This window comes from Geothermobacter hydrogeniphilus, from assembly GCF_002093115.1.
Classification (GTDB): domain Bacteria; phylum Desulfobacterota; class Desulfuromonadia; order Desulfuromonadales; family Geothermobacteraceae; genus Geothermobacter_A; species Geothermobacter_A hydrogeniphilus.
Window position 1 is genome coordinate 284,634 of record NZ_NAAD01000001.1, and the last position, 111,601, is coordinate 396,234.

Here is a 111,601-nt window from a genome sequence, read left to right on the forward strand (position 1 = left end):
GCGGCCAGTGGAAGATCTGAGGTTTGTCATGACTGAGCAAAAAGCTGTCGAAGAAATCCGCCGTGCCATTGAAAAGGCCCCGCTGCTTTCCGCCAATGCCCAGCGGCTGATGCAGATTACCGCGGACACGGATCATGAGCTCGGCGATGTGATCGACATTGTCAAATGCGACGCGACGTTGACCGCCCGGGTGCTCCGGGTGGTCAATTCCGCCGCCTATGATCTGCTCAATCCGATTTCATCCATCGATCGGGCGGTTTCGTATCTCGGTGAACGGATGGTGACCTGCATTGCCATCGGCGACAGCGTCGGGAACCTGATGAATCGTCCCATGGCCGGTTACCAGGCGGCAGCCGGCGAGTTGTGGCGGCATGACCTCTTCACCGCATTTGCGGCCAGGGAGATTGCCCGCTGCGCCAGGGGGGATATGACCATTGACCTGGCGTTTACCGCCGGATTGCTGCATGACATCGGCAAAGCGATCCTGTCGGAATTTCTTCATGGCAGTGCTGAAAACCTGGTCGGCGATATTGATGCCGGTCATGTCGAGAACTATCTCGGCGGAGAGAAGAAACTGCTCGGCATGGATCACGCGGAAATCGGCCTGGAACTGGCGAAAAGCTGGCAGCTGCCGACGCCGCTGCAGTCGGCGATCGCTTTTCATCACGAGCCGCAACGCGCGCCCGAGGAGGATCGTCTGCTGGTCTATGCCGTCCACCTGGGCGATATCATCGCCATGATGAACGGTTTCGGCACCGGCAGTGACAGTATGCAGTACCAGCTGGATCAGGGTTATCAGGACTATCTGGAGTTCGATACCAAACAGTTGCCGGGCATCATCCTCGAGGCAACCGAGCTGTTCCGGCAGGCCGAGGCATCGCTAACTCAAAATCAGGAGACCGAATCGTGAAAAGAATCGTTGTTGCCGATGATTCCCAGACGGCACGCATGTTTGTCAAACGTTGTCTGCAGATCGTCGGTCTTCAGGATGTCGAATTCTGCGAAGCCGGCAACGGCAAGGAAGCACTGGCCCTGCTCAAGGAGCAGCCGACCGACCTTTTGGTGACCGATCTCAACATGCCGACCATGGATGGTGAAACGCTGTTGAAATGGGTCAAGGGCAATCCGCGCCTGACCGACGTGCCGGTGATGGTTGTCACCAGTGCCGGCAACCCGGCAAAGGAGGAGCAACTCGTCAAACTCGGCGCCTTCTGTGTTCTCAACAAGCCTGTCAACCCGGCGTTGTTGCGGGAGAAGCTGCAGCCGCTGCTGAAGGAGATTTCCGATGCTTGAACGGATGACCAGGGCGATGCACAAGGCCGTGGCGGAAACCATTGAAAATATGGCGTTTCTGGAGGCCCTGCCGAGCCAGGAGCCACCCCCCATCGAAGAGGGTGAGATGCTTCGGGCGAGCCTGCTGATGCACGATCCGGTGCAGGGTGAATTTCTGCTGCTGATGCCGCGCAACCTGCTGCTCGGTATTGCCGAGGCGCTGTTCGGACTGCCGGTCGAGGAATTGACCGAGCAGCTTGCCGACGATGCCCTGCTCGAACTGCTCAATACGGTGGCCGGTCAGTTCCTCAACGAAGTCATCCCCGGCCAGGTTTATCGCCTCGGCCTGCCCGAAATCGAACCCTCGTCGGATGAACCGCTCGGTAACAGCGAAATCGTCTGGCACTTCCTGATAGATGATGAGGGATTTTCCGTCGCGGTGTCCGGGACCTCGCTGCTGGAGCAGGCCTGAACCCGAAAACGCCCCTATTGAAAGGACCGACAAACCATGGGAAAAAAAGTACTGATCATCGATGATTCAAGCACCATGCGCAAGATTGTCGCACGTTCGCTGCGCCAGGCCGGCTTCGATTTTGAGACGATTCTCGAAGCCGGTGACGGGCAGGAGGCGCTGGAGGTGTTGAGTGGTGAAAATGTCGATGTCATTCTCAGTGACATCAATATGCCGAACATGAACGGGGTCGAATTTCTCCGCAACAAGGCCGAGGATGACGGCATCAGGAATATCCCGGTGGTGATGATCACCACCGAGGCCGGGTCGGAGATTCTGCGCGAGGCTCTCGACCTCGGAGCCAAGGGAAGCATCAAGAAGCCCTTCACTCCCGATCAGGTTCAGGACACCCTGGGTGCCTTACTCTAGGAGGCGGATTGTGGATTTTGCGAAAAGCGTGATTGACGCAACCTGCGAAATATTTGAAACCATGTTGATGACCCGGGTGACTCCGGGCGATCCGCTGCCGAATCGTAGTGACGTCTTTGTCGGCGGCATCAGCGGCATGGTCGGCATGGCCGGAGGCTACCGGGGGATGCTGGCCATCCATTGCTCCAACCAGGTTGCCATGGCCATTACCGGGACGTTTCTCGGCATCGAAGTTGAAACTGTTGACGATGATGTCAAAGACGCTATCGGTGAGATGGCCAATATGCTGGCCGGATCGGTTAAATCCTCCCTGTCGGAGAACGGCAAGGACATCAAGTTGTCTATTCCATCCGCCGTGGGCGGGGAAGAATATACCTTCGAGTGTCATGCCGCCGCTGACCAGGTGCTGATGCCATTCAAAATGCCCGATGGAGAATTCCTGGTGGAACTGCAGCTGCAGGAACAGTCGGAATGATGCCGCTCCGGGTAGTCGAGGATAACAGGAGCCGGACGATGATCGACAACGCACTGCAGGTAAGCCGCCCCGGTTTCGACGATGTGTCCACAGTCGAGAGCTACAGCGGCATGCTGGCCGAGGCGACGACGGAAGTCTTTGCCACTATGGTCATGATGAAGGTCGAAACTCTGGGGCTGCGGTCTGCCCGTCCTGACCGCCTGATCGATTCGGTGTCTGCCGTGCTGGGGATCTCCGGCGGGCTGCGGGGGGTGCTGGCTGTTCATTGTCCTGAACAGGTGGCGCGTGAAATCTGTGGTGGAATGCTGGGTGAAACGCCGGTTGAAGTCGATGCCGAGGTCAAGGATACGATTGGTGAAATGGTCAATATGATTGCCGGAGGGTTGAAGACCCGACTTTTGCAACAGCAGTGCGAAATCGAACTGGCGGTGCCGTCGGTGATCGCCGGAAGTTGTTATGAGGTCAACCTTCTATCCCGGGCTGAACGGTTGCTGCTGCCCTTTGAAACGGCCGCGGGGACCTTTCTGCTTGAATTCAAGTACGCCGGAAAAACCTAGGCAGGAGCATGGACCGCCGGAAAGTCGTCAATACCGTTCTTGGAGCGGTGCTGAAAAAAGGCCAGGAGGAGATCTCCTCCCTGATTGGCCAGCCTGTCGAGTTCAGTGACTGCCAGGTCATAACCTCGAACCGGGAGACTCTGTTCGAAAATCTGCAGGATCCGCAGGTGCTGTCTGAATTCAGGGTTGAAGGGGACCGTGAGGGAAGCGCCTGGCTGCTGCTCGATCTCAAGGACGCCCTGGTCCTCGGCGGTACCTTGATCATGCTGCCTGAAGAAGAGCTGCAGGATCGTATCGACAAAGGTGAGTTCGGCGGTGACGAGGCCGACGCTTTCGGCGAAATCGTCAACATCATGGCCGGCGTTATCTCCGGTCTGTTCGATGAACTTTTTCCCGACAAACTGCGATTCGTCAAGACCGGCCAGCAGGTTGTCAATCCACTCCGAGTTGTTGCCAAAGAGGACTATCCCCTGGCGGAAGGCCCGTTGAGTCTTGTCACCGGCAAGGGGACGCTGCAGGGGAAGGATCTTGTCGGACTCGTTCAGGTGCTGGTACCGGATGAACTTCTCGGGATAGGGGAGGGAGATGATGCGGCACCGGTTGTCGAGTCGGAGAAGACGGCAGCCGAGCCTGAGCAGGCAACCGCTGCAGATCAGGTGGGTACGGTCGGGCAGACGGTAGTCGCGCCCACCGAAACGACTGCCGTCGCGGGTGACTCCGCGGGGGCAGGTGCAGCTCCTGCTGCGGAAACCCCGTCTGCGAAGCCGCCGGCTGGCCCGGCCGGTTCCGGTCCTGTGGTCAGTGAAGATAAACTGGTCAAAATTTTCAGGGTGATTCATGCCAAAATTCAGGAAGAAGTCGGGGGCTTCCTGGGGCATTCATTCGAAATCAGCAATGAAAAATACTTTTGTTCCAACAGGGCGGAGTTGTTTGCCGGTCTGGACGGGACCCAGGTTCTGGCCCACCTGCGGGTCGAAGGGGACAGGGAAGGTGACGGTTACCTGTTGACCAGCCTGGGGGCCGCTATCCATCTCGGTGGTACCCTGATCATGCTTCCCGAATCCGAATTGCAGGAGCGCCTGCAGAGCGGTGAATACGGGGCCGAGGATTCGGATGCCTTCGGCGAGATTGTCAATATTGTTGCCGGGATCTGCACCTCGGTTTTCAATGATATCTATCCCGGCAACCTGCGCTTTGTCAAAACGGACCAGGAGACCATTGATCCCCTGGTTATTGAGGCCAGGGAAGAGTACCCGGTCGAGGATGTCGAATTCTTCCTCGCTTCCGGGGACGCCCGGCTTGATGGACAGGAGCTTGGTCGGATAGAGTTTTTCGTTCCGGCCGATGTTTTGGGCCTGCAGCACGCCGAGGCTGCTGAAGTGACGGCGTCGACGGAAACGCCGGCCGTTGCGGGGGCTGATGAGACGGCCGGAGATCCCGGTGGGGCTGGTTCCGACAGCACGGGAGGGGTGTCCGCGGCGACTGAAACCGGCATCATCCCGCCTGCAAGAGGGAGCGCGGGAGAATCCGCCTCCCCGGTGGCGACCGGTTCGACCGGTGCCCGACCGCTGATTCTGGTCTGCAGCGATTCCGAAGAGCAGGCGGAGGTGTTTATCAGGGCGATCGAAGGGTTGAACTGCGCGGCCCGGTTTCAGCATGTGCAGGAGACTGTCGGCGGTTACGGCCCCGAAACCCGTGGGGTCTTCCTGGTCCTTGGAGATGTCGGCGAACAGGGAATCGCCGCGGCGATCAAGATCAACGCCAGTATCCAGGGGCGCATGCCGTTGATTGCCGCCGGTCCCAACTGGACCCGCAGCATGGTGCTGCGGGCCATCAAGTACGGCATCAGGGATATCCTGGTGACGCCCGCCAGTGAGGCGCAGATACAGGAGAAGGTGAAACTCAACCTGGTCGCCTGACACTTGCCAGGGCTGATGAAAAGCCTCCATCTGCGTCGTTGCCCTTGTCCTCGTCATTGCGGAGTAGCTGCCGCTACGCCTCATTCCTCGGCCTGCGGGCGCCTCGCATCTGAAGACTTTGATCAGCCTCGATGACATGAACTGAGTCGCGCTGTTGGGACGTTTCTCAGGGTTGATGAAAAGTCCTTGGGACCGGTTACGAAAAAAGCCCCCGGCTGCTAATCCGCTGCCGGGGGCTGTGCATGCAGGGCCTGGATGCTCAGGCGCAGGAGGCCTGGGGCAGGCCGATCCCGGTTTCGAGTTCCTTTTTCTTGATTTTTTCGATCAGGGTGGTGCGTTTCAGGTTGAGCAGACGGGCGGCTTCCTTCTTGTTGCCGCCGGTGCGGGCCAGAGCCTGGCTGATCAGCTGTCGCTCAAGACCGTCGACAAGGTCGTTGAAGTTGATGCCGTCACCGTTCCAGAGAGCTTCGTGCAGGGCGATCGGTGCCAGGTTGTCGAGTTGTTCTTCCTTGCGCCGGTCGGCGGTTCCGGGTTGAACCGCATGTGCGGCGTACTTGGCCGGCAGGTCTTCGAGATCGACCGATTCGCCGCCATGCAGCACCACCAGCCGCTGAACGAGATTTTCAAGTTCGCGGACATTGCCCGGCCAGGGATAGTTCACCAAGGCGTTCAGGGCCCGTTCGGTAAACCCCTTGAGCCCGTAGCGTTTGCCGCGGTTGAAAACCCGAATGAAGCTGTCAAGCAGCAGAATGATGTCATCCTTGCGCTCGCGCAACGGCGGGATGTTGATGGGAATGACACTGAGACGGTAGTAGAGATCTTCGCGGAACTTGCCTTCGGCGACCAGTTGTTCAAGGTTGCGGTGGGTCGCGGCGACAATGCGGACATTGACCGGCACCGGTTTGACGCCACCGACCGGTTCGTATTCCTTTTCCTGGATGACCCGCAGCAGCTTGGCCTGCAGCGAGGGTTTCATGTCGCCGATTTCATCCAGAAACAGGGTGCCGCCGGCGGCATACTGGATGCGTCCCATTTTATTCTGGGTGGCGCCGGTGAAGGCTCCCTTGACGTAACCGAACAATTCGCTTTCCAGCAGGTCATCTGGAATAGCCGCGCAGTTGACCGGGACGAAATTTTTCTCCCGGCGCGGGCTGCGGGAATGCACGGCACGGGCGACAAGCTCCTTGCCGGTGCCACTTTCACCATGAATCAGGACGGTACTCTCACCGTCATCAGCGACACGTTCGATGATGCTGAAAAGTTTCTGCATGCGCAGCGAGTTGCCGATGATGCCCTCGAATCCGTCTGATTTTCTCAGCATGGGGCCTCCTTGTGTAAGTAATCTGCCTTGAGGGGCTTTCAAGTCAAGTTACCGACACTTACTTCCAAGAAGAGTGCCAATCGAGCCGGTTGCATCGTCAAAGTTTTGAAATTGACCGGGTTGTTTTGGAAAAGCCTTTAAAACCGGGAGTCTCGTGAGAGATAAAATAGGACGGGTACGGGCTTGCGAGGGAGGTCGGGTATGCAAATGTGCCCTGATAAGGGTCTGTCACACTGTGACAGTGTGCCACAGTCACGACCTGTGCCAAGGCACAGTTGTGCCATGGCACAGGTCACAGTTCAGGATAACCTGAATCAGTGAGTTTCTGTTGGGTGTAGAGTGCAAGTGCTTGGTCTGCAAGAGATTTCCAAAAATCTGAAGCGCACCCATAGGTTCGCTGGTGATTTTTGGGAAGCTCAGGCAGATCAATGACTTGTGCTATCCGCCGACAAGGAACTCACTGATTCAGGGATAATTCAGATCCCGTATTCCTCAAGCTTGCGGTAGATGGTTCGGCGGCTCATGCCGAGCAGCTGCGCGGCGCGGGTTTTGTTGCCGCCGGCCTTCTCAAGGGCATCGAGAATGGCCTGGCGGTCATCGCGGAAGCCCGCGGCCGTGCCCTGGGGAGCAGTGACGCCGTGGCTGGTCAGATCTGAGGAAAGATGCGCGGTGGTGATCAGGCTGTCCTGACAGAGGACGAAGGCATGTTCCAGCGCGTGTTCGAGTTGTCTGACATTGCCCGGCCAGGGGTAGGATTTGAACAGCGCCATGACATCATCGGTTACGCCCCTGATCTGTTTGCCGAAACGGATATTAAACTGCTGGATGAAATGGCGGACCAGCAGGTCAAGATCAGATCCCCGCTGCCGCAGGGGCGGGAGCTTCAGATTCATGACATTGAGGCGGAAATAGAGATCTTCCCGGAACTCTCCGGCGCTGACCTTTTCCAGCAGATCCTTGTTGGTGGCGGTGACGATGCGGACGTCAACCTTGATCGGGGTGGAGTCTCCTACTTTTTCGATGATTTTGTCCTGCAGAACCCGCAGCAGCCGGACCTGGGTGGCCGGTGAAATGTCACCGATTTCATCCAGGAAAATGGTGCCGCCGTCGGCTTTCTGAAAACGTCCGATCTTGTCCTTGACGGCGCCGGTAAAGGCTCCCTTGACGTGGCCGAAAAGTTCACTTTCCAGCAGGCTCTCAGGCAGGGCGGCGCAATTGAATTTGACCAGAGGACGTTTGCGACGGTCGCCCATGTTGTGCAGCGCCTCGGCGACCAGTTCCTTGCCGGTTCCCGATTCGCCGGTGATCAGCACCGTGGTGTCGATCGACGCGAGAGAATGAATCATTCGGTAGAGATGCTGCATCTCCTCGCATTGGCCGATCATGTTGCCGGGCTGATTGCGGTCCTGCAGGTCCCGTTCAAGCTTGACCATACGGGTTTCGTCCCGCAACAACAGCACGACGCCGTCATGTCTTCCGGTCGGCGTCTGCAGGGGGGCGGTATTCAAAGTCAGAACCTGGATGCCGCCCCTGGAGAGGGGGCACTCGCAACGGTAGATTTCACCGGGTTGACCTGTCTCAAGAGTCTGGCGGACCAGTCTGGCGCATTGGCCGTCGGTACCGTCGAGCAGTTCAAAGTTTTCACCGATCGATTCACCGGCGATACCGAGCATCTGCTTGGCGGCGGCGTTGATTTCCACCAGGCGCATGTCGCTGTCAACAGTGAGCAGACCATCGCGAATACTGCGGAAGATCGCTTCAAGATGTGCCTGATAACGATTTTTCTGGACGACCAGTTCCTGATGGGTCAAGGCCAGTTTGGCGAGGCGCAGCAAGGTCTCCTGGCGCACCGGCTTGGAGATGTAATCGAAGGCTCCCAGCCTGACCGCGTCGGCGGCGGTATCGACTTCCGGAGCTCCGGTCACCATGATCACCGGGGCCTGCAGCTTGCGTTTGCGGATGACGCGCAGGACGTTGATTCCGGAGTGTCTGCCGAGCAGGATGTCGAGAAAGATCAGGTCGAAATGTTCGGCTTCAAGTTTTTCCAGCGCCTCGTCGGCCGAGGCGGCGGTATCGACCTTGTAGCCTTCATCCTCAAGGAAACTGGCGAAGGTCAGGCGGATACTTTCTTCATCATCGATACAGAGAATACGTTTGTTCATCTGGTCCTTATCCCGCGATGGGAAGGGTCAAAATGACCCGGGTAAAAGCGCCCGGCAGGCTGTCGAAGTAGATGGCTCCACCATGATCCTGAATAATACCATGGCTGATGCTCAAACCAAGTCCGGTTCCCTCGCCCTGGGGTTTGGTCGAAAAGAAGGGGTTGAGGATCCGGTCGCGAACCCCTTCGGGAATACCGCAGCCGTGATCGTGGAAAACGATTTCCAACATGCCTTTGCCGGTAAGCGGCCGGGCCGAGATGATCAGCTTCTTGTCCGGACAGGGGGCCGGGAAACGCTGGTTGAGGGCGTGTTGGGCATTACTGATCAGATTGATGAAAACCTGTTCCAGTTTCTGGTGTTTGCCAAGCAGACAGGGCAGGTTGGCGGGGATGTCCAACTCAAGATTGATTCCGTCCTTGCGCAGGCGGGTGGCGCAGAGGGAAAGAGCTTCCTGCAGCAGGTCGTTCAGAACCACCGGCCGTTTCTCTTCGACCCGGTCACGGGAAAAACTCAGCAGGTTGCCGACAATGGTGGCGATGCGGTCTCCTTCCTTGACGATGCGTTCGGCGATTTCATTCTGCCGACCTTCCTTTTTCCCCTGGTTGATCAGGATCTGGGCGTAGTTGATGATGCCGTTGATCGGGTTGTTGATTTCGTGGGCGACACCGGCGGCCAGTTCGCCGAGGGCGGCCAGGTGTCCGGTCCGCATGGTTTCGGCCTGCAGCTTGATCTTGTCGGTGACATCATGGGCCAGTTCCATGATCTGAATGACCTTACCGTCTTCGGAGCGGATCGGAAACGCCCTGACTCCCCAGGATCGGCCATCCGGAGTGGTGACCAGCGAGGTTCCGATTTCACCCTCGGAGATGCAGCGTTCGGTCATCTCGACATCGCAGGGCGCCGAGTGTTCCTCGAAGAGCTGCCGGCAGGTTTTGCCGATCATGGCTTCAACCGGAATGCCGCACGCTTTGGACGCCGATACGTTGGCCCAGGTGAGGCGGGAATCGCCAGTCAGCAGCAGCAAGACATCGGGGATGCCGTCAAACAGGATGCGGAACTGATCGTAGAGGCGACGGTAGCTGTGTTCCCTTTTTTTCAGTTCCGTCTGGGCTTTTTTCTGCTCGGTGATATTGGTCAGCAGGCAATGCGTCTGCTTGAACCGGCCTTCCAGGTCGTAGCCGACGCGGCCCTTGACCATCACGTCGATCAGGGTGCCGTCCTTGCGCCGCATGGTGAATTCGAGATCCTTGACACTGCCGTCATCGAGAAAGGCGCAGAACCGTTCCTGCAGCAACTTCTGTGATTCGGCGGTCAGCAGCTTCGTCACCCGGGTGCCGATCAGTTCCTCCCGGCGGTAGCCGAGCATCTCCTCGAAGGCCGGGTTGACGTCGATGAAGCGACCGGCGGCATCGAGGGACTGGTAGGGCAGGGGGGCATTGCGATAAAGCAGGCGGAACCGCTCCTCGCTCTGTTTCAGGGCCTGTTCGGCCTGGAATTGCCGGGTGACATCGAGGGTGGCGACAAAGATTTTTTCCCAGGTATGCAGGTAGGTGTCCGGCAGGATAATACGCAATTCGACCTGGATGGTCCTGCCGTCAAGGGTGCGATTTGGGGAGTGGGTGCTGAATTGGGTTTCCCCGGAAAGAATCCTCGCCAGGTTTTCGCCAAAGATTTCAAAACTTTCTTCCGTGAAGACCTGGTCAAGCCGGGTCAGCAGGTCATTTCGGGACGAGGCCCCGTAGATCTCCAGGACCTTGTCGTTGACTTCAACGATTTTCACCAGGCCCGCGCACTCCCGGACGACCTCGGGATGGTCCCGAAAATAGTCGAGCAGGTTGTTGCCGCAGATCTCCCGTAATTCATCGAGCCGTTTCTTGACGACCGAAAAGTCCTCCACCCAGATGGCGACCGGGAGTTGGGTAAAGAGTTCCTGGTAGTGTGACTGGTTCATGGAGCTGAATGCCCGTCAGGAATCTTTGCGGAGCTTGCCGCGGTAATCGAGAGCCTTGGCGGTCATGGTCATCAGGGTTTCCTGGCGCACCGGTTTGGGGATATAGGCAAAGGCGCCACAGCGGATCGCTTCGGATACGGTGTCTTCATCAGGGGCGCCGGTCACCATGACCACCGGCGTCAGGGGGGCGATCTGCCTGATCTGCTTGAGAACCGAAATTCCGGAATGGGTTCCGAGCAGCAGGTCAAGAAAGATCAGGTCGTAGTTTTTTGCTTCCAACTGCGTCAACGCGTCCTTCGGACCTTCAGCAACATCGACCGTATATCCCCGGTCGGCGAGCAGATACTGAAAAGTAAAACGGATGCTCTCTTCATCGTCGATCACCAGGATCTGTTCATTCATGGATGATCCCTTTGCTGGTCGGGCGTATGCCCGGTTTATTCATGTTCATGACGCGCCCGGTCGAGGGGACTGTCTGGGCTGTTGCGTATGCCTGATTACGATCTTACCAATTACTTTAGCTTGTTCCTGAAAAATTTCTCGAATTTTTTGTTGCCGGTTACTTGATTCGGGACGACTTTTATTTCACCGGTTTACCGCTGCGATGTATAGAGTATTTTTCGTCCGGGATCAACCTGATTCAGCCAGTTTATGCTGTCCGGAGTCCCTCAAAGCGGTTGCCGGGTGTGGGGCGCTATGTTAATTTCATGGCCGATGAACGGCAAACAACGCATTGATAAAATCCTGGTCGACAAGGGCCTGGTTGCCTCCCGCGAGCGGGCCCGGGCGCTGATTCTCGCCGGGCAGGTGGTGGTCGATGACCATCGCGTCGACAAGCCCGGAACCCAGGTTCCGGTTGCCGCCGAGATTCGGCTCAAGGGTGAGGACATCCCCTACGTGTCACGTGGCGGGTTGAAGCTGGCCGCAGCCCTGGCGCAATTTCCGGTTGTGGTGCGAGGTCGGGTCGCCATTGATGTCGGCGCCTCGACCGGCGGGTTTACCGACTGCCTGCTGCAGGCCGGTGCCACGAAGGTCTATGCCGTCGATGTCGGTTACGGGCAACTGGCCTGGTCGTTGCGCAATGATCCCCGGGTGATCAACCTGGAACGAACCAACATCCGCCGCCTGGAACCCTCCGTCCTTGCTGAAAAGCCCGATCTGGCGGTCATTGACGCCTCCTTTATCTCCCTGGAGAAAGTGCTGCCGCCGACCCTGGCGCTGCTGGCGCGGCCGGCCGAGATCATTGCTCTGGTCAAGCCGCAGTTCGAGGTCGGGAGGGGAAAGGTCGGCAAGGGCGGCGTTGTCCGTGATCCGGAACAGCATCGCCGCGTGGTCAACCGGATCAGCGAGTTTGCCGCCGGGCTGAAACTGGTGGTCGCCGCCTCGGCGGCCAGCCCCATTCTCGGTCCCAAGGGCAACCGGGAATTTCTTCTTTATCTGAAAACGGGTGAGAATTTATGAATCGTGTCTTTTTTATCGGTGCCGGCCCCGGCGACCCCGACCTGTTGACGTTGCGGGGTGCCCGGCTGCTCGAACAGGCGACCACGGTTTTTACGCCCGATCCTCTCGACCAGACCTTTGCCCGGCTGCTGCGGGGCAAAAAAATCCATTCCCCCTTTGACTACTATTTTGATGAACTGCTCGCGTTGATCGACGCGTGCCGTCAAAAGGGGCCGGTGGCCTTTCTGGTCCCCGGCGACCTGACGTTCTATGCGCCGTTCCAGGCCCTGGTTGATACCCTTGGTGAGAATGCCGAGGTGATCCCCGGGGTCGGCATCGCCAATGCCGCTTCCGCCCGGTTGAAGAAAACCCTCGATCTGCCCGGGGTCTGCAATCGGGCCATCATCGCTTCGCCGCGCACGCTGGGAGATGACGAGAATGCTCCCGATCTTGCCGATCTGGCCGCTCCCGGAGTGACGCTGCTGATCTACATGAACAACCTGCCGCTGGAAGAGCTGGTTGTCCAGTTGCGCCGGGGGTATGGGCGCAGTGTTCCGATGGCGCTGCTGCACCGCCTCGGACTGCCCGGCGAAGAGATCCTGCTGGGGGATCTCGACACCATTGTCGATCTGACCGCCGGCCGCGACTTTTTCAATCTCGGGCCGGATAACCGTCGTCCCGCCCTGACCCTGGTCATCGTCGGTGAAACCCTGACCGCGTCACCGGGACGCGACTGGTGGGATTTCCGCCGTGAACATATCTGGCGCCATCGTTCATGAAGCTGATCAGTCCTATTGACAGCCCGGCCGAACTGGAACCGCTGCTGTTCGCCGGAGCTGACGAACTCTATGGCGGGGTGATTCCCCCGAACTGGTGGCAGGAGTATGGTTCGCTCGCTTCGATCAATCAGCGCACCTTCAGTGGCGCCCAGTTCGATGATTTTCCCCGTTTTCTTCAGACGGTTTCCGCCTGCCGCCAGGCCGGTCGGAATTTTTACCTGACGCTCAACAGCCCCTTTTATACCGAGCCGCAGTGGCCGCTGCTGATTGCGCTGGTTGAACAATGCGCCGCCGCCGGGCTGCACGGCATAATTCTGGCGGACATCGGCCTGTTGCGGGTGCTGCATCGACGTTTCCCTGAGCTGGAGTTTCACGCCAGCACCCTGGCGCATCTCGGTAATTCCGAAGCCGTCCGTGTCTATCAGCGGGCCGGGATTTCCAGTGTTGTCCTGCCGCGTCACCTGACTGTTGCTGAAATGGCCGCTGTTACCGGGGACGTTCCCGAGGTCGGTTGTGACGCCTTCCTGCTGGTCGGTAAATGTCCCAACACCGAGGGCCTGTGCAGCTTTCATCACAGCAGCCCGGACAAAATCTGGCCATGTGAAATCCCCTATGAAATCAACCCGATGGATGAACATTCCTCAACCGTTGTCGAGGCCGCTGTCGAACGCCAGCGCAGCTGGTCACGGAGCAACCGCCGCCACGGTTGCGGCCTGTGCGCCATTCCCCATCTGCGGGCGGGCGGGATTCGCGGGTTGAAGCTGGTCGGTCGAGGCGCTCCGACGGCGATGAAGCTGGCCAACCTCACCCTGGCACGTGATTTTGTCCGGTTGGCGGCTGAAAATCTCCCGGATGAAGAGTACCGCCGCCGTGCCCGTCAGGCCCACCGGTGCCGTTTCGGTGCCGGCTGTTCCCCCAATGTCTGTTACTATCCCGAGTTTTACCAGGGAGAATAAATCCCCATGATCCGTTGTCTGCATACCGCCGACCTCCATCTCGGCGCGTCCTTTCCCGCTCTCGGTTCTTTCGGCGCCGTCCGGGAGCAGGACTTTGTCCGTACCTTCCGTCGGGTGATCGATCTTGCCATCCAGCGCGAGGTCGATCTGTTCCTGGTTGCCGGCGACCTGTTCGACAACCCGTCTCCCGAGCGGGCGCTGATCGGGTGTGTCGAGGGCGAACTGCAGCGTCTTGTCCAGCGTGGGATTCTGCCGGTGCTGTTGCCGGGGACTCACGACTATCTGCTTGCCGGTGAGTCGGTTTATCATCCCGAACGTTTCAAGGGCGCGCTGCAACTGGTGCGGAATGACGGCCCCGTCAGAGTCACGGTCCGTGATGATGTTGTTTTTCTTTATTCCTGCTGCTGGGATTCAGGACGCGCCGACGAGCTGCGTGCCTGCATGGCCCGCAGACCCGGCGACGGGATCCATCTCGGCCTGCTGCATGGATCGCTGGAAGGAAGTCCGGATTGGCAATACCGCGGCAAGGATCTGCCTTTCACCTTTCCGGCGCTGAAACAATGGGGGCTTGATTATGTCGCCCTCGGCCACTATCACCGGTTCCAGCAACTCGAAGATGGGAACCGGCTTCGTGCCTGTTATCCGGGCTCTCCGGAGGGGAAGCGGTTCGGGGAGAACGGGCCGCGTCACGCCCTGATTGTTGACCTTGAACCGGGCCGGGCGGTAATGGAGCCGGTCGAGGTGCAGAGCCGTCAGCTGCTGGAACTGGAACTGGAGGTCGACGGGCAGATGACCGATACGGACATTGCCGAAGCGATTGCCGCCATGGGCGGAGAGGGGACGATCGTTCGACTCTGCCTGCGGGGAGTTCTTGATCGGGCCCTTGATCGCGACTATCTGGCCGCCTTCGCCGAGAACCGCTTCGACTACCTCGAACTGGTCGACGAAACCCGCTGGCTGCAGGGGGACTTTATCGCCGCAATCGCCGAGGAGGAGACGGTGCGGGGGGCCTGTGTCAGGCGCTTCCGGTCGCTGCTGGCCGCTGCCGACAATGACGTTTCGCGTCACGAGATCGAGCAGGCTTTTCGAGAAGTGATGGTCCGTTTCCAGGGAGGAGCGCGATGATCCTGCGTTCCATCGACCTTGAGTCCTTCGGCCGCTTCTCGCGACGCTGTTTTGAATTTCGCCGTGGTCTGAACCTGGTGCTGGGGCCCAATGAGGCAGGCAAGTCGACACTGATGGAAGCGGTGCCGGCAATCCTGTTCGGGGTTCGGGATAAAAAACGTTATCTGCCCTGGGGACGGGGCGGCGCCTGTCGCGGAGCCCTGCAATTCGAACTTGCCGGTGGCAGTGTGCGTGTCCAACGCGATCTTATGACCGACGAGGTCGGGCTCGAATGGGCCGATCAGCTCTACCAGACCCGGCGGCAGGTTTCGGGCAAGGCCTCGCCCCGCGGGCGTTCGCTGGAAAAGAAAGCCTACCTGCTGGAATTGCAGGAACTGCTCGGTTTCAGGGACGCGGACCTGTTCCGTGCGACCCTTTTTTTCGGCCAGGGGGATCTCGATCTCGATTTTGGCAAAAGCCTGAGTGAACGTATCAAGACCCTGCTGTCGGGGAGCGCCGAAATCGACTATGACCAGGTGCTTGATGATCTGCGGGAGTCATTGTTCAGCGTGACCCGGGAAAATCCCTGGGGCAAGGACAAGACCCGCGACCGGCAACTGGAGCTGGCCGAAAAGGAGCTTGCCCGCCTCGACGGGCTGCTGCAGCAGTCCGTCACCGCCAGGAAGGAATTCTCCACGATTGAGGCCGAGCTGCTTGATCTCGAAACCGGGCTCGCCGAAGACCAGCGTGAACTGGACAAGGGCGAAAAATATCTGCAGTGGATCAGAACTTACTGGCAGCTGGAGGAGCAGCGGAGCCGCCTGGAAGAACAATTTTCGATCGCGCGGGAGCAGCAGGCGCAGCAGCGGTGTCTGACACAGGAGCGTGAAACCCTGCGGCGTCAACTTTCCGCCGTCGGTCTTTCCCTGCCGGAAGATGGTTCCGTCGATCTGCACGAACGATTGCAGGAGGCCCGTCGTAGTCTGCTGCAGCTTCGGCAACTGCAGCAGGAACAACAACGCCTGCGACTGGATCTCGCCGACGAGAAAAAAAGCAGTATGTTTTTGATTTGCGGTTGGACACTGCTGGTTGTCCTCGGCGCCGGTTTCGGTGCCTGGCATGCTCAGCCGTGGAGGATCTATGCCCTGCTGGTGGGGGTGTTGCTGACCGGGCCGGTCTGGGCCTGGACGATATGGAAACGGGTCAGCCGTTCCGTGCGTCACAGTGAGCTGCGTGGCAAGGCGCAACTGCTTGAACAGCAGCAGCAGGAACTGCAACGGCAACTTGATCTGCTGGAAGAACCCCTGGCCGCGGCGGGTCTTGCCGCGCGGCTGGATGTGCTGGATGCTCAGCTTGATGCCTGGGCCGGTCATCGTGAGAAACTGCAGGAACTGCGGGAGATCGACAGTGCCCTCAAGGTGCTGCCCACCGCTGAAGAACTGGCCGGGACGGTCCGCCGGCTGACGCGCGACCTGGCCCTGGTTGAAGAGCGGCGGCAGCAGGGCCGGAATCTGCGCCCCGGTGTGGACCTGGAAGCGGCGGAACTCGCCGACGCTGAAGCCGAGCTTGAGCAGCTGCGCCGCAAGATCGCCGCCGCCGAGGAGCGGCGCAACCGGCTCTGGATGCGCCGGGCCGAATGCGGAGCTCTGCTTGCCGGACGGCCTCAACTGGAGGAAGACCGCGCCGAAGTGCTGCAGGATGTTGTCAGGTTGCAGGGCCGCAAAAGGGTTCTTGCGCTGGCTTGTGAGGTGTTGCGAGATTCCGTCAGTCATTTCCGGGCCGATTACCTGGAGCGGTTTGCCGCTCGCATCGGTCCCTATCTTGAGTCCGCCAGTGACGGTGTCTACCGGGAGGCGCGTCTGGACGAGGATCTATCCATCAGCCTGCGCGACGAGGGGGGGCGCTGGAAACCGCTCACTCATTTCAGCCGGGGGACGCGTGACGCCGTTGCCCTGGCGGTGCGGCTGGCTTTCGTTGACCAGTTTTCCCACGGCCGCAAACTGCCGATCCTGCTGGATGACGCGTTGGTGAACCTTGATGGCAATCGTCAGGCAAGAATGCTCAAGTTGCTGAAAAAACTCAGTCTTGAGCATCAGGTTATCCTTTTCAGTCATGATGAACGGTTGGCAAAAAGGGCCGCACGGGAACGCTGGCATGTGCTAACATTGGACGACGGGAGCCGGGCTCCCGCCAGACCGATAAAGGAGGAGCAAAATGCCGGACAACTGCATCTTCTGTAAAATCATCGCCGGTGAGATCCCGGGAAATTTCGTTTATCAGGACGATGAGATCGTTGTTGTCGAAGATATCGCGCCGCAGGCGCCGCACCATTACCTGCTGCTGCCGAAAAAGCATATCCCGACCACCCTCGATCTGGACCTTGAAGACCGGGAACTGGTCGGCCATATTCACCGGGTGGCCGCGCGGATCGCCCGGGATAAGGGATTCGCGGACGAAGGGTTCCGGATCGTGAACAACTGCAATGAAGGCGGCGGCCAGGTCGTCTGGCACCTTCATTTCCACCTCCTCGGCGGACGGCGCATGGGCTGGCCTCCGGGTTAGGAGACGAGGCCGCCTGATGCAAATCGGTATTGCGGCACGCGACCGTGTTCTTTAAGATAGATCCGAAACAGGTGCCCCGTCCGCAAGAAGCACGGGGGTAGCGATTCGGGATAAGGTTTCAATGACAGGAATACCCCAACATCATCCTTCCGCAGCCCCGGAAACACATGACCGGCGTCGTGAACAGCGCCTGGTCAATGAAATGATGGAGCTGCTGGTCACTCATTTCGGCGGAGAATTGAGCGAAGAAGTTCTTGACCAGTCGATTGACGACCTGCAGCAGGCGATCAGCATCGGCCGCAACTGCCACCGCGGACAGGTGCGTAAGTCGGGCGAACCCTATTTCTTCCATCCGCTGCGGGTCGCTCACCTGGCCGCCCGCCACTGGATGGATTTCCCCTCCGTCATCGCCGCCATTCTGCACGACGTGGTCGAAGATACGCCGATGACCCTTGATGAAGTCGAAGCCGAATTCGGCGGGGAGGTGGCGCTGCTCGTCAACGGCCTGACCAAGGTCGAGGACAAGCGTCTCAGCAAGGAGGATCTCAAGGCCGAAACCTATCGCAAGCAGTTGCTGGCGGCGATTGAAGATGTGCGGGTGCTGTGCCTCAAGTTCTGGGACCGGATCGACAACATGCAGACCATCGGGGCGCTGAAAAAGGGCAAACAGCTGCGGATTGCCGAAGAAACCCGCGCCGTCTACGTTCCCCTGGCCCAGCATCTCGGCATGGGTTATGTCGCCACCCGGCTGGACGCGCTGGCGCTGAATGTCATTTACCCGGCGCGGGCTGAGCGGTATCGCCGGGCGCTGGAGTCGATCCAGGAACGCACCGCTCCGGCGCTGCGGAAAATCCGCGCCAGGATCCAGAATTCCCTTGAACATCACAAGCTCAACAGCCTGCAGCGGGACCGCTGGCGGCCCTTTTCCATTGCCGCCGCGCGGTTGACGGCGCGCGGACTGGCAACCACCTACACGCTGGAGATCCTGGTCGACCGGGTGATGGATGCCTACCTGGTCCTGGGCCTGCTGCACAGTCTCTACCCGCCGATTCCGGGCAAGTTGCGTGATCACCTCAATGCCCCCTCGCATCACGGCTACCAGGCGTTGAAGACCACCGTGCAGGCCGCGGAACATCGACTGCGGGTCGAAATCACCACCCGCAAGTTCGCCCGTTTCAACGAGGCCGGGGTGCTGGCGCCGGGTTTTGAATTTCAGTTGGCCAATTTCAAGAAACTGATGCGCTCCCTGTTTGAGGGCGAGTCGGCGGTCGATACTGAAGGCCTGCGGCTGGCTTCGGCCCAGATTCGGGTCTACACGCCGCAGGGCGAACTGCGCATCCTGCCCGAGGGCAGCAGCGCACTTGATTTCGCCTTCGATATTCACGAGAATCTCGGTCTGCACGCCTGGCGGGCCCGGATCAACGGCAAGACCCGACTGCTCAAGGCGCGGCTCATGGATGGTGACCAGATCGCCATCGAGCGCAGCGATACCCCGTCGGTGCTGCCCAAGTGGCTGGAGTGGGCAGTGACCCCCAAGGCGCGTAATGCCATTCGCCGTTACCTGCGCAGCAAAGTCAAAAAGAATTCCTGACACCGACGGGTCTTCCATCCATGAAAGTCTTTCTTTTCCTGCTCCTGATCCTGGCCTGTTTTCAGGGGGCTGCTCCTTCCCGCGCCGACGCGGGCCGGGCCAATATCTTCATCTATCACCGTTTCGGTGAATCGCGTTACCCCTCAACCAACATCTCTCTTGAGGATTTTGCCGCGCAGCTTGACATTCTGCAGCGGGAGAAGGTCCCGGTTCTGCCCTTGTCCGAAGTGGTCGGACGCCTCCGGGACGGACGGGAACTGCCTGAACATTGCGCCGTTCTGACCGTGGATGACGGCTACCGCAGTTTTCTGACCGGCGCCATGCCGTTGCTGCGGCGCTACAATTTTCCGGTCACCTTGTTTGTCAACACCGATGCGGTGGGGGGGCGGAATTATCTTTCCTGGAAGGATCTGCAGGCGCTGGAACGGGAAGGAGTGGCGATCGGCCACCACACCGCCTCGCACCTGCACATGATCGACCATCGTCCGGGTGAATCGGAGCTGGCCTGGCGACAGCGGCTCAGGGATGATCTGGCACGGGCCTCAGCGGCCTTTTCGACCCACCTGGAGAAGAGGCCGAGGATTTTCGCCTATCCCTACGGCGAGTATTCGTCCGTGGTTGAGGATCTTGTGCGGCAGGCGGGATTCACGGCTGCCGTCGCTCAACAGTCGGGAGTGGTTTCGGCCGGGACCGACCTGTTCGCCCTGCCTCGCTTTCCCATGGGCGGCCCCTACGCGTCACCGCGCCAGTTCCGGCAGAAACTGCGGATGTTTTCATTGCCGGTGGAGGTTCTTTCGCCGTCCGGCCCGCTGCTTGACGAGGGGAACAATCCGCCGCTGCTTGAATTCCGCCTGGCAGGCGATCTGGTCGATCCGCGTCGTCTGCAGTGCTATGTTCCCGGGCAGCCTCCGGCAGAAATTCAGGCTGTACCCGGGACTCAGGACCGTTTCCGGGTGAGGGCCGGCCTGCCGCTTGCCGGGCGGCGCAGCAAGTACACCCTGACAGCGCCGTTGAGAAAGGGTGGCTGGGCCTGGTTCAGCTATTTGTGGATTCGGCCTTCGGTGCCGGAGGGCGGCTATTGAGCGGCAACCTGGTAAACAGGGCCGCCGGGGCGACGGTAGCGCTGGATCGGCAGGGGGGTGCGGAGGGTTGCCCGGGCCAGTTGCTGCAACTGGTTGTGGCGGATGATGGTACGGATTTCGTCGACATAGGCGCCGCGGCGGGCCGAGTAGAGTTCCAGACCGGCGGCCAGCGCCGTCCCCGAAACCTGTTGACCCTGTTTCAGCAACTCCGCCCGCAGCGCGCGCAACGGTCGGTAAGCCCAGTGCGTGTTGATGTTGCGCAGGTAGGAGCGCAGCGACTCGTAGATGGAGGGGAAAACCCGAACTTCGTAACTGGCTCCTTCAGGGCGTCCCGCCGGCACCAGCCCGGTTCCCGGGGTGAAGGTCCATTCGCCGAACAGGTTGTTGGCGTCTCGGGCGAAGCGGGAGGTTCCGAATCCCGATTCGTTGGCCGCCTGCGCCAGCAGCAGGCTGGGGGGGACCGGCGCGACGCGACGCCGCAGTTCCCGACGGGCGGCGGCACTGGTCAGTGGGTTCTGCCTGACCTTGTAGTAGCGCCGCAACTCCTGCAGGTCGACCAGTTGTCCCGTACTGAGAGGCTGCCGGTCCTCGATGCGGGCGAGGATGTGAATCAGTTCCTGGCGCTGCTGGTCGATCTCTTCGTTGAGCATCAGCGCCATCGGCAGCAGGGCGAGGAAAAAGAGTTTTTTCCTGCTGCGGACATCCGTTATCCGGTCCATGTCCGATGGCATTCGGGTCAGGATCAATGGCGGGACACCGTGTTCGAGACGGTCCCAGCCATAGCCGTAGGATTCAAAGGCGGCAACCAGTTCGTCAACGGTTGCCGGGCTTAATTCCTTGGGGGGGATGAGGGTCGACAAGTCGGCCGAAGCTTCGATGTCACGACAGCCGCCGTTGAGCAGGACCGGGACGACCAGCAGAAAGATCAGTGTTAAACTGAAAGTTTTCTTCATGATTCCAAAATGTTATCCTGTGCGCGTTCCATTTGGTTTTCACGGGCGCCAGGTTCACGAACGTGGATAAACTGAATATTTGTTAATTGTTTTCTGTATCCAAAAGCGCATCTTATATCATTACTGGGGTCTGCAGGCAACCCCGGATCGCGACTTGCCGCTGATAGACCTATCCAAGGAGGCTCATCGTGAAATCATATCGCAAGGAATTGTGGTTTCAAATCCCGGCTCGCCGCGGATTCGTCAACATCACCGCCGATATCGAGAACTGTCTGGCTGACAGCGGCATTGCCGAGGGACTCTGCCTGGTCAATGCCATGCATATTACCGCTTCGGTTTTCATCAACGACGACGAGTCGGGTCTGCACGCCGATTTCGAGCGCTGGCTGGAGGAGATCGCCCCTCACCAGCCGCTGGACCTCTATCGGCACAACCTGACCGGTGAGGATAACGGCGACGCTCACCTGAAGAGGACGGTGATGGGACGCGAGGTGGTGGTCGCGGTCACGGAAGGGCGGCTGGATTTCGGCCCGTGGGAACAGATTTTTTACGGTGAATTTGACGGCAGGCGGCGAAAACGGGTGCTGGTCAAGATCATCGGCGAATAAGTCCGCGCTCGATTCCGTTTTCAAACCGGTCGCTGAAGAACTCAACCGATTCAGGTTTATGATAAACTTTCAACAGGAGGCAGTCCTTTGACCGAGACGATCAAAACCGCGAGCTTTGAATCCCTGCTGGAGTTGGCCGAGGAACTGCCGGAAGGCGGCTACCTGTTCACCCTCGACGGCCACGAGTATCGTATCCAGGATGTGCTGGAGATTTCCAAAATCGCCCGGCAGCATGATTACATCGTCATATATTGACGGGAAGGTTGGATTGATGAGTACAGCCCAGGTTTGTCACACGTTTGAAGCGGCCCTTGAGATGGCCATCGAGATGGAGAATGAAGGTTATCGTCACTACCTGCGCGGACTGATGATTGTCCGGGACGCCAACGCCAGGGATATCCTCAAGGAAATGGCGCTGGACGAACTGGATCACAAGTACGCCCTGGAAAAAGCCCTGATCGAGGGTTTTGTCGGCGAAGAACACCAGCTGCAGAGACCGGTGCCGACCATGAACCTCGACTATGTTCTGACCCGCAGGGAGCTGTCTCCCGACTCCGGAGTGCGTGAGGCTCTGGCCTACGCGATTCACCTGGAAAAGAATGCCGTCGACTTCTACCAGCGCATGGCCCGCGGTTGTGCCGGCGCGCCGATGGCCGAGATGTTCGAGAAGATCGGCAACGATGAAAGTCGGCATCTGCAGAAGCTTGAAGATCTCTACGAGACCTATTTTTTGAGTGAGAACTGAGCGGCTACGACATGTTGCCGGCCGGGTGTTGAAACGTCAGGTTCCTCAGGCTGAGCAAAAAGGTCTGGATGCGGGCGTCCGTACCCCCGCTGAATAAGGCGTACCGGAAGGTCAGACGTTGACGCGGGGGAAGGAGGCAGCAGATGGACGTTTTTTTCATCAGCCTGCCGGCCCCTTGACATCCGTAGAGAGGGTTATTAATTTCTGTTCCGGAAAGGCCTGGCGGGTCGATATTCGCCAGGCCTTGGATTTTAAAAATTAAATCCCGGTGGCGGTTGCACCGGCTGTCAGGAGGTTTTTTTTATGACGAAGAAGGCGAAGGTTGAACAGGGCGAAATCTCCATCCATACCGAGAATATTTTTCCCATCATCAAGAAATGGCTTTACAGCGAGCACGAGATCTTCCTGCGGGAACTGGTGTCCAACGCGGTTGATGCCATTCACAAACTGCAGCATGTCAATCTCGTTGAGGGGCTGCAGCTCAGTGACGAGTACGCCGTCGACATCGAGGTCGACAAGGATGCCGGCACCCTGACCGTTCGGGACAACGGTATCGGCATGACGGCCGACGAGGTCCGCAAGTACATCAACCAGATCGCTTTTTCGTCGGCGGAAGAGTTCGTTTCCCGTTTCAAGGATCTGGAAGACAAGAAACAGATCATCGGCCATTTCGGGCTCGGTTTCTATTCGGCCTTCATGGTCGCCGACAAGGTGGAGATTCGTTCTCTCTCCTACGCCGAAGGTGCCGAAGGGGTTCACTGGAGCTGCGACGGCTCGACCAGCTACGAACTGCGTTCCTTCCCCAAGGCGGAGCGCGGCACTGATATCATCCTTCATCTCTCCGACGATACGAAGGAGTTCCTCGAACCGGCGCGCCTGCGTGAAGTCCTCAAGCGCTACTGTAATTTCCTGCCGCTGCCGATCCGCCTGGCCGGGGAGACGATCAACGATTGCGAGCCGCTCTGGAGCCGCACCCCGAGCGAGGTCAGCGACGAGCAGTACCTCGAATTCTATCGCAAGCTCTACCCGCTGGCCGAGGATCCGCTGTTCTGGATCCACCTCAATATCGACTTCCCCTTCAATCTCAAGGGAATCGTCTACTTCCCGCGGTTGACCAACGAGTTTGACGTCACCGCCAGCCACATCAAGCTGTTCTGCAACCAGGTGTTCGTCTCCGACGACTGCAGGGAGTTGATCCCCGAGTTCCTGACTCCCCTGCAGGGCTGTCTCGATGCTCCCGACCTGCCCCTCAATGTCTCGCGCAGCTACCTGCAGAATGAGCCCCAGGTGCGCAAGATCCAGGAGGTCCTCGCCGGGCGCGTGGCCGGCAAGATCGTCGAACTGGCCAAGGACCTGGAGAGCTTCGGGCCGATCTGGGAGGATATTCACACCTTTGTCAAGTTCGGCATGATGAAGGATGAGAAGTTCTACAAGAAACTCGCGGACAAGGTGGTCTTCCGTACCACTGGCGAGGAAAAATACACCACCCTCGATGCCTACCTGGAGCGCGCCAAAGAGAAGCACGCGGGAAAGGTCTTCTACACCAGCGACGAGGCCGCTCAGGCGCCGTACCTGAAGCTGTTCGCCGACCAGGGCTTTGAGGTCCTCAAGCTGGAGGCGATGATCGACAGCCACTTCATCCAGTTCCTGGAGATGAAGAATTCCGAGGTCAAGTTCGAGCGCATCGATGCCGATATCGCCGACGGACTGCTGGATACGGAGGCGGGATCGGAGATCGCCAGCGGCAAGGATCAGAAGACTCTCAGCGAGGCGCTGCAGGAGTTCTTCGGTAAAGTTCTCGATATCAAGGGGCTCAAGGTGCGGGTCGAAGCTCTGCGCGATGCCGCGGTGCCGGGGGTGGTACTGCTCAATGAGCAGACCCGCCGCTTCAAGGAAATGACGCGTGCCATGGGGGATGCCGAACCCGACCTGTTCGCCGAGCACACCCTGCTGGTCAATGCCGCCAGCCCGGTAGCGAAGAATATCCGCGCCCTGCAGGAAGCGGGAGATCAGGAAACGGCCGAACTGCTGGCGCGTCAGGTTTATGACCTCGCCTGCTTGTCGCAGCGCAGCTTCGACAAGGACCGCATGGAAGCATTCCTGGAGCGCAGCGGCAGGATCCTGCAGTTGGCGGGGGAGAAGGGCTGAACCTGATCGATTCAACTTCAAAGTGCACTACCTAAAGCTAAGCGCAGATTCAGGTTGTCTGATTGTATGTACAGCAGGCCGGCGGTTACGATCGCCGGCCTGCTTGCGTTGAGGGGAGTTCTTCTGTCATTTACATGGTGCAAGCGCCGGCAGGAGCCCAACTGGATCAAAATCTTTCATGGCATAAGACGGGAGTGAATATGCAATATGTGCCAACCCTTCAAAACCGCCTAAACTGAATGGTCCCTTTGCGGCGTTGGTTTTCGAACCAGCGCCGCAGCAGTTTTTTGACCAGGTTTCGAGTGCCGGGAACCAGGCAGATGAATCCCATCAGGTCAGTCCAGAATCCCGGCGTCAGCAGTACCACTCCGCCGACCAGCACCATCGCGCCGTCGATCAGTTCTTCGGTCGGCATGCGTCCCGCTGTCAGTTCGCTCTGAATGCGCTGGACCAGTTCCAGTCCCTGCGATCTGGCCAGCCAGGCGCCGGCGATGCCGGTCAGCAGGATCAGCGCGATGGTCGGTCCGACACCGATCAGGGCCCCTGCCTGAATCAGGGTGTAGACTTCGAGAATCGGGACCAGAATGAAGATGACTATCAGGGTTATGAACACGATGACCTCTCTCTGATATGAAAAACTAACATATCGGTTTTAGCTTCATTAGGTGCCTACCATATCTGCGAAAATGCTGCTAACACCATGTTTTTAAGGAACTATTTTTGATGACTAAAAAATGTGCAATGTGCCAGGTGTGCCAAGTTGTCACCGTGGGCCGTAGTTGTTCACAGCCTTTTGCACAGCTTTTCAACAGCAGGTGTGGAAAACGGTGAAAGAACCCTGAAACGGCACGGTTTTTTGTCGGGACCACGATAATGGCGACTTCAACGGTTTGATTTCGGGACTCCGGAAGGTTGCGGTTCAGTCCCGGTGTCGTCTGCTGCCGGCAGCTGTTTTTCGTCCCGTGATTCTCCGCTGTGAATCGCGGCATCAACTCTTTCGCAGGCGTCGAGCAGGGCTGTTTCGGCATCGCATCCGTGTTGTTCGGCCAGATTGACGACGCTGAACAACAGGTCGCCGATTCGGCGGTGGATATCAGATCCGTTGTCCCGGGACGACAACGTCGGACCCGGGGACGTGATGTCCTGTGGCAGCGGGGCATTGTTCTTTGCCATCCGGCTGATCAGCTTCTGGGCCTTCATCAGGGCGGGAAGGTTTGTTGTGATATCTTCAAGGTAGCATGAACTGCCGGAGTTGCCGCCTCGTTCCTGCCGCTTGATGGCATCCCATTGACGATGCAGTTCTTCTTCGCTCTGAAATGTGGCGTCTGCGAAAACATGAGGATGGCGCCGAATCAGCTTGTTGCTGATCGTCTCGGCGATATCGTTGAAATTGAATTCTCCCTTTTCGGCGAAAATCTGTGCCTGGAAAACAACCTGAAGCAGCAGATCGCCCAGTTCATCACGGATTTTGTCCACACCGCCCGTGGCGATAGCTTCCACGGTTTCGTAGGCTTCTTCAAGAATGTAGGGTCGCAGGCTTTCCGGGGTCTGGCGGGCATCCCAGGGACAGCCTCCGGGAGCCCGCAGGGTGGCCATGATCCGGAGCAGACGACCAATGGCGGTTTCCGGTGAGGTCGTTTCGCCGGGGTTGCTGGAGAGGTTTTTCTTCAAGAGGTTTCCTTTGACGTAAAGTGGCCCGCTCGTGAAGGGACGTTTACCGTCAGGCTAATCACCTTGACGGGGCAAGTCAATAGCCCTTGCGGGCTGGAAACCGCTTGCAAAATAGTCAGGAATAGGCTAATAGAAAAACCCGCGCCGGGCGCCTGTTTTCAGGGATTTTCCTTGACATGAACGGGGCAGGTCTTATACTACCCGCTTTCGTTCCGATGAGGCTGTTTTTGTTCACGATCAACTGGGAAAAGATACCGGAGCAGGGGCTGTCGGCCGCTGCTGATGTGTCAGTGGAGGACCTCGTCGCCCTGACTGCTCTGCAGGATCAGGGTGTCTGTCGATTTGTCACCCCGATCGCGGCCAGTCTTGATGCCCACTGGGTTTCAGAACTGTTGCAGGTGAGCGGTCATGTCAGTTGTGATGCTGTTCTTTCCTGCAGTCGTTGTCTGAAAGAGTTCAACCAGCATCTTGAGGGTGGATTCGATCTGACCTTTGCCCGTCAGTTGCCCGAGATCAGCATGACCGAGGATGAGGAGGGCGAGGGCGTTGAACTCACCGCCGATGATCTCGGCCTGGTTTACGCTCCCGGGGATGTCATCGAGCTGCATGACATTTTCGCGGAACAACTGATTCTTGCCCTGCCGACGAAGCCGTTGTGCGACGATTCTTGCGCCGGACTCTGCGCCCGTTGCGGACAGGATCTGAACCGGGGTGACTGCGGCTGCCGGAATAATGATTTCAACAACAGGTTTGCGGCATTGAAAAACCTGAAACTCAATAAGGAATGATGCGCCGGTCCGGGCACTATTTCCTATTATAGAAAACGGGGGTTGCCCCCGCACAAGGAGTCAAGTTCATGGCTGTACCGAAGAAAAAAACATCCAAGTCCAAACGTGATATGCGTCGTTCCCACGATTCTCTTTCCGCGCCCGCGCTTTCTCTCTGCCCGCAATGCAATGAGCCGAAGCAGCCGCACCGGGCTTGCCCCAATTGTGGTGTTTACAAAGGTAAGGACGTCCTCGGCAGCGAAGACTGAGGGAGGTCTTCGCTTGAGTGAGAGAATTGTAGTCGCGGTTGATGCCATGGGGGGGGACAATGCCCCTGTGGTGGAAGTCGCCGGAGCTGTTGAGGCCGCGCGACGTTGGGATATCCCCGTCATCCTGGTGGGAAACTCCGAGCGGGTTTCGGCTGAACTCAGTCGGCATCAGGTTGAAGGCCTGGATATCTCGATCCGGCATGCCAGCGAGGTTGTCGGCATGCACGATTCGCCATCGGATGTGGTCCGGAAAAAGAAGGACTCTTCGGTGCGGGTGGCGTTCGACCTGGTCAAAAACGGCGATGCTCATGCTGTTGTCAGCGCCGGCAATTCCGGGGCGACCATGGCAGCGGCAATGTTTGTTCTGAAGCGGATCAAGGGAATTGACCGGCCGGCCATCGCCACGGTCATGCCCAACCTGCTTGACCAGACGCTGGTCCTTGACGCCGGGGGCAATGTCGATTGTCGTCCGCAGCATCTCGCCCAGTTTGCCCTGATGGGCGCGGTTTATTCCCGACACATTCTCGGCAAACGACAGCCACGGGTTGGACTGCTGTCGAATGGCGAGGAAGAAAGCAAGGGAACCGATCTGACCCGTGGGGCTCACAATCTGCTCCAAAAGGCCGGTTTCAATTACGTCGGCTATGTCGAGGGGCGCGATATTTACAACGGCAGCGTCGATGTTGTCGTCTGCGACGGGTTTGTCGGGAATGTCGTGCTCAAGGCTTCAGAGGGACTTGCCGATGCCATCGGAACCATGCTGAAGCAGGAACTGAAAAGCAGCCTGCGGGCCAAGATCGGTTATCTTCTCGCCCGGCCCGCATTTCGCCGTCTGCGCAAGAAAATCGATTACGCCGAGTATGGCGGGGCGCCTCTGCTCGGTATTGCCGGTACCGGGATGATCTGTCATGGCGGGTCGAATACCAAGGCGGTGATGAACGGTATCCGCCTGGCGCGAGAGTCTGTCGTCAGGCGGGTCAACGAAAACATGGTAGCGGCATTGCAGGGTCCATCCCGCGGATGATCCGCCAGGTCTGCCGGCCATGTTCAATCGGAGGGTGAGGAAGGATTGTAATGAAAGCTCGTATTATCGGGACTGGCTCCTATCTGCCGGAAACCATCCGCACCAACAAAGATATTGAACAGATGGTCGACACCTCGGACGAGTGGATCCGTGCCCGTACCGGCATTCGTGAACGGCGCATCGCCGCCGATAACGAGCAGACCTCTGATCTCGCCGTCAAAGCCGCCCGCAAGGCGATGGACATGGCCGGAGTTTCCCCCGAGGAGATTGATTTTCTGGTTGTCGGGACAATTACCGGTGATCTTCCCTGGCCTGCCACGGCCTGCCTGGTGCAGGAGGGACTCGGGCTGAAAAATGCTTTTGCCTATGATGTCTCGGCGGCCTGTAGCGGGTTTGTTTTTGCTCTTGATGCCGCTGTTCAGCAGATCGAATCGGGCCATATCCGCAAGGCCCTGGTCGTCGGGGCTGAATGCTTGTCGCGGATTATCGACTGGCAGGATCGCAACACCTGTATTCTTTTCGGAGACGGGGCCGGGGCCGTGGTGCTTGAAGGGCAGGACGGTGATCATGGTGTGCTGTCAACCCACCTTCATTCCGACGGCAGTTATTGGGAACTTCTGCATCAGCCGGGGTTCGGAACTCGTACTCCGGCTACTGAGCAGGGTATTCTCGACCGCATCCCGTATCTCAAGATGGCCGGCAACGAAGTCTTCAAAGTTGCGGTCCGTTCTCTGACGGAGGTTGCAAAGGAGGCGCTGGAGGCCAATAGCCTGACTGCCGACCAGATCGACATGATGATTCCGCATCAGGCCAACCTGCGCATTCTTGAAGCCACCGCCAAACGTCTGAAAATGCGTGAGGATCAGGTTTATGTCAATGTTGATCGTTTCGGCAATACCTCCGGGGCGTCGATTCCCATCGCCCTGGATGAAGCCAACCGCAAGGGTCTGATCAAAGAGAATGACATTCTGTTGTTTGACGCCTTTGGTGGCGGATTCACCTGGGGCTCGGCTGTGGTACGCTGGTAACAATCTACTTTGGGACTGAACGATGATCACATTTCTTTTTCCCGGGCAGGGTTCTCAGTCCGCCGGCATGGGCAAGGACCTGGCCGCTGATTTCAAGGTCGCCAGGGATGTTTTCGAAGAGGCCAATGATGCTCTCGGGTTTGATCTGGCCACGCTCTGTTTCAATGGCCCCGATGAGGACCTGAAGCTTACAGAGAACACCCAGCCCGCTATCCTGACTCACAGCGTCGCGGCATTGCGGGTATTGCAGGAAGTCAGCGACCTGCGGCCTGATTATGCCGCCGGACATTCCCTAGGTGAATATTCCGCCCTGGTCTGTTCCGGGGCGCTGCAGTTCGCCGATGCCGTGAAGATCGTCCGGCAGCGTGGTCGCTTCATGCAGCAGGCGGTTCCGGTCGGGCAGGGTGCCATGGCGGCCATTATCGGCCTCGATGCCGAGTCGCTCGAGCAGGTCTGCCGGCAGGCCGCCGACGGTGACGTTGTCTCACCGGCGAATTACAACAGCCCCGGCCAGGTGGTCATCGCCGGACATGCCGAGGCGGTTGCCCGGGCGACTGATCTGGCCAAGGCCAAGGGGGCCAAGCGGGCCATGCCTCTGCCGGTCAGCGCCCCTTTTCACTGTTCACTGATGCAGCCGGCGGCCGACCAGCTTGCCCGCGTTCTTGAACCCGTACAGGTCGGTAAGCTCAATGTGCCGGTGGTGTCCAACGTGGAGGCACGCCCCAACCTGGAAAGTGAGCGTGTCAAGGCCCTTCTTGTTCGACAGGTGTGTGCCCCTGTGCGATGGGAAGAATCCGTGACATGGATGGTTGAGTCGGGAGTTGATCATTTTGTCGAGATCGGCCCCGGTAAGGTTCTTTCCGGTTTGGTCAAGCGCATGGCGCGAGGCAGCCGGATTCAGAATCTGGCCGTGGCCGCTGATATTGAAAAGTTGAATTAAGGGAGACAGGACCATGCCAGCTGATAAGGTTGCTCTGGTAACCGGAGCTTCACGCGGCATCGGCCGGGCTATCTGCCTAGCACTTGCCGCCCGGGGATGCCGAATTGTTGCGGCCGGTCGAGATCGCGACGCCCTCCAGGACGTTGCCGACGAGATCGCAAAACTTGGTGCCGAGGTTCTTGTCGTGACCGGTGACGTCAGTTGCGGCGAAGATGTCAATCGGATGGTCAGCGAGGCGCGCGAACATTTTTCACGTCTCGATATACTGGTAAACAACGCCGGTCTGACGCGTGACGGGTTGCTGCTGCGCATGAAGGATGAAGACTGGGACGCCGTCCTGAATGCCAATCTCAAGGGCAGCTTCATGCTGACGCGCGCCGCGGCCAAGATCATGACCCGACAACGCTATGGCCGGATCATCAATATCAGTTCCGTTGTCGGTGAGATGGGGAATCCCGGCCAGGCCAATTATTGTGCCAGCAAGGCCGGATTGATCGGTCTGACGAAATCCAACGCCAGGGAACTGGCGAAACGCAATATCACGGTCAACGTTGTCGCCCCCGGTTTTATCGTGACCTCGATGACAGAGGTTCTGGATGACAAGGCTCGCGAGGAACTGGTGGGACAGATCCCTCTCGGACGAATCGGAAACCCGGAAGATGTGGCCAATGCCGTCGTCTTTCTCGCCTCGGAAGCGGCCGGTTATATAACCGGCCAGGTTCTGAGCGTGAACGGCGGCATGTACATGTAAACAGGTTCGGTGCCAGGCCACCGACATAAAACAAGGAGGTAGACAAGACATGGCTACTGTAGAAGAACGTGTTAAACAGATTGTCGCTGAGCAGCTGGGTGTTGATGAGGCCCAGGTTACCCTGGAAGCGGCATTCATGGATGATCTGGGTGCCGATTCCCTCGACACCGTAGAGTTGGTCATGGCTCTGGAGGAGGAGTTTGATATTGAGATCTCCGACGAAGATGCCGAAAAAATTCAGAAAGTTCAGGACGCGGTTACCTATATCAGCGAGAATACCTGAATCCGGTCAGCACGGGGGGGAGGGCATCCTTCCCCCCGTGAGCAACATGCGGTTGCCCGGTTGTCGTTAGGGGTGCCGGATGTCTGACCCATTTGAGTTGGAGGCCTGTAGAGCTTATGCGTAGAGTCGTTATTACCGGTATGGGCATTATTTCGCCATTGGGGTCCGGTTTGGAGAGCAATTGGGATGCTGTCACTAATGGTGTGTCCGGCATCGGTCCGATCACGCATTTTGATGCTTCGAATCTGCCGACCCGGATTGCCGGTGAGGTCAAGGATTTCAATCCCGGCGACTTTATAGAAAAAAAAGAACAGCGCAAAATGGACCTGTTCATCCAGTACGCCGTTGCCGCTGCCGACATGGCCGTGGCCGATTCCGGACTGGAGATTAACGATGATAACGCCGAACGGGTAGGGGTGCAGATCGGTGCCGGCCTGGGTGGCCTGCCGACGATTGAAAAATATCACAAGGCGATGCTTGAAGGCGGCTACCGGAAAGTCTCCCCCTTCTTCATCCCGATGCTGATCATCAATCTCGCCCCCGGTTTTGTTTCCATGCGTACCGGTGCCAAGGGACCCAACCTGTCGACGGTTTCCGCCTGTGCCACCGGCACGCATTCCATCGGCGATGCCTACCGGCTGATTCAGCGGGGCGACGCCGACGCCATGATTGCCGGTGGATGCGAGGGGACCATTTCGGCCCTGGGGATTGCCGGTTTCAATGTCATGAAGGCGCTGTCGACCCGCAACGATGATCCGACTGCCGCCAGCAGGCCGTTCGATAAAAACCGTGATGGTTTTGTCATGGCGGAAGGCGCGGGCATCCTGGTCCTCGAAGAGTACGAGGCGGCCAGAAAGCGGGGCGCGCACATCTATGCCGAGGTCGCCGGCTACGGCATGACCGGTGATGCTTACCACCTGACGGCTCCGGCTCCCGGTGGTGAAGGTGCCGCGCGCTGCATGAAGATGGCGGTCGGCAATTCCGGGGTCAACCCCGAAGAGATTGATTACATCAACGCCCATGGAACCTCGACCCATTTCAACGACCTCTATGAGACCATGGCGATTAAATCCGTTTTCGGCGATCATGCCCGGAAGCTCATGGTCAGCTCCACCAAAAGCATGACCGGTCATGCCCTCGGTGCCGCAGGAGGTCTTGAAGCGGTTTATCTTGCCCTCAGCATCGATCGCGGGGTGGTGCCGCCGACCATCAACTATGACGAGCCCGATCCGGAATGTGATCTCGATTATGTTCCCAACCATGCGCGCGAGACCAGGGTCAGGGCCGGGCTGAGCAATTCCTTCGGTTTTGGCGGAACCAACGCCACTCTGCTGTTAAAAAAGGCTGAATGATGTTTGTTATTGCCAGTGACCATGGCGGCCTGGAGCTGAAACAGGCGATCTTCGATTATCTGCAGCAGCGGGGAATCGAGGTTCAGGATCTCGGAACCAATGGCGATGCGTCGGTTGATTATCCCGATTTCGGTGAAAAGGTCGCGGCACGCGTCAGTTGCGGTGAGGCGCAAAGCGGGATTCTGATCTGCGGAACCGGCATCGGGATGTCGATTGTTGCCAACAAGTTTCCCGGGGTTCGAGCCGCGCTGGTAACCGACAACTTTACCGCCCGCATGGCCAAGGAACATAACAACGCCAATGTTCTGGTGATGGGAGGCCGGGTCCTTGATGTGGGCCAGGCTCTTGAAATGGTAGAAACATGGCTCGACACCGAGTTCGAGGCCGGTCGGCACCAGCGTCGGCTTGACAAGATCGCGCAGCTTGAAAAACGTTTACGCGGTGAGTCTTCACCGGAATGATCAACCCGGGCAGGCTGCAACGCCTGCCCGATTTGTTGAATCTGAATCAGTCGCGACTCCCTGGTTCAGAATTAAATCCAGCCCAGCCGGAGACCGAGAGAAATGTCTGATCAGCTCAATCTGTTCGATAGTGAAATTGCCGATGCCATCCGCAAGGAAACCGAGCGCCAGGAATACAGTCTCGAGTTCATTGCTTCGGAAAACTTCGTCAGTGAGAATATCCTGGAAGCTCAGGGTTCCGTTCTGACCAACAAGTACGCGGAAGGCTATCCAGCCAAGCGTTACTACGGCGGCTGTGAATTTGTCGATGTCGCGGAGCAGCTGGCCATTGATCGCGCCAGGGAACTGTTCGGTGCCGAGCACGCCAATGTTCAGCCCCATTCCGGTTCCCAGGCCAACATGGCAGTTTACATGGCGGTCTGCCAGCCGGGAGACACGGTCCTCGGGATGAACCTGGCCCATGGCGGACACCTGACCCACGGTTCGCCGGTCAATTTTTCCGGCAAGCTGTACAATATCGTTCCCTATGGCGTTAAACGCGAGACCGGGACCATCGACTACGAAGAAGTCGAGCAGCTGGCCCTTGAACACAAGCCGAAAATGATTGTTGTCGGTGCCAGCGCCTATCCGCGAACCATTGATTTCAAGGCCTTCAGATCCATTGCCGACAAGGTCGGCGCCGTTGTCATGGTCGACATGGCGCATATTGCCGGTCTGGTTGCCGCCGGCGAGCATCCCAACCCGGTTCCCTACGCCGAGTTCGTCACCTCGACGACCCACAAGACGTTGCGTGGCCCGCGCGGCGGCCTGATTCTCTGTACCGAGGAATGGGGCAAAAAACTCAACAGCAATATTTTCCCCGGCATCCAGGGTGGCCCGTTGATGCATGTCATCGCCGCCAAGGCGGTGGCCTTCAAGGAAGCTCTGCAGCCCGAATTCAAGAACTATGCGGCGCAGGTGGTGAAGAATGCCCGAGCCCTGGCTGAAACCCTGGTGTCGCATGGTTTCAACCTGGTGTCCGGGGGCACTGATAACCATCTGATGCTGCTCGATTTCAGCGGCACGGAGCTTACCGGAAAGGTTGCCGAGGCGACCTTGGAAACAGCCGGCATCACCGTCAACAAGAATGCGGTTCCCTTCGATACCCGGTCCCCGTTTGTGACCAGCGGCATCCGCATCGGCACTCCGGCGACCACCACCCGCGGGTTGAAAGAGGCAGACATGGTTCAGGTCGGCGAGTGGATCGCCGCCGCGTTGCAGAATGTTGACAACGCGACAAAGCTTGCCGAGATCCGGCAGCAGGTTCGTGAACTCTGTCAGCGTTTCCCGCTCTATGCTCATCGACTGAAATAAACGATGCAGCGACCGAGCTGGGATCAGTATTTCATGGACATCGCCACCCTGGTGGCCAGCCGCTCGACCTGCCTGCGTCGCCAGGTCGGGGCGGTGATGGTGAAGGGAAAAAATATCCTTGCCACCGGTTACAACGGCACACCCTCCGGAATTACTCACTGCTCGGTCACCGGTTGTCTGCGGGAACAGCTCAAGGTCCCGTCCGGGGAGCGTCATGAACTTTGTCGCGGCCTGCATGCTGAACAGAATGCGATCATTCAGGCCGCAAGGCATGGCATCAATATCGACGGCGCCACTCTGTACTGCACCCACTCGCCGTGTATTATCTGTTCGAAGATGCTGATCAATGCCGGGATTCGTCAGATCGTCTATCAGGTCGGTTACCCGGACCAGCTTTCTCTCGACATGTTGAGCGAGGCCGGCATTTGCTTTGAAATCCTTGAGAACAATAACCCGAACCAGGAGGATCAGTGATGAAATGCCCTTTTTGCGGCTTTGCCGATACCCGGGTTGTTGATTCAAGGCTCGGGAAAGAAGGCAACAACATTCGCCGCCGTCGTGAATGCGGAGACTGCGGCAAACGGTTTACCACCTATGAGCGGGTCGAGGAAACTCTGCCGCTGGTGATCAAGAAGGACGGTCGACGCGAGCCTTTTGACCGAACGAAGATCATTGCCGGTATGCAGCGCGCCTGTGAGAAACGTCCGGTTTCCATTTCCACCATCGAGCATGCCGTCGATCAGCTTGAGTTACGGCTGCAGGAGAGTGGTGAAAAGGAGATCGATGCCAGTCGGATCGGTACCGAGGTGATGGCGGCCCTGCACGACATGGACGAGGTCGCCTATGTCCGCTTTGCTTCGGTCTATCGGCAATTCAAGGACATCAATGAATTTATGGCCGAACTGAAGGACCTGTTGGCGCAGGACGAAAAGGGCGGCCGGCAATCTGGTTGAAATTTCCGGGTAGAACAGGCGTTCCATGAACACGCCAGAAGATTATATGCGGCGGGCTCTCGCCCTGGCCGGAAAAGGGGAGGGACGGACCCGCCCGAATCCCCCCGTTGGCGCGGTGATCGTCAAGTACGGGCGGATCGTAGGTGAAGGGTTCCATCCCGCTGCCGGCAGCCCCCATGCCGAAATCTTCGCCCTCCGGCAGGCCGGAGAACAGGCCTGTGGCGCAGATGTCTATGTCACTCTTGAACCCTGCTCCCATACCGGTCGTACCGGTCCCTGTGCCGAGGCGCTGATCCGCTCCGGAGTGAAAAAGGTCTGGATCGGGACCGGTGATCCCAACCCGCGGGTTGACGGGCGGGGTGTCGCGTTGCTGCGGGCGGCCGGGATTGAAGTTGAATGCGGTTTGCTGGGTGATGACTGTCGGTGGCTGATCGCTCCATTTTCCATGCTCATGTCAACCGGTCGTCCTCTGGTTACGCTGAAGGCCGCAGTGACCCTCGACGGCAAGACGGCGACCTGTCAGGGTGAGTCACAATGGATTTCCGGAGAACAGAGCCGGGCCGATGTTCATCGCCTGCGCGACCGGGTCGATGCCATCATGGTCGGGGTCGGTACTGTTCTGCGCGACAATCCCCGTCTGACGACCAGACTGTCGGGTGGGGGGGGACACGACCCCCTGCGGGTGGTGGTCGATTCCCGTCTGCGGACGCCGGATGAAGCCGCGGTTATCAACCATTCCTCCGACAGCGGTGTTGTTATCGCGACTACGCCACAGGCTGATTCGGATCGCGTCAGGGCCCTTGAAAATGCCGGTGCCCGGGTGCTTGTCTGCAACGAGATAGAAGGGCAGGGGGTTGATTTGCAGGACCTGCTGCGTCAACTTGGCAAGATGGACATTATGCATCTGTTGCTTGAGGGCGGCGCTATTCTCAACCAGGGCGCGTTCAATGCTGATATCATCGACCGGGTGCGGCTCTATGTGGCCCCGATGTTGTTCGGCGGCAGTGACGGCAAGGGAATTTTCAGCGGTCATGGCATCGGTCAACTGGCAGCTGCACGGAGATTGGGTCCACTGAAGGTTTCCGGGATGGGCGATGACCTGCTGGTCGAGGGAGAGGTGCTTCGATGTTCACCGGCCTGATTGAAGATGTCGGAACCGTTCGTTCGCTGCAGCGGGGAGCGACGGAGTGTCGATTGACGATTACCACCGGTTTGCCGGTTGAGGAACTGGTCCTCGGGGAGAGTGTCGCCGTCAATGGAGCCTGTCTGACCGTGGTGGCTGTCGGGATAGCTGATTTTACCGCCGATGTGTCACCTGAAACCCTGCAGCGGACCAATCTCCGCGACCTTCAGCCCGGGCGGAGGGTCAATCTTGAACGGGCTCTGCAGCTTGGCGGCAGGCTCGGCGGACATATCGTTTCCGGTCACATCGATGCTACGGCCAACCTGCAATCGAGGCAGCGTTCGGGCAACGCTGAGATTCTGCAGTGGCAGATGGACTCTCCGAGTCTGCGCTTTGTTGTCGAGAAAGGATCGGTCGCCATTGACGGCATCAGCCTGACCGTCAACCAGGTGAGTGACAGCGGATTCTCGGTGGCCATCATTCCTCACACCCTTGCCCGTACGACTCTGGTCGACTGTCGGCCGGGGGTGGTGGCCAACATCGAAACCGACCTGCTCGGGAAATATGTCGCGCGCCTGCTGGAGGGTCGCGACGATCATTCGGAAAAGAAATCGCTGAGTCTGGAATTCCTTGCCAGAAACGGCTTTATGTAAAATATCTCGATTTTACCTTAAGGATTAATACGCTATGCCTATCGCAAAAATCGAAGCCGCCCTTGACGATATCCGTCAGGGTAAAATGGTGATTCTGGTCGATGACGAGGATCGCGAGAATGAAGGCGACCTGACTCTCGCCGCCGAGAAAGTGACGCCGGAAGCGATTAATTTCATGGCCAAGTTCGGCCGCGGGCTGATCTGTCTTTCCCTGACCGAAGAGCGTGCCGATTATCTTGAACTGCCGCTGATGGTGCAGGAAAATACCTCCTCCTTCGGCACCGCGTTCACGATTTCTATCGAGGCCCGGCGCGGTGTCAGCACCGGCATTTCCGCCGCTGACCGGGCTCATACCATTCAGGTCGCGATTGCCGATGACACGGGTCCGCGTGACCTGGCGCGTCCCGGGCATATTTTCCCGTTGCGCGCCAAGAAGGGCGGGACCCTGGTTCGGGCCGGGCAGACCGAAGGTTCGGTGGACCTGGCACGGCTGGCCGGGTTGAAGCCTGCCGGTGTCATCTGTGAGATCATGAACGAGGACGGCTCCATGGCGCGGATGCCTCAGTTGACAGAATTCGCGGCGGAGCATGATCTGAAAATTGTCACCATCGCCGATCTCGTCGCCTACCGGATGCGCAAGGAACTGCTGGTGCGCCGTGCGGCCGAAACCGTGCTGCCGACCCCGTTTGGCGGTGAGTTCAAGGCCATTGCCTACGAAAATGATGTGGATCATCTGAACCACCTCGCCCTGGTCAAGGGGGAGATTGATCCCGACAAACCGATCATGGTCCGGGTTCATTCCGAATGCCTCACCGGAGATGTCTTCGGTTCCCAGCGCTGTGATTGCGGGGACCAGCTGCATGCCGCCATGAGCCAGATCGATGCGGAGGGTGCCGGTGTCATCCTCTACATGCGCCAGGAAGGCCGCGGCATCGGACTGATCAACAAGCTGAAAGCCTATGCTCTTCAGGATCAGGGGTGTGATACCGTTGAGGCGAATGAGAAGCTGGGATTCAAGGCTGATCTGCGCGACTACGGCATCGGGGCGCAGATTCTGTCTGAACTTGGTATCCGCAAGATCAGGCTGATGACCAACAATCCGAAGAAAATTGTCGGTCTGGAAGGTTACGGCCTTGAAATTGTCGAACGGGTTCCGGTTCAGGCCGAGCCCACCGATGCCAACCGCAGGTACCTGAAGACCAAGCGGGAAAAGATGGGACATCTGCTGGAAAATTTGTAAACTGGAAACCCACCAACGCCGATCCGAAGTGCCTTCCGGGTCGGATCAAGAGGGAGCGGATTTATGCCGAAAATAATTGAAGGGGCCATGCAGGCCAAGGGAATCAAGGTCGGTCTGATCGTCAGCCGGTTCAACAGCTTTATCTGTGATCGTCTGTTGGAGGGCGCTGTCGACACCCTGCGGCGTCATGGTGCCGACGAGCAGGATCTGACTGTTGTCAAGGTGCCCGGCGCTTTTGAAATTCCCCTGGTGGCCCGGAAAATGGTCGATTCCGGTCATTATGACGCCGTTGTCTGCCTTGGAGCCGTGATTCGGGGGGCGACACCGCATTTTGATTATGTCAGTGCCGAAGTTTCCAAGGGGGTCGCTTCCGTCGGCCTGGATTCCGGCATGCCGGTCATCTTCGGTGTCCTGACGACCGATACCATCGAGCAGGCCGTCGAACGCGCCGGGACCAAGGCGGGAAACAAGGGTGCCGAGGCGGCGGCCTGTGCCATTGAAATGGTCAATCTCTGCCGGTCACTGTAGACATGACCAAGGGTATCAGGCGACAGGGGCGGGAACTCGCGCTCAAAATCATTTACAGTTTTCCTGATCAGCAACGTGATATCAGCGTGATCCTGGACGAATTCTGGACCAATTTCAGATTTCGGGATGACTTGCTGGGGGAGGCGGTCGAGGATGATGCCGAAGGGCAGCCCCCTGAACTGGTTCGCCAGTTCGCCGAGAGAATTGCCTCCGGGACCTATCAACAGCTGTCGGCTATCGACGAAAAGCTGCGGGACAGTTCCCGGAACTGGAGTCTTGACCGGATGTCCCGCGTCGATCTCGCCCTGTTGCGCATGGGGGCCTACGAGCTGCTTTTCTGCGCTGATGTTCCAACCAGTGTCGCGATCAATGAAGCGATAGAAATCGGCAAGCGTTACGGCACGCGGGAAACCCCCGGTTTTATCAACGGTATTCTTGACCGCATCGGTAGAGATCGCTCCGGCGGCACCTGATATGTCGGACGTTGTCCAGGAGATTGCCTGCCCACCTGACCAGCTTGAGGTTGATGTCGTGGCCGCGGTCCTGTTTGACGGACGTGATATGCTGGACGGCCCGGCCGGTCTGCTCAACCGGCGACTTGGCTACGGCCTCAGGTTTTTACTCGACCAGTCGGTTCTGGTACGCAGCAACCACAAGGTTGCCGCCCGCTGGGTGCTTTTTCATGGATGGGCCGCCGGATGTCCCGAGCGCGATTCGGACCTGCGGCGGTTGCTGGCTGAATTGTTGCGGGTCTGTCGGCGGGCCGGGTTTGAACGCATTGCCCTGGCTGCCCCGGAAGCAGCACTGGTGAAGCGCGATCAATGGACCCCGGCCCTGGCGCAAGCGGCTTCGGGAGCAGGAGTCTCAGAGTGCCTGGTGACCTACGATCACAGTTATCTGCATGATCACACCGGACCGGTTTTTTGAACCGATCTGGACGATGATCCTGAAACCGTCCTTTCCAAGTTTGCTGAAACGTGTCCAGGTTTGCCTGGCAAGAATTTAGGACAACTCTCAATTGAGGCTGGAATGAAAGAACTCAAGGTAGGATTACTGGGATTCGGCACCATCGGTACCGGTGTCGTCAAGTTGTTGCAGCAGAACGCCGAGGTGATCAGGAATCGCCTCGGAGCCCCGGTCAGGCTGCTCAAAATTGCCGATCTTGACATTGAAACGGATCGCGGCGTCAAGCTCGAAGAGGGGCTGTTGACCGCGGATGCCGAACAGGTCCTCAGCAACCCCGAGATTGATGTCGTCATCGAGCTGATCGGCGGTTACGAGCCCGCCCGCAGCTTTGTCCTCAAGGCGATTGCCAACGGCAAGCATGTGGTGACGGCAAACAAGGCGCTGCTTGCCGTTCATGGTGAAGAAATCTTTGCCGCGGCCGCCGACAAAGGGGTTGAGGTGATGTTCGAGGCTTCGGTCGGTGGGGGGATCCCGATTATCACCTCGCTCAAGGAGAATCTCGGCGCCAACCGGTTTCAATCGATTTTCGGCATTCTCAACGGTACCTGCAACTACATTCTGACCCGTATGACCAACGAGGGGGAGGAGTTTGCCGCGGTTCTGAAGGATGCCCAACAGGCCGGGTACGCTGAAGCCGATCCGACTTTCGATATCGAAGGAATTGACACCGCGCACAAACTCGCGCTTTTGGTCAGTCTCTGTTTCGGCACCAGGGTTGATTTCAAGCAGATTTATGCCGAGGGCATCAGTTCGATTACCAGTCTCGACATCCAGTTCGCACGCCAGTTCGGCTATAAGATCAAGCTGCTGGCCATCGGCAAGATGCACGACAACGGCAGCATCGAAGCGCGGGTTCACCCAACTATGATCCCGGAACACTATCCGCTGGCCGATGTTGACGGGGTCTTCAACGCGGTTCGGGTCACCGGTGATTTTGTCGGTCCGGTGATGCAGTATGGTCTCGGGGCCGGGATGAACGCAACCGCCAGTGCCGTGGTCGGTGATGTGATGTCGCTGGCCCGCAGTGGACGGGGAAACGGTGAACCTCGTTCTTATGGCTACGGTTGTCGACCCGACGCGCTGCAGGAGCTGCCCCTCAGGTCGATGGATGATATCTGCAGCCAGTATTACCTGCGATTTACCACGGTCGACCAGCCTGGCGTGCTGGCGGCGATTTCCGGCAAGCTGGGCGAGTACCGCATCAGTATCGCCTCGATGATCCAGCCCGAGCGGCGCGATGATGGCGCGGTGCCGATCGTCATCATGACCCATGAAGCTGCGGAAAAGGATATGCGTGCGGCCCTGGCGGAAATCGATCAGCTGCAGATCGTTCAGTCGCCCAGCCACCTGATTCGGATTGAAGGCAGCCTGGACTGACAGTTTGTAAGCAGCATCCAGTAATCAGGGCCCGTCATCCTCATGAGATGACGGGCCCTGACTTTTTTCAGGAAGCTCCCCCGTCTTTTGGACGGGAGAGCTTCTGCTGATGGTTAAAGGGTTCCTGCTCCGGCAAGAAAGCCTGCCACTTGGCTCTGTGAACCGAAGGTCGCGTTGCCCTGGACGGTTGCGGAATAACCGCTGTACCAGGGTTCGGTCGTCGGATCGAAAAGCGGGCTGAGCAGGAAACTGTGAACCACCGGTTTGCCGCTCAGGCCGTACTGGTAGACACCGGAGGTGAGGTCGCCAGGTCCGGGGAATCCGGTGGCGACAGAGTCGGGATCGACGACAACGGCAGCGGCAGGTTCGAGCCCGAGATTGGAGACGAAGACCTTGCTCGACGCCGGTGAAACGATCGGATCACCGAAGGCGTAAAGGGTCATCAGATCGGCGGTTGAATTGCCGCCGATGACGTTGTAGGTGGCATCGGTCGGATCGAGCAGCCATTGGGCCAGGTCGAGGAAGACATAGTACTCGGTGGTCCCGGGAGTGAATCCCAGGGAAGAGACCAGCGCCTGCATGGTCGGCAGCGAGGTTTCATCCAGGACGTTGACGAGGATGGCCGAGGGGCTGGAAAGGACCATCTTGCTGACCCGGGTTTCCTGGGAGAGGAAGACCGAGCCGATGATCGAGCCCAGGGAATGGGCGATGAACGGAATGTTGGTCGCGTCCAGGTCGGTAAACGTATCGCCGTCCAGGTCGATGCCGGCTTCGATGACATCGACCGCTTCCCACAGGTCAATAGCCGCCTGGTAGAGATTGGCCCGGTCCTGGATCAGGTTGGTGGTGAAGAAACCGTCCCCCGAGACCGCGCCCGGGGTGGTGCGTTCGCCGTGGAAGATGGCGTCAATGGCGAGAGTGGCGTAGCCGGCCTGGGCCAGGCTGTTGGCGATCGGCAGGGCGGCGTCCTTGCTGGAGGTGATGCCGTGCTGGAACAGCACTACCGGCCAGGGGCCGGGCGTTGCCGGAACCGTCAGACGGAAGGTGACGGTGGTCATGCCGCTCTGGTCGAGCAGCGGGCTGTCGTAGGTCCCGGTGTAGATGTTGCCCAAGTCGGAGGTCGGGATACCGGTGCCGGTCAGCAGGGTTGCCGCCGGGATGCCGACAGGGTCGGTTTCCGCGGCGCCGGTGGCCGGGTTGGTCCAGCTCAGGTTGTTGGTGGTGGTTTTTGTGCTCAGCATTTTGAGGGAGGCGGTGGTCTGTGCGAAAGCATCGGTGCCTCCTGCAACCGGGTAGTCAACGGTCGGCGATGTCGTAGTACTAAGGGCTGGGGCTGGTGCGGTCGGGGTCAGTGAAAAAGTATAAGAGGCGGTGTGGTAGGTCCAGGTGACCAGGATGTCGTCCCGGGTCCAGGGGATCCCGGTCTTGGCGGCGGTAACCCCGGCGATGATGTCGAACAGGGCCTGTGGCCCGTCATTGAAGGCGGCCCGCAGGTTTTCAAAGGGGAAGAAGGGTGAGGTGGCGTCAAACGGCGTGGTCGACTTCAGTGCCGTCATGGTGAAGGAGGACGCCGTCGGATAACCGTTGCTGTCAAGCAGCGAGTTCTTGACCACCACCACGTAGGCTGCACCGGGTGTGAAGGGTTGCTTCGGCAGCAGCTTGATGACGCCGGACGTGAAGTCGTCCTGGATGATGAAATCGGTCTGGTCGCGGAATTCCATCAGCCCCAATGCTGTGACGACGCCGGCGGTATCTCCGGTCGCCAAAGCGGTCAGCAGGGCGGTAAGCTGCGGGTCGTCAGTGCGGAAGATCAGCAGCTCGAGGGTTGAGCTGTCGACCGTCCCGGTCAGCGGCAGGGTCAGGAACATGTTGGGTGACAGGCCGAGCAGGTTCGGCTGGGCATTGATCAGCTGTTTGAGCTGGTCGAGATCAGAGCCGTCATTGGCGAGCGGCAGGTCCACCCTCGGGTCGCCGTCAGCGGCCCAGGTGACATCATTGGGAAGTGGAAGGGTGGTGGCGTCAAGTTGCGCGTAAACAATCGGGGTACCGCCCTCTGTCAGGAGTGCATTGCTTCCGGTTTGAGTGTTGCCGCTGTCGCCGCCACAGGCTGCCAGCGAAAGGGCCAGAGCGAGCAGCAACAACCCGTTCCTTAAGTGAACAACCATTTTAGTCCTCCTCTGTTCAGGGAAAATAAACATTGTTTTAGAGTTTATATTCAATCGCTCGGTCTTGACATTGTCAAGCGGCGATTTGAAACTGGATAGTATGTTTTGTCCTTTCTCTTGATATTCCGGGAAAGAATGTTAAAAAATAGGAGCGCTAGGTTGTTATTTCGTGGAAAGTTCCGACAAGTGCGACTTTAATCCGCGATCCGTCCGTTCAGGGCGGATCGCGGATTAAAACAGTTTTTTATTCTTGCCACACGGTTTTCTCAGGGCTAAGATTTCTCACCATGTCTTTTCATTTCAAGGAGGTGTCATGAGATTCGCGCAACTATTCATCATGGGTTTGTCCCTGGTCCTGGTCACAGCGGGGACATCTTTCGGAGCTGGATTCGCGATTATTGAACAGAGTGTTACCGGTCTCGGTAATGCGTTTGCCGGCGTGGCGGCCACGGCTGAAGATGCCACCACGGTCTTTTTCAACCCGGCGGGGATGACGCGCATCAAGGGACAACAGGTGGTGGTCGGGACCCACTTCATCATCCCGCGATCAGACTTTTCCGGTGAAGCGCAGACCGCGGATTTCTCTGCGGCGTTTCCTACGGTTCCCGGACTCCCCGGGCCTGTTCCCATTGCCGGTTCAACCGATGATGGCGGCGAGAACGCCATCGTTCCCAACCTGTACTATGTCTACAATCCGGAAAACACCCCCTGGGCCTTCGGTATCGGTGTCAACGCTCCCTTCGGACTGGTCACCGAGTGGGACAGGGACTGGGTCGGTCGTTATCACGCAGTCAAATCGGATGTTCAGACCATTAATATCAATCCGGCGGTTGCCTACAAGGTTGACGACCATTTCAGCGTCGCTCTTGGCGTCAGCGCGCAGCAGATCGATGCCGAGTTGAGTTCGGCGGTCGATTTCGGCAGTATTCTCATGGCCGCCGCCGGCGGCATCCCGACCCAGAATGATGGGTTTTCGGTTCTGGAGGCGGATGACTGGGCCTACACGTACAATATCGGCATATTGTACGAGGCTGATGAAAATACCCGCCTTGGCATCCATTACCGTTCCCAGGTCAACTACACTGCGAAGGGCGATGCGAGGTTCGAGTACGGCAACTTGAGCGCGGCCCAGATTGCCCTGCTTAAGTCGAAAAACTTTGCCGATACCAATGCCTCGGCCGACATCAGCCTGCCGGCGAATGTCTCGATGAGCGTTTATCATCGCTGTACGCCGCGGTTGGCGATCATGGCCGATGCCACGATTACCTTCTGGAGTTCCTTTGATGAACTGCGGGTGGTGTTTGACAACGGACTGCAGGATAATGTCACTACCGAAAACTGGGAAGACAGCTGGCGGCTGTCGCTTGGTGGAACCTACAGCCTCAACGACAGGATGGACCTGCGTTTCGGGATTGCCTACGATCAGACCCCGATTCCCAGCCCGGAATATCGCACCCCGCGGATTCCGGGTGAGGATCGCCTCTGGATCGCCGGTGGTTTCGGCTATCGTCTCAATGAAGCCTTCAAGCTCGACTTCGCCTATACCCATATTTTTGTCAAGGATGCCGATATTAATAAACGGGCCGGGCTTGATCCCACCGGTGAAAACTTCTTCCGCGGCGACCTGGTGGGAGTCTTCGACAACACGGTCGATATCGCCAGTTTGCAGTTGACCTACAGTTTCTGAATCCATTCCGCCCGAATAAAAAAACAACCCCGAGTGCCGACCGGCACTCGGGGTTGTTTTTTTGAGGTGGTGTTCGGTTATTTTTATTCGTTGGTCTCGATCTGCGGTTCGACTACGTAGCGCTTGATTTTGCGGGTTGTTGTCTTGGGAAATTCATCTTCCCGCAGGGTGAATTTCTTTACCCGCTTGTAATCGGCCAGTTGTTTTCCGGCCTTCAGGACCTCCCCGCGGATCAGGGCCTCGACCTCGGCGGGGCTCATGCGGGGTTTTTTCTGTTGCCGCTGGTAGTTGTCGAGCTGCTCCTGGTCAGGGAATATGACGGCATAGACTTCCTCGGCCGTTTGGCTGACCTTGTGGCCGTAAACCATGACTTCGGCGATATAGGGACTCTTCAACAATTCATTTTCCACTTCTTCGGGATAGACGTTTTTGCCGTTCGGAGTGACGATCAGGTTTTTGCAGCGTCCGCAGATCGACAGGTAACCGTCTTCGAGTTTGCCGAGGTCGCCGGTGCGGTACCAGCCGTCCTGAAGGACTTCGGCCGTGGCTTCGGGACGTTTGTAATATCCCTGCATGACATTGGGGCCCTTGACGACAATCTCCCCGACACCTTCTGAGTTGGGTTGATCGATACGGACCTGAACGCCTTCAAGCAGATGGCCGACGGTGCCGATCTTGCGAACCGTGGGAGATTCGGCGGCTATCACCGGCGAGGTCTCGGTGATGCCGTAACCCTGGAACAGCTTCAGGCCGAGGTCGAGATAGCCCTGGGCGATGTCCGGGTCGAGGGCGGCACCACCGCTGACGAAGGTGGTGTTCTCGCCGACTGACTTGCGCACCTTGCGGGCGACGATGGGGCGGGTCAGGGCGTTGCTGTACAGGAATTTCGAAAGGGGCTGGCTGTTGATCTTGCGATAGATGCGATCAAGCACCAGTCGATAGACCGCCGGCACCCCGAGGAGAAAGCTCGGTTTCACTTCGGCCAGGTTTTCCCCCAGTTTCTTGAGCGATTCAGCAAAAGAGATGTGCCCTCCCAGAGACAGGGGGAGCAGAATGCCGCAGACCTGTTCGAAAACATGATTGATGGGCAAGAAGGAGAGCGTGCTCATGTTTTCGTCGAGCTGGAAATGTTTGACCGCCGCCTGGATGTTGGACACTATATTGGCGTGGCTGAGCATGGCCCCCTTGGACTGGCCGGTGGTGCCCGAGGTGTAGAGAATAACAGCCGTATCTTCGGCGCGGCGTGGATTCTCCGGAAGTTTCCGGTCCGGGTCGAGAGCATCGAAAGCGACCAGGCGGCCGGATTTGACCAGCTTGGCCAGGTTGGCCCGTTGCGGGGCAAAGTAGTCGATGTCGCTTTTTCTTCGATGGCTGGTGCCGCTTGCGCCGGTCATCAGTTGCTGTGCCTTGCGGGCCATGCTTTCCAGCCGGGAAGCGTCCTCCTGCGGAATTTTGAACCGTTCGACCAGGGTTTTCCAGGTATCAACCAGTTCTTCAATGGGGCTGCTGTCGCAGCTGATTTCCGGATCGCCGTCGAGCAGGATGATTTTTTCCAGTTTCGGCAGGTCGTCGAGAATTTCCTGGATGGTTTCCAGATAGCTCTGTTCGGTAAAAAGCACCCGCGCCTCACTGTCCGAGAGGACATGGCGCAGTTCCGAGGCTTTCAGTTCCTTGTCGATCGGCACCGCGACCCCGCCGCTGCGCAGAATCCCCAGGTAGGCCGCGATCCAGCGTGGTGACGCCGGCGCTATCAGGGCTGCGTGTTCGCCGACCTTGAGCTTTTTGCCTGTCAGGCCGCTGGCGGCCCTGGTGGCCAACTCCCAGAGCTGGCGGTAACTGGTCGACTGCCACTGCCCGGCTGTTTTGTGTCGGAGAGCAACACGCTCGGCATGCCTCTCGCAACTGTCGGCAATCAGTTGATCGATGGTCTGCACCCTAACCTCCCTTGGTCGTCCTGAATCCGTGGGCTCACTTTATTCAGGAATTGAGTTTTCGTTGAACCTGAATTCGTGAGCTCCGGGTTGATGGAGAGTACAAGTGCCTGGTCTGGATGAGGTTTTCAAAAATCTGAAGCGCACCCATCAGGTTCGCTGGTGATTTTTGGGAAACTCAGACAGATCAATGACTTGTTGTGCTGTCCGCCGACAAGGGGTTCACTGATTCAGGTTGTAGTTCAAGCTAACCAAGGCTTTGGCGGTTGGCAAGAAAAAACCTGTAAAAGCCGTCGGCTCGGACAATTTGCTGCCGGTTGTTCACTTTTGTGGTAATCTATCACCGGTCTTTCGCCACGGTTGCGATCTGCGGCGATTTCCCTTGAGAAAACCGGAGGGGACTGAGTCGCAGATTTCGGTTATGGAAAACACAAGAAAAGGCTTGACAGGTTTCATCGGGATTTGTTAAAAGTTTCCGGCGTTGACGGGCACATGTAGGCACGTAGCTCAGTGGGAGAGCACTACCTTGACACGGTAGGGGTCGGCGGTTCAATCCCGCCCGTGCCTACCACCTGCATCACCGGCTCCGACGAAACCGAGGCATCTTTCGATGCCTTTTTTCGTTATAGCCTGAATCCGTGGATTCAGGCCGGATGGAAAGTACGGGCGGGTCAATGACTTGTGCTGTTCACCGGTCAAGAATTCGCTGATTCGGGTAGGGGAGAAATTGAGATGAGTGTCGTTCAAATCGAATTACCGGATGGAAGCCGCAAGGAAGTCCCCCGTGGGCAGACCCCGCTGGACGTGGCCCGCTCAATTGCGGAAGGTCTCGCGCGCAGATCTGTCGCCGCGCGGATTGATGGAGTCCTGACCGATTTGAGCACGCCGCTCGAAGCCGACTGTCGATTGGAGATTGTGACTCTCGATTCCGCCGACGGGCTTGAGGTCTATCGGCATTCAACGGCTCACCTGATGGCGCAGGCGGTCAAGGAGCTGTTCGGACAAGATGTCCAGGTGACCATCGGCCCGGCGATCGAGAATGGTTTCTATTACGACTTTTTCAGTGACAAGCACACCTTCACGCCTGAAGAATTCGACCAGATAGAAAAGAAGATGGAAGAACTCGCCAGGGCGGACCTCCCGATCGAACGCTCGGTGGTTAGTCGTGAAGAGGCGGTTGAACTGTTCCGTTCGATGGGGGAGGATTACAAGGTTCAGCTGATTGAGGACCTCGACCAGCCGACTGTTTCCCTTTATCGCCAGGGGGATTTTGTCGATCTCTGCCGCGGTCCGCACCTGCCGTCGACCGGTTTGATCAAAGCTTTCAAGCTGACCAGCGTGGCCGGCGCCTATTGGCGTGGCGATGAAAAAAACGCTATGCTGCAACGGCTTTACGCGACAGCTTTTCCCAACAAAAAAGACCTGCGGTCCTATCTGAACCGTCTCGAAGAGGCGCGCAAGCGTGATCATCGCAAGCTGGGCCGGGAACTTGACCTCTTCTCCTTCAGCGAGGAAGCCGGCGCCGGACTGGTGATCTGGCACCCTAAGGGGGCGCTGCTGCGAACCCTGCTGGAAGATTTCGAGCGCAAAGAACATCTGCGGCGTGGTTATGACATTGTCCAGGGACCGCAGATCCTGCGTACCGAATTGTGGAAGACCTCGGGGCATTACGAGAATTACCGGGAAAACATGTACTTCACCGAGGTTGACGAGCAGAGCTATGGCATCAAGCCGATGAACTGCCTGGCTCATATGCTGATCTACAAGTCGAAGATCCGCTCTTATCGGGATCTTCCGCAACGTTATTTCGAGTTGGGACTGGTTCACCGGCATGAGAAATCAGGGGTTCTGCACGGACTGTTGCGCGTTCGAGGTTTCACTCAGGATGATGCTCATATTCTCTGCACCCCTGAGCAACTGGATGGTGAAATCAAGGGTGTCCTGACTTTTGTGCGTGATGTCATGGAGATTTTCGGTTTCGAGTACGAGATGGAAATTTCCACCCGCCCCGAGAAATCGATCGGTTCGGACGAAGCGTGGGAACTCGCTACCGCGGCCCTGGTAAGCGCCCTGGACGACTCCGGCCTGCCCTATGAAGTCAACGAGGGCGACGGTGCCTTTTACGGCCCCAAGATCGACATCAAGCTCAAGGATGCTCTCGACCGACGTTGGCAGTGCGCCACCATTCAGTGTGATTTCACCCTGCCGGAACGGTTCGACCTGCATTATATCGGCGCCGATGGCGAAAAACATCGCCCGGTCATGGTGCACCGTGTCATCCTCGGCGCCATTGAACGTTTTATCGGCGTACTGATCGAACATTATGCCGGAAATTTCCCGCTCTGGATTTCTCCTGTTCAAGCTGTGGTCGTCAATGTCACCGACAATCAGGCCGAATATGTCGAAAAGGTCTATCAGCAGTTGTTAAATGCCGGGATTCGGGTAAAAAAGGACTTGCGTAATGAAAAGCTCGGCTTTAAAATCCGTGAGGCTCAAGTAGAGAAGATTCCCTACATGCTGGTTGTTGGAGATCGCGAAATGGAAAACGGGCTGGTCGCCCCGCGGTTCCGTAACGGAAAAAGTCTTGAGCCCATGACGCCCGATGCATTTATCGACTTCGTCAATGACGAATGTCGCCAATACCATTGATCAGGAGGTATCACCATCGCCAGGTTCAGAGATAACGGCCCAAGTAAGGACACGACCCGCATAAATGACCAGATTCGTGCGCGTGAAGTGCGCGTTGTGCTCGAAGACGGCGAGCAGCTCGGCGTGCTGGACATCCGTGCCGCCCTGGAGGCCGCTGCGGATCGCGGTCTCGACCTGGTTGAGGTGTCCCCCAATTCCAATCCGCCGGTCTGTCGGGTCATGGACTATGGAAAGTTCAAGTACCAGGCCAGCAAAAAGGCGGCCGAGGCCAAGAAGAAGACGGCCCGGGTGGAACTCAAGGAAGTCAAGCTGCGGCCGAAAACGGAAGAGCATGACTATAATTTCAAGGTCAAAAATGCCCGCCGCTTCCTGGAAGCCGGCAACAAGGTCAAGGTGACCATCATGTTCCGCGGCCGCGAGGTGACCCACCCCGAATTCGGGCGGCGTCTGCTGGAGCGGGTTTCGGAGGACGTCAAGGATCTCGGCCAGGTCGAAATGATGCCCCGCATGGCCGGGCGTTTCATGTCGATGGTGATCGCGCCAATTAAAAAATAACCGTATTTTCACCCCATGCGGGTGGAAGACCATTTATAAGGAGTTTGTGATGCCCAAGATCAAAACCAATCGCGGCGCGGCCAAGCGTTTCCGGAAAACAGGTACCGGCAAGATCCGCCGCAACAAGGCCTTTACCAGCCATATTCTGACCAAGAAGAGTACCAAGCGCAAGCGTGACCTGCGCAAGGCGACCCTGGTGTCCGCCGCCGATGCGAAAAATATCAGCCGGTTGATCCCGTACCTCTGATCCACCGGTTGCTGATATCGGTCGTGAACTGAGGGGACAACTGTCTCCCCCTTCAGATCCGGCCCGGCACCGCGGAATCAATCCGCGAAATCTTACCCACAGAAGGAGTTTTCCATGCCGAGAGTCAAAAGAGGATTCAAAGCGAGACGCAGAAGAAACAAGATTCTTAAACTTGCCAAGGGCTATCGCGGCGCGCGCAGCAAGTTGTTTCGCAGCGCAACCGAGGCCGTTGATCGTGCCCTCAATTATGCTTACCGTGACCGCAAGGTGCGGAAGCGGGATTTTCGCGCTCTCTGGATCGCACGCATCAACGCGGCAGCCCGTGATAACGGGCTTTCCTACAGCCGCTTGGTCTATGGTCTGAAAAAGGCGGATGTTCAGCTCGACCGCAAGATCCTTGCTGAACTTGCTGTTTCCGACCCGAGCGGGTTCAGCTCGGTCGTTGAACAGGCCCGAGCCCAGCTTCAGTAAGCAGCGGAAAAAAAGATGAGGCCGGGCCTCATCTTTTTTTTTACCTGAATCAGTGGGTTTATGCCGGATGGAGAGTGCAAGAGCTTGGCCTGAATGCGATTTTCAAAAATCTGAGGCGCACCCATTGGTTCGCCGGTGATTTTTGGGAAGCGGAGGCAGGTCAATGAGTTGCGCAATTCGCCGGTGATAAGCTCACTGGATTCAGGTTTGCCTGAATCCAGTGAATTGTGATCTGTTTTCCAGTCATGCATTCAATGGATTCAGATTTGCTGAAAATACCTGATATGCGCGATGGGACCCTCCGGGTTCCATCGCGTGTTTGTCCTGTCCTGCATGAGTTGAAGCCGCTGGTTCGAGGCTGGACAGAGAAGGAAACGGATCATGAAAGAAGAGTTGGCAAAACTTGCCGATGAAGGTGTTGCCCAGGCCGCCGCGGCCGGAGATGAAGCCTCCCTGCAGGATGTTCGAGTCAGGTATCTGGGAAAGAAGGGGGCCCTTACCCGGATCATGAAGGGGATGGGCCGGCTTTCCGCCGAGGAACGCCCGCAGGTGGGGGCTCTGGCGAACGAAGTGAAGACTAGGCTTGAAGAGACCTTCGCAGCCCGCCTGGAGTTCCTGCGGGAGCAGGCGGTCGCGCAAAAAATTGCCGGCGAAAAGATTGACGTGACCCTGCCGGGAAGGTGTGGCTGGCAAGGGAGCAGGCATCCGATAACCCTGGTGACTGAAGAGGTCGTGTCTATTTTCTCTTCTCTCGGGTTCGCTGTCGCTGAAGGGCCTGAAATCGAGGAAGATTTCTATAATTTCGAGGCCCTTAATATTCCCAAGGACCATCCCGCGCGTGATATGCAGGACACCTTCTACATCGCCGATGAGGTTGTTCTGCGCACCCATACGTCACCGGTACAGATCCGCACCATGCTTGCCCAGGAACCGCCGGTCAGGGTTGTTGCGCCCGGCACGGTTTACCGCCGTGACTCCGACCTGACCCATAGTCCGATGTTTCACCAGGTTGAAGGATTCCTGGTGGATCGCAGGGTCACCTTCGGAGATCTCAAGGGGATCCTGACGGCCTTTATCGAACAGTTTTTCGGCAAGGGATTCGGCGTGCGGTTTCGTCCCTCCTTCTTTCCTTTTACGGAACCTTCGGCCGAAGTTGATATCGAGTGTGTGATCTGTCACGGCAAGGGCTGCCGGGTCTGCAGTCAGACCGGCTGGTTGGAAATCCTTGGCAGCGGCATGATCGATCCCGAGGTTTTTCGCTCCGTCCACTATGATGTTGAAACGTTCAGCGGGTTTGCTTTCGGCATGGGGCTTGAACGCCTGGCGATGTTGAAATACGGGGTGAATGATCTGCGCCTCTTTTTCGAAAACGACATTCGGTTTTTGTCGCAATTCTAAGAAGTTGCTTGATGTTATTTAAAGGAAATTCTTTATTATGATCGTCACCCTGAGCTGGCTCAAAGAGTTTGTCGATATTCCTCTTCCCCCTGAAGATCTCGCGCACCGTCTGACAATGGCCGGACTCGAAGTCGAGGCCGTTGACTACCTCGGGGCCGATCTTGATTCCGTGGTGGTGGCACGCCTGGTTTCCGTGGAAAAACATCCTGAAGCGGATCGACTGACTCTCTGTCAGGTTGATAACGGCAGCAATACGGTTCAGGTTGTCTGCGGCGCCACCAACCACAGGACCGGCGACCTGGTTGCTTTCGCCCAGGTCGGCAGCGTGCTTCCCGGCGACTTCAAGATCAAGAAGTCAAAAATCCGTGGGCTGGTTTCGATGGGCATGCTCTGCTCCGAAAAGGAACTGGGACTGTCCGAAGAGTCGGACGGCATCATGATCCTTCCTGCCGGACTGACTCCCGGCACACCGGTCTTTGAAGCCCTTGATCTCAAGGATGTCCGCTTTGAAATCGGCCTGACACCGAATCGTCCCGACTGCCTCAGCGTGCTCGGCGTGGCCCGTGAAATTGCTGCCATGACCGGGAGTACGCTGCGCGTCCCTCAACCGCAGGTTGTCGAGGCGGGAACGTCGGTTGCCGAGCAGACCAGCGTCACCATCGAAGAACCGGACCATTGTCCCCGCTATCTGGCGCGGCTTGTCCGGGGGGTCAAGATAGGACCGTCCCCTGCCTGGCTGGTACGTCGTCTTGAAGCGATCGGGCAACGATCGGTCAATAACGTGGTCGACGTGACCAACCTGGTGATGATGGAACTCGGTCAGCCGATGCATGCCTTCGACTTCAACCTGTTGCGCGAGGGGCGAATTGTTGTCAGGAAGGCTGGCGATGGTGATCCTTTCACCACCCTCGATGAACAGCGGCGCCGGCTCGCCGCCGACGACCTGATGATTTGTGACGGCGTCGGTCCCGTCGCCCTGGCCGGGATCATGGGGGGGCAGAATTCGGAAATCCAGGAACATACCGTTGATGTGCTGCTGGAGAGTGCCTACTTTGCCCCCAGCACCATTCGTCGCACCAGCAAGCGCCTGGGGATTCACACTGAATCCTCGCATCGTTTCGAGCGGGGAACGGATGTCAATATGGCACCCGTGGCTCTTGAGCGGGCGGCGGCCCTGATAAAAGACGTGGCCGGCGGGCAGGTCTGTCCCGGTGTCATCGACGCCTATCCGAATCCGCCTGAGCCCTGTCGGATCAGGCTCACGCGGGAAAAAACCTGTGCGACCCTCGGCGTTGCTCTTGATCTCGAAACCATAAGCGGCCTGTTGCGCGGGATCGGTATTGAGGTGGAAAACGACACCTCCACTGCGGACCAGGCCCTGCTCTGCAAAGTGCCGAGTTTCCGCCCGGATCTTGAGCGCGATATCGACCTGGTTGAGGAGGTGGCGCGCCTGAACGGCTATGATGCCATTCCCGCGACCATGCCCGAAAGTCGCGCCATGATCACCATGCCGCAACCACACCAGTTGCTGGTTCGTCGTCTGCGGGACCGGATGGTTGCCGCCGGTTTTTGCGAGATTGTCAACTACTCCTTCATTTCCCCGGCGGCTTTTGATCAAATCGCCCTGTCGCCTGATGATCGGCGACGTCATCCAGTGAAGATTCTCAATCCTCTGACCGAGGAACAATCGGTCATGCGCACTACGCTGGTACCGAGTGTGCTGGATACCGTTGCGAGAAATTTTTCCTATCGTTCCCTCGACCAGCGATTGTTTGAACTTCGACCGGTGTTCCAGCGGACCGATGATGGTTCACTGGAACCCACGATGCTTACTGCCGTCATGACGGGGCGTCGCGAACCGATCGGCTGGGCGAACAGCCAGGAAAGTGTCGATTTTTACGATCTCAAAGGTGTTGCCGAACAGGTGTTGAGCGGATTCGGCGATGCTGATCTCGAATGGCAGATTGATGCCGGTGAAAATTACTTTCATCCGGGCAAGTCATGTCGGATATTGACCGCGGGGAGGCTCCTTGGCCGCATAGGGGAAGTGCACCCCATGGTTGCGAGAAGTTATGACTTTGAAGCCCCGGTTTTTCTGCTGGAAATCTTCGTCGACACACTTCAGGAGCTGGATCTGCCGCAGGCTCGTTTCGAACAACTGTCCCGTTTTCCCGACAGCTTCCGCGATACCGCTGTGCTGGTTGATGAGGATGTCCCGGCCGAGAATATCCTGCGTGTTATCAGAAAGGGCAGCAGCCGTTTTGTTGAAGAGGTCCGACTGTTCGATCTCTACCGCGGCAAGGGCGTTCCGGAGGGCAAGAAGAGCATCGCTTTCCGGGTCCGCTACCGTTCTTCCGAAAAGACCTTCACCGATGAAGAAATAAGTAAAGCTCATGCCAGGATCGTGCGACTGTTGGAAAAAGAGGTCGGTGCTGAACTTCGGTAAAGGTCGGTAAATAGCGGCCTCAGCGGTTTTTTTATCTAAACCCTTAATTTTTTTGATAAAAGCGGTTGTCAAGCCCTTTGGGCTGTGTTATAAAAACCTGTAAATTCAAGGACCTGGGCCCTTTTTGTTAATGGAGGTGCTATGACAAAGGCGGATCTGATCGAGAGAGTTTATCTCAAAACCGGCTTTTCCAAGAAGGAATCCGCTGAAATCGTCGAAATGGTTTTCGACCTGATGAAGGATACGTTGGAAGAGGGAGAGAAAATCAAAATTGCCGGTTTCGGTAATTTTGTGGTCAAGGGAAAGGCTTCCCGACGGGGGCGCAACCCGCAGACCGGCGAAGAAATTGAGATTTCATCCCGCAAAATTCTGACCTTCAAGCCGAGTCAGGTGCTCAAGGGAGCCATCAACGGCGAGTCCTGAGAGTTCAGGGCTTCCGGCCGGGCGCGGTCATGGCAATCGAAATCCCTGACAAACTCTATTTCAAAATAGGCGAGGTCGCTGAACTGACCGGCGTCAAGCCCCATGTGCTACGTTACTGGGAGTCGGAGTTCGGCGGATTTCGTCCCCAGAAAAGCAGGTCCAATCAGCGGCTTTATCGGCAGAAGGATGTTGAGCTGGTGTTGCGGCTGAAGGACCTGCTGTACAACCAGGGGTTCACCATCGCCGGCGCCAGAAGAAAATTACGCGAGCCAGCTGCGTCGCCGGACGATCAGCTGGCTTTGCCGTTGAAACCGACCGTCGACCCCATGCTGCTTAAAGAAGTACGAGCCGACCTGTTGCGGTTGCGGCGCCGGTTGGTCGAAGCACCCGATCCTTGAACGATATCCCGCAACAGAGGTTCACTTGTTTATCCTGATCACCAATGATGACGGGATTCAGTCTCCCGGCATCATCTGTCTGGCTGATGAACTTTCAACTCTCGGCGAGATCGTTGTTGTCGCTCCCGACCGTGAACGCAGCGCAGTTGGTCATGCATTGACCCTGCATGCGCCGTTGCGTGCCGACGAAATACGGTCTGGCTGGTACGCCGTTGACGGAATGCCGACGGATTGCGTCAATCTCGGAATTCATGGACTCATAAAACGAACTCCCGATCTGGTTGTCTCGGGGATCAATCGCGGTGGCAACCTGGGTGACGATATCACCTATTCAGGGACCGTCGCCGCGGCTATGGAAGCGACCCTGATGGGCGTCCCGGCCTTCGCCATCTCCCTGGTGGAGGGGCCCTACGGGTATGCTGACTTCAAACCCGCCGCCAGGGTCGCCCACGGCCTGAGTCGCTTGATCGCCACTCACGGCCTGCCACGCGATACCTTTTTCAATGTCAATGTCCCCCCCGGCGATCCCGGCGAGGCGGTCATCACCCGACAGGGAAAACGGCGCTACGAAGATCTCGTGGTGGAGAACGTCGATCCCCGGGGCCGGACCTATTATTGGATCGGCGGCGGCAAGCCGGGGTTTGAAGATCAGGCCGGCACCGATTTTCACGCGATTGAAAAAGGGAAGACGTCTCTGACCCCCCTGCATCTCGACCTCACAAATTATCGCGCCATGGAGGAACTGCACAACTGGCCTCTCGGTGCCCTGGACGTCTGACCTGGATCATATTTATGCAGTTTTCCATTGCTCGCCGCCGCATGGTTGATCGCCAACTGAGACAGCGCGGCATTACCGACCCGCGGGTCATCCAGGTCATGCTGGAGATGCCGCGGCACCTATTTGTCGAACCGGCGCTGCAAAGTCAGGCCTACAGCGATTATCCCCTGCCCATAGGCCAGAAACAGACCATTTCTCAACCGTTCATGGTTGCCACCATGAGCCAGGCCCTGGAACTGGAAGGTGATGAACGGGTGCTTGAAATCGGTACCGGTTCGGGGTATCAGGCCGCGGTGCTGGCGAAACTCTGTCGACGGGTCTTTACCGTCGAACGCATCCCTGAACTCGCCCGCCAGGCCCGGCGGGTTTTTGATGAGCTGCGCTTGCACAATATCAATCTGAAGGTTACCGATGGTACCTTCGGTTGGGAAGAACAGGCCCCCTTTGACGGTATCGTCGTTACCGCCGGGGCTCCCGATGTGCCCCGGACCTATCTGGACCAGCTTGCCGATGGTGGTCGGTTGATTATCCCTGTCGGCGATCTTGGAACCCAGAGTCTCAAGAGGATTATCCGCCGCGGGTCACAGTTCGAAACGGAATCCCTGCTGGATTGCCGTTTTGTTCCATTACTTGGAGAAAAAGGATGGCACCTGCCCGAATAGGTTCATGAAACTGTTCCGCAATCTTTACGACTGGATTTTGCATTGGGCCGATACGCCTTACGGGCAACCGGCCCTCTTTATGCTGGCACTGGTCGAAGCCTCCTGCTTTCCCGTTCCCCCTGATATCCTGCTGATCGCTCTCAGTCTGTCACGACCGCGTCGCAGCTTTCGTTTCGCAGCCATCTGCCTGGTTGGATCGACCATCGGCGGTATTCTCGGGTACTGGCTCGGTGTCGGAGCCTGGGATCTGCTGAGTCGTTTTTTTTATGAATATATTCCAGGGTTCACCCCGGAGATTTTTACCCGGGTGCAGAATCTTTTTTCCGAGTACGGTTTCTGGGCGGTCTTTACCGCCGGTTTCACCCCCATCCCCTATAAAATTTTCACCATCGGAGCGGGGGTCTTTCAAATCAATTTCCTGGTTTTCGTTTTCGCTTCGATTCTCAGTCGTGGCGCCCGTTTTTTCCTGGTCGGCGCGTTGATTCGTCATTACGGTGAACCGGTAAAGGTCTTTATTGATCGTTATTTCAACCTGCTCAGCATTCTCTTTGTCATTCTGCTGGTGGGCGGATTTTTTGCTGTGAAAAGATTTTTCCACTGAACCCGGAATCAATGTCGGATTTTGAGTGATTGACGGTCTGCCTCACCGTTTGTTAATTTGATCGATATCCGTGTTCCCGACTGATATCGCTAACCATTGAATTGCTGACCTGACGTGGTCGATGAATCTGACGAGGGGTTGCTGCATAGTTCTGCTATTGGGATCTCTTTGGGGGTGCTCGCCGCCCAGGGGGGTCTATCATGCCGTGCAGCCGGGGCAGACTCTCTACCAGATCAGTCGCACTTACGGGGTTGAAGAATCCTACCTCGCTCGTGTCAACCGGATTTCCGACCCGACCAGGCTGGCCGTCGGCCAACGCGTTTTTATCCCCGGGGCAACGTCCGTGAAACATGTGCCGGCGACGGTTTCCTTGTCCCGCAAAGCTGTTTCTTCAGGTAAACCCACCAGAAAACGCCCGGCGGCCGCCCCCGGCACCGGTTCCGGACGGCAAGGGAAAAAGCCGGCCTCCGTGAAATCCCGCAAGCCGGCGACGAAATCGCATCACCCTCAACAGGATGCCGGCAGGACGAAGACGACCGGGACTCCGCCACCCGTCCGCAAGGGACATTTCCTCTGGCCGGCGCGCGGTCGGATTCTCAAGCCATTCGGCGGGCAGGGGAAAAATGCCGGCAACGGCATTGAAATTGCCGTGCGCAAGGGCAGCCCGGTTCACAGCGCCGCTGCCGGCAAAGTGATTTACAGCGGCAACGGCATCAGCGGTTACGGCAACCTGATCATTCTGCAGCATGATGATTCCTTTTATACGGTTTATGGTTTCAACAGTAAAAACCTGGTCGAGGCCGGCGGTTTCGTCAGCAAGGGGCAGAAAATAGCTTTGTCCGGGGTTCCGCCCAGCGGTGGAAGCCCGCGACTTTACTTTGAAGTCCGCTATGGGAAACGCCCCGTCAATCCGATTTTTTACTTGCCATAACGCAGGCCGTTCCTTAGACTTCTGCCTGGTGCAAAGGGGAGGAGGGTGTATCCAATGGAGGAGTTGGTTGAGGGCATGAGCGAAGTTGATCTGGAAGCGGGGACTTCGACCGTTATGCGACCCGGTGTCGAGGATGTCCCGGAACCGACGGTTGCGCAGTTGAAGGAAGAAGCTCGCCGGGAAAAAACCGCTGCGGATGAGAGCCATTCCGACGATGCCATCAAGCTTTATCTGAAGGAGATCCAGAAGACCAATCTCCTGACGGCGGCTGAAGAACGCGAACTGGCCCGCAGGATTTCGACCGGAGACATGGCGGCTCGGGATCGCATGATCGAGTCCAATCTGCGCCTGGTGGTCAAGATCGCCAAACGGTACATGAATCGCGGGTTGCCCTTCCTTGACCTGATCGAAGAAGGCAATATGGGGTTGATCAAGGCGGTCGAACGATTCAAGCTGAGCAAGGAATGCCGTTTTTCGACCTATGCCACCTGGTGGATAAGGCAGTCGATTGAACGGGCGCTGGTCAACCAGAGCCGAACGATTCGTCTGCCTGTCCATGTTTCCGACGATATCAACAAGCTGATCAAGGTCACCCGTGAACTGGTACCGAAATTCCGACGGGAGCCGAAGGTGGACGAGATCGCTTCGGCGATGGGCGTTGAACCGGCCTATGTCAATCGGTTGATGGTGCTGGTCAAGAAAACCTACTCCATCGAACATCCGATGGGAGAAAACAACGATTACAGCCTGATGGATACGATTGAGGATGCCTCAGCCCTCAATCCCCTGACCCTGGCTGAAGATCTCGACCGTTTCAACCATGTTTCGGAGTGGATGTCGACTCTCTCGGAAAGTGAGCAGGAAATCCTCAGCCTGCGTTTCGGTCTGAATGACCGTGAACCGCAGACGCTGGACACCATCGGCCGGAAATTCGGCGTAACGCGAGAACGCATCCGCCAGATTGAGGCCAAGAGTCTCGATAAGTTGAGACGCATCATGGCCGAAAAACGCGCCGCTGGGCAGGACCCGGATGAAGATTGAATCCGCTCCTGGAAAAGGACTCCGTCATGGATGAGTTGAAAAGAATTATTCGCGATGTGCCCGATTTTCCCAAGAAGGGAATTGTTTTCAAGGACATCACCACGCTGCTGGCGGATGGTCGCAACTTCCAACGCATGATTGACCTGATGGCTCATCGTTATCTGGGACAGGGGATCCAGAAAGTTGTCGGCGTCGAGGCGCGTGGTTTCATCCTCGGTTCGGCACTTGCCTACAAGCTCGGTACTGGCATCGCCCTGGTCCGCAAGCCGGGAAAACTGCCGTGGAAAACCCTGCGGAAAACCTACGAACTTGAATATGGCACCGATACTCTTGAAATTCATATCGATGCTTTTGAACCGGGTGAGAAAGTTCTTATCGCTGACGATCTGCTGGCGACCGGCGGAACGGTTGCCGCGGTGGTTGACCTTGTGCAGCAACTGCAGGCAGAGATTGTTGAATGTGCCTTTCTGGCCGAACTTGAATTTCTTCAAGGTCGCAAACGCCTTCCTGAGGGTAAGGTCCACAGCCTTCTTCAATTCTGACATTCTCTTGGCCCCGTAGCTCAGCTGGATAGAGCATTCGCCTCCTAAGCGAAGGGTCACAGGTTCGAATCCTGTCGGGGCCGCCAGTTATTGTTCTGTTGGAAAGAATATTGCATGGGACAAGTCAGCGTTTGCTGCGAGAGTTGCGGCCGTGTTCCCGGCTGGACAAATAACGATCACGGAGTTTTTGTTTTTGAAAGTTTTCAACAGGTTGACACGAAGAGAAGTTCTCAAGGCGGGGGTTGGCGCCGGCCTCGGCCTGCTGCTGCCGCTGCCGGTTTTTGCTTATGCTGACGGGGATTTGACGACCGAACGCTGCCTCAGCCTTCACAACCTGCATACCGGCGAGGTGTTGAAAGAGATCCCTTATCGAACTCCGCAGGGATATCAGAAAGATGCTCTTGAGGCTCTGAATTACCTGTTGCGGGATTATCGTACCGGGGAACTCAAGGAGATTGATCCGCAATTGTTCGATCTGCTCTACGGCGTTCAGAACCGTTTAGGTGCCTGTGCCGAATTCCAGGTCATTTCAGGTTACCGTTCCCCACGCACCAATGAACTTTTGCGCAGGCGCAGCCGCGGTGTCGCGAAACACAGCCTGCACATGCTGGGCAAGGCGATCGATATCCGGCTGCCCGGTTGTGACCTGTCCCGCCTGCGGGCGGCGGCCGTTGCCGTCAAGGGCGGAGGCGTCGGTTATTACCCGAAATCGAATTTTGTTCACGTCGATACCGGCCGCGTTCGCTACTGGTAGCATCAGCTTTCATATCTCACCCGAAGGTCTGTCTTGACGGCAGACCTTTTTTCTTTTCAGCCTTCCGGCCACCCTGTATTCTATACCCTGAATCAGTGAGTTTGAGCTTTCGCCGGTCATGGGTTCGTTTCTTCAGATGATTGCTGAACGATTTTACGACGTATCCAGGAGTCACCAAGTGGCCAAGAAGATTTTCGTCGCCGCCACCGGTCAGAATTGCGGCAAAACCACCATCAGTCTCTCCCTGCTGCACATGGCGCGTAAAAAATATGAGCGGATCGGGTTTATTAAACCCTTCGGCCCGAAAAGTGCCAGGTTTGAAGGGCGGGACGTCGATATGGATGCCAAGCTGATGGCCCGGGTCTATGACCTGGCCGGCGACATCAGCCTGATGTCTCCGGTTGTGCTTGAAACTGGAGATACCCGGCGCATCCTGGATGGCTATATCCGTCCCGAAGCCCTGCTGGAAAGAATCGTTGAGGCGGTCAGGGAGTTGGAGGAAAGAGTGGACTACCTGGTCCTTGAGGGCGCAGGTCATGTGGGCGTCGGTTCGGTTGCCGGCATCAGCAATGCCAGGGTCGCCCGTGCCGTGGAGGCTCCGGTGCTGATGGTCTCGGGGGCCGGTATCGGCAGTGCGGTTGATGACATCTGCCTCAACCTGGCGCTGTTCGATGCAGAAGGTGCGGATGTCAAACTGGTGCTGCCCAACAAGATCCGTGGTCGCAACCGCGAACTGGTGCTGCATTACCTGAAACAGGCGATGCTGCCGAAGGGCATTGCCGTACAGGCCGGATTCAACTATTCACAGATCCTGGCCAATCCGACCCTGCTGACCGTTTCCCGCCTGCTCGACCTTGAGCTTGAGGGCGATTCCCGGCAGATTTCGCGCATTGTGCACCATGTGCAGCTCGGGGCGGCGTCTACGCAGCGGGTTGTCGACCTGCTGTTGCCTTCGACCCTGCTGGTTGTGACCAGTAGTCGCGATGAACTTCTGGTCATGCTGTCGACCCTTTATCACATGCCCGAATATTTCGAAAAGATTGCCGGTATTGTCATTACCGGTGTTGCCCCCGTTTCCGCCATTACCCGGAAGATTCTCGAAGACAGCAGGATTCCATACATGCGCTGCGAACAACGAACCACGGCGGAAATATTTTCCCGACTGGAAAATTACGTCTCCAAGATAACTGCCGAGGACGAGGAAAAAATCAATCTCGTCCAGAAACTGGCCGAAACCGAACTTGACTTTAACGCCATCGATGAACTTTTCCGGATTTGATGGCTGTCGCTGTTCGACACATCCGGCCACCGCGGTGGCTGATGATGTTTGTACATTTCCCGAGGTTCGCTATACTCCATCCGATATCGTTTTCCGGTTTTATTCCTGCCAGGAGGGTCTCCATGATCAAACAACTCGAAATCTGTGCTGAAATTGAGGAAACCGTCAGCCGGGTTTATTCTTGCCTGGCCGAACAATTGCCGACGGGAAGTGAGCTGCGGTTGATCTGGGAAGAGATGGCCCGGGACGAACTGGAACATGCCCGGCTGTTGCAGTTCGCCCAGCGGTTTGAGCCCGATAAAACGTACGCCGGTTATCATATCGCCGAGGATGAGGCCCGTCGGCTGCTGGTGGGGGTTCAGGAAACTTTCGACCTGGTGAGGATGAAAACACTGAGTGAACGGGAAGCGGTCATGGCGCTGTTGAAACTGGAAGAGGATTTCATGCGGGTGCATCTCCGCCTGGCCGTTGAGTGTCTGGATCCGACGATGCAGGAAACCTTCAACCGGCTGGGCAAGGCGGATGAAACCCATGTCGCCCGTCTCAAAGAATACTCTCTGCGCAACTGACCCCTTGTTTTTCCTTTCTCCGCCCGGGTGCCGTTGGGGTGGTCAGTTTTCTTGCAATAACAGGGCAGCTGTGAAAAATTAATACCGCTGTCAACCCGTATTCGAGGCACCCATGTATCTGAAGCATTTCGGTTTTGAAAAAAAGCCGTTCAATATCACTCCGAACCCGGACTTCATGTTTCTGAGCGCGACCCATAAGGAGGTCTTCGCTCATCTGCTCTACGGCATTCAGAACCATTGCGGTTTCATTGAAGTAACGGGGGAAGTTGGAACCGGCAAAACAACGGTTTTAAGAACCTTGTTCAAGCAGCTTGATGATGAGCTGTATCGTCTGGCACTGATCTTCAACCCCCGCCTTGACGCGGTCGAACTGCTGCAGAGCATCAACCGGGAATTCGGAATTGCCGCCGATACCGGCAGCCTGTCGGAACTGCAGAGCCTTTTGAACGATTTTCTGCTGCAGCAGAACCGGGATGGTCATACCGTTGTTCTGGTGGTTGATGAAGCCCAGAACCTGTCTCCCGATGTTCTTGAGCAGATACGACTGCTTTCCAATCTTGAAACCGAAACGGATAAACTGATCCAGATTATCCTGGTCGGGCAACCGGAACTGCAGCAGATGCTCCGCCGTGACGACCTGCGGCAGCTGCGGCAACGGATTACCGTCAGCTATCACCTTGAGACGATGACGGAAGAAGACTCCCTGCGTTACATTCAGCATCGGATGTCCGTTGCCGGGCAGTCCCGTTCCGATCTTTTCACCCCCGCCGCACTCAAGCTTATTCTTAAACGCAGTGGTGGCAATCCCCGGCTCATCAATATTCTCTGCGACCGTTGCCTGCTGGTCTGTTTCAGTGAAAACGGCAGCCAGGTCACTGACAAGCATGTGCGTCAGGCCCGTAAAGAACTCTGGCGCGAAAAGGGACATGACAGCGGTGGCCGCCGTTACCTTTATGCGACACTCCTGCTGGCGGCTGTCATCCTCGCGGCCGGTTTCTGGTTCTACGATCAGGAAAAAAATCTGTCCGGCGCATCGCTGTCGGTTGAACAGCCCCTTCCCGCTGCTGAATCACCTCATCGATCGGTGCCTTCGTCAAGCGTCCTGGAATCGCCTGTTTCCGGTACCACGGACAACCCCGGGCTGGAAAAAAGATTGTTCCGCCTGAGGCGTTCCCTTGACCGGTCGCCGGATGCCGCACGTATCGGCGTGGCCTGCAACGCTTTGCTCGCCATCTGGCATCTTCCACCGCTGAAGGACGGAGAGCGACTTGCCGTCAACGACATCGCTCATGCGGCCTCGACCCGGGGACTGGACGTGGCGTCCTACACCGGCGGACTGGAGGGTCTGTTACGTTTCAATCTGCCAGTCATTCTCGACCTGACAGTACCGGGTGCCCGTGGCCGGCGATATCTTGCCCTGACCGGTGTTGACAGCGGCGGTTATCGTTATGCGCCTGTGATGGCCGGAATTGACCTGCTGCGGACCGAAGAGTTGAAAGCCCTCTGGTCTGGACGAGCGATTCTGCTGTGGCGGAATCATGACGGACTTTCCCCTGTCGGGCAGCCGGGTCAACGAGGAACCGATATCGAACGTATTCAGCAACTGCTCGCCAAGGCCGGTTATTATCGGGGCAACCCCACCGGGGTTTTCGACCAACCGACCGTCTCTGCAGTCACCCGTTTTCAGGCGGATTCGGGCCTGCTTCAGGATGGTCGGATCGGACCGCAGACCCTGATCCTGCTGTACCGCGCGGCAGGTTTTTTCGAGGCCGAGCTTGGGGCGTCGACTTCCCGGGAGGAAGGGGCATGAGTTCTATTCTCAAGGCATTGAAAAAGCTCGAAGAAGAAAAAAATCGCCGGCAGCAGGGCAAGGTTGACATCGCCACGGATATTCTGCGCGCCACCGGCCGGTCAGGAAAACGAAACTGGCTCATGCCGTTGATACTGATCGTGCTGGTTCTGGGCGGGACCCTGGGAGGGATGTTTGTCGCCCGGATGTTTCTTCCCGAAGCTATGCGGCAGCCGGTGCAGACCCCGCCGGTGCAGACCCCGCCGGTGCAGACCCCGCCGGTGCAGACCCAGCCAGCGCAGTCCCAGCCAGCGCAGTCCCAGCCAGCGCAGTCCCAGCCAGCCGATCGCTTTGAACATCCCCGCCTGGTCGTTTCCGGCATTGCCTATCAGTCGAATGCCGAAAACCGGATGGCGGTTGTCAACGATCTTCCGGTCCTGGCCGGGACAACCGTGGCCGGGGTCGAAGTTGTCGAGATTCTTCCCGACAAGGTGGTTTTTCGGTTCAAGGGGAAACAGTTTTCGGTTCCCCTGTCCGACCTGCCCTGACCGATGAGGGCAGGGAACTCTTTTCAGGGAGTTGTCCCGATCAGTAACGCCCACAAGATCGTCAGTTGTCCGTTCATTTTCAGCTTGCTCCCCCGGTGGATACTGGTTTCCGCAGCGGTTCAATCATGTCCTTTGGCGGCGGTCGTTCTTCCCCCGGGAAGAAGGTTGTGATCGGGCCAGGTAAAACTCAATGGCGAATGTCCGGCTTCCCGGGTCCCTTTGAGATAATTTTGACTGCCGTTGAACAGCAGGTAACTGTACCGGCCGTAATGGGGAATTTTACGGGCCACTGCTGCGGCCTCCGGGCTGTCGGTCGGAAGGAACAGGGCCTTCAGTCCGCCATCCGCCTTCGGCCAGACACTGAACAGGGATGTTGCCGCGGAAATTTCCCGGCCGTTGAAGATGAGCTTTCCGGTCGCGGAAGATGACAACCCGGGCGGACGCCAGTCTTCAGGTATAGTCTTAAACGATGCTACATAAAGAACGGTTTCTGAAGAATTATTATCTTCCAGCGATGTCCCGACTGTAATTCTGGCGGTGGTTTTTCGCAGGCCGTCCAGCAGCCGCCGGACGGCCTGTTTCTGTCCGGCCTGGAGGCCCGGGTGTTCAATGACCCGCAGCTGTGGCGCCGCCCGCAGGTTGTTGATCGTGACCGGGATCTCCTCCCTGGCCAGTCGCCGCATCACCTGGTTGTCGGGGTCAATGCTGAATGCCAGGGGTTGCCCGCCGCAGTTGAAGCTGAATTCCGTGCGCTTTGCGGTAACGCGCAAGGTCCGCTCCTCCCGACCGGAGCGGGTGCGGATGACGACCGGCAACCGCAGCGGGTAGGGGCCGGTCCGTTGCTGCAGCACTCCTTTGATCCGCCATCCGCCGTCGGTTGCTGCTCTTTGCAAGTCGTTCAACTGAAGATCCGGAATGTCGTCCCGTTCCAGCCAGGGGCGAATTTCGTCCTCCAGGGGAATACCGGAAACAGCGGAAAAAGTATCCAGCAGATCCTGCCAGTCGGCCCGCCGGTACATTTTTTCTTCCGCCAGTCGGCGCAGGGCTGACCAGAACGCCCGGTCCCCGATCCGTCTCCGGATCAGGTGAAAGACCATCGCCGCCTTGCCGTAGCCGATCGCCTGGCTGGCCTTGTCGAACCGGGACCGGAAACGGTTCAGGGGCATCGCCTGTTCGGGAACCAGGGTTGCGTATTCGCGGAGAATTTTCCGTCGATAGTCTTTGGCCGCTTCTTTCCCCTGGCGTTCCTTGTAGAGATAGTCGGCAACATAGGTTGTCAGTCCTTCCGACCAGTTGCCGTGCCGGGCGTCAACGCGGACGCCGTTGCCCCACCAGGAATGGGCGATTTCATGGCCCAGGCTGGTTCTAACGATGAAGGGGAGGCTGATGACACGGCTGCCGAGCAGGGTCCATGAGGGGAAGCCGTAGCCGGTCGGGATGAAATTCTCCACCATGGCGAATTTGTGAAACGGGTAGGGGCCGAACAGTGACTCATACAGGGCCAGGAAGGAGCGCGCCGCGGAAAGATAGGTGGTGGAGAGTGCAGCGTTGTCCCGGCCGAAAAATGTGTAGAGAGGAATCGGGCCGGAGCGGTCCTCGCGCAGTCGCCAGGGACCGACCGCCAGGGTCAGACCGGGCAGGGGATAGTCGACACGGAAACAGATGCGGTTCTCTTCATCCCCGGCGGTCCAGTCGGTAATCTCTCCGGCGGTCACCGCCCAGTAACCCGCCGGGAGTCTGACCCGGATAGAGAAAGTCGAGGATTGCTCCTCCCGGTACGGATACCAGGCGGTGTCCGCATCCAGGAAACCGCCCCGAGCGGTCATCTCCAGCCGAACTCCGTAGCTGGGATCTTCATCATGTTCGGGATCCGCTTGTTTTCTGTCGTCAAGAAGGATTCGCCAATGGACGGTCATGTTCATGGAATTCCCGGCCGCGATCAGCAGGTGTTCTCCACGGCGCCGAAACGGCAGCGGGCGATCGCCCGAGGTGACTGTAACCCCGGCCGCTGCAGTGTTCAACCGCAGATCGAGATCGCCGAGCGGCGTGTCGCCGGAGATACGGTCGAGGCCGACAAGCAGACCCTTCTCCGGGTTGAGACGGATGTCCAGTTGATGGTGTATGGCCGCCGAGGGCGGATCTGCGGCGATGGCAACCCCGGGAAACAGCAGCAGCAGGAAAAGCAGGATGCGCAACGGCGGAGAATCCTTTATAATCCGTCGGTCGGCATTCTTCATTGCAACCACTCCTGCAGATCGATTGTGCCTTGCTCGTGGATCGGGAAGGGATAACTGAAAATTCCGAACCCGCCGATTTCGATCGTGCCGTCGAGCTGATACTCCAGGGGCTGAGTCGAAGAACTTTTGTTCAGAAAACGGATCAGGTCCAAATAGGCGGCCGTCAGGTCCAGGGTCAGTATCCCACGGCCGTGGGCCGGAATGTCGACAGCCGTGTTCGACCGGCCGTTGGAAATTTCGATGTCGTTCAGTTTCAACCTGTAGTCCGCGTGTCGGATTGTCAGACTGAAACCGTTCGGATTATGAAGTTCAAGTTCAGCCTGAAGCAGGGCGTGGCTCAGGTTGAAGTCCTTCAGTTCCAGGCTTTGAAGAGAAACATCCGGCGGTTCAGGACGGACCGTTGAACAGGCCGTCAACAACAGCAGGATAACAATTATGAGCAACCAGTTCTTGCCTTGTGTCATATTCTGTCCCAACTTCAGAGTCAATTGGCAGCCGTCAGGGCCGCCGCCGACCGGACCGCCCGTAAACGCATATTATCTTACCAGAGCGAGCCGATGCGTCCTTTGAAATTTCAACTCAGACCGATCCTGAGAATCATTCTCGGGCTTTACCTTGCTCTGCTCGGGGTGTTGTCGTTGATGCCGAATCCGCCGCAACCGCCTGATATCATCTCCTGGGACAAGTTGGAGCACGCGCTTGCCTACGCGGTTCTCGGCCCGCTCCTGTTTGTTGTACTCTCTCCGCGACTGGTGAACCGTGTCCGCCTGTTGTGGGCGGCCGGGATGGCCTGGGGGACCGGTGCCCTGTTCGAGTTTCTGCAGGGGGTATTGAACCTCGGGCGTTGTTTTGAATGGACTGACCTGGCCGCCAACCTGGTCGGGACCCTGACCGGATTGGTGTTGATGCATCTGGTTATCATCTGGCTGCGCCGGGAGACTCGATACCGATGATGGACACCCCCATCCTGGAGTTGGCCGCGCGAGGTCCGCTCCTGACGGCCAACAACCGCCTGGCCGCCACCCTGATTTCCCGCTACGATCAGCAACAGGCGGCAACCGGAATTCTCTGCTGGGAACGGCCGGCCATCATGCCCCTGTCCGCCTGGCTGTCCGCCCGCGGGGATGAACTCGGCCTGACCGCCAGGCTTCTCAATGACGGTCAGGTTCGTCGTCTGTGGGAAGAGATTATTGAAGAGGACATCGCCCGTCACAACGCTTCCGGATTACTGCAGGTTTCCTCCAGCGCTGAAACCGCATCGGCCGCCCAGCAGTTGTTGCTGCAGTACGGCGGCAACATTGATCGTTATCCTATGAGCGACGATGTCGCGGCATTCAGACGCTGGCTGCGGGACTGGGAACGACGTGCCGCGGAAGCGGGCTGGCTGATTCCGGCCGCATTGCCGGGTTTGATCGCCACCGGCCTGGCGCAGGGCAGAATCAAGGCTCCCGAAATTTTGACCCTCGCCGGGTTCGATCTGCTTCCACCCAGCCTTGAGGATCTGTTGCGGTCGCTTGAAAATGCGGGCACGCGTGTCGAGGTCATAACCGATGACGGAGGGCCTGCCCGTTCGGTGAGCCGCTGTTGTGCCACAGATCCGCAGGAGGAGGTGCGCCTCTGCGCCCGTTGGACGCGGCTGCTGCTGGAGCGGGATCCGCGGGCCCGTATCGGTATCGTTGCCCCGGCTCTGGGGGATTACCTTTCCCTGTTGCGAGACCAGCTGCAGGCGGAATTGGGCCCGCGGCAGGCTCTGCAGTTCGGAACGGCCCACCCGGCCGGGTTCTCTCTCGGGTCCTGTCTGGCCGAGGAGGGCCCGGTGCGGCTTGCCCTCACCCTGTTCGGCTGCGGCAACCGGATTGAACTCGCCGAAGCGGGTCTGCTGCTCCGCTCCCCCTTCCTGGGGCACTCTGTCGCGGAGGGCAGGGCCCGCGCCCTGGCTGACCTGGAACTGCGTAACAACGGCCAGAGCGTGGTGCCGTTGCCGCGTCTCATCCGCATGGTTGAAAAGCTCGGGACGCTTCCCCGCTTTCTTGCCATTCTGAAGCATCTTCGGGACTGGGTTGCCGATCGTCGTCTCAGGCGGCCCGGGCTTTGGAGTGAACAGATGGCGCGGCTGCTCGAAGCGGTCGGCTGGCCCGGAGAAGGCGCGATTGACAGCCGCCAGTACCAGCTGGTGGAAAAATTCCTCGACCTGCTGCATCGTCTCGCCAGCCTGGACCTGGTTTCCTCCCCGGTTGAACGTCACGTTGCCGTCGGTCTTTTGCAGCGCATGGCCCGGGAAACGGAATTCCAGATCGAGGAGGCCCCTTCACGGCTGCAGGTCCTCGGCCTGCTGGAGTCGAGCGGGCAGTCCTTTGATGCGCTCTGGATGCTGGGAATGCACGACGGCGCGTTTCCGGTCCCGGCGCGTCCCAATCCCTTTCTGCCCCTGGCGCTGCAGAAGGAGATGGCCATGCCCCATGCCGATGCCGGGCGGGAGCTGGAGTTTGCCCAACGTGCCTGTCAACGCCTGTTTCATGCCGCCGACCAGGTTGTTGTCAGCTGGCCTGGCAGTATCGACGGGGCTGAATGCCGGCCGAGCCCGCTGCTTGCGGATCTTCCGGAAAACCTGCCCGAGTGTGCGCCCGGCAACGATCCGCGCCGATTGTTGACTGGCTCCGTTGTTCTTGAGACCTGGCAGGATCCGCAGGGGCCCGGCATCCCCGCCGGCATCCCCTTCAAGGGAGGTACCGGCATTCTCAAAGACCAGGCACTGTGCCCGTTTCGCGCCTTTGCGCATCACCGTCTGTTGGCGCGGGGGCTTGAATACCCGGACATCGGCCTTGATCCGATGAGTCGCGGCACCCTCGTTCACGGACTGCTTGAATCCTTCTGGTCCCGGATCTGCAGCCGGCGGCAACTGCTCATACTCAGTGACGAGGAGCTTGCCCGGGAATTGGCCCGTTCCGCCGAAGATGCCCTGCAGGCCTTTGAGAAGGAAAAACGTCTTGACCTGCCCAACCGTCAGCGTCGGATCGAGCTGCAGCGTCTGCAACGTGTCGCCCGCAACTGGCTTGAGAAAGAATATGATCGTCCCCCGTTCGAGGTCATCGCGACAGAACAGAGTCGACAGGTGACCATCGGCAACCTCGCTGTTCGTACCCGCATCGATCGCATCGACCGACTGGAAAACGGTCGGCAGCTGGTTATTGACTACAAGACCGGCAAACCGGATGTGAGCCAGTGGCTCGATGACCGGGTCAGCGAGCCACAACTGCCGATCTACTGTTTCGGCATGCCGCCGGAAGAGGTCGGCGGCGCCCTCTTCGCGCGGGTCCATTGTCGACCTGACGAAAACGGTTTTCATGGTCTGCTGCGGACCGACTGCGCCTGGGATGAGCGATCGGCCCGGACCATGGAACGTCTGCTTGATGAATACGGCCGGGAGGATTTCGACGATGTTCTGCGGCATTGGCGGGCCACCCTTGAACAACTGGCTGATGAGTTTGTCGACGGGCAGGCCAGGGTTGACCCGATCGATGAGGTCAAGGCCTGTCGTTACTGCGATCTGCTTCCGTTCTGCCGTCGGCTTGAATACGACCTGATGGTTGAGGAGATTCCCCGTGACTGACGCCCTGGCGCCACCGCAAAATGATCTGCAGGCTCGTCGCGAGGCTCTCGACCCGGGACGTTCCTTTATTGTCCAGGCCCCGGCCGGTTCAGGCAAAACCGAGTTGTTGACGCAACGACTGCTGGCACTGCTGAGCACGGTTGCCGAGCCGGAAGAGATTCTTGCGATTACCTTTACCCGCAAAGCGGCGGCTGAAATGCGCGGTCGGCTGCTGGCGTCGCTGCACGACGCAGCGGACAAACCGGCGCCCGATGAGCCGCACGCCCGGCAGACCTGGGGGCTCGCCCGCAAGGCGTTGCGGCATGCCGATCGCCGGGGATGGGACCTGTTGCGCAATCCAGCGCGACTGCAATTGCAGACCATCGACAGTTTCTGCAGTCTGTTGACTCGACGCATGCCCTGGTTGAGCCGTTTCGGGGCGCCGCCTCGTATCAGTCAGGATGCCGGAGAACTCTACCGTCTCGCCGGCGAGAAGCTGCTGGCCCGCCTCGAAAGTGGTGAACCGGGCGGGGACTCGGTGGCCCTGCTGCTTGATCATCTCGACAATCAGCTCAGCCGTCTGCGGGATATGGTTGTCAGCCTGCTTGGACGACGCGATCAATGGTTGCGTTGTCTGCTCGACCGTCGCCACCAGCAGGCTCGAGAACAGCTGGAAGAGGGGCTGCGGGGGTTCAGCCGGGAGTTGTTGCAGCGATTGAAAGGGCGGCTTGGGCAGGACCTGGAAATGCGCCTTTTCCAGGCGGCCGAGGTGGCGGCCGAGAACCTGGCTGACGTCGGAGAAGGGGATCTGCGGGAGTGCCTGGAAAACCGCGAGTCCTCCCTGGAGGCCGAACTGGCCTGCTGGGACCAGCTGCTGAAGCTGGTTCTGACCGGCAAGGGGATGATCCGCAAAACGGTTAACCGGCACCAGGGCTTCCCGGCCGGAAAGGCCGCGGCGGAGGCAAAACAGCAGTTTCTGCTGCTTCTTGATCAGTTTGCCGGTCAGCCCGGTCTGCTCGAAGCCCTGAACACCTTCCGCCGCCGTCCCGATGCCGGCTATGGGGATCCGCAATGGCAGTTGCTCGATGCCCTGATCGAACTGCTGCCACTGGCGGTTGCCGAACTCAACGAAGTTTTTCGGCAATGCGGCGAAATCGACTTTGTCGAGGTGGCCGGAGCGGCCCTGCGGGCCCTGGGAACAGCGGAAGCGCCGGAAGAACTGCTGCTGCAGTTCGATGCCCGGTTGCGTCACATTCTGATTGACGAATTCCAGGACACCTCATATATCCAATTTGAGCTGCTCAGGCGATTGACCGCGGGGTGGCAGGCCGGCGACGGACGGACTCTTTTCCTGGTCGGCGACCCGATGCAGTCGATCTATCGTTTCCGTCAGGCCGAGGTCGGCTATTTCCTGCAGGTCTGCAGGGATGGAATCGGCGCCATCCGGCCGACGGCACTTAAACTGGAAGCCAACTTCCGTTCTCAACAGGGGATTGTCAACTGGGTCAACACTGTTTTCAGCACCATCTTTCCCGTGGATGAAGACATGTTGCGGGGTGCCGTTCCCTACGCGTCCGCGGCCGCGACCAGGGCGATGTTGGCCGGCCCGGCTGTCCAGGGGTGGAGTTTCAGCGGTCGCCAGGATGAAGCTGAAGCCGAAAAAGTGGTCGAACTGGTGCGCGCCGCGCAGCGTGAACATCCCGACGGCACGGTTGCCGTCCTGGTCCGGGCCCGCAGCCACCTGGAGCGGATTATCCCGGCCCTTAAAAGAGCCGGGCTGCCTTTTCTGGCCCATGATCTAGACAGCCTTGAGATGCGGCCGCTGATCCAGGATCTGCGTGCCCTGACCAGAGCGCTGCTGCATTCGGCCGACAGGGTGAGCTGGCTGGCCCTGGTGCGTGCGCCCTGGTGCGGGCTGTCCCTCGAAGACCTGCAGCGGCTTATCGGTTCCGACCGGCAGACTCCGCTCTGGCAGCTGTTGCAGGAGCCTGCCGATCGGGGCGAGCTCTTTCCCCGCCTGACCGTGGCCGGTCAGCAGCGCTGGGAGCGGATCAGACCGGTGATTGCCTCTGCCCTGCAGACACGCGGGCGGGTTCCGTTGCGGCGGCTGGTCGAAACGACATGGCTGGCACTGGCCGGACCGGCCTGTTGCGATCCATCGGCGCTGCCTGACGCCGAACGTTTCTTCTGCCTGCTCGAAGAACTCGACTGCGGTGGAGACCTTGTCGACTTTGAGCAGTTGGACCGGCGTCTCAGTCAGCTGTTCGCCGCCCCTGATCCGCAGGCGGGTGACAAGTTGCAGCTGATGACCATTCACAAGGCCAAGGGCCTGCAGTTCGACACCGTCATCCTGCCGGGACTGGGACGTCCCGCCCCGCGCCAGGACCGCCCGCTGCTCAACTGGATCGACCATCCGGAATACTCGCTGCTGCTGGCGCCGGTCAGAAGGGCTGACAGCAGCAGTGATGATGCCACTTACCAGGCCATCCAGCATCTGCAGCAGGAGAAGAACCAGCTCGAAACCGATCGGTTGATCTACGTTGCCGTCACCCGTGCCATTCGTCGGATTCACCTGCTCGGGCACCTGGAGCAAAGGTCTTCGGGAGAGCTGGAACCGTCCTCTTCCTCGCTGCTCGGCCGGATCTGGGACCAGGTCGGCGGCCTGTTTGCCGGGCCGCGCGACGCCAATGAGTCAGACGCTGCCCCGCAGCGTCCACCGCAACGGCTGCAGCGTCTTCCCCTCGAATGGCAGCCGCCACCGCTTGCGGACACGGTTGCAACGCGACAGGAAGGCGTCCAGAGTGCTTCAACAGGACATGGTCGCCTGTCCACGGAGTTGCGCATCAATTTACGCAGTCAGGAAGGTCGGATGGTCGGCAACCTGGTTCACCAGCTGCTCGAACAGTATGGGCAGCCCGAAACCGTACGGCCGACCCGGGATTTTCTGCGCCAACAGCAGGGGACCTGGAAAAGAAGACTGCTGATGGCCGGGATTGGCGCCCATCGGCTTAAGGATTGCTGCGGGCGTATTCTGACGGCGATGGAACAGACATTTCACGGCCGACATGCCGACCTGCTCTTTGATCAGGCGACGTCGGTCGCTACCGAATTTGCCCTGCACGGACTGGTCGGCGGGCAACTGGTTCACGCCGCGATTGACCGTACCTTCATCGACCGGGAAGGACAGCGCTGGATCGTTGATTACAAAACCAGTCAGCCGGCAGCCGAAGAACCGGTTGACGCATTTCTGGCCAGGGAAAAAGATCATTACGCCGAACAACTCGGGTTTTACGCGCGCCTGTTTGCCGTCCGTGAACCGGGGCGACCACTTTGCACGGCGCTCTATTTTCCCTTGATTGACCGCTTGCTCAGGATTGATGAACCATGAATGATGAGGCTCTGATAAAGCTGGGCTGGCGGCAGATACAGGCTGAAGCCATGCGCCGCCATGACAGGAAAGGTCTGCTGCCCGGCCGGGTCATCGCGACCACGCGTGATTTCTGCACCCTGCTCACCGGAGAAGATGAACCGGTTGCGGCGCGCATCCCCGGGCGCCTGCATCATTTGAAAAGACGGGTCGGCGGGTTGTTGCCGGTGGTCGGAGACTGGGTGGTGTTCAAACCGGCCGGGGCTTCCCGGAGCGCTGTCGTCGAGGAGGTTCTACCGCGGCAGACCTGTCTTTCCCGACAGGCTCCCGGGCGGCGGGGTCGTCTGGTCGAGCAGGTGATTGCCGCCAATGTCGACACCGTCTTCGTCATCACCGGGCTGGACCAGGATTTCAACCCCCGCCGGATCGAGCGTTACCTGGCGCTGGTCACCGGCAGCGGCGCCCGCGCCGTGGTGCTGCTCAACAAGGCCGATCTCTGCTCAGATCCGGAACCCTACCGTTTGCAGGTTGAATCCTTCGGCTGCCCGGTTGTCATTCTCAGTGCGGAGCAGGGGACGGGTCTGGACGCGCTTTCACCCTTCATGACAACCGGTGACACCATTGCCATGCTCGGTTCCTCCGGGGTCGGCAAGTCGACACTGATCAATCGCCTGCTGGGAGAAGAACGGCAGCAGGTCGCCACCGTCAGCGAGAGTGACGGCAAGGGGCGCCACACCACCACCCACCGCGAGCTGCTGCGGCTGCCCGGAGGTGTTCTGCTGATGGATAATCCCGGCATGCGGGAACTTCAACTGTGGAAAGAGACCGCCAGCCTGGAAGAAGCCTTTGAGGATATTTTCGTTCTTGCCCGCGATTGCCGTTTCAGTGATTGTCGTCATCTTGAAGAACCGGACTGCAGCGTCAAACAGGCGGTGGCCGATGGCCGTCTAGCCGAAGAACGATTCCAGAGTTTTTTGAAGCTGCAGCAGGAACTCGTCCGGCATGGTGGCCATTGAAAGCCGATGACACGCCCTGCGGGGTTGACAGCAGTTAAAGAATGACCGCTGTTGTGCCGATGAGAGACTCATGACACTCTTGTCGGAGGCCTCCATGCGCGCGCTGGTGATATGTTTGCTGTTTTTTCTTTTGTCCGGCTGTGCGCAGAATATCGGGACCGGCAATCATGACCTCTCTCCACGGCTGGCGTCCCTGACATTGCACGCCGGACAGACTACACGCGGCCAGGCGTTTCAGGTTTTCGGCTCCCCCAGCACCATCTCCTACACCGACCAGGTTCTCTGGCCCTACGCCGGCCATGAGATTCTCTATCCTCCCGGAACGCGTGAAATCTGGAGTTATTTTGCCTCCAGCGTAACCGGAATGGCGCCGCTGAGTTATTCTCCGGTGCGCAGCCGCCGGCAGTTGATCAAGGTTTTCTTCGACGAACGGGGTATCGTTACCGGTTGGGACGCCATCCCGTTGAACAACTGAGCGCCTGAATCAGGACTTCATTAAAATGATGATTTTTGCTAAGTTGGGATGTGTCGATCCCGGCTTGCGCTTGTGCAGGTACGCTGCCGGGCTGAAGGCCATTTTTTCGGGAGCGGTCATGAAAACCAGTTCGTCCGTAACTACCACGCCACGTCAGCCATCCAGGCTGCTGCAGCTGATGGTCATCGTTGCCATGATTTCCATCTCGGTCATTCTGATCCTGGTCGGCAGTGGAATCTACCAGGTTTTCGAACGGCAACTGGTTCAAATCGCTGAAAAAGATGCTATCCAGGCCGGAAATGACCTGCTTCACCGGGAAGCGGCGAGCTTGTTGCGGACCGGACCTCAGGGCCAGATCGACCTGGCGGTCGACATGGACCGATTGGCGCAATTCGACCAGCGCCTGCGTCAGACCCTCAAGCCCTTCAACATCGTCAAGGTTACGATCTTCTCCCCCGAATGGGTTGTCCTCTACAGCAGTGACCGGAGCCTGATCGGAACCAATGAATTCGGCAATGATCGGCTCAACCGGGCCCTCAAGGGGACACCCGACTCGCAACTGGTCCAGCATGAAAAAATCTCCCGCCCCGGAGAACCGCGGCCATCGGTCGTCGATGTGGTGGAAAGTTATATTCCGATCCGGGTCGGAAACGGTCAGGTGATCGGCTGTTTCGAGATTTATCGCGATGTGACCCGGTATCGGCAGGATCTGTTGACCGGAGTCATTGCCTCGGTGCTGCTGCTGTTGCTGGTGCTCCTCGGAGTCTTCGGGCTTTCCTATCTTTTTCTCCGCCAGGCGGCAAGACGTCTGCAGGCGGCACAGGATGAAATCCGTCGGGCAACGATCCTCGATGAGTTGACCGGGGTGGCGAACCGCCGGGAAATTCTGCAACGCGCCGGCATCGAAATTTCCCGTATGCAGCGTCTTGAGGAACAGGCCCTTGAAAACTGCCTGGCACTGCTGGTCATCGATGTTGATCACCTGCACCTGATCAACCAGGAATATGGACGCGCGGCGGGAGACGATGTTCTGCGTGGGTTGTCGCAGCGGCTTGCCGGTGAGTTGCGCGGCTACGATGCCCTCGGTCGTTATGGCGGCGAGGAATTTCTGGTTGTGTTGCCGGCCAGTACGCGAAGCGGTGCCCAGGCCGCCGCCGAAAGGTTTTGCCAAAAGGTACGCAGCGCACCCTTTGTTGTCGACAACCTGGAAATCGAGGTCACCGTCAGCATCGGCCTGGCCATTGTCAAAGTGCATGAACCTTCCTTTGAACCGGCCCTGAAAAGGGCCATGGAGGCTCTCGCCCGGGCCAAGCAGCAGGGCTGCAACTGCGTAGTCGGGTCTGAGGCAATTGACCCCCCGGATCATCCGGCGCGAATCATGTCCGCCTGAAAATTTCGCCGCGACATGTGGTAAGCTTGTCCCGGGCCTGAATCTGTGAGTCCCTTGTCGGCGGACAGCACAAGTCATTGACCTGCACTCACGGATTCAGGCCAGAACCCGGGGGCGGGACATCAACTATGCCGCGAAGTTTTCATTTCATCCTCTTTACCCTGATCCTGGCTGTCGGGGTCTTTGCCGGTGTCGGTCTGGAGCGGTTTCCTTTCCTTTCCCCATTCTGGTGGCTGGGGCCGATTTTACTTCTCTCCATCGGTCTTTCCGGGTTGCTGAAGCACTTTTCCAGCTATTATCTGTTCCTGGCTCTGCCGCTGGCTGCTTTTCTGGCCTTCGCCGCCGGCAACCGGGTCTGGCCGCCCTCGTCAGGTTCGATTCCTCCTCGAACGGAAACTGCTGACGGGCTGGTTCCTGTTCCGTTGGGAGCTGACGACACCCTTCCGCGACATGAACTTTACGCTCCGCCCGGAACCAGGATTACGGTTTTTGCCGCGGGCCTGCAAAAACCACGATTCTTGAAATTCAATCGTCAGGGCGTACTCTTTGTCAGCCTCCCCGGGGAGGGACGCGTTCTTGCCCTGCCTGACAAAGACGGGGATGGTCGGGCGGATCGTTCCGTGGTCTTTGCCGACGGTCTGAACCGGCCGCATGGGCTTGATTTCTACCTGGGCGCCCTGTTCGTCGCCGAAACCGGGAAGGTTGTCAGCCTGCGGGATCTCGATGGTGACCTGCGTGCCGATCAGAAAAATATTGTCTCCAGTGATTTGCCCGCCGGCGGCGGGCACTGGACCCGGTCCCTGCTGGCGGACGGCCACGGGAGCCTGTATGTCTCCGTCGGTTCAGACTGCAATGCCTGTCTTGAAGAAGATCCGCGCCGGGCGACGGTCCTGAAAATCCCGGCGACCGGCGGCCGGGGGCGTATCTTCGCCTTTGGCTTGCGCAACAGTGTCGGCCTGGCTCTTGATCCCGTCAGTGGAGAAATCTGGGCCAGTGACAACGGCCGCGACCTGCTCGGCGACGACCTGCCGCCCGATGAAATCAACCTGCTGCGTGACGGCGGTGACTACGGTTGGCCCTATTGCTATGGCCGCCGGGTTCCGGACCCCGAACTCGGTAGTGAGCTTCGCTGTCGTCAGACTCAGCCGAGCGAGGTCGATCTGCCGGCTCATTCAGCTCCCCTGGGAATAACCTTCGGAGATGGTCTCAGGGCGGCCCCCTGGATCCGCCGGTCCCTGCTGGTGGCCTACCATGGATCGTGGAACCGAACTGTCCCGACCGGTTATAAAGTGGTTGCAATCCCTTTTCAGCAGGGACGGCCCGCTGGTCCGCCCCGCAACCTGCTCCGCGGGTGGCTGGTCAACGAACGCGCCTGGGGTCGGCCGGTTGCCCCGCTGGTCGGTCCTGACGGCGCGCTTTATCTCAGTGATGACCTGGCCGGTGTCATCTATCGCATTGTCCTGCCTCGGAGTCAGTCATGATCTGCAAGAATTTTTTCCTGACCATCACTCTGTTGTTTCTGTTCCTGTTGTCAGGTGGACCGGGCCTGGCAGACCAGGGCCGTGTTTTTCAGCTGCAGCACCGTTCTGCCGGGGAACTGCTGCCGTTGCTGCAGCCGCTTGTCGATGAACAGACCCGCATCAGCGGCGCCGGCCAGCAACTGGTGGTGCGCGGCAGCAAGGACGAGATTCAACTGATTGCGGAACTTGTCAATGGCCTTGATACCGCTGTCCCTCAGTTCCTGATCCAGGTCCGTCAGCGACGCAGCGATAACCAGACACCGAGCAGGGGCCGTACCCTGGGGACGGCCGGCGACGGCGATTCGACAACACTGTCCACCAAGCCGGGGCGCACCATCGGCAACAGCCGCCGTTCGGTCATCCAGAGCCTGCGGATCGAGGATGGACAAAAAGGGTTTCTGCAGGTCGGCCGGGATGAGCCGTTCAGTACCAGTCAGAGTTTTTTCGCCGGCGAAATATTCGGTTTTGGTGAAAATATTGAGTACCGCAAGGTGAGTACCGGGTTCTGGGTCGAACCCTCATTACGCGGAAAGATGGTCCGCTTGCGACTGACCCCGCAAATGGAGGCTCTCGACTCCGCCGCCAAACGCAAGACCGTTGAATTTCAGCAGGCGGCCAGCGTCATCCAGGTTCCTCTCGGAGTCTGGACCAATCTTGCAACATCCATGTCCGACGGCAGTGACGCGGGCCGTGCCATGTTGACCTATAAGGCCGGTCATCGTGATCAGGTCCGGGATATCTGGATCAAGGTTGACCGTCTCAAGGAGGTTCCCTGATGGCTATTGTCGAAGTCAGTATCGCTCCTCTCGGTACGGCCAATCCTTCTGTCTCCGCTTATGTCGCCGAATGTCTGCGCATCCTGCGGGACAGCGGGCTCAAGCACCAGCTCAACCCGATGGGAACAGTGATCGAGGGCGATCTCGACGAGATTCTCGCGGTCATTGCGAAGATGCACGAAGCCCCCTTCGCCAAAGGGGTCTCCAGGGTCTCGACGTTGATCAAAATTGACGATCGACGTGACTCCGAAAGCCATTCCATGCGGGGCAAAGTGGCTGTTGTCACAAAGCTTCTGGACGATTCCTGAGACGTCTCCTTTCCTGTTGACAGGGGGGAGGGGATTTGTTATCAATAGCGCACTTTTCACGGCCGGAGAGGTCGTGACGGCCCCGTCGCCAAGTGGTAAGGCAGAGGTCTGCAAAACCTCCATCACCAGTTCGAATCTGGTCGGGGCCTCCACTAAAGATAAAGCCAGCCCCATCCGGGCTGGCTTTTTTGTTGATGGCGCCGGATTTTTCATCAACTCTGCGTTGCAGACCCGCTTCGCTTGTGCGACGTAGCTGCCGCTACGCCTCCGCGTTCATTGGGCTGCGCCTTGATTTGATAAAAAATCCGACGCCTCGAGACGGTGGTGCGGATATGGGTCTGATCACCGTTGTTGAACCTTTGCTGGCCGGCTTTTTCATCAACTCTGCGTTGCAGACCCGCTTCGCTTGTGCGACGTAGCTGCCGCTACGCCTCCGCGTTCATTGGGCTGCGCCTTGATTTGATAAAAAATCCGACGCCTCGAGACGGTGGTGCGGATATGGGTCTGATCACCGTTGTTGAACCTTTGCTGGCCGGCTTTTTCATCAACTCTGCGTTGCAGACCCGCTTCGCTTGTGCGACGTAGCTGCCGCCGGGGAATTGGCCGATTGTTCATGTAACCCGGTGTGAGGACTCCGCATGGAATTGATTACTCCCGGATTCATCGTCCTCTTCATCCTGCTCGGCGCCGCCGCCGGCCTGCTCGCCGGTCTGCTCGGCATCGGCGGCGGGATCATCCTGGTGCCCCTGTTTCTGCATATTTTTCCGCTGATCGGCTTTCCGCCCGAATATTATGTTCATCTCGCCCTCGGCACCAGCCTCGGGATCATCCTGCCGACGGCGATCAGCAGCACCTTCGGTCACCGTAAACGCGGCAACGTCGATTGGCGGCAGGTCGGGTTTCTCACCATCGGCGGCGTTGTCGGCGCTGTTGCCGGATCACATCTGGCCGCGGGGTTGAACGGTCGCAACCTGCAACTGCTGTTTGCCGGCATGCAGATATTGGTGGCCGGCCGCATGCTGGTGGCACGCAATTATCTGCCCCCTGAACGCAGCACTCGGGTTCCTCCCTGGATGCTGGTCCTGGTCGGCCTCTGCGGTGGTTCTTTTTCGGCTTTTTTCGGTGTCGGCGGCGGCGTGGTGGCGGTGCCGATGATGGTCATCCTGGTCCAACTGCCGATCCATCTCGCGGTCGGCAATTCCAGTGCCCTGATCGTGGTGTCGTCCCTGGCGGGCATGCTGTCCTACATCGCCACCGGCAGCGGCGAGCCCGGACTTCCACCCTGGTCCTTCGGCTACGTGAACCTCCTGGTTGTGCTGCTGGTCGCCCCGCTTGCGATGCTTTTTGCGCGGCTTGGGGTCCGTATTGCCGGTCGCCTGCCGCATGATAAAATGGTCAAAGCCTTTGCCGCCCTGCTGATCCTGGTCGGCCTGAAAATGGGTTACCAGGTTCTGTTCTGACAAACGGGAGAATTCATGTTGCGTCAGGCTGCTGTTGCCGGACAATTCTATCCCCGCGACCGGGATGACCTTTACCGGCAGGTTACGTCCTTCGTGTCCTCCGAGGCTGCTCCGCAAGGTGTTGTCGGCGCTATGGTCCCTCATGCCGGCTACATCTATTCCGGTGCCGTCGCCGGGGAGGTCTTTTCCCGCATCGAGATCCCCCCTCAGGTTGTCATCCTCGGCCCCAACCATCACGGATTCGGCCATGCCGGTGCCGTCTATGCCGCCGGCGGCTGGCAGACCCCCCTGGGGACAACCCCGGTTGCCGCGTCTCTGGCCGCTGACATTCTGGCTCACTGTCCACTGTTGAGCGCGGACAGTCTCGCCCATCGGCATGAACATTCTCTCGAAGTCCAGCTGCCCTTTCTGCAGGTCCTCCGCCGTGACGTGGAAATCGTGCCGATCTGCCTTGGACAGCTGGGGCTGGACGACCTGCTTGCCATCGCCGACGGTCTCGCCGCTGCCTGTGCCCGGCAGAGGAAGCCGCCGCTGCTGCTGGCCAGCAGCGACATGAGTCATTACGAGCCCGGCGCCGTTGCCCGGCGCAAAGACCAGCTGGCCATCGACCGGATTCTCGCCCTTGACCCTGAAGGACTCTACCGGACGGTGCGCCGCGAACGGATCTCCATGTGCGGGGTTTTGCCGACGGTGGTTCTGCTGGCGGCGGGGACACAACTCGGTGCCGGACGCGCTGAACTGGTCCGTTACGCCAACTCCGGTGACGTGACCGGTGACCAGTCCGATGTTGTCGGCTATGCCGGAATCACCATTCTCTGAACGGTCTTGCCAATCAATTCCGACTGCAGTATAAACAGCGGGCGGCACCCGGGGCGGCACGTTCATGCATGCCCTCCGACAATCGCTCAGCCTTCTTTTCCGGAGAAAACCGATGTCCGATCTACGTGTTCGATTCGCTCCCAGCCCGACCGGCTACCTGCATATCGGCGGGGCCCGTACTGCGCTGTTCAATTACCTGCTCGCCCGCAAGCAAGGCGGCACTTTCGTGCTGCGGATCGAGGATACCGACGTGGAACGTTCCACCCGGGAATCGGTCGATGCCATCCTGCAGGCGATGGATTGGCTGGGGCTTGATTACGACGAAGGTCCGCTTTACCAGTCCGACCGTTTCGACCTTTACCAGCAGAAGATCGATCAGTTGCTCGCCGAGGGCAAGGCCTATCGCTGTTACTGCAGTGCCGAAGAGTTGACCTCCAAACGGGAGGCGGCGATCAGCGAAGGCCGTAAGCCGAAATACGACGGTACCTGCCGGGATCGTGGCGAACAACCGACCGATCGACCGCACGTGGTTCGTTTCAAGGCCCCGCAGGAGGGCGAAACCGCCTTTGTCGACCGCATCAAGGGCCGCATCGCTTTCAATAATGAAGAACTTGACGACCTGATTATCCGTCGCACCGACGGCACACCGACCTACAACCTGGTGGTTGTCATTGATGATGCCGAGATGGGGATCAACCTGGTGGTGCGCGGCGATGACCATGTCAACAATACCCCACGCCAGATCCAACTCTACCGGGCTCTCGGCTACCCGGTGCCGGAATTTGCCCACGTGCCGATGATTCTCGGTTCCGACAAGACCCGGTTGTCCAAACGGCATGGCGCCACTTCAGTGATGGCCTACCGGGACCAGGGTTTTCTTCCGGAAGCCATGGTCAACTACCTGGTTCGTCTCGGCTGGTCGCATGGCGACCAGGAAATTTTCAGTCGTGAAGAACTGGTCGAGACGTTCAGCCTCGATCATGTCGGTCGTGCCGCCGGGGTTTTCAATCCGGAAAAACTGCTCTGGCTCAACGCCCATTACATCAAGCACGGCGATCCGGCCCGGCTGGCGCCGCTGATGGTGGAACAGCTGGAAAAACTCGGGTTGTCGACCGGTGGCGGACCTGACCCGATCGCGGTGGTCACAGCCCTGCGGGAACGGGCGCGAACCTTGGTTGAGATGGCTGAAAACGCGGCCTTTTTCTACCGCGACCAGGTTCTCTACGACCCTGCCGACCAGGCTAAATTCATCACTCCGGCACAGCGTGAACTGTTCATGCTGCTGCAGGACCGGTTTGCCGCCTGCGACAATTTCACTGCCGCCGCTTTGAAAACCGAATTCAGCACTGTCCTCGAACAACTCGGCCTCGGTTTCGGCAAGGGAGCCCAGCCGCTGCGGGTCGCCATGACCGGCAGTCGCGGCGGTCCGGACCTGTTCCTGCTGATTGAACTGCTCGGCCGTGAACAGGTTCTGGCACGGCTTGGACAGGCGCTTGACCTGTTGGTCTGATTCCGTTTTTGTCAACCATGCACCACGCCCGGGACGATCTCGTTCCGGGCGTGGCTGTATCTGTCAATCTCCCGCCTAAACCTTCTTCTCCGTTGCGTCGACATGAGTATGACTGGGGAGCGCACAACGCTTTCATCCCTGACGCAAGGAAAGGTTTATGCCGCACACCCTGATTCCCACCGCCACATCAAAGACGTCCGAAACCCGTGAAGCCCACGGAGCGCCGGGCAGTCGCTGGAATTCGGTTCGGGCAGTTCTTGACGCGATCCCCGATCCCGCCTGGATCACCACCCGAAATGGGCGATTGCGCCTTGCCAACCGCGCGGCCGCCGAGTGTTACGGCTATCAGGAAGAGGAATGGCGCAATCTCAACATCGCTTCATTGATCGGCTGTGAGCAGGAGGATTTTTCCGCAGTTGCCAGGATCCTGGCCGAAGAGGGATATTATTATTTCGAGGCTGAACACCGCTGCAGGGATGGGCGAACTTTCCCCGGGGAAGCCCGCCTGACCCTGGCCATCGTTCAGAGAGCGACCGTCTGTATTGTCATTGCCCACGACAATACCCTGTTGCACGATGCCGAATCCGCTTTTCGCAAAAGCAGGGAACGCTTCAAGAAGGTTTTTGAATATGCCGCCACGGGCATGAACATCCTGCTGCCGGAAGGTTATTTCCTGCAGAGCAACCAGGCTTTCTGCGACTTTGTCGGTTACAGCAGCGAGGAGTTGCGCGGCATGACGGTCGCTGACCTGACGCATCCGGATGATCTTGACAAAACCGCGCGTATTATGAACGAGATCCGTGACGGTAAGCACCGGCATATCAATATTGAGAAACGTTTCCTCAACAAACAGGGTGACGTTGTCTGGGGAGCTGTTTCCGCCACCTGGATTTACAATGCCCAGGGACGTCCCGATTACGGTATCGCCCTTGTTCAGGACATTACCGACTACAAAAAAAATCGTGAAGCCCTGGAACATGAAAGATGGTTCCTGCAGACGGTCGTTGACGGGGTGGTTGATCCCCTGATCGTGGTCGACCTTGACTACCGGATCCTGATGATGAACCGCGCGGCCGGCAAAGCGGGGCAGGGGACCCCGCGGGACGGGGAACTTTGCTACCGGTATTTTCACCGCCAGGAGGCTCCCTGTTGTGACGATTATCATCCCTGTCCGCTTGCGGAGGTAAAGCGAACCGGCAACCCGGTGACTGTTGTTCACTATCAGGCCGCCGGTGATGGCAGCCAGCGAATATTCGAGGTGCAGGCCTCCCCCTATCGCAACCGGGATGGAGAACTGTGCGGCATTATTGAGTCGTCACGTGATATCACCTATCTCTTCGAAGCCGAAGAGCAGTTGCGGGAAAAAGAGACGCGACTCAATTATCTTGTTCAGCATGACACTCTGACCAGCCTGCCGAATCGTGATCATTTTTATACCCGCCTGCGCAAGACCATGCAGACCGCCGGCAAGACCGGCAACCGGGCCGCGGTGCTGCTGCTTGACCTTGACCGGTTCAAGAATATCAACGAATCCCTGGGGCATGATCTCGGTGATCGGGTGCTGTGCAGGGTTGCGGACAGGCTGCGCCGGTGCCTGCGGGACTCCGACCTGGTGGCGCGGTCGGGGGGAGATGAATTCGTCATCATCCTTGAAGAGATCCAGGATGTGGCCCATATCGATATCGTCGCGCGCAAAATCCACAAGGCCCTTTCGCCGCTCCTGGAAATCGATTCCTACCAGCTTTGCGTGACCGGCAGCCTCGGCATCAGTGTTTATCCCGAAGACGGCGCCGATGCCGAAGACCTGATGCGGGCAGCGGATACCGCCCTGTTCCGTGCCAAGGAGAACGGACGAAATACCTATCAGTTCTATACCCCGGACATGAATGCACGGTCCTGCGAACTGCTGCTGCTTGAAAGCAGTCTGCGGCGCGGCATTGAACAACAGGAACTGGTGTTGCACTACCAGCCGCAGATCGATCTTTTCACCGGCCATGTTCGCGGCATGGAAGCCCTGGTGCGGTGGAATCACCCGCAGCGGGGGATGATCCCGCCGGGAGATTTCATCCCCCTGGCAGAAGAAACCGGGCTGATCGTGCCGATGGGGGAATGGGTGCTGCGAGAGGCATGCCGCCAGAACAGGCGCTGGCAGACTCTCGGTTTCAGTCCGGTCCGCATCACAGTCAATATCTCTGCCCGTCAGTTCCTCAAGGGCGACCTGGTGCAGATGGTTGCCGACGTTCTGGAAGAGACTGCCCTGGACCCCGGTTTCCTGGAACTGGAAATCACTGAAAGTATGGTCATGGATGATGTTGAAACGGCGATTTTCATCATGGCCCAGCTGGCGGCCCTCGGCGTCCATCTCGCCATCGATGACTTCGGTACCGGCTATTCATCCCTGGCCCATCTGAAACGCTTCCCGCTCACGACCCTGAAGATCGACCGGGCCTTCGTCAAGGATCTGACCGTCAACGGTGAGGATGAGGCCATTGTCCGGGCCATTGTCGCCCTGGCGCACAGTCTGGATCTGCAGGTGATCGCCGAAGGGATCGAAACCGAGGAACAGTATCTTTTTCTCAAGGAACGAGGCTGTGAGCAGGGTCAGGGATTCCTTTTCAGCAAACCGCTTCCAGCCGATAAAATTCGAACTTTTCTGCGCCCCTTGATGGTCTACTGAATGGTGGCGGAAAAATCCAAAAAAGCTCTTGACCGTGTCGGTGATGTCTGATAAAAATCGACTCCGCTTTTGGGGTGTCGCCAAGTGGTAAGGCAGCGGACTCTGACTCCGCCATTCGGGGGTTCAAATCCTCCCACCCCAGCCATTCATTACAGCTTCGGCTGTTCATATAGAAACCGGCTTCCCTGAGGGGGAGCTAAAGGTGGAGTCATCGACTCCACCTTTTTTTGTTAAGGGCGCCGGCTTTTTCATCAACTCTGCGTTGCAGTCTCGCTTCGCTTGTGCGACGTAGCTGCCGCTACGCCTCCGCGCTCATCGAGCCTGCGCCTTGATTTGATGAAAAATCCAGCGCCTTGAAACTGTGGTGTGGGATATTGGCTTGGAACCTGTCGCACAAGGGGCTCACTGATTCAGGATCATTCTGCGTTGCAGGCTCGCTTCGCTTGTGTGTGCGACCTAGCGAACGCTACGCCTCCACACTCATCGAGACAGCGCCTTGATTTGATAAAAAATCCGGCGCCTTGAGATTGTGGTGTGGGCTGGTACATCACCTCGGCGCTTTGCAAAGAATTTTATAACCACTTGTGGTTTTGTCGGCTACACTGTCAGAAACACTGCTCGACAGAGGAGGAACGAAATCATGATGTTTGCCAATATCCTGTTCATCCTGCTGGTCGGCCTGCTGATCACCGGGCTGGTCTTCCTTGCGAAACGCAAGTAAAGCCGTTTCTCCCTGCCGGGTTTTCCGGCAAAAGAGATCCTTTTACACGTCAGGGAACCGTTCGTCCGTGAAGATTGACAACCCCGTAAGGGGCTGTTTTAATAGCCGCCGATCATTCAAACCCCATTTTTTCAACTGGAGGAGTCAATGAATCCGCTGGCGCAGGAACTCAACGAGCTGATTGCCAAGGACAACCCCCGGGTCCTGGAGATGCTCTCCGACCTCGGCCGTAATCTCTTTTTCCCCAGGGGCATCCTGACCCAGTCGGCGGAAGCCAAGGAAAAAGCCCATAAATTCAACGCCACCATCGGTATCGCCACCGAAGACGGTGGTCCCATGTACCTGCAATGCATCCAGGACAAGCTGGGAGCTTTCGATCCGAAGGATATCTATCCCTACGCGCCACCTGCGGGTAAACCTGAATTGCGGAAGCTCTGGCGCGAGAAGATGCTGCGGGAAAATCCCTCGCTCCAGGGGCGGCAGTTCAGCAACCCTGTCGTCACCAACGCCCTGACCCATGGGCTGGCGATCGTTGCCGACATGTTTGTCGACGCCGGTGACCATCTGGTCATGCCCGACATGATGTGGGGGAACTACAACCTGACCTTCAGCGTCCGTCGCGGTGGTGTGATCAGAAAATACAATACCTTCACCGAGGCCGGCGGCTTCGATGTCGCGGCTTTCAAATCCGAGTTGCGGAAAACTGCCGACGAAAAGGGCAAGGCGCTGGTGTTGCTCAACTTCCCCAACAATCCGAGCGGCTACACTCCGACCGAAGCCGAAGGACAGGCGATTGTCGAAGCGATCGTCGAGGTGGCCGAGTCGGGCTGCAATATCATCGCCGTGACCGATGATGCCTATTTCGGGCTTTTCTACGAGGACTCCCTGACCGAATCGCTTTTCGGCCGTCTCGCCAACCTGCATCCGCGGGTGCTGGCGGTCAAACTCGATGGCGCCACCAAGGAAGAGTATGTCTGGGGTTTCCGTACCGGGTTTATCACCTTTGCCGCCGGCACAAGTGGGCAGGACAACCTGCTGACGGCGCTTGAGAAGAAGACCATGGGCATCATCCGGGCGACGATTTCCAACTGTCCCCATCCGAGTCAGACCTTCGTGATCGAGGCCCTCAGGTCGGCTGACTTCCTTGCCCAGAAAGCGGCCAAGTACCAGACCATGAAGGGACGGGCTCTCAAGGTCAAGGAAGTGCTCGACCGAGGTGAGTATGCCGACGCGTTCAGCTATTACCCCTTCAACTCCGGTTATTTCATGTGTCTCAGGCTGAAGACGGTCGATGCCGAGAAGTTGCGGTTGCATCTGCTTGACAAGTACGGAGTCGGAGCCATCTCGATCGGTTCGACGGACCTGCGGGTCGCTTTCTCCTGTATCGCCGAGGAGGATATCCCCGAACTGTTCAGCCTGATCTACCAGGCGGTCAAGGACATCGAGTGACAACAAAAAGGGGCCCGCTGACGCGGGCCCCTTTTTGTTAACAATCATGAACAAGCTTCAGCATGACATGCTTTCCCTCCCGGGATTTCGGTCCCTGCTGGAATACACCGGCAAGATCCCGGTTTTTCTGGTCGGCGGCGCTCTGCGTGACTGGCGGTTCGGGCAGCCGGTCAAGGATGTCGACCTGGCAACCGACGGTGATCCGACCGACCTGGCGCGGGAATTCGCCAGGCACACCGGGGGAAGCTGGTTCTGGCTTGACCGGCAACGTTGCCAGAGTCGGGTGGTCTTGAAAAACGACCGCGAAGCCTTCAGTTACGATTTTTCTCCATTGCGGGCCGCCACCATCGAGGCGGATCTCGCTGATCGCGACTTTACTCTCAACGCCATGGCGGTGAAGCTGGGTGACAGAGACTGGGCCCTGATTGATCCCTGCGGTGCCGGGGAAGATATCCGCGACCGGCGTCTGCAGGTATGCAGTCCCGATTCCCTGCGTCATGATCCTCTGCGCGTTCTGCGCGGCGTTCGCTTTGCCCTGCAGTTCAACCTCGTCCCGGCAACCGGGACCGAAGCTGCCATGGTTCGCGACGCCGGCCTGTTGTCCGGGATCCCCGGCGAGAGGATTCATGCCGAACTGGCCGTTATCCTGAACGTCGCGGGCAGCAGTCGCATCCTGCCGCTCTGGGTCCGTCTCGACCTGTCGTCGGTGTTGTTCGGGTTCTCCTGTACTGCCGATTCCGGCCGTCAGCTTGCGCGGCAGTTTGACCTGCTGGAGCGAACGCTCAGCCAGGGACCGGCCTGGCTACATGAGCTCGCCGCGGGAACCGTTGCCAACAACTTCAGTCGTCTGGCGCTGTTGAAACTGCATCTTATGCTCTCCGGAACTCCGGGAGCGGGCAGGGCACGCGGCGCGCAGGCTGCTGACCGCCTGCGTCTCGGCAGGCGCAACACGACCGCCCTGAACGGTCTGTTGCGAATCGGTGACTGCCTGCCTTGTCCACGCCGCCACCGTGCTCAGCGACTCTGGCTGGAAGACCTGCCGGGAAACCCCCGGGTCAGCCTGCTCGGACTGCTGCTTGACGGCGTTTCGAAGCCGACCCGTCACCTTCATTTCGACCGCCTTGACCCGCGAGTACTGAAAGACATGGACAAGGAGCCGCCCGAACCGCTGATCCCCGTTGCCAGGATGATGGACCGCCTCGGTTTCAGCCCCGGCCCGGAACTCGGTCGGGCTCTGGCGGAATTGCGCCGGATGGAGATCCTTGAACAGATAAAGACCCCTCGTGAAGCCGAAGCGCACCTGCTCAGGGGAAAGCAAAAAGCCATTGACAAAGGCGAGTCTGCTCCCTAGAATGACCTCCTCTTTCGCGGGAATAACTCAGTGGTAGAGTGTCAGCTTCCCAAGCTGAAGGTCGCGGGTTCGAATCCCGTTTCCCGCTCCAGATGATCTCGCCCTGGCCCATATTCGGGCCGGGGCGTTTTTGTTCCGCCGCTGGCGGTGGCGAAGTCTTTGTGGCAGAATAGAACGGAACCATGACTGACAAGACCCGACGATTAACCATCAAATGTCCCCGCTGCGGGGTGTTGACTGATTATTACGGCAACGAACATCGCCCCTTCTGCTCGGAAAGGTGCCGGCTGATTGATCTCGGCTGCTGGGCCGAGGAAGAGTACCGCATCGCCGGCCGACCCGTGCCGCAGGAATCGGATTCACCAACCTGAGGAGCCTCCATGTACCGATTGACCATACAGACCCAGTTTGCCGCTGCCCACAACCTGGTCAACTACCAGGGGGACTGCGAAAACCTTCATGGCCACAACTGGAAGGTTGAAGTCCGGGTGGCGGCGCGTGAACTGGACAAGTCCGGGCTCGGCATCGACTTCAAGGTTCTCAAGCGCCAGACCAACGCGGTGCTTGACGGCCTGGATCATAAGTATCTGAATAAACTTGAACCTTTTCTTGATCTCAGTCCTTCGTCGGAAAATATTGCCCGTTATCTGTTCGAACAGCTCGGTGAAGTGTTGAATACTGACAATGTCACCGTCGAGCAGGTCAATGTCTGGGAGTCGGACAATGCCTGTGCCAGCTACAGCCTCGACTGAACTGCCCCTGGTTGAGTGTTTCTCCTCCCTGCAGGGGGAAGGGCTGCACATCGGCCGCCGCCAGGTTTTTCTCCGCCTGGGCGGCTGCAACCTCAACTGTGGCTACTGCGATACCGACTTCAGAATCTGCGATACCTGCCGCTTCGAGACGACTCCCGGTTCGGGACGTTTCAAGGCGGTTCCCAACCCGGTCTCCGTCGAGACTCTCTGCGCCTTGCTCGACCAGTGGCTGGCCCTTGCGCCGAACCTCCACCATGCCTTGTCGTTGACCGGCGGCGAACCGCTGTTGCATGCCGATGCCCTGAACGACTGGCTGCCGGTCCTTGCTGAACGGCTACCGATCCACCTGGAAACCAATGGTACCCTTTATCAGTGTTTGCCGGCCCTGATGCCGCATTTGACATTTCTTTCCATCGATCTGAAGCTGGAGGCCACCACCGGCAGCCCGACCCCCTGGAACGAGCATCGGCATTTTCTCCAGGCGGCCCGGAGTCGTCCCGCCCAGGTCAAGATCGTCGTTGACACCGGCCAGGATGAAGAGGAACTGGTGCAGGGCGCGACCCTGGTTGAAGAACTACTGCCCGCAGCCCCGCTTTTTCTGCAGCCGGTGACCCGCGACGGCGGTCCCGACGTCAGCGGTGAGCAGCTGCTCGCCTGGCAGCAGCTGCTTTCCCGCCACCACCCCGATACCCGGGTTGTGCCGCAGATCCATCCGCTGCTCCGGATCGACTAGTCATGTTGATCGCTGACCTCACCATGCCCGAATTTGAAGCGGGCCTGCAACAGACCCGGACCATCATCCTGCCCTTCGGCGCCACCGAGGAGCATGGCCGGCACCTGCCGCTGTCAACCGACACCCTGATGGCTGAAACCCTGGCCGCCCTGGCCGCCGAACGGAGAAAGGTTTTTGTCGCTCCTGTCATTCCCTACGGTGTCTGCCGTTCGAGCAGCGGGCATCCGGGAACCATCAGCATCCGTGGTCTGACCCTGCGCGCCCTGGCATGTGACCTGTTGCGGGACTGTTACCGCCAGGGGCTGCGGCGCTTCATCCTGCTGAGCGGACATGCCGGTGGTACTCACAATGCGTTTCTGCTGGATGCCGGGGAAGAGATGCTGGACAGCCTCCCGGAAGCGGAAATCGCCGTTGTCACGGAACTCGACCTGGTGCGGGCTGATGCCGCGAACCTGGTTGAAACGCGCGGCGACTCGCACGCCGGCGAGATCGAAACCTCGCGTTTGCTGCACAGTCATCCGCAGCTGGTCAAGGGGACGAGTGAACGGGAATTTCCCGATTTTCCGAAAGGATTGCTGGTTCGCGACAAACGGTCCTGCTGGCCCGGCGGCGTCTGGGGTGATCCGGGCAAGGCTTGCGCGGAGAAGGGCAGGGCGATCGAAGCGGCGGTCCTGGAAGGGTTGCTCAACCTGATCGATCGGTTGGAAGAAACCGATCAACACCTCAAACGATGATGAAATCCTGCTGACGGGCGGACGAAGGAGGGTCAGTTGCCGCTGATAACCTGGTTCAGTTCGGACAGCAGTTCGTCGACATCCACATGATGAACATTGGCGCCACCTTCAACCGCTTCGAACTGGGCGATCTGACATTCATTGCAGTCGAGGCCGAACTTCTTGAAAACACTGATCGTCTGCGGGTGTTTGCGGATAATCTCGCCGATCGTCATCTCTTTGCTGATCATCTTTGCAACCTCCCTGAACTGTTAACGGGAAAATTTTTCACGTAACGCGGCCAGAACCGGTTCCGGTACCAGGGTATCTACATTGCCGCCGAGGGAGGCAACCTCCTTGACAATGGATGAACTGAGATAACCGTAGCTTACCGACGTCATCATGAACAGGGTTTCGACTTCTTCGTGAACAGCGTGGTTCATCTGGGCAATCTGGAATTCGTATTCGAAGTCCGAAACCGCCCGCAATCCGCGAAGTATGACCCGGGCGCCCTGCGAAACCACGTAGTCGACCAGCAGTCCCTCAAAGGTGTCGACTTTCAGGCGCGGGTTTTCGGCAACAACCTGCTCAATCATGGCCAGACGCTCCGCGGTGGTGAAGAGCGACTTTTTCTCGGAGTTCCGGGCGACCGCGATGATAACCTGGTCAAAGACCTCCAGCCCGCGCTGGATGATATCCAGGTGACCATTGGTGATCGGGTCGAAGGACCCCGGGTAAACCGCTATATGTTTTTTCATGTCACATCCAGAGGCTGAAAGAGTTCAATTCGAGTGCGCCCGAAAAGTCGTTCTTCAATCCGCTCAAGCCCTTCCGGGGGGATACAGGGTTGATCCTGCCGATCGGACTCGGCGACCACTATAGCATTTTTCTCCAGCAGCCGTCCCGCAATCAACGCAGCCAGGGTGGGTTCGACCAGATTGCGGGAGTAGGGGGGATCGAGAAAAACAATCGTGAAGGGATTGCCGCCCCGCATCTCGTCCAGTGCGGCAGCAACCGGACGACGGAGAATCCGGGCCCGGTCTGCCAGCTGGCAATGTTCCAGGTTGGCACGAATCAACCGTTCCGCCTTACGGTCCTGGTCAACCAGGGTCGCGTGGACGGCGCCGCGACTGAGGGCTTCCAGCGACATGGCGCCGCTTCCGGCAAAGAGGTCAAGGACCCGAGCCCCGTCACAGCCGCCGAGCCTGCTGAACAACATGCTGAAAACAGCTTCCCGCACCCGGTCGGGAGTCGGCCTGATGCCCTGTCCGCTGAAACTGCCGAGTTTGCGCCCGCGAGCGCTTCCGCTGATAATTCTCACTGTGACTCCATTTTGCAAATACCTGAAAAAGCTAGCATACTGACTCTGCGAGCGTCAAGATAATGCATCGTAACGTGAAATCAGGTTGCAGGACGGGTTACGGCCTACATACAATAGAAGCTGAATCTGAGATTGCTGGTCAACGGTACAAGAACGGAGAGGTCACAACCCTTATCCCAGGAGCATCCCGTGGAACGACCTGATCTGGCCCCCTATGCCGCACGAAGCAGTGCCAGCCGGGGGCGAAAGTATGACGAACCCTACAAGGACGATCGCCCCGCCTTCGAGCGGGACCGGGACCGCATCATTCATTGTGCCGCGTTTCGTCGTCTGGAATACAAGACCCAGGTTTTCGTCAACCATGAAGGGGATTATTACCGAACCCGTCTGACCCATTCGCTGGAGGTGGCCCAGATCGCCCGCGGCATTGCCCGGCGGATGAATCTGAACGAAGACCTGACCGAGGCCCTGGCCCTGGCTCATGACCTGGGTCACACACCTTTCGGCCACACCGGGGAACATGCCCTGAACAAGCTGATGAGGGATCACGGCGGTTTTGAACACAATCGCCAGTCACTGCGTGTTGTTGAGGAACTTGAAGAGCGTTATCCGGGCTTTCCCGGTTTGAACCTCTCCTGGGAAACCAGGGAGGGGATCATCAAGCATTCCAGCGATTACGACCGTCCCGGCAGCAGCGCGGCGAATGATTATGAACCGGGGTTGCGTCCCAGTCTTGAGGCCCAGATCATAGATCTGGCGGACGAGATCGCCTACAACAATCATGATATCGATGATGGACTTAAATCCGGCTATATCTGCCTTCAGCAGCTGGCCGAAATTCCTCTCTGGCAGACAACCTATGAACGGGTCGCCGACAAGTTTCCTGACATCGATCCTGAGCGTCATGTCCATCAGACCATCAGCCACCTGATAGGGGTTCTGATCGGTGATGTTGTCGAGCACAGTTGTGCCATGCTCAGCTCCGGCGGGATTGATTCTCCCGAAGCGGTGCGTCAGCAAACGGGACGGCTTATCGCTTTCAGCGCCGAGATGGATGAGAAAAACCGCCAATTGAAACGTTTTCTCTACGAAAAGCTCTATTGTCATTACAAGGTTGAACGAATGCGTTTGAAAGCCGAGCGCTTTCTGACGCAGCTGTTCGAAACCTACAGACAGAATCCGACCCTGCTCCCCGACAGTTATCAGCAGCGATTTTCTTCCACCGGCATCGAGCGGGTTATCTGCGACTACCTGGCAGGAATGACCGACCGCTATGCTCAGGATGAATACAAGCGTCTGTTCGAACCGTTTGAACGGGTCTGAGCAACGATTGCGGCGGTTTTGACAAACAGCTGCTTCCCGCTATGGTAGTAGCAGGGGGAGAAAGCGGGCGGAAAGGAATGAAAAAACCGGGTTGGCGCCTCCCGTTCAGCGGTCTACGGCGGATTGTCTTTTATTACCTTGTCCTGGGGGCGGCCTGGGCCTTCTGTTCCGACCCGTTGCTGAAACTGCTGATCGACGACCCGCGGTTGCGTGAGTTGCTGCATCCCTTCAGGGACATTTTCTTTTTTGTCCTGACCGGTTTTTTTCTCTACCTGGTTCTCGACCGCTACCTGAAAGTGTTGCGCCGCGGTGACCGAAAACTTTTCCACGCGGCCTATCATGACAGTCTCACCGGGCTGGCCAATCAGCTGCGGTTCCAGAATCTTCTCGAAGAAACCCTCTCCGAACTGTCGGGCGGTGACAACAAAGCCGCAATCCTGCTGCTGGACCTGGACCGTTTCCGCACCGTTGTCCGGACCCTCGGCCACAGTGTCGGCAACCTGCTGCTCAAGGAAATCGCCCGTCGGTTGCAGTCCTGTCTCGACCCGCAGGCCCTGCTGTCACGTTTCAGCGGCGATGAATTTGCCGTGCTGTTGCCGTCCATCGAGCACAGCGACCAGGTTGCCGGCGTTGCCGAATCCCTGCAGAAATGCCTCAAGGAACCTTTCCCCTTTGTCGAACATGGGCTCCACTTAAGCGGTAGCATCGGCATCGCGATCTATCCCCATGATGGCCATGATGCCATCACGCTGCTGAAAAATGCCGAGGTGGCCCGCAGTCGTGCCAAGGAAATGGGAGGGCATGGATTCCAGTTCTATTTTCCGGAGATGAACGAGTATTTCCTGCAGTCGCTGGTCCTCGAAAACCGCCTTCATACAGCCCTGGAGAGGAATGAACTGGGAGTTCGCTATCAGCCGCTGCTCCATCTGCATCGCAGCCGGATCAGCGGCGTGGAGGCCCTGATCTGCTGGAGGTACCCTGATGGCGAATCGATCTCACCGGAACGTTTCATCCCGCTGGCTGAGGAAACCGGCCTGATCGAGCCGATCGGTGAGTGGGTTTTGACCCGGGCCTGCCGTCAGAACCATCACTGGCAGCAGCAGGGACTGCCGCCGCAGCGCATGGCGGTCAATGTTTCGGTACGGCAATTTTTCCATCCGGGGTTCTTTGACATGGTATGCCGGGTGCTGGAAAATACCGGTCTGGCTCCGAAATGGCTGGCACTGGAATTGACCGAGAGCATGTTGATGCAGGACGTGGAACAGGCTCGAAAGTTGCTGGCCGACCTCAGACAGCTTGGTGTCAAGGTGGTGATCGACGACTTCGGTACCGGTTATTCGTCGCTCAGTTACCTTAAACGGTTTCCGGTTGACGGCTTGAAAATCGACCAGTCCTTTATCGAAGGCATTCCTCGAGACCATGGGGACACCGCCTTGACGGCGGCCATCATCGCCATGGGGCACGCGCTTGGGCTTGAGGTGATCGCCGAGGGGGTCGAACGACTGGAACAGTACCGGTTTTTAAAGGAAAAAGGATGCGACCGTATCCAGGGGTATCTCTTCCATCCGCCCCTGACCGCCGAAGAATGTACCGGGCTGCTGATGGAACACCGGATGGAGTCGATCGTCATCGCCTGACGGCAGATGCTTCGTTCAGCGGGGCAGAGTAATCGTCGGCTCGTCGGCCGGGCGGTACAGCAGGATGGTCCGGCCGAGGATCTGGGCAACGGCCGAGGAGGTGCGGGCCGCCAGTCGCTCGGCGACCTCTTTTCGATCCAGCAGGCAGCCTTCCTGCAGTTTCAGCTTGATTAATTCATGGGCCGTCAACGCCTCGTCGACAGAAGCTTCCAGGGCGGCTGTCAGTTCGTCCTTGCCGATCATGACGACCGGCTGCAGGTGATGACCTAGCCCGCGCAGGAAACGCCGTTGTTTTCCGGTCAGGGTCTGCATTCGTGTTCTCCGTCCAGCTGTTCGCGGGCAAAATGCCCGGGGTGAGGGCGCATTATAGACTCTTTGCGCGTCGGTGCAAGCATCTTCCGCGGTTTCCCGATTATCGGCTCTGCTCAAGCAGGTAGTCGAGGGCGGCGACCACATCCGCGTCGCTCAGGGCGGGATTTCCGCCTCGCGGCGGCATATGCCCGACAGCCCCCTCGAATCCCAGGATCGAGTGTTCGAGCAGCGTGTCCCGTCCCTGACCGAGTCGGGAGCGCCACCCCTCACGATCTCCGATGCGCTGGGCACCGTGTTTCCCGGTATCATGGCAGCGGGCACAGGCCTGTCGATAGATCCGGACGCCGGGTTCGGGAACAGGCGGCTGCACACAGGCGGTACAGGCGAAAAGCAACCACAGCCAGCGAATCATTGCCAACCTCCACAGGACAGCCCTGGCGGGCCACGGCAAGGTGAATTCAGGATCGTTCAATTATGCTACCATAGTTTTCATGCGTGCCATTATCCCCTCCATCCTTTTGCTCTGCGCGTGCGTCCTGCTCCTTTCCGGTTGCAGCGATTTCGATTATTACCTGCAGGCGATTGATGGACAGTACGAGCTCCTGCACAAAAGCCGCGATATCCACGAGATCATTGCCGATCCGCAGGTCAGCGGGCCGCTGAAGTCCCAACTGGACCAGGCCCTGCATATCCGCGCCTTTGCCAGCACCTGGCTGCACCTGCCCGATAACGACAGTTATCGCCGCTATGCCGATCTCGGCCGCCCCTATGTTGTCTGGAATGTGGTCGCCACCCCGGAATTTTCACTGCAGCCGGTGACCTGGTGTTTCCCGATTGCCGGTTGTGTCCCCTATCGCGGCTATTTCAAGAAACAGCCGGCGATCGACTTTGCCAGGAAACTCAAGAAGGAAGGGGACGATGTTCTGGTGTACGGAGTTCAGGCCTATTCGACCCTGAACTGGTTTGACGATCCACTGCTGAACACGTTCAACAACGGATCCGAAACCTCCCTGGCCGCGCTGATTTTTCACGAACTCGCCCATCAGCAGGTCTACTTATCCGGCGATTCCGATTTCAATGAAGCGTTTGCCAAGACCGTTGAAATGGAAGGTGTCAAACGCTGGCTGCTGACGCACGGCAAAAGCCGGCAGGCGGAACACTACCGGGAGCAGCTGGTGATGGAACGTGATTTTTTACGGTTCGCCCGCAGCTGCCGCCAGCAGTTGCAGACTCTTTATGCGTCGGGGCAGGCGCCCGAATCCATGCGGCGTGAAAAGTATCGTCTGATCCGTTCCTTCCAGGACGAGGTTCGGCGCTTCCGGCAGCAGCGCAATGACGGCAACGGTTTTTCGGCCTGGCTGGACCCGGCCCTGAATAACGCCCGCTTCGCTTCTTTGAGCACCTATTATCAGCTGGTCCCGGCTTTTCAGCATTTACTTTCTCTCTACCAGGGAGAACTGGACCCTTTTTATCGTCAGGTCGCGGAAATTGCCGCTCGGCCGGCAACCGAACGCAAACGGATTCTCGCTTTTCTCGGCCACAGGGAACCGTTCGCCAGCGCCCGTCGCTGAAACAGTCGGTCCTTTCTTTTTCTTTACAAGATCCCAGTTTTTCATTATCTTACGAGATTGCGCGCTGTGCGCACCATCACCCCGTAAAGTCTGCAGATGAATCAAAAATATATACGTAATTTTTCCATTATCGCCCATATCGACCACGGCAAATCGACCCTTGCCGACCGCCTGCTCGAAGCCACGGGAGCCTTGTCGGACCGCGAAAAAACCGATCAGTTTCTCGACAAGATGGAACTGGAACGGGAACGCGGTATCACCATAAAGGCCCAGGCGGTGCGTCTCACCTATCGTGCCGATGACGGGCATGACTACATTTTCAACCTGATCGACACCCCGGGACATGTTGATTTTTCCTACGAGGTCAGCCGTTCGCTGGCGGCCTGCGAAGGGGCAACACTGGTGGTTGACGCGTCCCAGGGCGTCGAAGCGCAGACCCTGGCCAATGTCTACCTGGCCATCGATGAGGATCTTGAGGTCTTTCCGGTGCTCAACAAGATCGATCTGCCCAGTGCCGAACCGGAGCGGGTCTGTGAAGAGATCGAGGACATTATCGGCCTCGATACTTCGGACGCGGTACTGGCAAGCGCCAAGGAGGGCCGGGGGATCAAGGAATTTCTTGAAGCGGTCGTAGCCAAGATTCCACCGCCGCAGGGTGACCCGGACGCACCGCTCAAGGCCCTTATTTTCGATTCCTGGTACGACTCCTACCAGGGAGTCGTCTCCCTGGTCCGAGTCTTCGATGGCACGCTCAAAAAGGGTGACAGAATTCGGCTGATGGCAACCGGCAGCAACTACGAAGTTCTCAAGGTCGGTGCGTTTTCACCCTTTCCGGTTGAATTGCCGCAGCTCGCCGCCGGTGAGGTTGGTTTCGTCATCGCCGGCATCAAGAATATCCAGGATGCCAAGGTCGGGGACACCATCACCCATGATCTGCGCCGGGCGGAGACACCGCTGGAAGGTTTTCAGGAAGTCAAACCGATGGTCTTTTCGGGGCTCTACCCGATCGACAACGGTGAATATGATCTGCTGCGCGACGCCATGGAAAAACTGCGGTTGAATGATTCGTCCTTCAGCTTCGAACCGGAAAACTCGATGGCACTCGGCTTCGGTTTTCGCTGCGGTTTTCTCGGCCTGCTGCACATGGAGATCATTCAGGAGCGGCTGGAACGGGAATTCGGCGTCGACCTGATCACCACCGCGCCGACAGTCGTCTATCAGGTCACCTCGACCAAGGGTGAGCGGTTCGCGGTGGAAAGCGCCAACAAACTGCCCGACGTGCAGTATATCGAGAAGATCGAGGAACCGTTCATTCTCGCTTCGATTCATGTTCCCAACGAGTTCGTCGGCGCGGTGCTGGCTCTCTGTGAAGAAAAACGCGGCATTCAGCGCGAAATCAAGTACCTGACCGCCAACCGGGTGATGGTGATTTACGAATTGCCGTTGAATGAAATCGTCCTCGATTTCTTCGATCGCCTCAAGTCAATCACCCGCGGTTATGCCTCGCTCGACTATGAAGCTCTCGACTACCGTGAAAGCGCCCTGGTGCGTCTGAATATTCTTATCAACGGAGAACCGGTCGACGCCCTGTCGTTGATCGTACACCGTGACAAGGCACAGTACCGGGGCCGGGAACTGGTCGCCAGGATGAAGGAATTCATCCCCCGGCAGCAGTACGAGGTCGCACTGCAGGCAGCCATCGGCAACAAGGTCATTGCCCGTGAGACGGTCAAGGCACTGCGCAAGGATGTTACCGCCAAATGTTATGGGGGCGACATCAGCCGTAAACGGAAACTGCTCGAAAAGCAGAAAGAGGGCAAGAAACGCATGAAGCAGGTCGGCAGTGTGGAGTTGCCGCAGGAAGCCTTCCTGGCCATTCTCAAGGTAAAGGAACAGAAATGATATTCGGCCGCAAAAAATCGATTCCTTCCGAGTTGACAAAAAAACCCTGGTGGCGCGAGTACGGCGAAGCGTTGCTGGTGGCGGCAATTCTCGCCCTGATCATACGAACGTTCATCGTACAGGCCTTCAAGATCCCGTCCGGATCGATGGAGGACACCCTGCTGATCGGTGACCACCTGCTGGTCAACAAGTTCATCTACGGCCTGCCGATTCCTTTTACCAACAAGCATTTTCTTGCCATTCGGCACCCGCAGCGCGGCGATGTCATCGTTTTTGAGTTTCCTGAAGATGCCGACAAACCCTATTTCGAAAGACGCGATTTCATCAAACGCGTGATCGGTACTCCCGGCGACAAGGTCGAGGTGCGCAACAAGCGGGTCTACATCAATGGGAAACTCTACGCCATCGAACAGGAGCGCCACAAGGAATCAAGTGTGGTCGGTCCGCAATATGGTCCACGCGACAACATGCGGCCGGTCGAGGTGCCGCCCGGCAGCTATTTTGTCATGGGGGACAACCGCGATCGCTCCTATGACAGCCGCTTCTGGGGGTTCGTCCCCGAAGGCAATATCAAGGGACTGGCCTTTATCAAGTACTGGTCCTGGGATTCGAAAAAACACTGGCCGCGCTTCAACCGCATCGGACGCCTGATCGAGTGATGCAGGTTTTACCCGATTTACGGTTTTACGTTGACTCGGTCCGGCGGCGGCTGATATAGTGCGCCGCGAATCAGCGTTACACGTCTCCTTTTAAGTTAATCCCGTGAGATTAACAAAGGTGTTCGTTTTGAAACAAAAGATGACTCGAACAATACCCGAATACCTTTCCGCCCGGCGCGGAGAGGTATTTTTTTGTTGTTTGGGCGCCGGCTTTTTCATCAGCTCTGCGTTGCAGACCCGCTTCGCTTGTGTGTGCGACCTAGCGAACGCTACGCCTCCGCGCTCATTGGACTGCGCCTTGATTTGATAAAAAATCTAGCGCCTTGAGACGGTGGTGCGGATATGGGCCTGACCAACGTTGTTGAACCTTTGCTGGCCGGAAATTTTACTGACCAACCAGTCAAAACCCTTAACCGGGAGGAATGAAATGCCTGAAGTGACAACCGTTATTCTCAATCAGGCGGGCATCAACCGGGCCCTGACGCGGATTGCTCATGAAATCCTCGAACACAACAAGGGCACCGAAGATCTGGTCCTGATCGGTATCCGCAGCGGCGGCGACCACCTCGCCGGTGTCCTGGCCGACCGCATCGCCGCCATCGAGGGGGAAAAACCGCCGCTCGGGGCGATCGACATCACCATGTATCGTGATGATCTCGACAGTCGCGGCAGTCTGCCGCTCGGCAGGACCGAGGTCCCCTTTGACGTCGACGGCAGAAAGATCGTCCTGGTTGACGATGTCCTCTATACCGGTCGCACCATCCGGGCCGCCATGGATGCGCTGATCGACCTCGGCCGGCCGCGCAACATCCAGCTTGCGGTGCTCATCGACCGCGGTCATCGCGAACTGCCGATTCGTCCCGATTACGTCGGTCGCAACGTGCCGACCTCGCGGGAAGAGGATGTCGCCGTCGACTTCGACGCCGAACGTCACCCCTGCGAAGTCCGTCTTATCAAACCCTAGCCCTTCCGGAGGGAACCATGTCATTCGGACACAAACATATCCTCGGCATCGAGCACCTCTCCAGGGAGGATATTTTCCAGATTCTCGATACCGCCGCAGGCTTCAAGGAAATCAATACCCGCGCTATCAAGAAGGTTCCGACCTTGAGAGGCAGGACCATCATCAACCTCTTTTTCGAGGCCAGCACTCGCACCCGCACGTCGTTTGAAATCGCCGGCAAACGTCTCTCCGCCGATACGGTCAATATTTCGGCGTCATCCTCTTCGGTCGTCAAGGGCGAAACTCTCGAAGACACCGCGCGTAACATCGAGGCCATGCATCCGGACATCATCGTCATGCGTCACGGCGCCTCAGGTGCCCCGCACTACCTGGCCGAACGTCTTAATTGCGCCATTGTCAATGCCGGCGACGGAGCTCACGAACACCCCAGTCAGGCGTTGCTCGACCTTTTCACCATCCGTGAAAAGAAGGGTTCTCTTGAGGGGTTGAAGGTTGCCATTGTCGGTGATATCGCCCACAGCCGGGTCGCGCGCTCCAACCTCTACGCCCTGACCCGGGTCGGGGCTGAAGTCCGACTGGCCGGACCCGGCACCATGGTGCCGCCCGGTATCGAAAAACTCGGGGCCGAAGTTCACCATGACATCAACGACGCGATTCGTGATGCCGACGTGGTGATGATGCTGCGCATCCAGCTCGAACGCCAGGGCAAAACCCTGTTGCCGAGCCTGCGTGAATTCAGCCGCTTCTACGGCCTGAACCAGGACAATCTCAAGCTCGCCAGGCCCGACGCGCTGGTCATGCATCCCGGCCCGATGAACCGGGGCGTGGAAATCGCCTCCAGTGTCGCCGACGGACCGCAGAATGTTATTCTTGACCAGGTGGAAAACGGGGTCGCGGTTCGCATGGCCCTGCTGTACCTGGTGGCCGGCGGCGAAGCTGCCGAGGAATCCTGATCCCCCGCATTCTATCGACAAGGAGCATTTAAGGATGAGTATCCTGATAAAAAATGGTCGACTGATTGATCCGGCCAACAACATTGATGATCACCTCGACCTGCTGCTCAAAGACGGACTGGTGGCCGCTGTCGGCAAAAACCTTTCCGTTGACGCTGATGAAACCATCGACGCCGACGGGAAACTGGTGACCCCCGGTCTGATCGACCTGCATGTCCACCTGCGCGACCCGGGCCAGGAATACAAGGAAGATATTGCCAGCGGCACCGCGGCGGCGGTTGCCGGCGGCTTCACCTCGGTGGCCTGCATGCCCAATACCCAGCCGGTCAACGACAACCTCGCGGTGACGAAATATATTCTCAGCCGCAGCGAAGAGGTCGGCCGCTGCCGTGTTTTCCCGGTGGCTTCCATCACCCGTGGGCTCAAGGGTGAAAACCTGACCGAGATGGGAGAGCTGAAACAGGGTGGGGCGGTTGCCTTTTCCGACGACGGTCGACCGGTTGAAAACGGCGAGGTCATGCGGCGGGCTCTGGAATATGCCCGGCCCTTCGGCGCACCGATCATCTCACACGCCGAAGACCTGTCGCTGGTCGGCAAGGGGGTAATGAACGACGGTTTCGTTGCCACCGAGCTGGGGCTCAAGGGGATTCCCTGGGTTGCTGAAGACGCTATGGTGGCACGGGACGTGATGCTGGCCGAATATACCGGCGGGCACATGCATATCGCCCATATCTCGACCCGCGGCGCCGTCGAGATCGTCCGCCGGGCGAAGGAGCGTGGAGTGCGGGTGACCTGCGAAGCGACTCCGCACCATTTCACCCTGACCGAAGAAGCGGTGCGCGGCTACGACACCAACGCCAAGATGAACCCGCCGCTACGCACCGAAGCTGACCTTGAAGCGGTCCGCCGGGGCCTGGCCGACGGCACCATTGACGCCATCGCCACCGATCACGCACCGCACCACCGCGACGAGAAGAATGTCGAATTCAATATCGCCATGAACGGCATTGTCGGCCTCGAAACCGCCTTGCCGCTGGCCCTGGCCCTGGTTCGGGACGGCCTGGTGGAGCTGAACCGGATGGTCGCCCTGTTGACTTCCGGGCCGGCCGCAGTCCTCGGTCTTGAAGTCGGCAGCCTGGCGGCCGGCCGACCGGCTGACGTGACGCTGATCGATCCCGACTGTGAATGGACCCTGGCCGCCGACCAGCTGGTTTCCAAAAGCAAAAACACGCCGTTCGGCGGCTGGACGCTGCAGGGGGCCGCGATCACGACGGTTGTCGGCGGGAAAATCGCCTGGCAGCGCGCAGGACAGCAATAAAATTGTTTGAACGGCCGGCCTCAGTGTCCGGCCTTTTCAAGGGAGCATCAAAGGAATGAAAGCAATTCTGGCCCTGGCCGACGGCCGGGTCTTCCACGGCAGGGCCTTCGGGGCCCCGGGTGAAGTTTACGGCGAAGTGGTGTTCAATACCAGTATGACCGGTTACCAGGAGATTCTCACCGATCCCTCCTATGCCGGCGAGATCGTCACCATGACCTACCCGCAGATCGGCAACTACGGCATCAATCCGGAGGATGTGGAATCCTCGCAGCCGCATCTGCGCGGTTTCGTGGTCAAGGAAAACTGCTCCTTCCCGTCCAACTGGCGTTCCCGGATGACCCTTGACGCCTACCTGAAGGAGCACAATATCCTCGGCATCGAGGGTATCGATACCCGCGCGCTGGTACGGCATATCCGTGATCATGGCGCCCAGACCGGCGTCATATCGACCACTGATCTCGATCCCGACAGCCTGGTGGAGAAGGCACGCCGGGCGCCGTCTATCGTCGGTCGTGACCTGGTGCAGGAGGTCAGCTGCAAACAGCCTTACCACTGGACCGAAGGCCCCTGGGATCTTGAAGAGGGGTACCGGGAGGTTGCCGGACAGCCACAATACAAGGTTGTTGCCTACGACTTCGGTATCAAGCGCAACATCCTCCGCAACCTGGTGGCCGCCGGTTGTGATGTTACCGTCGTACCGGCCGACACTCCGGCCGCGGAGGTGCTGAAGATGAACCCCGACGGCATTTTTCTCAGCAATGGCCCCGGTGACCCGGAGCCGGTCACCTACGCTCAGGAAAATATCCGTCAACTGCTCGGCAAAAAACCGCTGTTCGGCATCTGTCTCGGCCATCAGCTGCTGGCCATCGCCCTGGGAGGCAGGACCTACAAGCTGAAATTCGGCCATCGCGGCGGCAATCAGCCTGTCCGCCGCGGAGATGGCCCCAATGTCGAGATCACCGCCCAGAATCACGGTTTCGCCGTCGACGCCGAAAGTCTGAGCGATGAAACCGTGGTGTCCCATGTCAATCTCAACGACAATACCGTCGAGGGCCTGCGGCACACCCGCGTGCCGGCCTTTTCGGTTCAGTACCACCCGGAGGCCTCGCCGGGTCCCCACGACGCCCACTACCTGTTCGACGAATTTATCCAATTGATGAAAGACAATAAAACGCCGTAATAGTGGATAGTTACACGTAATAATTGATGTTATTTATCAGGCTCTGTCAATGATGGCAGGACCGATGCCCGGCAGACCGGGCGGGTTTTCACGAGGACCAGAATATGCCCAAGCGTACAGATCTCCATAAAATTCTCATTATCGGCGCCGGACCGATCATTATCGGCCAGGCCTGCGAGTTCGATTATTCCGGAACTCAGGCCTGTAAAGCGCTCAAGGAAGAGGGCTACGAAGTCGTATTGCTCAATTCCAATCCGGCGACCATCATGACCGATCCGGACTTCGCCGATCGAACCTATATCGAACCGGTGACGCCCGAGTCTCTGCGACGGATCATTGAGAAGGAACGTCCGGACGCGGTTCTGCCGACCCTCGGCGGGCAGACCGCCCTGAACACCGCGGTGTCGGTTGCCAAGGACGGCACCCTGGAAAAATACGGCGTCGAACTGATCGGCGCCAAACTCCCGGCCATTGAAAAAGCTGAAGATCGCACCCTGTTCAAGGAGGCGATGGCGAAAATCGATGTCGCCGTACCGCGTTCCGGCCTGGCACACAGCTACCGGGAAGCGATGGAGATCATCGAATATGTCGGATATCCGGCCATTATCCGCCCATCCTTCACCCTCGGCGGGACCGGCGGGGGCATCGCCTACAACCGGGAAGAGTACGAACGGATGGTGCTGGCCGGCATTGACGCCTCGCCGACTGACGAGATCCTGATCGAGGAATCGATCATCGGCTGGAAAGAGTACGAACTGGAGGTGATGCGTGACGTCGCCGACAATGTCGTCATCATCTGTTCGATTGAAAACTTCGATGCCATGGGCGTGCATACCGGCGATTCAATCACCGTGGCCCCGGCTCAGACCCTGACCGACAAGGAATACCAGATCCTGCGTGACGCGGCGATTCGCATCATCCGTGAGATCGGCGTCGATACCGGCGGTTCCAACATCCAGTTCGCCATCAATCCCCGTGATGGCCGCCTGGCGGTTATCGAGATGAACCCGCGGGTTTCGCGCTCCTCCGCCCTGGCGTCCAAGGCGACCGGCTTTCCGATCGCCAAGATCGCCGCCAAGCTCTCGGTCGGCTACACTCTGGATGAAATCCCCAACGACATCACCCGCGAGACCCTGGCGTCCTTCGAGCCGACCATTGACTACGTGGTCACCAAGGTGCCGCGTTTCACTTTCGAAAAGTTTCCCCAGGCCGACGCCACCCTGACCACGCAGATGAAGTCGGTGGGAGAAGTCATGGCCATCGGCCGGACCTTCAAGGAAAGCCTCCAGAAGGCCCTGCGGTCGCTGGAAATCGGCTCCGCCGGTTTCGAGAGCCGACTGTTCGATTCCAGCGAGGAATCCCGCCGCGGGCTGAGCCAGGCCGAGTACGACCTGCTGCGGGAGAAACTGCGGGTGCCGGGCTGGGAACGGCTCTGGTATATCGGAGACGCGCTGCGCGCCAACTGGGCGATCGACGAAATCTACCAGTTGACCGGCATCGACCCCTGGTTCCTCGGCAACGTCAAGCAGATCATCGACTTTGAGAGTGAACTGGTTCGCAACCACGGCCTGGTTGCCGATGGAGGCGAGAAATTCGCCGACCTCTTGCGCCGGGCCAAGCAGTACGGGTTTTCCGATCAGCGGCTGGCAACACTGTGGGGCATCACCGAGCGGGACGTTCGCGGGTTCAGGCGGGAGCTGGGTATTCGCCCGGTCTACAAGCGGGTCGACACCTGCGCCGCCGAGTTTGTCGCCCATACCCCGTATCTCTATTCCACCTACGAGGAGGAATGTGAAGCCGAGCCGACCGACCGAAAGAAAATCATCATCCTCGGCGGCGGTCCGAACCGGATAGGGCAGGGGATTGAATTCGACTACTGCTGTGTTCACGGGGTATTCGCCCTGGCCGAGGACGGCTACGAAACCATCATGGTCAACTGCAACCCGGAAACCGTTTCGACCGACTACGACACTTCGGACCGACTCTACTTCGAGCCGTTGACCTTCGAGGATGTTCTCGAAATCGTCGATCTGGAACAGCCGGTCGGGGTTATCGTCCAGTTCGGCGGCCAGACGCCGCTGAAGCTGGCGGTCGCTCTTGAGGAGGCCGGGGTGCCGATCATCGGCACCTCGCCCGACGCCATCGACCGGGCCGAGGATCGCGAGCGGTTCCAGGCTCTGCTGCACAAACTCGACCTGCGCCAGCCGGAGAACGGCACCGCCCGCTCCACCGCGGAAGCCGAGGTGATCGCCGAGCGGATCGGCTATCCGGTGGTGGTGCGTCCATCCTACGTGCTTGGCGGACGAGCGATGGAAATCGTCTACGATCTCGATATGCTGCGCTCCTACATGACCCATGCGGTGCAGGCTTCACCGGAGCACCCGATCCTGGTGGATAAATTCCTCGAAAACGCTGTTGAAGTTGATGTTGATGCGCTGGCCGACGGTCAGGAGGTGGTCATCGGCGGCATCATGCAGCACATCGAGGAAGCCGGCATTCACAGCGGTGATTCGGCCTGCGCCCTGCCGCCGTTCTCACTCAGCGACACGGTTGTCGCTGAAATCCGCCGCCAGACCGTTGAACTGGCGCTTGAACTGCAGGTCATCGGCCTGATGAATATTCAGTACGCCGTCAAGGGCGAGGATATCTACCTGATCGAAGTCAATCCCCGCGCCAGCCGCACGGTTCCCTTTGTCTCCAAGGCCACCGGACGTCCCTGCGCGAAAATCGCCGCCCGGCTGATGGCGGGAAAATCACTGGCCGAGCTCGGCATTTCCGGTGATATCGTCCCGAAACATATTTCTGTCAAAGAGGCGGTCTTTCCCTTCGTCAAGTTTCCCGGGGTCGACACCCTGTTGGGACCGGAGATGAAATCCACCGGCGAGGTGATGGGCATCGACATGGATTTCGGCCATGCCTTCGCCAAGGCGCAGCTCGGGGCCGGGGTTAATCTGCCGCTCTCGGGAGAGGTCTTCGTCAGTGTCAAGGACGCCGACAAGGTTCCGGTCCTCGCTGCTGTCAAGGAGCTGTCCGCCGCCGGATTCGGCATCATCGCCACCCGTGGAACCGCCCAGTTCCTCAAAGAGAAGGGGGTCGCTGTCGAAATCGTCAACAAGGTCAAAGAGGGCCGTCCCCATTGCGTGGACGTGTTGAAAAGCAACCGGATCTCCATAGTTTTCAATACCACGTTCGGCGCGCAGTCGGTCGCCGACTCCTATTCGATCCGGCGTACGGCACTGATGAACGGCGTGGCTTATTTCACCACCGTCGCCGGCATCAACGCCGCGGTTGATGCCATCCTCGCCATGAAGCGGGAAACTCTTGACGTCAAACCGCTCCAAGAGTATTATCCCGGTGTGACACGCTCGTAACGGGCGTGTCACTTGGTTTATACAACGATTTGACTGGGCGGGTTTTCCCGCCCATCAATTTTTCACCTTTTCATTTTTCACCTATTCAACGTAACTATTTCTGAATCAGTGCGCTGATTCCAGGTAGACAGAGGACGATTCAAGCGATGTCAAGCCAGATCCCCATGACCCGCGTCGGGCATGAGCGTTTGCAGGAAGAACTGAAAAACCTGATCCGGGTTGAACGCCCGCGTGTTGTCGAGCAGATTGCCGAGGCTCGCAGCCACGGTGATCTCTCGGAAAACGCCGAATATGATGCCGCCAAGGACCGTCAGGCCTTTATCGAAGGCCGTATCCAGGAACTCAACGACAAGATTGCCCGTGCCCAGGTCATCGATCCGAGCAAACTTTCCGGCGACAAGGTGGTGTTCGGCGCCACGGTGACCCTGTTCGACGCCGAAACCGATACCGAAGTGACGTACCAGATCGTCGGTGAAGACGAGGCGGACATCAAGGACGGCAAGATTTCGGTGACCTCACCGGTCGGCAAGGCCCTGATCGGTCACAGTCTCGACGATGAAGTCCGTATCAAGGTCCCCTCGGGGCTCCGGGTTTACGAAATTACCGATATCCGCTACGAATAAACCATGCCGGCGACGCATTGCCGGCCGTGTCAGGATTGATTCAAGGCGGAAACCGGCAACGGCTTCCGCCTTTCTTTTTCAGTATCGGGATCCGAATGATTCGGAAGACCGAGGATTCAAGCTTTCCTGAGGGGCTGAGCTTGCAGAACCAACCCGCCAATCTGCGCGCCATGCTGCAGACTCCGGTGACCGCCCTGGCCGGTGTCGGGCCGAAACTGGCCGAGAAGCTGGGTAAAATCGGCCTGGAAACGGTCGAGGATCTTCTCTATACACTCCCCAACCGTTACGAAGACCGGCGTGAATTCCGCCGCATCGGGCGACTTCGCGAGGGACGCTACGAGGTTTTCGGTGGAGAAATTCTCTACAGCGGTGAAACCACAACCAGGAAAGGTCGTCGCAAGCTTTTCGAAGTCGTGGTCGGCGACGGCAGCGGCACCATCTCGCTGAAATGGTTTCATTACCGCCGACAATGGCAGGAAAAGCAGTTCAAAGTCGGTCGCAAGGCGGTTTTCGGCGGTGAAGTCAAACGTTTCGGAGCGGTGCGCGAGGTGCATCATCCCGAGGTCGATTTCCTGCCCGCGGGGGGCAGTTTTGAAGCCTACCGCGCCGCGGACCCCCTGGTCTTCGGCCGCATTCTTCCCGTTTATCCCCTGACCGAAGGGTTGCATCAGAAAACCGCCCGGAAAATCTGGAAAGAGGCGGTTGACCGGTACGCGCCGGCGGTCCGTTCGGTCCTGCCGCAGGAGATCCTGCAACGCCGCGGTCTGCAGCCCCTCAACGAAGCCCTGGTCGCGGCCCACTGGCCTGCCGACGACGTTCACTATGAATCCCTCGGTTCGGTCAATGACCCGGCGCGGCGGTCACTGGTTTTCGACGAATTCTTTTTTCTCGAACTCGGCCTGGCGCTGAAACGCAAGGGGATGAGTCTTGAGCCCGGCATCCCGTTCCAGGTCGAGCATCGCTATACCCGACCGCTGGCCAGGATGCTTCCTTACCGGTTGACGGCCGCCCAGCGGCGGGTGCTGGGCGAAATCAAACACGACCTGATGCGGCCGCACCCCATGAATCGCCTGCTGCAGGGGGATGTCGGCAGCGGCAAAACCATTGTCGCCCTGATGGCGGCGCTGGTGGCGATTGAAAACCACACCCAGGTCGCCATTGTCGCCCCCACAGAAATTCTCGCTGAACAGCATTATCGTCAATTTTCCTTCTGGCTGGAAAAACTCGGGCTGCGGGCCGCGCTGCTTTCCGGTGGACTCAAAGGCAGACCTCGGCAGGAACTGCTTGAGCAACTGGCTGCCGGTGAGGTTCATCTGGTGGTCGGTACCCACGCGGTTCTGCAGGAGGATGTCACTTTCCGCTGCCTCGGGCTCGGCATCATCGACGAGCAGCATCGCTTCGGTGTCGAGCAGCGCCAGGTGCTGCGCAGGAAAGGGATGCATCCCCACATCCTGGTCATGACCGCCACGCCGATTCCGCGCACCATGGCCCTGGCCGTCTTCGGCGACCTCGATCTTTCGGTGATCGACGAACTGCCGCCCGGCCGCACCCCGATCGAGACCCGGCTGGTTGCTGACCGGGGTCGCAATGAACTGTATCGCTTCATGCGCGGGCAACTGCAACAGGGGCGCCAGGGCTACATTGTTTATCCTCTGGTTGAAGAGTCGGAAAAAAGCGACCTGCAGGCGGCCACCGAGGCCGCGGAACAGCTGCGGTCTTCGATTTTCCCCGAGTTCAGTATTGCCGTGCTGCACGGCCGCATGAAGAGCGACGAGAAAGACGCGGTGATGCAGCGGTTCAAGGCGGGCGAGATCCAGCTGCTGGTCTCGACCACAGTGATCGAAGTCGGCATCGATGTTCCCAACGCAACCATGATGGTTGTCGAACATGCCGAACGCTTCGGCCTGGCGCAGCTGCACCAATTGCGGGGCAGGGTGGGACGCGGGGCAGGGCAGAGTTACTGTTTTCTGCTCCGCTCGCAGCGCTGCAGCGAAGATGGGCTCAAGCGGCTGCAGGTGATGTGTGACACCAACGACGGATTCCGCATCGCCGAAGCCGACCTCGAAATCCGCGGTCCCGGTGATTTTCTCGGTACCCGCCAGGCCGGACTGCCCGACTTTCGCATCGCCAATCTGCTCCAGGACGGCCGGGTGCTCGAAGAAGCCCGTCAGGAAGCCATGGCCATGGTCGAGGATCCCGAGTTTCCATCAGCCGATAAATACCGCGAGATTATTGCAACCCTGCATGACCGCTGGGGAGGGCGGCTGGAGCTGGCCAGCATCGGCTAGGAGGCTGTCAGACTATCCATAAACTGGCTGCAAATCCGCGCGTTCGGCCCATATCCCAGCCCCATTTTGCCCCATAGCCACTGCTATGAGGCTGCAATTGAGCCGAAATCTGTGCTCAAACGCCCGAATTTTCGCTTCAGCCTGTATAGTCCGTATATGGTCTCCCCCCTTTTTGCAAGGGCTTTGTGTCGTTAATGACAGGGACAGG

At 58.4% G+C, this 111,601-nt stretch carries 106 protein-coding genes, 5 tRNA genes and 1 pseudogene (1 of these 112 running past the window's edge); 95 read left to right on the plus strand and 17 right to left on the minus strand.

Going from position 1 to position 111,601, the window contains the following annotated elements; all coding sequences use genetic code 11:
• The 8 genes in view from B5V00_RS01320 to B5V00_RS01355 are tightly spaced (at most 38 nt apart) and all read left to right on the plus strand, a layout consistent with a single transcriptional unit that may run on beyond the window.
• Positions 1-20 carry the 3' end of a chemotaxis protein CheD gene (locus B5V00_RS01320; RefSeq protein ID WP_085008730.1) on the plus strand. The gene continues 469 nt to the left of window position 1, outside the view, so 20 of the gene's 489 nt are visible here — the last part of the coding sequence; the start codon falls outside the window, past its left edge; it ends in the stop codon at positions 18-20.
• A gap of 8 nt (positions 21-28) precedes the next feature.
• Positions 29-910, plus strand: coding sequence for an HDOD domain-containing protein (locus tag B5V00_RS01325; RefSeq protein ID WP_085008732.1), 882 nt, complete (start codon positions 29-31; stop codon positions 908-910).
• A complete protein-coding gene (locus tag B5V00_RS01330; protein WP_085008734.1) occupies positions 907-1,293 on the plus strand; it encodes a response regulator in 387 nt (128 codons plus the stop codon). Before B5V00_RS01325 ends, B5V00_RS01330 begins: the two co-directional genes overlap by 4 nt.
• A complete protein-coding gene (locus tag B5V00_RS01335) occupies positions 1,286-1,744 on the plus strand; it encodes a chemotaxis protein CheX (RefSeq protein ID WP_085008736.1) in 459 nt (152 codons plus the stop codon). The genes B5V00_RS01330 and B5V00_RS01335 overlap by 8 nt, the downstream gene beginning before the upstream one ends.
• A 36-nt stretch (positions 1,745-1,780) precedes the next feature.
• Entirely contained in the window at positions 1,781-2,152 is a 372-nt protein-coding gene (locus B5V00_RS01340; RefSeq protein WP_085008739.1) for a response regulator, read from the plus strand.
• Positions 2,153-2,162: 10 nt separating this feature from the next.
• A complete protein-coding gene (locus B5V00_RS01345; RefSeq protein WP_085008740.1) occupies positions 2,163-2,627 on the plus strand; it encodes a chemotaxis protein CheX in 465 nt (154 codons plus the stop codon).
• Positions 2,628-2,665: 38 nt separating this feature from the next.
• Complete coding sequence (locus tag B5V00_RS01350) at positions 2,666-3,184, plus strand: chemotaxis protein CheX (protein WP_172399568.1); 519 nt, start codon at positions 2,666-2,668, stop codon at positions 3,182-3,184.
• Positions 3,185-3,192: 8 nt separating this feature from the next.
• A complete protein-coding gene (locus B5V00_RS01355; RefSeq protein WP_085008744.1) occupies positions 3,193-5,103 on the plus strand; it encodes a hypothetical protein in 1,911 nt (636 codons plus the stop codon).
• 259 nt (positions 5,104-5,362) lie between these two features.
• Here the strand turns inward: B5V00_RS01355 and B5V00_RS01360 are convergent, their stop codons facing one another.
• The 4 genes from B5V00_RS01360 to B5V00_RS01375 form a co-directional block, all read right to left on the minus strand.
• The gene (locus B5V00_RS01360; protein ID WP_085008746.1) at positions 5,363-6,424 is read right to left on the minus strand and encodes a sigma-54 interaction domain-containing protein; all 1,062 of its coding nucleotides are present in this window, start codon (positions 6,422-6,424) and stop codon (positions 5,363-5,365) included.
• A gap of 476 nt (positions 6,425-6,900) precedes the next feature.
• Positions 6,901-8,586 carry a sigma-54 dependent transcriptional regulator gene (locus B5V00_RS01365; RefSeq protein ID WP_085008748.1) on the minus strand — a complete coding sequence of 562 codons (1,686 nt, stop codon included), beginning with the start codon at positions 8,584-8,586 and terminating at the stop codon, positions 6,901-6,903.
• A gap of 7 nt (positions 8,587-8,593) precedes the next feature.
• A complete protein-coding gene (locus B5V00_RS01370; RefSeq protein WP_085008750.1) occupies positions 8,594-10,537 on the minus strand; it encodes a PAS domain-containing sensor histidine kinase in 1,944 nt (647 codons plus the stop codon).
• 15 nt (positions 10,538-10,552) lie between these two features.
• Entirely contained in the window at positions 10,553-10,939 is a 387-nt protein-coding gene (locus tag B5V00_RS01375; RefSeq protein ID WP_085008752.1) for a response regulator, read from the minus strand.
• 294 nt (positions 10,940-11,233) lie between these two features.
• On the opposite strand from B5V00_RS01375, the gene B5V00_RS01380 reads away from it, so the two are divergent.
• The 8 genes from B5V00_RS01380 to B5V00_RS01415 all read left to right on the plus strand — a co-directional run bounded on the left by B5V00_RS01380 (position 11,234) and on the right by B5V00_RS01415 (position 20,051).
• Entirely contained in the window at positions 11,234-11,998 is a 765-nt protein-coding gene (locus B5V00_RS01380) for a TlyA family RNA methyltransferase (RefSeq protein WP_085008754.1), read from the plus strand.
• Positions 11,995-12,756 (plus strand): SAM-dependent methyltransferase, encoded by a 762-nt coding sequence (locus tag B5V00_RS01385; RefSeq protein ID WP_085008756.1) that lies wholly within the window; start codon positions 11,995-11,997, stop codon positions 12,754-12,756. Before B5V00_RS01380 ends, B5V00_RS01385 begins: the two co-directional genes overlap by 4 nt.
• The gene (locus B5V00_RS01390; RefSeq protein WP_085008758.1) at positions 12,753-13,712 is read left to right on the plus strand and encodes a peptidase U32 family protein; all 960 of its coding nucleotides are present in this window, start codon (positions 12,753-12,755) and stop codon (positions 13,710-13,712) included. Before B5V00_RS01385 ends, B5V00_RS01390 begins: the two co-directional genes overlap by 4 nt.
• Before the next feature lie 6 nt (positions 13,713-13,718).
• Positions 13,719-14,837: a metallophosphoesterase family protein gene (locus B5V00_RS01395; RefSeq protein ID WP_085008760.1), complete on the plus strand. Its 1,119-nt coding sequence runs from the start codon at positions 13,719-13,721 to the stop codon at positions 14,835-14,837.
• A complete protein-coding gene (locus B5V00_RS01400) occupies positions 14,834-17,056 on the plus strand; it encodes an ATP-binding protein (protein ID WP_085008762.1) in 2,223 nt (740 codons plus the stop codon). The genes B5V00_RS01395 and B5V00_RS01400 overlap by 4 nt, the downstream gene beginning before the upstream one ends.
• Positions 17,031-17,378 carry a histidine triad nucleotide-binding protein gene (locus tag B5V00_RS01405; protein ID WP_085008763.1) on the plus strand — a complete coding sequence of 116 codons (348 nt, stop codon included), beginning with the start codon at positions 17,031-17,033 and terminating at the stop codon, positions 17,376-17,378. The genes B5V00_RS01400 and B5V00_RS01405 overlap by 26 nt, the downstream gene beginning before the upstream one ends.
• A gap of 121 nt (positions 17,379-17,499) precedes the next feature.
• Positions 17,500-18,969, plus strand: a complete 1,470-nt coding sequence (locus B5V00_RS01410; RefSeq protein ID WP_085008765.1) for an HD domain-containing protein — start codon at positions 17,500-17,502, stop codon at positions 18,967-18,969.
• Positions 18,970-18,989: 20 nt separating this feature from the next.
• Positions 18,990-20,051 (plus strand): polysaccharide deacetylase family protein, encoded by a 1,062-nt coding sequence (locus tag B5V00_RS01415; RefSeq protein ID WP_085008767.1) that lies wholly within the window; start codon positions 18,990-18,992, stop codon positions 20,049-20,051.
• Here B5V00_RS01415 and B5V00_RS01420 read toward each other — a convergent pair.
• Entirely contained in the window at positions 20,045-21,004 is a 960-nt protein-coding gene (locus B5V00_RS01420) for a glucosaminidase domain-containing protein (RefSeq protein ID WP_085008769.1), read from the minus strand. The two genes, B5V00_RS01415 and B5V00_RS01420, sit on opposite strands and share 7 nt — an antisense overlap.
• Positions 21,005-21,192: 188 nt before the next feature.
• Here B5V00_RS01420 and B5V00_RS01425 point away from each other — a divergent pair, with 188 nt between their 5' ends.
• From B5V00_RS01425 to htpG, 4 genes are all read left to right on the plus strand, one after another.
• The gene (locus B5V00_RS01425) at positions 21,193-21,612 is read left to right on the plus strand and encodes a secondary thiamine-phosphate synthase enzyme YjbQ (protein WP_085008771.1); all 420 of its coding nucleotides are present in this window, start codon (positions 21,193-21,195) and stop codon (positions 21,610-21,612) included.
• A gap of 87 nt (positions 21,613-21,699) precedes the next feature.
• Positions 21,700-21,867, plus strand: a complete 168-nt coding sequence (locus tag B5V00_RS17085; protein ID WP_172399569.1) for a hypothetical protein — start codon at positions 21,700-21,702, stop codon at positions 21,865-21,867.
• A 16-nt stretch (positions 21,868-21,883) separates the two neighbouring features.
• Positions 21,884-22,357, plus strand: a complete 474-nt coding sequence (locus tag B5V00_RS01430; protein WP_085008773.1) for a ferritin-like domain-containing protein — start codon at positions 21,884-21,886, stop codon at positions 22,355-22,357.
• A 303-nt stretch (positions 22,358-22,660) separates the two neighbouring features.
• On the plus strand, positions 22,661-24,505 hold the full coding sequence (gene htpG, locus B5V00_RS01435; RefSeq protein ID WP_085008775.1) for a molecular chaperone HtpG: 1,845 nt from the start codon (positions 22,661-22,663) through the stop codon (positions 24,503-24,505).
• Between the two features lie 220 nt (positions 24,506-24,725).
• On the opposite strand, the gene B5V00_RS01440 is transcribed toward htpG, so the two are convergent.
• Both B5V00_RS01440 and mazG read right to left on the minus strand, forming a co-directional pair.
• Positions 24,726-25,118 carry an FxsA family protein gene (locus tag B5V00_RS01440; RefSeq protein WP_085008777.1) on the minus strand — a complete coding sequence of 131 codons (393 nt, stop codon included), beginning with the start codon at positions 25,116-25,118 and terminating at the stop codon, positions 24,726-24,728.
• Between the two features lie 269 nt (positions 25,119-25,387).
• Positions 25,388-26,176 (minus strand): nucleoside triphosphate pyrophosphohydrolase, encoded by a 789-nt coding sequence (gene mazG, locus B5V00_RS01445; RefSeq protein ID WP_085008779.1) that lies wholly within the window; start codon positions 26,174-26,176, stop codon positions 25,388-25,390.
• Positions 26,177-26,403: 227 nt separating this feature from the next.
• Between mazG and B5V00_RS01450 the strand changes: the two genes are divergently transcribed.
• The 19 genes from B5V00_RS01450 (at position 26,404) to B5V00_RS01540 (ending at position 41,244) form a co-directional block, all read left to right on the plus strand.
• Complete coding sequence (locus tag B5V00_RS01450) at positions 26,404-26,964, plus strand: YceD family protein (RefSeq protein WP_172399570.1); 561 nt, start codon at positions 26,404-26,406, stop codon at positions 26,962-26,964.
• 68 nt (positions 26,965-27,032) lie between these two features.
• Positions 27,033-27,212, plus strand: a complete 180-nt coding sequence (gene rpmF / locus B5V00_RS01455) for a 50S ribosomal protein L32 (RefSeq protein WP_085008783.1) — start codon at positions 27,033-27,035, stop codon at positions 27,210-27,212.
• 25 nt (positions 27,213-27,237) lie between these two features.
• Positions 27,238-28,236 (plus strand): phosphate acyltransferase PlsX, encoded by a 999-nt coding sequence (gene plsX, locus B5V00_RS01460; protein ID WP_085008956.1) that lies wholly within the window; start codon positions 27,238-27,240, stop codon positions 28,234-28,236.
• A gap of 50 nt (positions 28,237-28,286) precedes the next feature.
• A complete protein-coding gene (locus B5V00_RS01465) occupies positions 28,287-29,264 on the plus strand; it encodes a beta-ketoacyl-ACP synthase III (protein ID WP_085008785.1) in 978 nt (325 codons plus the stop codon).
• A 22-nt stretch (positions 29,265-29,286) separates the two neighbouring features.
• Positions 29,287-30,204: an ACP S-malonyltransferase gene (fabD, locus tag B5V00_RS01470; protein WP_085008787.1), complete on the plus strand. Its 918-nt coding sequence runs from the start codon at positions 29,287-29,289 to the stop codon at positions 30,202-30,204.
• Between the two features lie 13 nt (positions 30,205-30,217).
• Positions 30,218-30,955, plus strand: coding sequence for a 3-oxoacyl-[acyl-carrier-protein] reductase (gene fabG / locus B5V00_RS01475; RefSeq protein WP_085008789.1), 738 nt, complete (start codon positions 30,218-30,220; stop codon positions 30,953-30,955).
• Positions 30,956-31,004: 49 nt separating this feature from the next.
• Positions 31,005-31,238: an acyl carrier protein gene (gene acpP, locus B5V00_RS01480; RefSeq protein ID WP_085008791.1), complete on the plus strand. Its 234-nt coding sequence runs from the start codon at positions 31,005-31,007 to the stop codon at positions 31,236-31,238.
• Between the two features lie 116 nt (positions 31,239-31,354).
• Positions 31,355-32,590, plus strand: coding sequence for a beta-ketoacyl-ACP synthase II (gene fabF, locus B5V00_RS01485; RefSeq protein ID WP_085008793.1), 1,236 nt, complete (start codon positions 31,355-31,357; stop codon positions 32,588-32,590).
• Positions 32,590-33,051 carry a ribose 5-phosphate isomerase B gene (gene rpiB / locus B5V00_RS01490; protein ID WP_085008795.1) on the plus strand — a complete coding sequence of 154 codons (462 nt, stop codon included), beginning with the start codon at positions 32,590-32,592 and terminating at the stop codon, positions 33,049-33,051. The genes fabF and rpiB overlap by 1 nt, the downstream gene beginning before the upstream one ends.
• Before the next feature lie 102 nt (positions 33,052-33,153).
• Positions 33,154-34,404 carry a serine hydroxymethyltransferase gene (gene glyA, locus B5V00_RS01495; protein WP_085008797.1) on the plus strand — a complete coding sequence of 417 codons (1,251 nt, stop codon included), beginning with the start codon at positions 33,154-33,156 and terminating at the stop codon, positions 34,402-34,404.
• Between the two features lie 3 nt (positions 34,405-34,407).
• A complete protein-coding gene (locus tag B5V00_RS01500; RefSeq protein WP_085008798.1) occupies positions 34,408-34,878 on the plus strand; it encodes a deoxycytidylate deaminase in 471 nt (156 codons plus the stop codon).
• Positions 34,878-35,357, plus strand: coding sequence for a transcriptional regulator NrdR (nrdR, locus tag B5V00_RS01505; protein ID WP_085008800.1), 480 nt, complete (start codon positions 34,878-34,880; stop codon positions 35,355-35,357). The genes B5V00_RS01500 and nrdR overlap by 1 nt, the downstream gene beginning before the upstream one ends.
• A 25-nt stretch (positions 35,358-35,382) precedes the next feature.
• Entirely contained in the window at positions 35,383-36,498 is a 1,116-nt protein-coding gene (gene ribD / locus B5V00_RS01510) for a bifunctional diaminohydroxyphosphoribosylaminopyrimidine deaminase/5-amino-6-(5-phosphoribosylamino)uracil reductase RibD (RefSeq protein WP_085008801.1), read from the plus strand.
• Entirely contained in the window at positions 36,483-37,133 is a 651-nt protein-coding gene (locus B5V00_RS01515; protein WP_085008803.1) for a riboflavin synthase, read from the plus strand. The genes ribD and B5V00_RS01515 overlap by 16 nt, the downstream gene beginning before the upstream one ends.
• 34 nt (positions 37,134-37,167) lie before the next feature.
• The gene (locus B5V00_RS01520; protein WP_085008805.1) at positions 37,168-38,373 is read left to right on the plus strand and encodes a bifunctional 3,4-dihydroxy-2-butanone-4-phosphate synthase/GTP cyclohydrolase II; all 1,206 of its coding nucleotides are present in this window, start codon (positions 37,168-37,170) and stop codon (positions 38,371-38,373) included.
• 63 nt (positions 38,374-38,436) lie between these two features.
• On the plus strand, positions 38,437-38,901 hold the full coding sequence (gene ribH, locus B5V00_RS01525) for a 6,7-dimethyl-8-ribityllumazine synthase (protein WP_085008807.1): 465 nt from the start codon (positions 38,437-38,439) through the stop codon (positions 38,899-38,901).
• A gap of 2 nt (positions 38,902-38,903) precedes the next feature.
• Positions 38,904-39,374 (plus strand): transcription antitermination factor NusB, encoded by a 471-nt coding sequence (gene nusB / locus B5V00_RS01530; protein ID WP_085008809.1) that lies wholly within the window; start codon positions 38,904-38,906, stop codon positions 39,372-39,374.
• Position 39,375: 1 nt separating this feature from the next.
• Complete coding sequence (locus B5V00_RS01535) at positions 39,376-39,828, plus strand: hypothetical protein (RefSeq protein WP_085008811.1); 453 nt, start codon at positions 39,376-39,378, stop codon at positions 39,826-39,828.
• Between the two features lie 102 nt (positions 39,829-39,930).
• Entirely contained in the window at positions 39,931-41,244 is a 1,314-nt protein-coding gene (locus B5V00_RS01540) for a homoserine dehydrogenase (protein ID WP_085008813.1), read from the plus strand.
• A 113-nt stretch (positions 41,245-41,357) separates the two neighbouring features.
• Here the strand turns inward: B5V00_RS01540 and B5V00_RS01545 are convergent, their stop codons facing one another.
• Complete coding sequence (locus B5V00_RS01545; RefSeq protein ID WP_139800612.1) at positions 41,358-43,409, minus strand: alpha/beta fold hydrolase; 2,052 nt, start codon at positions 43,407-43,409, stop codon at positions 41,358-41,360.
• Positions 43,410-43,722: 313 nt separating this feature from the next.
• Here B5V00_RS01545 and B5V00_RS01550 point away from each other — a divergent pair, with 313 nt between their 5' ends.
• Positions 43,723-45,096, plus strand: coding sequence for an OmpP1/FadL family transporter (locus B5V00_RS01550; RefSeq protein WP_085008817.1), 1,374 nt, complete (start codon positions 43,723-43,725; stop codon positions 45,094-45,096).
• A gap of 83 nt (positions 45,097-45,179) precedes the next feature.
• Here the strand turns inward: B5V00_RS01550 and B5V00_RS01555 are convergent, their stop codons facing one another.
• On the minus strand, positions 45,180-47,030 hold the full coding sequence (locus B5V00_RS01555) for an AMP-dependent synthetase/ligase (protein WP_085008819.1): 1,851 nt from the start codon (positions 47,028-47,030) through the stop codon (positions 45,180-45,182).
• Positions 47,031-47,523: 493 nt separating this feature from the next.
• On the opposite strand from B5V00_RS01555, the gene B5V00_RS01560 reads away from it, so the two are divergent.
• The 5 genes from B5V00_RS01560 to rplT all read left to right on the plus strand — a co-directional run bounded on the left by B5V00_RS01560 (position 47,524) and on the right by rplT (position 50,949).
• Positions 47,524-47,598, plus strand: a tRNA-Val gene (locus B5V00_RS01560).
• A 161-nt stretch (positions 47,599-47,759) separates the two neighbouring features.
• A complete protein-coding gene (thrS, locus tag B5V00_RS01565) occupies positions 47,760-49,676 on the plus strand; it encodes a threonine--tRNA ligase (protein WP_085008821.1) in 1,917 nt (638 codons plus the stop codon).
• A gap of 15 nt (positions 49,677-49,691) precedes the next feature.
• Positions 49,692-50,231: a translation initiation factor IF-3 gene (infC, locus tag B5V00_RS01570; RefSeq protein ID WP_085008824.1), complete on the plus strand. Its 540-nt coding sequence runs from the start codon at positions 49,692-49,694 to the stop codon at positions 50,229-50,231.
• A gap of 49 nt (positions 50,232-50,280) precedes the next feature.
• A complete protein-coding gene (gene rpmI, locus B5V00_RS01575) occupies positions 50,281-50,478 on the plus strand; it encodes a 50S ribosomal protein L35 (protein WP_085008826.1) in 198 nt (65 codons plus the stop codon).
• A gap of 114 nt (positions 50,479-50,592) precedes the next feature.
• Complete coding sequence (gene rplT, locus B5V00_RS01580) at positions 50,593-50,949, plus strand: 50S ribosomal protein L20 (RefSeq protein ID WP_085008828.1); 357 nt, start codon at positions 50,593-50,595, stop codon at positions 50,947-50,949.
• On the opposite strand, the gene B5V00_RS01585 is transcribed toward rplT, so the two are convergent.
• Positions 50,943-51,200, minus strand: coding sequence for a hypothetical protein (locus tag B5V00_RS01585; protein ID WP_085008830.1), 258 nt, complete (start codon positions 51,198-51,200; stop codon positions 50,943-50,945). The genes rplT and B5V00_RS01585 overlap by 7 nt on opposite strands.
• A gap of 130 nt (positions 51,201-51,330) precedes the next feature.
• On the opposite strand from B5V00_RS01585, the gene pheS reads away from it, so the two are divergent.
• From pheS to B5V00_RS01665, 16 genes and pseudogenes are all read left to right on the plus strand, one after another.
• A complete protein-coding gene (gene pheS, locus B5V00_RS01590; RefSeq protein WP_085008832.1) occupies positions 51,331-52,347 on the plus strand; it encodes a phenylalanine--tRNA ligase subunit alpha in 1,017 nt (338 codons plus the stop codon).
• A gap of 37 nt (positions 52,348-52,384) precedes the next feature.
• Complete coding sequence (pheT, locus tag B5V00_RS01595) at positions 52,385-54,793, plus strand: phenylalanine--tRNA ligase subunit beta (RefSeq protein ID WP_085008834.1); 2,409 nt, start codon at positions 52,385-52,387, stop codon at positions 54,791-54,793.
• A 123-nt stretch (positions 54,794-54,916) separates the two neighbouring features.
• Positions 54,917-55,216: pseudogene (locus tag B5V00_RS01600) on the plus strand (integration host factor subunit alpha); the annotation flags it as partial.
• A 29-nt stretch (positions 55,217-55,245) separates the two neighbouring features.
• Positions 55,246-55,614 (plus strand): MerR family transcriptional regulator, encoded by a 369-nt coding sequence (locus tag B5V00_RS01605; RefSeq protein WP_085008845.1) that lies wholly within the window; start codon positions 55,246-55,248, stop codon positions 55,612-55,614.
• A 25-nt stretch (positions 55,615-55,639) separates the two neighbouring features.
• Positions 55,640-56,392 carry a 5'/3'-nucleotidase SurE gene (gene surE, locus B5V00_RS01610; protein ID WP_085008848.1) on the plus strand — a complete coding sequence of 251 codons (753 nt, stop codon included), beginning with the start codon at positions 55,640-55,642 and terminating at the stop codon, positions 56,390-56,392.
• 14 nt (positions 56,393-56,406) lie between these two features.
• Positions 56,407-57,054, plus strand: a complete 648-nt coding sequence (locus tag B5V00_RS01615; protein WP_085008850.1) for a protein-L-isoaspartate(D-aspartate) O-methyltransferase — start codon at positions 56,407-56,409, stop codon at positions 57,052-57,054.
• Positions 57,055-57,058: 4 nt separating this feature from the next.
• Positions 57,059-57,655, plus strand: a complete 597-nt coding sequence (locus tag B5V00_RS01620; protein WP_085008852.1) for a YqaA family protein — start codon at positions 57,059-57,061, stop codon at positions 57,653-57,655.
• A gap of 205 nt (positions 57,656-57,860) precedes the next feature.
• Positions 57,861-58,586, plus strand: coding sequence for a M23 family metallopeptidase (locus B5V00_RS01625; RefSeq protein WP_172399571.1), 726 nt, complete (start codon positions 57,861-57,863; stop codon positions 58,584-58,586).
• Between the two features lie 114 nt (positions 58,587-58,700).
• Entirely contained in the window at positions 58,701-59,627 is a 927-nt protein-coding gene (locus B5V00_RS01630; RefSeq protein WP_425432578.1) for a sigma-70 family RNA polymerase sigma factor, read from the plus strand.
• A 26-nt stretch (positions 59,628-59,653) separates the two neighbouring features.
• Complete coding sequence (locus B5V00_RS01635) at positions 59,654-60,169, plus strand: adenine phosphoribosyltransferase (RefSeq protein ID WP_085008958.1); 516 nt, start codon at positions 59,654-59,656, stop codon at positions 60,167-60,169.
• 9 nt (positions 60,170-60,178) lie between these two features.
• Positions 60,179-60,255: transfer RNA gene (locus tag B5V00_RS01640), tRNA-Arg, on the plus strand.
• A gap of 107 nt (positions 60,256-60,362) precedes the next feature.
• Positions 60,363-60,923 (plus strand): peptidoglycan L,D-endopeptidase MepK, encoded by a 561-nt coding sequence (gene mepK / locus B5V00_RS01645; protein WP_245803889.1) that lies wholly within the window; start codon positions 60,363-60,365, stop codon positions 60,921-60,923.
• A gap of 178 nt (positions 60,924-61,101) precedes the next feature.
• Positions 61,102-62,202 (plus strand): AAA family ATPase, encoded by a 1,101-nt coding sequence (locus B5V00_RS01650; RefSeq protein WP_085008856.1) that lies wholly within the window; start codon positions 61,102-61,104, stop codon positions 62,200-62,202.
• Between the two features lie 122 nt (positions 62,203-62,324).
• Positions 62,325-62,771: a ferritin family protein gene (locus tag B5V00_RS01655; protein ID WP_172399573.1), complete on the plus strand. Its 447-nt coding sequence runs from the start codon at positions 62,325-62,327 to the stop codon at positions 62,769-62,771.
• Between the two features lie 112 nt (positions 62,772-62,883).
• Positions 62,884-64,581, plus strand: coding sequence for an ExeA family protein (locus B5V00_RS01660; protein WP_085008858.1), 1,698 nt, complete (start codon positions 62,884-62,886; stop codon positions 64,579-64,581).
• Complete coding sequence (locus tag B5V00_RS01665; protein ID WP_085008859.1) at positions 64,578-65,108, plus strand: general secretion pathway protein GspB; 531 nt, start codon at positions 64,578-64,580, stop codon at positions 65,106-65,108. The genes B5V00_RS01660 and B5V00_RS01665 overlap by 4 nt, the downstream gene beginning before the upstream one ends.
• Positions 65,109-65,227: 119 nt before the next feature.
• Here B5V00_RS01665 and B5V00_RS01670 read toward each other — a convergent pair whose 3' ends face one another.
• Positions 65,228-67,345, minus strand: coding sequence for a M1 family metallopeptidase (locus tag B5V00_RS01670; protein WP_085008860.1), 2,118 nt, complete (start codon positions 67,343-67,345; stop codon positions 65,228-65,230).
• Positions 67,342-67,809, minus strand: a complete 468-nt coding sequence (locus B5V00_RS01675; RefSeq protein WP_085008861.1) for an LEA/WHy family protein — start codon at positions 67,807-67,809, stop codon at positions 67,342-67,344. The genes B5V00_RS01670 and B5V00_RS01675 overlap by 4 nt, the downstream gene beginning before the upstream one ends.
• Positions 67,810-67,902: 93 nt before the next feature.
• Here B5V00_RS01675 and B5V00_RS01680 point away from each other — a divergent pair, with 93 nt between their 5' ends.
• From B5V00_RS01680 to B5V00_RS01785, 22 genes are all read left to right on the plus strand, one after another.
• On the plus strand, positions 67,903-68,298 hold the full coding sequence (locus B5V00_RS01680) for a VanZ family protein (RefSeq protein WP_085008862.1): 396 nt from the start codon (positions 67,903-67,905) through the stop codon (positions 68,296-68,298).
• Positions 68,295-70,955 carry a PD-(D/E)XK nuclease family protein gene (locus tag B5V00_RS01685; protein ID WP_085008863.1) on the plus strand — a complete coding sequence of 887 codons (2,661 nt, stop codon included), beginning with the start codon at positions 68,295-68,297 and terminating at the stop codon, positions 70,953-70,955. Before B5V00_RS01680 ends, B5V00_RS01685 begins: the two co-directional genes overlap by 4 nt.
• Positions 70,948-74,322 (plus strand): UvrD-helicase domain-containing protein, encoded by a 3,375-nt coding sequence (locus B5V00_RS01690; RefSeq protein ID WP_172399574.1) that lies wholly within the window; start codon positions 70,948-70,950, stop codon positions 74,320-74,322. The genes B5V00_RS01685 and B5V00_RS01690 overlap by 8 nt, the downstream gene beginning before the upstream one ends.
• A complete protein-coding gene (rsgA, locus tag B5V00_RS01695; RefSeq protein WP_245803890.1) occupies positions 74,319-75,317 on the plus strand; it encodes a ribosome small subunit-dependent GTPase A in 999 nt (332 codons plus the stop codon). Before B5V00_RS01690 ends, rsgA begins: the two co-directional genes overlap by 4 nt.
• Positions 75,318-75,432: 115 nt before the next feature.
• A complete protein-coding gene (locus B5V00_RS01700) occupies positions 75,433-75,792 on the plus strand; it encodes a hypothetical protein (protein WP_139800613.1) in 360 nt (119 codons plus the stop codon).
• A gap of 118 nt (positions 75,793-75,910) precedes the next feature.
• Positions 75,911-77,182 (plus strand): GGDEF domain-containing protein, encoded by a 1,272-nt coding sequence (locus B5V00_RS01705; RefSeq protein WP_172399575.1) that lies wholly within the window; start codon positions 75,911-75,913, stop codon positions 77,180-77,182.
• A gap of 128 nt (positions 77,183-77,310) precedes the next feature.
• Positions 77,311-78,663: a PQQ-dependent sugar dehydrogenase gene (locus tag B5V00_RS01710; RefSeq protein ID WP_085008875.1), complete on the plus strand. Its 1,353-nt coding sequence runs from the start codon at positions 77,311-77,313 to the stop codon at positions 78,661-78,663.
• Complete coding sequence (locus B5V00_RS01715) at positions 78,660-79,478, plus strand: secretin N-terminal domain-containing protein (protein ID WP_085008877.1); 819 nt, start codon at positions 78,660-78,662, stop codon at positions 79,476-79,478. The genes B5V00_RS01710 and B5V00_RS01715 overlap by 4 nt, the downstream gene beginning before the upstream one ends.
• Positions 79,478-79,786, plus strand: a complete 309-nt coding sequence (locus B5V00_RS01720; RefSeq protein WP_085008879.1) for an MTH1187 family thiamine-binding protein — start codon at positions 79,478-79,480, stop codon at positions 79,784-79,786. The genes B5V00_RS01715 and B5V00_RS01720 overlap by 1 nt, the downstream gene beginning before the upstream one ends.
• 78 nt (positions 79,787-79,864) lie before the next feature.
• A tRNA-Cys gene (locus B5V00_RS01725) sits at positions 79,865-79,938 on the plus strand.
• A gap of 486 nt (positions 79,939-80,424) precedes the next feature.
• Entirely contained in the window at positions 80,425-81,246 is an 822-nt protein-coding gene (locus tag B5V00_RS01730; protein WP_085008881.1) for a sulfite exporter TauE/SafE family protein, read from the plus strand.
• Positions 81,247-81,261: 15 nt separating this feature from the next.
• Entirely contained in the window at positions 81,262-82,065 is an 804-nt protein-coding gene (amrB, locus tag B5V00_RS01735; protein ID WP_085008884.1) for an AmmeMemoRadiSam system protein B, read from the plus strand.
• Positions 82,066-82,177: 112 nt separating this feature from the next.
• A complete protein-coding gene (gene gltX / locus B5V00_RS01740) occupies positions 82,178-83,575 on the plus strand; it encodes a glutamate--tRNA ligase (RefSeq protein WP_085008886.1) in 1,398 nt (465 codons plus the stop codon).
• Positions 83,576-83,732: 157 nt separating this feature from the next.
• Positions 83,733-86,252 (plus strand): sensor domain-containing protein, encoded by a 2,520-nt coding sequence (locus tag B5V00_RS01745; RefSeq protein WP_085008888.1) that lies wholly within the window; start codon positions 83,733-83,735, stop codon positions 86,250-86,252.
• Positions 86,253-86,322: 70 nt separating this feature from the next.
• Positions 86,323-86,397: transfer RNA gene (locus tag B5V00_RS01750), tRNA-Gln, on the plus strand.
• Positions 86,398-87,120: 723 nt separating this feature from the next.
• Positions 87,121-88,422: an aminotransferase class I/II-fold pyridoxal phosphate-dependent enzyme gene (locus B5V00_RS01755; protein ID WP_085008890.1), complete on the plus strand. Its 1,302-nt coding sequence runs from the start codon at positions 87,121-87,123 to the stop codon at positions 88,420-88,422.
• A 46-nt stretch (positions 88,423-88,468) separates the two neighbouring features.
• The gene (locus B5V00_RS01760) at positions 88,469-89,773 is read left to right on the plus strand and encodes a tRNA nucleotidyltransferase/poly(A) polymerase family protein (RefSeq protein WP_085008892.1); all 1,305 of its coding nucleotides are present in this window, start codon (positions 88,469-88,471) and stop codon (positions 89,771-89,773) included.
• 16 nt (positions 89,774-89,789) lie between these two features.
• Positions 89,790-89,864: transfer RNA gene (locus B5V00_RS01765), tRNA-Gly, on the plus strand.
• 91 nt (positions 89,865-89,955) lie between these two features.
• A complete protein-coding gene (locus B5V00_RS01770) occupies positions 89,956-90,144 on the plus strand; it encodes a DNA gyrase inhibitor YacG (RefSeq protein WP_085008894.1) in 189 nt (62 codons plus the stop codon).
• Between the two features lie 9 nt (positions 90,145-90,153).
• Positions 90,154-90,525: a 6-carboxytetrahydropterin synthase QueD gene (gene queD, locus B5V00_RS01775; protein ID WP_085008896.1), complete on the plus strand. Its 372-nt coding sequence runs from the start codon at positions 90,154-90,156 to the stop codon at positions 90,523-90,525.
• Positions 90,497-91,258: a 7-carboxy-7-deazaguanine synthase QueE gene (locus tag B5V00_RS01780; RefSeq protein WP_139800614.1), complete on the plus strand. Its 762-nt coding sequence runs from the start codon at positions 90,497-90,499 to the stop codon at positions 91,256-91,258. Before queD ends, B5V00_RS01780 begins: the two co-directional genes overlap by 29 nt.
• Before the next feature lie 2 nt (positions 91,259-91,260).
• Positions 91,261-91,992 carry a creatininase family protein gene (locus B5V00_RS01785; protein ID WP_085008900.1) on the plus strand — a complete coding sequence of 244 codons (732 nt, stop codon included), beginning with the start codon at positions 91,261-91,263 and terminating at the stop codon, positions 91,990-91,992.
• A gap of 32 nt (positions 91,993-92,024) precedes the next feature.
• Here the strand turns inward: B5V00_RS01785 and B5V00_RS01790 are convergent, their stop codons facing one another.
• From B5V00_RS01790 to rsmD, 3 genes are read right to left on the minus strand one after another with little or no spacing between them, the layout of a single operon-like run.
• A complete protein-coding gene (locus B5V00_RS01790) occupies positions 92,025-92,222 on the minus strand; it encodes a DUF1858 domain-containing protein (RefSeq protein WP_085008902.1) in 198 nt (65 codons plus the stop codon).
• Between the two features lie 21 nt (positions 92,223-92,243).
• Positions 92,244-92,729: a pantetheine-phosphate adenylyltransferase gene (coaD, locus tag B5V00_RS01795; protein WP_085008904.1), complete on the minus strand. Its 486-nt coding sequence runs from the start codon at positions 92,727-92,729 to the stop codon at positions 92,244-92,246.
• Entirely contained in the window at positions 92,726-93,292 is a 567-nt protein-coding gene (gene rsmD, locus B5V00_RS01800) for a 16S rRNA (guanine(966)-N(2))-methyltransferase RsmD (protein WP_172399576.1), read from the minus strand. The genes coaD and rsmD overlap by 4 nt, the downstream gene beginning before the upstream one ends.
• Positions 93,293-93,481: 189 nt before the next feature.
• On the opposite strand from rsmD, the gene B5V00_RS01805 reads away from it, so the two are divergent.
• Positions 93,482-94,615, plus strand: coding sequence for a deoxyguanosinetriphosphate triphosphohydrolase (locus B5V00_RS01805; protein ID WP_085008908.1), 1,134 nt, complete (start codon positions 93,482-93,484; stop codon positions 94,613-94,615).
• A 77-nt stretch (positions 94,616-94,692) separates the two neighbouring features.
• Positions 94,693-96,252, plus strand: a complete 1,560-nt coding sequence (locus tag B5V00_RS01810) for a putative bifunctional diguanylate cyclase/phosphodiesterase (protein ID WP_172399577.1) — start codon at positions 94,693-94,695, stop codon at positions 96,250-96,252.
• Positions 96,253-96,267: 15 nt separating this feature from the next.
• Here B5V00_RS01810 and yhbY read toward each other — a convergent pair whose 3' ends face one another.
• Entirely contained in the window at positions 96,268-96,564 is a 297-nt protein-coding gene (gene yhbY, locus B5V00_RS01815; protein WP_085008911.1) for a ribosome assembly RNA-binding protein YhbY, read from the minus strand.
• Positions 96,565-96,664: 100 nt separating this feature from the next.
• On the minus strand, positions 96,665-96,976 hold the full coding sequence (locus B5V00_RS01820) for a c-type cytochrome (protein WP_085008912.1): 312 nt from the start codon (positions 96,974-96,976) through the stop codon (positions 96,665-96,667).
• A gap of 79 nt (positions 96,977-97,055) precedes the next feature.
• Between B5V00_RS01820 and B5V00_RS01825 the strand changes: the two genes are divergently transcribed.
• The 10 genes from B5V00_RS01825 to recG all read left to right on the plus strand — a co-directional run bounded on the left by B5V00_RS01825 (position 97,056) and on the right by recG (position 111,393).
• The gene (locus B5V00_RS01825) at positions 97,056-98,135 is read left to right on the plus strand and encodes an aminopeptidase (protein WP_085008914.1); all 1,080 of its coding nucleotides are present in this window, start codon (positions 97,056-97,058) and stop codon (positions 98,133-98,135) included.
• 96 nt (positions 98,136-98,231) lie between these two features.
• The gene (lepA, locus tag B5V00_RS01830) at positions 98,232-100,037 is read left to right on the plus strand and encodes a translation elongation factor 4 (RefSeq protein ID WP_085008915.1); all 1,806 of its coding nucleotides are present in this window, start codon (positions 98,232-98,234) and stop codon (positions 100,035-100,037) included.
• A complete protein-coding gene (gene lepB, locus B5V00_RS01835; protein WP_085008917.1) occupies positions 100,034-100,696 on the plus strand; it encodes a signal peptidase I in 663 nt (220 codons plus the stop codon). Before lepA ends, lepB begins: the two co-directional genes overlap by 4 nt.
• A gap of 427 nt (positions 100,697-101,123) precedes the next feature.
• Positions 101,124-101,660 (plus strand): bifunctional pyr operon transcriptional regulator/uracil phosphoribosyltransferase PyrR, encoded by a 537-nt coding sequence (pyrR, locus tag B5V00_RS01840; protein ID WP_085008919.1) that lies wholly within the window; start codon positions 101,124-101,126, stop codon positions 101,658-101,660.
• A 17-nt stretch (positions 101,661-101,677) separates the two neighbouring features.
• On the plus strand, positions 101,678-102,613 hold the full coding sequence (locus B5V00_RS01845; protein WP_085008920.1) for an aspartate carbamoyltransferase catalytic subunit: 936 nt from the start codon (positions 101,678-101,680) through the stop codon (positions 102,611-102,613).
• A 34-nt stretch (positions 102,614-102,647) separates the two neighbouring features.
• Entirely contained in the window at positions 102,648-103,931 is a 1,284-nt protein-coding gene (locus B5V00_RS01850; protein ID WP_085008922.1) for a dihydroorotase, read from the plus strand.
• Between the two features lie 55 nt (positions 103,932-103,986).
• A complete protein-coding gene (carA, locus tag B5V00_RS01855; RefSeq protein ID WP_085008924.1) occupies positions 103,987-105,111 on the plus strand; it encodes a glutamine-hydrolyzing carbamoyl-phosphate synthase small subunit in 1,125 nt (374 codons plus the stop codon).
• Between the two features lie 104 nt (positions 105,112-105,215).
• Positions 105,216-108,482, plus strand: a complete 3,267-nt coding sequence (gene carB, locus B5V00_RS01860) for a carbamoyl-phosphate synthase large subunit (RefSeq protein ID WP_085008926.1) — start codon at positions 105,216-105,218, stop codon at positions 108,480-108,482.
• Between the two features lie 146 nt (positions 108,483-108,628).
• Positions 108,629-109,105, plus strand: coding sequence for a transcription elongation factor GreA (gene greA, locus B5V00_RS01865; protein WP_085008928.1), 477 nt, complete (start codon positions 108,629-108,631; stop codon positions 109,103-109,105).
• 140 nt (positions 109,106-109,245) lie between these two features.
• Entirely contained in the window at positions 109,246-111,393 is a 2,148-nt protein-coding gene (gene recG, locus B5V00_RS01870; protein WP_281249619.1) for an ATP-dependent DNA helicase RecG, read from the plus strand.
• Positions 111,394-111,601: the final 208 nt, after the last annotated feature.

What these genes read in the sequence shown, in the direction of transcription:
- B5V00_RS01395 (WP_085008760.1), top strand. Translation starts at nt 13,719, where the DNA reads ATGATCCGTTGTCTGCATACCGCCGACCTCCATCTCGGCGCGTCCTTT.
- B5V00_RS01605 (WP_085008845.1), top strand. Translation starts at nt 55,246, where the DNA reads ATGGCAATCGAAATCCCTGACAAACTCTATTTCAAAATAGGCGAGGTC.
- pyrR (WP_085008919.1), top strand. Translation starts at nt 101,124, where the DNA reads ATGCCTGAAGTGACAACCGTTATTCTCAATCAGGCGGGCATCAACCGG.
- B5V00_RS01685 (WP_085008863.1), top strand. Translation starts at nt 68,295, where the DNA reads ATGATGGACACCCCCATCCTGGAGTTGGCCGCGCGAGGTCCGCTCCTG.
- B5V00_RS01675 (WP_085008861.1), bottom strand. Translation starts at nt 67,809, where the DNA reads ATGACACAAGGCAAGAACTGGTTGCTCATAATTGTTATCCTGCTGTTG.
- B5V00_RS01845 (WP_085008920.1), top strand. Translation starts at nt 101,678, where the DNA reads ATGTCATTCGGACACAAACATATCCTCGGCATCGAGCACCTCTCCAGG.
- rpmI (WP_085008826.1), top strand. Translation starts at nt 50,281, where the DNA reads ATGCCCAAGATCAAAACCAATCGCGGCGCGGCCAAGCGTTTCCGGAAA.
- B5V00_RS01720 (WP_085008879.1), top strand. Translation starts at nt 79,478, where the DNA reads ATGGCTATTGTCGAAGTCAGTATCGCTCCTCTCGGTACGGCCAATCCT.
- B5V00_RS01850 (WP_085008922.1), top strand. Translation starts at nt 102,648, where the DNA reads ATGAGTATCCTGATAAAAAATGGTCGACTGATTGATCCGGCCAACAAC.
- B5V00_RS01635 (WP_085008958.1), top strand. Translation starts at nt 59,654, where the DNA reads ATGGATGAGTTGAAAAGAATTATTCGCGATGTGCCCGATTTTCCCAAG.
- ribD (WP_085008801.1), top strand. Translation starts at nt 35,383, where the DNA reads ATGAACACGCCAGAAGATTATATGCGGCGGGCTCTCGCCCTGGCCGGA.
- B5V00_RS01430 (WP_085008773.1), top strand. Translation starts at nt 21,884, where the DNA reads ATGAGTACAGCCCAGGTTTGTCACACGTTTGAAGCGGCCCTTGAGATG.
- acpP (WP_085008791.1), top strand. Translation starts at nt 31,005, where the DNA reads ATGGCTACTGTAGAAGAACGTGTTAAACAGATTGTCGCTGAGCAGCTG.
- B5V00_RS01755 (WP_085008890.1), top strand. Translation starts at nt 87,121, where the DNA reads ATGAATCCGCTGGCGCAGGAACTCAACGAGCTGATTGCCAAGGACAAC.
- ribH (WP_085008807.1), top strand. Translation starts at nt 38,437, where the DNA reads ATGCCGAAAATAATTGAAGGGGCCATGCAGGCCAAGGGAATCAAGGTC.
- coaD (WP_085008904.1), bottom strand. Translation starts at nt 92,729, where the DNA reads ATGAAAAAACATATAGCGGTTTACCCGGGGTCCTTCGACCCGATCACC.
- B5V00_RS01620 (WP_085008852.1), top strand. Translation starts at nt 57,059, where the DNA reads ATGAAACTGTTCCGCAATCTTTACGACTGGATTTTGCATTGGGCCGAT.
- queD (WP_085008896.1), top strand. Translation starts at nt 90,154, where the DNA reads ATGTACCGATTGACCATACAGACCCAGTTTGCCGCTGCCCACAACCTG.
- B5V00_RS01385 (WP_085008756.1), top strand. Translation starts at nt 11,995, where the DNA reads ATGAATCGTGTCTTTTTTATCGGTGCCGGCCCCGGCGACCCCGACCTG.
- B5V00_RS01350 (WP_172399568.1), top strand. Translation starts at nt 2,666, where the DNA reads ATGATCGACAACGCACTGCAGGTAAGCCGCCCCGGTTTCGACGATGTG.
- B5V00_RS01375 (WP_085008752.1), bottom strand. Translation starts at nt 10,939, where the DNA reads ATGAATGAACAGATCCTGGTGATCGACGATGAAGAGAGCATCCGTTTT.
- yhbY (WP_085008911.1), bottom strand. Translation starts at nt 96,564, where the DNA reads ATGCAGACCCTGACCGGAAAACAACGGCGTTTCCTGCGCGGGCTAGGT.
- B5V00_RS01545 (WP_139800612.1), bottom strand. Translation starts at nt 43,409, where the DNA reads ATGGTTGTTCACTTAAGGAACGGGTTGTTGCTGCTCGCTCTGGCCCTT.
- B5V00_RS01355 (WP_085008744.1), top strand. Translation starts at nt 3,193, where the DNA reads ATGGACCGCCGGAAAGTCGTCAATACCGTTCTTGGAGCGGTGCTGAAA.
- fabD (WP_085008787.1), top strand. Translation starts at nt 29,287, where the DNA reads ATGATCACATTTCTTTTTCCCGGGCAGGGTTCTCAGTCCGCCGGCATG.
- lepB (WP_085008917.1), top strand. Translation starts at nt 100,034, where the DNA reads ATGATATTCGGCCGCAAAAAATCGATTCCTTCCGAGTTGACAAAAAAA.
- carA (WP_085008924.1), top strand. Translation starts at nt 103,987, where the DNA reads ATGAAAGCAATTCTGGCCCTGGCCGACGGCCGGGTCTTCCACGGCAGG.
- gltX (WP_085008886.1), top strand. Translation starts at nt 82,178, where the DNA reads ATGTCCGATCTACGTGTTCGATTCGCTCCCAGCCCGACCGGCTACCTG.
- B5V00_RS01745 (WP_085008888.1), top strand. Translation starts at nt 83,733, where the DNA reads ATGCCGCACACCCTGATTCCCACCGCCACATCAAAGACGTCCGAAACC.
- pheT (WP_085008834.1), top strand. Translation starts at nt 52,385, where the DNA reads ATGATCGTCACCCTGAGCTGGCTCAAAGAGTTTGTCGATATTCCTCTT.
- B5V00_RS01420 (WP_085008769.1), bottom strand. Translation starts at nt 21,004, where the DNA reads ATGAAGAAAACTTTCAGTTTAACACTGATCTTTCTGCTGGTCGTCCCG.
- nrdR (WP_085008800.1), top strand. Translation starts at nt 34,878, where the DNA reads ATGAAATGCCCTTTTTGCGGCTTTGCCGATACCCGGGTTGTTGATTCA.
- B5V00_RS01790 (WP_085008902.1), bottom strand. Translation starts at nt 92,222, where the DNA reads ATGATCAGCAAAGAGATGACGATCGGCGAGATTATCCGCAAACACCCG.
- B5V00_RS01760 (WP_085008892.1), top strand. Translation starts at nt 88,469, where the DNA reads ATGAACAAGCTTCAGCATGACATGCTTTCCCTCCCGGGATTTCGGTCC.
- fabG (WP_085008789.1), top strand. Translation starts at nt 30,218, where the DNA reads ATGCCAGCTGATAAGGTTGCTCTGGTAACCGGAGCTTCACGCGGCATC.
- B5V00_RS01520 (WP_085008805.1), top strand. Translation starts at nt 37,168, where the DNA reads ATGCCTATCGCAAAAATCGAAGCCGCCCTTGACGATATCCGTCAGGGT.
- B5V00_RS01540 (WP_085008813.1), top strand. Translation starts at nt 39,931, where the DNA reads ATGAAAGAACTCAAGGTAGGATTACTGGGATTCGGCACCATCGGTACC.
- B5V00_RS01360 (WP_085008746.1), bottom strand. Translation starts at nt 6,424, where the DNA reads ATGCTGAGAAAATCAGACGGATTCGAGGGCATCATCGGCAACTCGCTG.
- B5V00_RS01390 (WP_085008758.1), top strand. Translation starts at nt 12,753, where the DNA reads ATGAAGCTGATCAGTCCTATTGACAGCCCGGCCGAACTGGAACCGCTG.
- B5V00_RS01465 (WP_085008785.1), top strand. Translation starts at nt 28,287, where the DNA reads ATGAAAGCTCGTATTATCGGGACTGGCTCCTATCTGCCGGAAACCATC.
- B5V00_RS01400 (WP_085008762.1), top strand. Translation starts at nt 14,834, where the DNA reads ATGATCCTGCGTTCCATCGACCTTGAGTCCTTCGGCCGCTTCTCGCGA.
- B5V00_RS01410 (WP_085008765.1), top strand. Translation starts at nt 17,500, where the DNA reads ATGACAGGAATACCCCAACATCATCCTTCCGCAGCCCCGGAAACACAT.
- B5V00_RS01810 (WP_172399577.1), top strand. Translation starts at nt 94,693, where the DNA reads ATGAAAAAACCGGGTTGGCGCCTCCCGTTCAGCGGTCTACGGCGGATT.
- B5V00_RS01705 (WP_172399575.1), top strand. Translation starts at nt 75,911, where the DNA reads ATGAAAACCAGTTCGTCCGTAACTACCACGCCACGTCAGCCATCCAGG.
- rsgA (WP_245803890.1), top strand. Translation starts at nt 74,319, where the DNA reads ATGAATGATGAGGCTCTGATAAAGCTGGGCTGGCGGCAGATACAGGCT.
- B5V00_RS01380 (WP_085008754.1), top strand. Translation starts at nt 11,234, where the DNA reads ATGTTAATTTCATGGCCGATGAACGGCAAACAACGCATTGATAAAATC.
- B5V00_RS01770 (WP_085008894.1), top strand. Translation starts at nt 89,956, where the DNA reads ATGACTGACAAGACCCGACGATTAACCATCAAATGTCCCCGCTGCGGG.
- B5V00_RS01670 (WP_085008860.1), bottom strand. Translation starts at nt 67,345, where the DNA reads ATGAAGAATGCCGACCGACGGATTATAAAGGATTCTCCGCCGTTGCGC.
- B5V00_RS01340 (WP_085008739.1), top strand. Translation starts at nt 1,781, where the DNA reads ATGGGAAAAAAAGTACTGATCATCGATGATTCAAGCACCATGCGCAAG.
- lepA (WP_085008915.1), top strand. Translation starts at nt 98,232, where the DNA reads ATGAATCAAAAATATATACGTAATTTTTCCATTATCGCCCATATCGAC.
- B5V00_RS01365 (WP_085008748.1), bottom strand. Translation starts at nt 8,586, where the DNA reads ATGAACAAACGTATTCTCTGTATCGATGATGAAGAAAGTATCCGCCTG.
- rpiB (WP_085008795.1), top strand. Translation starts at nt 32,590, where the DNA reads ATGTTTGTTATTGCCAGTGACCATGGCGGCCTGGAGCTGAAACAGGCG.
- B5V00_RS01785 (WP_085008900.1), top strand. Translation starts at nt 91,261, where the DNA reads ATGTTGATCGCTGACCTCACCATGCCCGAATTTGAAGCGGGCCTGCAA.
- carB (WP_085008926.1), top strand. Translation starts at nt 105,216, where the DNA reads ATGCCCAAGCGTACAGATCTCCATAAAATTCTCATTATCGGCGCCGGA.
- B5V00_RS01535 (WP_085008811.1), top strand. Translation starts at nt 39,376, where the DNA reads ATGTCGGACGTTGTCCAGGAGATTGCCTGCCCACCTGACCAGCTTGAG.
- nusB (WP_085008809.1), top strand. Translation starts at nt 38,904, where the DNA reads ATGACCAAGGGTATCAGGCGACAGGGGCGGGAACTCGCGCTCAAAATC.
- thrS (WP_085008821.1), top strand. Translation starts at nt 47,760, where the DNA reads ATGAGTGTCGTTCAAATCGAATTACCGGATGGAAGCCGCAAGGAAGTC.
- B5V00_RS01680 (WP_085008862.1), top strand. Translation starts at nt 67,903, where the DNA reads ATGCGTCCTTTGAAATTTCAACTCAGACCGATCCTGAGAATCATTCTC.
- B5V00_RS01405 (WP_085008763.1), top strand. Translation starts at nt 17,031, where the DNA reads ATGCCGGACAACTGCATCTTCTGTAAAATCATCGCCGGTGAGATCCCG.
- amrB (WP_085008884.1), top strand. Translation starts at nt 81,262, where the DNA reads ATGTTGCGTCAGGCTGCTGTTGCCGGACAATTCTATCCCCGCGACCGG.
- rplT (WP_085008828.1), top strand. Translation starts at nt 50,593, where the DNA reads ATGCCGAGAGTCAAAAGAGGATTCAAAGCGAGACGCAGAAGAAACAAG.
- B5V00_RS01370 (WP_085008750.1), bottom strand. Translation starts at nt 10,537, where the DNA reads ATGAACCAGTCACACTACCAGGAACTCTTTACCCAACTCCCGGTCGCC.
- B5V00_RS01660 (WP_085008858.1), top strand. Translation starts at nt 62,884, where the DNA reads ATGTATCTGAAGCATTTCGGTTTTGAAAAAAAGCCGTTCAATATCACT.
- greA (WP_085008928.1), top strand. Translation starts at nt 108,629, where the DNA reads ATGTCAAGCCAGATCCCCATGACCCGCGTCGGGCATGAGCGTTTGCAG.
- B5V00_RS01780 (WP_139800614.1), top strand. Translation starts at nt 90,497, where the DNA reads ATGCCTGTGCCAGCTACAGCCTCGACTGAACTGCCCCTGGTTGAGTGT.
- rpmF (WP_085008783.1), top strand. Translation starts at nt 27,033, where the DNA reads ATGGCTGTACCGAAGAAAAAAACATCCAAGTCCAAACGTGATATGCGT.
- B5V00_RS01820 (WP_085008912.1), bottom strand. Translation starts at nt 96,976, where the DNA reads ATGATTCGCTGGCTGTGGTTGCTTTTCGCCTGTACCGCCTGTGTGCAG.
- B5V00_RS01515 (WP_085008803.1), top strand. Translation starts at nt 36,483, where the DNA reads ATGTTCACCGGCCTGATTGAAGATGTCGGAACCGTTCGTTCGCTGCAG.
- fabF (WP_085008793.1), top strand. Translation starts at nt 31,355, where the DNA reads ATGCGTAGAGTCGTTATTACCGGTATGGGCATTATTTCGCCATTGGGG.
- B5V00_RS01630 (WP_425432578.1), top strand. Translation starts at nt 58,701, where the DNA reads ATGCGACCCGGTGTCGAGGATGTCCCGGAACCGACGGTTGCGCAGTTG.
- B5V00_RS01710 (WP_085008875.1), top strand. Translation starts at nt 77,311, where the DNA reads ATGCCGCGAAGTTTTCATTTCATCCTCTTTACCCTGATCCTGGCTGTC.
- B5V00_RS01655 (WP_172399573.1), top strand. Translation starts at nt 62,325, where the DNA reads ATGATCAAACAACTCGAAATCTGTGCTGAAATTGAGGAAACCGTCAGC.
- pheS (WP_085008832.1), top strand. Translation starts at nt 51,331, where the DNA reads ATGAAAGAAGAGTTGGCAAAACTTGCCGATGAAGGTGTTGCCCAGGCC.
- B5V00_RS01665 (WP_085008859.1), top strand. Translation starts at nt 64,578, where the DNA reads ATGAGTTCTATTCTCAAGGCATTGAAAAAGCTCGAAGAAGAAAAAAAT.
- B5V00_RS01585 (WP_085008830.1), bottom strand. Translation starts at nt 51,200, where the DNA reads ATGCATGACTGGAAAACAGATCACAATTCACTGGATTCAGGCAAACCT.
- B5V00_RS01615 (WP_085008850.1), top strand. Translation starts at nt 56,407, where the DNA reads ATGCAGTTTTCCATTGCTCGCCGCCGCATGGTTGATCGCCAACTGAGA.
- B5V00_RS01825 (WP_085008914.1), top strand. Translation starts at nt 97,056, where the DNA reads ATGCGTGCCATTATCCCCTCCATCCTTTTGCTCTGCGCGTGCGTCCTG.
- B5V00_RS01325 (WP_085008732.1), top strand. Translation starts at nt 29, where the DNA reads ATGACTGAGCAAAAAGCTGTCGAAGAAATCCGCCGTGCCATTGAAAAG.
- B5V00_RS01500 (WP_085008798.1), top strand. Translation starts at nt 34,408, where the DNA reads ATGCAGCGACCGAGCTGGGATCAGTATTTCATGGACATCGCCACCCTG.
- B5V00_RS01335 (WP_085008736.1), top strand. Translation starts at nt 1,286, where the DNA reads ATGCTTGAACGGATGACCAGGGCGATGCACAAGGCCGTGGCGGAAACC.
- B5V00_RS01730 (WP_085008881.1), top strand. Translation starts at nt 80,425, where the DNA reads ATGGAATTGATTACTCCCGGATTCATCGTCCTCTTCATCCTGCTCGGC.
- glyA (WP_085008797.1), top strand. Translation starts at nt 33,154, where the DNA reads ATGTCTGATCAGCTCAATCTGTTCGATAGTGAAATTGCCGATGCCATC.
- htpG (WP_085008775.1), top strand. Translation starts at nt 22,661, where the DNA reads ATGACGAAGAAGGCGAAGGTTGAACAGGGCGAAATCTCCATCCATACC.
- B5V00_RS01715 (WP_085008877.1), top strand. Translation starts at nt 78,660, where the DNA reads ATGATCTGCAAGAATTTTTTCCTGACCATCACTCTGTTGTTTCTGTTC.
- B5V00_RS01550 (WP_085008817.1), top strand. Translation starts at nt 43,723, where the DNA reads ATGAGATTCGCGCAACTATTCATCATGGGTTTGTCCCTGGTCCTGGTC.
- B5V00_RS01415 (WP_085008767.1), top strand. Translation starts at nt 18,990, where the DNA reads ATGAAAGTCTTTCTTTTCCTGCTCCTGATCCTGGCCTGTTTTCAGGGG.